The sequence below is a fragment of the Paraburkholderia sp. RL17-347-BIC-D genome (genome assembly GCF_046027915.1).
GTDB lineage: Bacteria > Pseudomonadota > Gammaproteobacteria > Burkholderiales > Burkholderiaceae > Paraburkholderia.
The window spans coordinates 1-113,574 of the sequence record NZ_JARESS010000008.1 but is presented as its reverse complement, the minus strand read 5'-3'; the positions used below and the strand labels follow the sequence as shown (position 1 = coordinate 113,574).

At 61.5% G+C, this 113,574-nt stretch carries 106 protein-coding genes and 2 pseudogenes (1 of these 108 only partly in view); 56 read left to right on the top strand and 52 right to left on the bottom strand.

The window, feature by feature from the left end:
• From P0D96_RS13530 to P0D96_RS13515, 4 genes are all read right to left on the bottom strand, one after another.
• Positions 1-1,470, bottom strand: partial view of an FdhF/YdeP family oxidoreductase gene (locus tag P0D96_RS13530; RefSeq protein WP_408313806.1) — the 5' portion only. 810 nt of this gene lie to the left of the window's left edge; the window shows 1,470 of its 2,280 coding nt (coding positions 1-1,470); its start codon is at positions 1,468-1,470; the stop codon falls past the left edge of the window.
• A 157-nt stretch (positions 1,471-1,627) separates the two neighbouring features.
• The gene (locus tag P0D96_RS13525; protein WP_408313804.1) at positions 1,628-4,402 is read right to left on the bottom strand and encodes an ATP-dependent Clp protease ATP-binding subunit; all 2,775 of its coding nucleotides are present in this window, start codon (positions 4,400-4,402) and stop codon (positions 1,628-1,630) included.
• Positions 4,403-4,794: 392 nt separating this feature from the next.
• A complete protein-coding gene (locus tag P0D96_RS13520; protein WP_408290068.1) occupies positions 4,795-5,175 on the bottom strand; it encodes a TraR/DksA family transcriptional regulator in 381 nt (126 codons plus the stop codon).
• 48 nt (positions 5,176-5,223) lie between these two features.
• Positions 5,224-5,421: a hypothetical protein gene (locus P0D96_RS13515; RefSeq protein WP_106313048.1), complete on the bottom strand. Its 198-nt coding sequence runs from the start codon at positions 5,419-5,421 to the stop codon at positions 5,224-5,226.
• Between the two features lie 77 nt (positions 5,422-5,498).
• Here P0D96_RS13515 and P0D96_RS13510 point away from each other — a divergent pair, with 77 nt between their 5' ends.
• Entirely contained in the window at positions 5,499-6,155 is a 657-nt protein-coding gene (locus P0D96_RS13510) for a DUF1345 domain-containing protein (RefSeq protein ID WP_132381665.1), read from the top strand.
• Positions 6,156-6,203: 48 nt separating this feature from the next.
• Here P0D96_RS13510 and P0D96_RS13505 read toward each other — a convergent pair whose 3' ends face one another.
• Positions 6,204-6,452, bottom strand: coding sequence for a hypothetical protein (locus tag P0D96_RS13505; RefSeq protein WP_132381663.1), 249 nt, complete (start codon positions 6,450-6,452; stop codon positions 6,204-6,206).
• A 247-nt stretch (positions 6,453-6,699) separates the two neighbouring features.
• On the opposite strand from P0D96_RS13505, the gene P0D96_RS13500 reads away from it, so the two are divergent.
• Positions 6,700-7,017: a DUF6566 family protein gene (locus P0D96_RS13500; RefSeq protein WP_132381662.1), complete on the top strand. Its 318-nt coding sequence runs from the start codon at positions 6,700-6,702 to the stop codon at positions 7,015-7,017.
• A gap of 60 nt (positions 7,018-7,077) precedes the next feature.
• Here P0D96_RS13500 and P0D96_RS13495 read toward each other — a convergent pair whose 3' ends face one another.
• Both P0D96_RS13495 and P0D96_RS13490 read right to left on the bottom strand, forming a co-directional pair.
• Positions 7,078-7,437: a host attachment protein gene (locus tag P0D96_RS13495; protein ID WP_408313802.1), complete on the bottom strand. Its 360-nt coding sequence runs from the start codon at positions 7,435-7,437 to the stop codon at positions 7,078-7,080.
• A gap of 174 nt (positions 7,438-7,611) precedes the next feature.
• Positions 7,612-8,568, bottom strand: a complete 957-nt coding sequence (locus tag P0D96_RS13490; RefSeq protein WP_408177738.1) for a LysR family transcriptional regulator — start codon at positions 8,566-8,568, stop codon at positions 7,612-7,614.
• A gap of 94 nt (positions 8,569-8,662) precedes the next feature.
• Between P0D96_RS13490 and P0D96_RS13485 the strand changes: the two genes are divergently transcribed.
• The gene (locus P0D96_RS13485; protein WP_408313799.1) at positions 8,663-9,889 is read left to right on the top strand and encodes an MFS transporter; all 1,227 of its coding nucleotides are present in this window, start codon (positions 8,663-8,665) and stop codon (positions 9,887-9,889) included.
• Positions 9,890-9,911: 22 nt separating this feature from the next.
• Here the strand turns inward: P0D96_RS13485 and P0D96_RS13480 are convergent, their stop codons facing one another.
• Positions 9,912-10,430: a cupin domain-containing protein gene (locus P0D96_RS13480; protein WP_408313798.1), complete on the bottom strand. Its 519-nt coding sequence runs from the start codon at positions 10,428-10,430 to the stop codon at positions 9,912-9,914.
• Positions 10,431-10,531: 101 nt separating this feature from the next.
• Between P0D96_RS13480 and P0D96_RS13475 the strand changes: the two genes are divergently transcribed.
• Complete coding sequence (locus P0D96_RS13475; RefSeq protein WP_408313796.1) at positions 10,532-11,401, top strand: LysR family transcriptional regulator; 870 nt, start codon at positions 10,532-10,534, stop codon at positions 11,399-11,401.
• 54 nt (positions 11,402-11,455) lie between these two features.
• Here P0D96_RS13475 and P0D96_RS13470 read toward each other — a convergent pair whose 3' ends face one another.
• Positions 11,456-12,442, bottom strand: coding sequence for a zinc-dependent alcohol dehydrogenase family protein (locus tag P0D96_RS13470; protein ID WP_408313794.1), 987 nt, complete (start codon positions 12,440-12,442; stop codon positions 11,456-11,458).
• 211 nt (positions 12,443-12,653) lie between these two features.
• Positions 12,654-13,553 carry a LysR family transcriptional regulator gene (locus tag P0D96_RS13465; protein ID WP_408313792.1) on the bottom strand — a complete coding sequence of 300 codons (900 nt, stop codon included), beginning with the start codon at positions 13,551-13,553 and terminating at the stop codon, positions 12,654-12,656.
• A 167-nt stretch (positions 13,554-13,720) separates the two neighbouring features.
• Here P0D96_RS13465 and P0D96_RS13460 point away from each other — a divergent pair, with 167 nt between their 5' ends.
• Positions 13,721-15,271 carry an acetolactate synthase large subunit gene (locus P0D96_RS13460; protein WP_408313790.1) on the top strand — a complete coding sequence of 517 codons (1,551 nt, stop codon included), beginning with the start codon at positions 13,721-13,723 and terminating at the stop codon, positions 15,269-15,271.
• Between the two features lie 204 nt (positions 15,272-15,475).
• On the top strand, positions 15,476-15,823 hold the full coding sequence (locus tag P0D96_RS13455; RefSeq protein ID WP_408290087.1) for a DUF4148 domain-containing protein: 348 nt from the start codon (positions 15,476-15,478) through the stop codon (positions 15,821-15,823).
• A gap of 153 nt (positions 15,824-15,976) precedes the next feature.
• Here P0D96_RS13455 and P0D96_RS13450 read toward each other — a convergent pair whose 3' ends face one another.
• The gene (locus tag P0D96_RS13450) at positions 15,977-16,669 is read right to left on the bottom strand and encodes a GntR family transcriptional regulator (protein WP_408290089.1); all 693 of its coding nucleotides are present in this window, start codon (positions 16,667-16,669) and stop codon (positions 15,977-15,979) included.
• 218 nt (positions 16,670-16,887) lie between these two features.
• On the opposite strand from P0D96_RS13450, the gene P0D96_RS13445 reads away from it, so the two are divergent.
• From P0D96_RS13445 to P0D96_RS13415, 7 genes are all read left to right on the top strand, one after another.
• Entirely contained in the window at positions 16,888-18,303 is a 1,416-nt protein-coding gene (locus P0D96_RS13445; RefSeq protein WP_408313788.1) for an MFS transporter, read from the top strand.
• Entirely contained in the window at positions 18,300-19,655 is a 1,356-nt protein-coding gene (locus P0D96_RS13440; protein ID WP_408313787.1) for an MmgE/PrpD family protein, read from the top strand. Before P0D96_RS13445 ends, P0D96_RS13440 begins: the two co-directional genes overlap by 4 nt.
• Positions 19,648-20,385, top strand: a complete 738-nt coding sequence (locus P0D96_RS13435; protein ID WP_408290095.1) for an MmgE/PrpD family protein — start codon at positions 19,648-19,650, stop codon at positions 20,383-20,385. The genes P0D96_RS13440 and P0D96_RS13435 overlap by 8 nt, the downstream gene beginning before the upstream one ends.
• 98 nt (positions 20,386-20,483) lie before the next feature.
• Complete coding sequence (locus tag P0D96_RS13430; protein ID WP_408313785.1) at positions 20,484-21,029, top strand: GlcG/HbpS family heme-binding protein; 546 nt, start codon at positions 20,484-20,486, stop codon at positions 21,027-21,029.
• Between the two features lie 99 nt (positions 21,030-21,128).
• On the top strand, positions 21,129-21,899 hold the full coding sequence (locus P0D96_RS13425) for a gluconate 2-dehydrogenase subunit 3 family protein (protein WP_132381640.1): 771 nt from the start codon (positions 21,129-21,131) through the stop codon (positions 21,897-21,899).
• Between the two features lie 64 nt (positions 21,900-21,963).
• On the top strand, positions 21,964-23,748 hold the full coding sequence (locus P0D96_RS13420; protein WP_408177725.1) for a GMC family oxidoreductase: 1,785 nt from the start codon (positions 21,964-21,966) through the stop codon (positions 23,746-23,748).
• 9 nt (positions 23,749-23,757) lie between these two features.
• Positions 23,758-25,104 (top strand): c-type cytochrome, encoded by a 1,347-nt coding sequence (locus tag P0D96_RS13415; RefSeq protein WP_408313783.1) that lies wholly within the window; start codon positions 23,758-23,760, stop codon positions 25,102-25,104.
• A gap of 105 nt (positions 25,105-25,209) precedes the next feature.
• Here P0D96_RS13415 and P0D96_RS13410 read toward each other — a convergent pair whose 3' ends face one another.
• The 5 genes from P0D96_RS13410 to P0D96_RS13390 form a co-directional block, all read right to left on the bottom strand.
• Positions 25,210-26,379 (bottom strand): porin, encoded by a 1,170-nt coding sequence (locus tag P0D96_RS13410; RefSeq protein WP_408313782.1) that lies wholly within the window; start codon positions 26,377-26,379, stop codon positions 25,210-25,212.
• Between the two features lie 181 nt (positions 26,380-26,560).
• The gene (locus P0D96_RS13405; protein WP_132381632.1) at positions 26,561-27,313 is read right to left on the bottom strand and encodes an SDR family NAD(P)-dependent oxidoreductase; all 753 of its coding nucleotides are present in this window, start codon (positions 27,311-27,313) and stop codon (positions 26,561-26,563) included.
• Entirely contained in the window at positions 27,310-28,611 is a 1,302-nt protein-coding gene (locus P0D96_RS13400) for an MFS transporter (RefSeq protein ID WP_132381630.1), read from the bottom strand. Before P0D96_RS13400 ends, P0D96_RS13405 begins: the two co-directional genes overlap by 4 nt.
• A 117-nt stretch (positions 28,612-28,728) precedes the next feature.
• A complete protein-coding gene (locus P0D96_RS13395; RefSeq protein ID WP_408313779.1) occupies positions 28,729-30,012 on the bottom strand; it encodes an MFS transporter in 1,284 nt (427 codons plus the stop codon).
• A 131-nt stretch (positions 30,013-30,143) separates the two neighbouring features.
• A complete protein-coding gene (locus tag P0D96_RS13390; protein WP_408313777.1) occupies positions 30,144-31,505 on the bottom strand; it encodes an MmgE/PrpD family protein in 1,362 nt (453 codons plus the stop codon).
• 194 nt (positions 31,506-31,699) lie between these two features.
• Here P0D96_RS13390 and P0D96_RS13385 point away from each other — a divergent pair, with 194 nt between their 5' ends.
• Both P0D96_RS13385 and P0D96_RS13380 read left to right on the top strand, forming a co-directional pair.
• Complete coding sequence (locus P0D96_RS13385) at positions 31,700-32,449, top strand: FCD domain-containing protein (RefSeq protein ID WP_408177719.1); 750 nt, start codon at positions 31,700-31,702, stop codon at positions 32,447-32,449.
• 84 nt (positions 32,450-32,533) lie between these two features.
• Positions 32,534-33,919 carry an MmgE/PrpD family protein gene (locus P0D96_RS13380; protein ID WP_408177718.1) on the top strand — a complete coding sequence of 462 codons (1,386 nt, stop codon included), beginning with the start codon at positions 32,534-32,536 and terminating at the stop codon, positions 33,917-33,919.
• A gap of 146 nt (positions 33,920-34,065) precedes the next feature.
• Here P0D96_RS13380 and P0D96_RS13375 read toward each other — a convergent pair whose 3' ends face one another.
• Entirely contained in the window at positions 34,066-34,806 is a 741-nt protein-coding gene (locus P0D96_RS13375) for a GntR family transcriptional regulator (protein ID WP_408177717.1), read from the bottom strand.
• Positions 34,807-35,139: 333 nt separating this feature from the next.
• Between P0D96_RS13375 and P0D96_RS13370 the strand changes: the two genes are divergently transcribed.
• Positions 35,140-35,571: a VOC family protein gene (locus tag P0D96_RS13370; RefSeq protein WP_132381618.1), complete on the top strand. Its 432-nt coding sequence runs from the start codon at positions 35,140-35,142 to the stop codon at positions 35,569-35,571.
• A 144-nt stretch (positions 35,572-35,715) separates the two neighbouring features.
• Positions 35,716-37,029: an MFS transporter gene (locus tag P0D96_RS13365; RefSeq protein ID WP_132381616.1), complete on the top strand. Its 1,314-nt coding sequence runs from the start codon at positions 35,716-35,718 to the stop codon at positions 37,027-37,029.
• An 82-nt stretch (positions 37,030-37,111) separates the two neighbouring features.
• Here the strand turns inward: P0D96_RS13365 and P0D96_RS13360 are convergent, their stop codons facing one another.
• The gene (locus P0D96_RS13360) at positions 37,112-37,450 is read right to left on the bottom strand and encodes a DUF190 domain-containing protein (protein ID WP_132381614.1); all 339 of its coding nucleotides are present in this window, start codon (positions 37,448-37,450) and stop codon (positions 37,112-37,114) included.
• Here P0D96_RS13360 and P0D96_RS13355 point away from each other — a divergent pair.
• Positions 37,449-37,571 (top strand): hypothetical protein, encoded by a 123-nt coding sequence (locus P0D96_RS13355; RefSeq protein WP_408313774.1) that lies wholly within the window; start codon positions 37,449-37,451, stop codon positions 37,569-37,571. The two genes, P0D96_RS13360 and P0D96_RS13355, sit on opposite strands and share 2 nt — an antisense overlap.
• A 118-nt stretch (positions 37,572-37,689) precedes the next feature.
• Here P0D96_RS13355 and P0D96_RS13350 read toward each other — a convergent pair whose 3' ends face one another.
• Together P0D96_RS13350 and P0D96_RS13345 are read right to left on the bottom strand one after the other, a co-directional pair.
• The gene (locus tag P0D96_RS13350) at positions 37,690-38,901 is read right to left on the bottom strand and encodes a mechanosensitive ion channel family protein (protein ID WP_408313772.1); all 1,212 of its coding nucleotides are present in this window, start codon (positions 38,899-38,901) and stop codon (positions 37,690-37,692) included.
• A 167-nt stretch (positions 38,902-39,068) separates the two neighbouring features.
• Entirely contained in the window at positions 39,069-40,028 is a 960-nt protein-coding gene (locus P0D96_RS13345; RefSeq protein ID WP_132381610.1) for a GlxA family transcriptional regulator, read from the bottom strand.
• Between the two features lie 110 nt (positions 40,029-40,138).
• Between P0D96_RS13345 and P0D96_RS13340 the strand changes: the two genes are divergently transcribed.
• From P0D96_RS13340 to P0D96_RS13320, 5 genes are all read left to right on the top strand, one after another.
• Positions 40,139-40,444: a putative quinol monooxygenase gene (locus P0D96_RS13340; protein ID WP_408177714.1), complete on the top strand. Its 306-nt coding sequence runs from the start codon at positions 40,139-40,141 to the stop codon at positions 40,442-40,444.
• Positions 40,445-40,625: 181 nt separating this feature from the next.
• Positions 40,626-41,240: a hypothetical protein gene (locus P0D96_RS13335; protein WP_408177713.1), complete on the top strand. Its 615-nt coding sequence runs from the start codon at positions 40,626-40,628 to the stop codon at positions 41,238-41,240.
• Between the two features lie 219 nt (positions 41,241-41,459).
• Entirely contained in the window at positions 41,460-42,218 is a 759-nt protein-coding gene (locus P0D96_RS13330; protein WP_408177712.1) for an alpha/beta fold hydrolase, read from the top strand.
• 43 nt (positions 42,219-42,261) lie between these two features.
• Complete coding sequence (locus tag P0D96_RS13325; protein ID WP_408290122.1) at positions 42,262-42,885, top strand: cytochrome b/b6 domain-containing protein; 624 nt, start codon at positions 42,262-42,264, stop codon at positions 42,883-42,885.
• A gap of 2 nt (positions 42,886-42,887) precedes the next feature.
• Positions 42,888-43,664: a molybdopterin-dependent oxidoreductase gene (locus P0D96_RS13320; RefSeq protein ID WP_408290124.1), complete on the top strand. Its 777-nt coding sequence runs from the start codon at positions 42,888-42,890 to the stop codon at positions 43,662-43,664.
• 76 nt (positions 43,665-43,740) lie between these two features.
• On the opposite strand, the gene P0D96_RS13315 is transcribed toward P0D96_RS13320, so the two are convergent.
• Positions 43,741-44,229, bottom strand: coding sequence for an SRPBCC family protein (locus P0D96_RS13315; protein WP_408290126.1), 489 nt, complete (start codon positions 44,227-44,229; stop codon positions 43,741-43,743).
• A gap of 202 nt (positions 44,230-44,431) precedes the next feature.
• Complete coding sequence (locus tag P0D96_RS13310) at positions 44,432-44,905, bottom strand: VOC family protein (RefSeq protein WP_408313770.1); 474 nt, start codon at positions 44,903-44,905, stop codon at positions 44,432-44,434.
• Between the two features lie 297 nt (positions 44,906-45,202).
• Here P0D96_RS13310 and P0D96_RS13305 point away from each other — a divergent pair, with 297 nt between their 5' ends.
• Positions 45,203-45,637, top strand: coding sequence for a MarR family winged helix-turn-helix transcriptional regulator (locus P0D96_RS13305; RefSeq protein ID WP_132381596.1), 435 nt, complete (start codon positions 45,203-45,205; stop codon positions 45,635-45,637).
• A 64-nt stretch (positions 45,638-45,701) separates the two neighbouring features.
• Here P0D96_RS13305 and P0D96_RS13300 read toward each other — a convergent pair whose 3' ends face one another.
• The gene (locus P0D96_RS13300) at positions 45,702-46,475 is read right to left on the bottom strand and encodes an enoyl-CoA hydratase (protein WP_408313768.1); all 774 of its coding nucleotides are present in this window, start codon (positions 46,473-46,475) and stop codon (positions 45,702-45,704) included.
• Positions 46,476-46,682: 207 nt separating this feature from the next.
• Positions 46,683-48,425, bottom strand: coding sequence for an IlvD/Edd family dehydratase (locus tag P0D96_RS13295; RefSeq protein WP_408313767.1), 1,743 nt, complete (start codon positions 48,423-48,425; stop codon positions 46,683-46,685).
• A 362-nt stretch (positions 48,426-48,787) separates the two neighbouring features.
• Between P0D96_RS13295 and P0D96_RS13290 the strand changes: the two genes are divergently transcribed.
• From P0D96_RS13290 to P0D96_RS13280, 3 genes are read left to right on the top strand one after another with little or no spacing between them, the layout of a single operon-like run.
• Entirely contained in the window at positions 48,788-49,876 is a 1,089-nt protein-coding gene (locus tag P0D96_RS13290; RefSeq protein WP_132381590.1) for a sugar ABC transporter substrate-binding protein, read from the top strand.
• Positions 49,873-50,874 (top strand): ABC transporter permease, encoded by a 1,002-nt coding sequence (locus P0D96_RS13285; RefSeq protein WP_408177704.1) that lies wholly within the window; start codon positions 49,873-49,875, stop codon positions 50,872-50,874. Before P0D96_RS13290 ends, P0D96_RS13285 begins: the two co-directional genes overlap by 4 nt.
• Positions 50,874-51,644, top strand: a complete 771-nt coding sequence (locus tag P0D96_RS13280; RefSeq protein WP_408177703.1) for an ATP-binding cassette domain-containing protein — start codon at positions 50,874-50,876, stop codon at positions 51,642-51,644. Before P0D96_RS13285 ends, P0D96_RS13280 begins: the two co-directional genes overlap by 1 nt.
• A 60-nt stretch (positions 51,645-51,704) precedes the next feature.
• Here P0D96_RS13280 and P0D96_RS13275 read toward each other — a convergent pair whose 3' ends face one another.
• From P0D96_RS13275 to P0D96_RS13260, 4 genes are read right to left on the bottom strand one after another with little or no spacing between them, the layout of a single operon-like run.
• Positions 51,705-52,535, bottom strand: a complete 831-nt coding sequence (locus tag P0D96_RS13275; RefSeq protein WP_408313764.1) for an amidohydrolase family protein — start codon at positions 52,533-52,535, stop codon at positions 51,705-51,707.
• On the bottom strand, positions 52,532-53,380 hold the full coding sequence (locus tag P0D96_RS13270; protein WP_408313762.1) for a sugar phosphate isomerase/epimerase family protein: 849 nt from the start codon (positions 53,378-53,380) through the stop codon (positions 52,532-52,534). Before P0D96_RS13270 ends, P0D96_RS13275 begins: the two co-directional genes overlap by 4 nt.
• Entirely contained in the window at positions 53,377-54,117 is a 741-nt protein-coding gene (locus P0D96_RS13265) for an SDR family NAD(P)-dependent oxidoreductase (protein WP_408313760.1), read from the bottom strand. The genes P0D96_RS13270 and P0D96_RS13265 overlap by 4 nt, the downstream gene beginning before the upstream one ends.
• A 7-nt stretch (positions 54,118-54,124) precedes the next feature.
• Complete coding sequence (locus P0D96_RS13260) at positions 54,125-55,468, bottom strand: MFS transporter (protein ID WP_408290140.1); 1,344 nt, start codon at positions 55,466-55,468, stop codon at positions 54,125-54,127.
• A gap of 166 nt (positions 55,469-55,634) precedes the next feature.
• Here P0D96_RS13260 and P0D96_RS13255 point away from each other — a divergent pair, with 166 nt between their 5' ends.
• Complete coding sequence (locus P0D96_RS13255; protein WP_132381576.1) at positions 55,635-56,549, top strand: LysR family transcriptional regulator; 915 nt, start codon at positions 55,635-55,637, stop codon at positions 56,547-56,549.
• Here P0D96_RS13255 and P0D96_RS13250 read toward each other — a convergent pair.
• Both P0D96_RS13250 and P0D96_RS13245 read right to left on the bottom strand, forming a co-directional pair.
• The gene (locus tag P0D96_RS13250; RefSeq protein ID WP_132381574.1) at positions 56,546-57,082 is read right to left on the bottom strand and encodes a chromate transporter; all 537 of its coding nucleotides are present in this window, start codon (positions 57,080-57,082) and stop codon (positions 56,546-56,548) included. The two genes, P0D96_RS13255 and P0D96_RS13250, sit on opposite strands and share 4 nt — an antisense overlap.
• A 34-nt stretch (positions 57,083-57,116) precedes the next feature.
• Complete coding sequence (locus tag P0D96_RS13245; protein ID WP_408290143.1) at positions 57,117-57,743, bottom strand: chromate transporter; 627 nt, start codon at positions 57,741-57,743, stop codon at positions 57,117-57,119.
• A 428-nt stretch (positions 57,744-58,171) separates the two neighbouring features.
• Between P0D96_RS13245 and P0D96_RS13240 the strand changes: the two genes are divergently transcribed.
• On the top strand, positions 58,172-59,806 hold the full coding sequence (locus P0D96_RS13240) for a D-alanyl-D-alanine carboxypeptidase/D-alanyl-D-alanine-endopeptidase (protein ID WP_408313758.1): 1,635 nt from the start codon (positions 58,172-58,174) through the stop codon (positions 59,804-59,806).
• Between the two features lie 28 nt (positions 59,807-59,834).
• Here P0D96_RS13240 and P0D96_RS13235 read toward each other — a convergent pair whose 3' ends face one another.
• Positions 59,835-61,460 carry a D-alanyl-D-alanine carboxypeptidase/D-alanyl-D-alanine-endopeptidase gene (locus tag P0D96_RS13235; protein WP_408290145.1) on the bottom strand — a complete coding sequence of 542 codons (1,626 nt, stop codon included), beginning with the start codon at positions 61,458-61,460 and terminating at the stop codon, positions 59,835-59,837.
• 117 nt (positions 61,461-61,577) lie between these two features.
• Positions 61,578-62,480: a LysR family transcriptional regulator gene (locus tag P0D96_RS13230; RefSeq protein ID WP_408313757.1), complete on the bottom strand. Its 903-nt coding sequence runs from the start codon at positions 62,478-62,480 to the stop codon at positions 61,578-61,580.
• A 303-nt stretch (positions 62,481-62,783) separates the two neighbouring features.
• On the opposite strand from P0D96_RS13230, the gene P0D96_RS13225 reads away from it, so the two are divergent.
• The 3 genes from P0D96_RS13225 to P0D96_RS13215 all read left to right on the top strand — a co-directional run bounded on the left by P0D96_RS13225 (position 62,784) and on the right by P0D96_RS13215 (position 65,158).
• The gene (locus tag P0D96_RS13225; RefSeq protein ID WP_408313755.1) at positions 62,784-63,788 is read left to right on the top strand and encodes an aldo/keto reductase; all 1,005 of its coding nucleotides are present in this window, start codon (positions 62,784-62,786) and stop codon (positions 63,786-63,788) included.
• A gap of 187 nt (positions 63,789-63,975) precedes the next feature.
• Positions 63,976-64,284 carry a hypothetical protein gene (locus P0D96_RS13220; RefSeq protein ID WP_408313753.1) on the top strand — a complete coding sequence of 103 codons (309 nt, stop codon included), beginning with the start codon at positions 63,976-63,978 and terminating at the stop codon, positions 64,282-64,284.
• Between the two features lie 25 nt (positions 64,285-64,309).
• Positions 64,310-65,158: a DUF6566 family protein gene (locus P0D96_RS13215; RefSeq protein ID WP_408313751.1), complete on the top strand. Its 849-nt coding sequence runs from the start codon at positions 64,310-64,312 to the stop codon at positions 65,156-65,158.
• Between the two features lie 42 nt (positions 65,159-65,200).
• Here P0D96_RS13215 and P0D96_RS13210 read toward each other — a convergent pair whose 3' ends face one another.
• From P0D96_RS13210 to P0D96_RS13185, 6 genes are all read right to left on the bottom strand, one after another.
• Positions 65,201-65,410: a hypothetical protein gene (locus P0D96_RS13210; RefSeq protein ID WP_408292191.1), complete on the bottom strand. Its 210-nt coding sequence runs from the start codon at positions 65,408-65,410 to the stop codon at positions 65,201-65,203.
• Positions 65,411-65,441: 31 nt separating this feature from the next.
• Entirely contained in the window at positions 65,442-65,690 is a 249-nt protein-coding gene (locus tag P0D96_RS13205) for a hypothetical protein (RefSeq protein WP_132381559.1), read from the bottom strand.
• Between the two features lie 129 nt (positions 65,691-65,819).
• Positions 65,820-66,452: a response regulator gene (locus P0D96_RS13200; protein WP_408313749.1), complete on the bottom strand. Its 633-nt coding sequence runs from the start codon at positions 66,450-66,452 to the stop codon at positions 65,820-65,822.
• Entirely contained in the window at positions 66,430-68,079 is a 1,650-nt protein-coding gene (locus P0D96_RS13195) for a response regulator (RefSeq protein WP_408292194.1), read from the bottom strand. Before P0D96_RS13195 ends, P0D96_RS13200 begins: the two co-directional genes overlap by 23 nt.
• The gene (locus P0D96_RS13190; protein WP_408313747.1) at positions 68,076-70,241 is read right to left on the bottom strand and encodes an ATP-binding protein; all 2,166 of its coding nucleotides are present in this window, start codon (positions 70,239-70,241) and stop codon (positions 68,076-68,078) included. Before P0D96_RS13190 ends, P0D96_RS13195 begins: the two co-directional genes overlap by 4 nt.
• A gap of 198 nt (positions 70,242-70,439) precedes the next feature.
• Positions 70,440-70,592: a hypothetical protein gene (locus tag P0D96_RS13185; protein WP_408313745.1), complete on the bottom strand. Its 153-nt coding sequence runs from the start codon at positions 70,590-70,592 to the stop codon at positions 70,440-70,442.
• Positions 70,593-71,140: 548 nt separating this feature from the next.
• Here P0D96_RS13185 and P0D96_RS13180 point away from each other — a divergent pair.
• The 5 genes from P0D96_RS13180 to P0D96_RS13160 all read left to right on the top strand — a co-directional run bounded on the left by P0D96_RS13180 (position 71,141) and on the right by P0D96_RS13160 (position 76,592).
• Entirely contained in the window at positions 71,141-71,854 is a 714-nt protein-coding gene (locus tag P0D96_RS13180; protein ID WP_408182053.1) for a transporter substrate-binding domain-containing protein, read from the top strand.
• 239 nt (positions 71,855-72,093) lie between these two features.
• Positions 72,094-72,585 (top strand): hypothetical protein, encoded by a 492-nt coding sequence (locus tag P0D96_RS13175; RefSeq protein WP_408313743.1) that lies wholly within the window; start codon positions 72,094-72,096, stop codon positions 72,583-72,585.
• A gap of 462 nt (positions 72,586-73,047) precedes the next feature.
• Entirely contained in the window at positions 73,048-74,367 is a 1,320-nt protein-coding gene (locus tag P0D96_RS13170) for an MFS transporter (protein ID WP_132381549.1), read from the top strand.
• A 49-nt stretch (positions 74,368-74,416) separates the two neighbouring features.
• On the top strand, positions 74,417-75,385 hold the full coding sequence (locus P0D96_RS13165) for a dihydrodipicolinate synthase family protein (RefSeq protein WP_408313741.1): 969 nt from the start codon (positions 74,417-74,419) through the stop codon (positions 75,383-75,385).
• A gap of 130 nt (positions 75,386-75,515) precedes the next feature.
• On the top strand, positions 75,516-76,592 hold the full coding sequence (locus P0D96_RS13160; protein ID WP_408182045.1) for a LacI family DNA-binding transcriptional regulator: 1,077 nt from the start codon (positions 75,516-75,518) through the stop codon (positions 76,590-76,592).
• A 26-nt stretch (positions 76,593-76,618) separates the two neighbouring features.
• On the opposite strand, the gene P0D96_RS13155 is transcribed toward P0D96_RS13160, so the two are convergent.
• From P0D96_RS13155 to P0D96_RS13140, 4 genes are all read right to left on the bottom strand, one after another.
• On the bottom strand, positions 76,619-77,116 hold the full coding sequence (locus tag P0D96_RS13155) for an SDR family oxidoreductase (protein WP_408313740.1): 498 nt from the start codon (positions 77,114-77,116) through the stop codon (positions 76,619-76,621).
• A gap of 89 nt (positions 77,117-77,205) precedes the next feature.
• A complete protein-coding gene (locus tag P0D96_RS13150; protein ID WP_408313739.1) occupies positions 77,206-79,779 on the bottom strand; it encodes an ATP-binding response regulator in 2,574 nt (857 codons plus the stop codon).
• Between the two features lie 28 nt (positions 79,780-79,807).
• Complete coding sequence (locus P0D96_RS13145; RefSeq protein WP_243658503.1) at positions 79,808-80,950, bottom strand: 3-oxoacyl-[acyl-carrier-protein] synthase III C-terminal domain-containing protein; 1,143 nt, start codon at positions 80,948-80,950, stop codon at positions 79,808-79,810.
• Between the two features lie 220 nt (positions 80,951-81,170).
• Positions 81,171-83,270 carry a putative bifunctional diguanylate cyclase/phosphodiesterase gene (locus P0D96_RS13140; RefSeq protein ID WP_408313738.1) on the bottom strand — a complete coding sequence of 700 codons (2,100 nt, stop codon included), beginning with the start codon at positions 83,268-83,270 and terminating at the stop codon, positions 81,171-81,173.
• Between the two features lie 840 nt (positions 83,271-84,110).
• On the opposite strand from P0D96_RS13140, the gene P0D96_RS13135 reads away from it, so the two are divergent.
• The 3 genes from P0D96_RS13135 to P0D96_RS13125 all read left to right on the top strand — a co-directional run bounded on the left by P0D96_RS13135 (position 84,111) and on the right by P0D96_RS13125 (position 85,071).
• Complete coding sequence (locus tag P0D96_RS13135) at positions 84,111-84,338, top strand: hypothetical protein (protein WP_408182040.1); 228 nt, start codon at positions 84,111-84,113, stop codon at positions 84,336-84,338.
• A 170-nt stretch (positions 84,339-84,508) separates the two neighbouring features.
• Positions 84,509-84,763 (top strand): hypothetical protein, encoded by a 255-nt coding sequence (locus tag P0D96_RS13130; RefSeq protein WP_132381546.1) that lies wholly within the window; start codon positions 84,509-84,511, stop codon positions 84,761-84,763.
• Positions 84,764-84,825: 62 nt separating this feature from the next.
• Positions 84,826-85,071: a hypothetical protein gene (locus tag P0D96_RS13125; RefSeq protein WP_243658501.1), complete on the top strand. Its 246-nt coding sequence runs from the start codon at positions 84,826-84,828 to the stop codon at positions 85,069-85,071.
• 231 nt (positions 85,072-85,302) lie between these two features.
• On the opposite strand, the gene P0D96_RS13120 is transcribed toward P0D96_RS13125, so the two are convergent.
• On the bottom strand, positions 85,303-85,488 hold the full coding sequence (locus tag P0D96_RS13120) for a hypothetical protein (RefSeq protein ID WP_132381545.1): 186 nt from the start codon (positions 85,486-85,488) through the stop codon (positions 85,303-85,305).
• Between the two features lie 928 nt (positions 85,489-86,416).
• Between P0D96_RS13120 and P0D96_RS13115 the strand changes: the two genes are divergently transcribed.
• From P0D96_RS13115 to P0D96_RS13065, 11 genes are all read left to right on the top strand, one after another.
• The gene (locus P0D96_RS13115) at positions 86,417-87,412 is read left to right on the top strand and encodes a GlxA family transcriptional regulator (protein WP_132381543.1); all 996 of its coding nucleotides are present in this window, start codon (positions 86,417-86,419) and stop codon (positions 87,410-87,412) included.
• 883 nt (positions 87,413-88,295) lie between these two features.
• Entirely contained in the window at positions 88,296-89,270 is a 975-nt protein-coding gene (locus P0D96_RS13110) for a GlxA family transcriptional regulator (protein ID WP_408313735.1), read from the top strand.
• 49 nt (positions 89,271-89,319) lie between these two features.
• Positions 89,320-90,702 carry an undecaprenyl-phosphate glucose phosphotransferase gene (locus P0D96_RS13105; RefSeq protein ID WP_408313733.1) on the top strand — a complete coding sequence of 461 codons (1,383 nt, stop codon included), beginning with the start codon at positions 89,320-89,322 and terminating at the stop codon, positions 90,700-90,702.
• A 113-nt stretch (positions 90,703-90,815) separates the two neighbouring features.
• Positions 90,816-91,940: a polysaccharide biosynthesis/export family protein gene (locus P0D96_RS13100; RefSeq protein WP_408313731.1), complete on the top strand. Its 1,125-nt coding sequence runs from the start codon at positions 90,816-90,818 to the stop codon at positions 91,938-91,940.
• 46 nt (positions 91,941-91,986) lie between these two features.
• Entirely contained in the window at positions 91,987-93,645 is a 1,659-nt protein-coding gene (locus P0D96_RS13095) for a glycoside hydrolase family protein (RefSeq protein WP_408292217.1), read from the top strand.
• Entirely contained in the window at positions 93,630-94,202 is a 573-nt protein-coding gene (locus P0D96_RS13090) for an arsenate reductase/protein-tyrosine-phosphatase family protein (protein ID WP_121311450.1), read from the top strand. Before P0D96_RS13095 ends, P0D96_RS13090 begins: the two co-directional genes overlap by 16 nt.
• Before the next feature lie 59 nt (positions 94,203-94,261).
• Positions 94,262-96,463 carry a polysaccharide biosynthesis tyrosine autokinase gene (locus P0D96_RS13085; protein WP_408313956.1) on the top strand — a complete coding sequence of 734 codons (2,202 nt, stop codon included), beginning with the start codon at positions 94,262-94,264 and terminating at the stop codon, positions 96,461-96,463.
• The gene (locus P0D96_RS13080) at positions 96,460-98,613 is read left to right on the top strand and encodes a glycosyltransferase (protein WP_408313729.1); all 2,154 of its coding nucleotides are present in this window, start codon (positions 96,460-96,462) and stop codon (positions 98,611-98,613) included. The genes P0D96_RS13085 and P0D96_RS13080 overlap by 4 nt, the downstream gene beginning before the upstream one ends.
• Before the next feature lie 49 nt (positions 98,614-98,662).
• Complete coding sequence (locus tag P0D96_RS13075; RefSeq protein WP_132381533.1) at positions 98,663-99,703, top strand: EpsG family protein; 1,041 nt, start codon at positions 98,663-98,665, stop codon at positions 99,701-99,703.
• Between the two features lie 6 nt (positions 99,704-99,709).
• Entirely contained in the window at positions 99,710-100,873 is a 1,164-nt protein-coding gene (locus P0D96_RS13070; protein WP_408313727.1) for a glycosyltransferase, read from the top strand.
• Positions 100,870-102,057 carry a polysaccharide pyruvyl transferase family protein gene (locus tag P0D96_RS13065; protein ID WP_408313725.1) on the top strand — a complete coding sequence of 396 codons (1,188 nt, stop codon included), beginning with the start codon at positions 100,870-100,872 and terminating at the stop codon, positions 102,055-102,057. The genes P0D96_RS13070 and P0D96_RS13065 overlap by 4 nt, the downstream gene beginning before the upstream one ends.
• A gap of 88 nt (positions 102,058-102,145) precedes the next feature.
• Here P0D96_RS13065 and galU read toward each other — a convergent pair whose 3' ends face one another.
• Positions 102,146-103,027: a UTP--glucose-1-phosphate uridylyltransferase GalU gene (galU, locus tag P0D96_RS13060; protein WP_408182026.1), complete on the bottom strand. Its 882-nt coding sequence runs from the start codon at positions 103,025-103,027 to the stop codon at positions 102,146-102,148.
• Between the two features lie 433 nt (positions 103,028-103,460).
• On the opposite strand from galU, the gene P0D96_RS13055 reads away from it, so the two are divergent.
• Both P0D96_RS13055 and P0D96_RS13050 read left to right on the top strand, forming a co-directional pair.
• On the top strand, positions 103,461-103,694 hold the full coding sequence (locus P0D96_RS13055; RefSeq protein WP_408313723.1) for a flagellar transcriptional regulator FlhD: 234 nt from the start codon (positions 103,461-103,463) through the stop codon (positions 103,692-103,694).
• A 676-nt stretch (positions 103,695-104,370) separates the two neighbouring features.
• A complete protein-coding gene (locus tag P0D96_RS13050; protein WP_408182025.1) occupies positions 104,371-104,664 on the top strand; it encodes a hypothetical protein in 294 nt (97 codons plus the stop codon).
• A gap of 125 nt (positions 104,665-104,789) precedes the next feature.
• Here P0D96_RS13050 and P0D96_RS13045 read toward each other — a convergent pair.
• The 7 genes and pseudogenes from P0D96_RS13045 to P0D96_RS13015 all read right to left on the bottom strand — a co-directional run.
• Positions 104,790-104,995, bottom strand: a pseudogene (locus P0D96_RS13045) (alpha/beta fold hydrolase); the annotation flags it as partial.
• 92 nt (positions 104,996-105,087) lie between these two features.
• A complete protein-coding gene (locus P0D96_RS13040) occupies positions 105,088-105,483 on the bottom strand; it encodes a DUF3331 domain-containing protein (RefSeq protein ID WP_408182024.1) in 396 nt (131 codons plus the stop codon).
• A 51-nt stretch (positions 105,484-105,534) separates the two neighbouring features.
• Positions 105,535-105,702: a hypothetical protein gene (locus P0D96_RS13035; RefSeq protein ID WP_408182023.1), complete on the bottom strand. Its 168-nt coding sequence runs from the start codon at positions 105,700-105,702 to the stop codon at positions 105,535-105,537.
• Positions 105,689-106,648, bottom strand: coding sequence for a helix-turn-helix domain-containing protein (locus P0D96_RS13030; protein WP_408182021.1), 960 nt, complete (start codon positions 106,646-106,648; stop codon positions 105,689-105,691). The genes P0D96_RS13035 and P0D96_RS13030 overlap by 14 nt, the downstream gene beginning before the upstream one ends.
• 289 nt (positions 106,649-106,937) lie before the next feature.
• The gene (locus P0D96_RS13025; RefSeq protein ID WP_408292237.1) at positions 106,938-107,612 is read right to left on the bottom strand and encodes a response regulator transcription factor; all 675 of its coding nucleotides are present in this window, start codon (positions 107,610-107,612) and stop codon (positions 106,938-106,940) included.
• On the bottom strand, positions 107,602-109,803 hold the full coding sequence (locus tag P0D96_RS13020; protein ID WP_132381516.1) for a PAS domain-containing sensor histidine kinase: 2,202 nt from the start codon (positions 109,801-109,803) through the stop codon (positions 107,602-107,604). The genes P0D96_RS13025 and P0D96_RS13020 overlap by 11 nt, the downstream gene beginning before the upstream one ends.
• Before the next feature lie 221 nt (positions 109,804-110,024).
• On the bottom strand, positions 110,025-110,408 hold the full coding sequence (locus P0D96_RS13015) for a response regulator transcription factor (RefSeq protein ID WP_408313719.1): 384 nt from the start codon (positions 110,406-110,408) through the stop codon (positions 110,025-110,027).
• A gap of 328 nt (positions 110,409-110,736) precedes the next feature.
• Between P0D96_RS13015 and P0D96_RS13010 the strand changes: the two genes are divergently transcribed.
• Positions 110,737-110,991 (top strand): H-NS family nucleoid-associated regulatory protein, encoded by a 255-nt coding sequence (locus P0D96_RS13010; RefSeq protein WP_408182014.1) that lies wholly within the window; start codon positions 110,737-110,739, stop codon positions 110,989-110,991.
• Here P0D96_RS13010 and P0D96_RS13005 read toward each other — a convergent pair.
• Positions 110,973-111,161 (bottom strand): hypothetical protein, encoded by a 189-nt coding sequence (locus P0D96_RS13005; RefSeq protein WP_132381510.1) that lies wholly within the window; start codon positions 111,159-111,161, stop codon positions 110,973-110,975. The two genes, P0D96_RS13010 and P0D96_RS13005, sit on opposite strands and share 19 nt — an antisense overlap.
• A gap of 519 nt (positions 111,162-111,680) precedes the next feature.
• On the opposite strand from P0D96_RS13005, the gene P0D96_RS13000 reads away from it, so the two are divergent.
• Positions 111,681-112,943, top strand: a complete 1,263-nt coding sequence (locus P0D96_RS13000; RefSeq protein WP_408313717.1) for a threonine/serine exporter family protein — start codon at positions 111,681-111,683, stop codon at positions 112,941-112,943.
• Between the two features lie 430 nt (positions 112,944-113,373).
• Positions 113,374-113,574, top strand: a pseudogene (locus P0D96_RS12995) (gluconate 2-dehydrogenase subunit 3 family protein); the annotation flags it as partial.

Here is a 113,574-nt window from a genome sequence, read left to right as displayed (position 1 = left end):
CCCGAGGTGAACGCTCAGATCGAGTTTAGCCATGGCGGCAAAAGACTGCTCCGAATCGGGCAGCGCGACCGCGAAGTTTCCGCCCAGGCAAAGCAGCGCCTTGGCTGAGCCGTCGATCATCGCCTGCATCGCCTGAACGGCATCGTGTCCGTGTGCCTCGGGCGGTTTGAAACCGAGCACATCCTCGATCTGTTTCAGGAAGGTGCTGGAGGGCTTTTCGGTTATGCCTACGGTCCGGTTTCCTTGCACGTTCGAATGTCCGCGCAAAGGACAGATGCCCGCACCGGGTTTGCCAAAGTTGCCGCGCAATAGCAACAGATCGGCGATCAGGCGGACGTTGGCCGTGCCTTTATTGTGCTGGGTCACGCCCATTCCGTAAGTGACGATGGTCGCATTCGATTTGGCGTAGGCAATCGCAACCTGTTCGAGATCGGACCGGCTCAGTCCGCTTGCCGTTTCAATATCGTCCCACGCCGTAACTTCCAGATCAGCGGCGAACGCGTCGAAATTTTCCGTGTGCGCGGCGATGAATTCATGGTCCAGAACGTTGCCTTCCTCAGCCTCCATCGCCAGCAGCGCCTTCATGATGCCCTTGAGCGCGGCGGCGTCACCGCCGGCGTCGACCTGAAAATACGTCGAGGCGATTCGGGTCGAACCGTACGTGGCCATTTCAAGCAAGTTCTGTGGGTCCGCAAATCGTTCGAGTGCGCGCTCCCGCAGCGGATTGAAGACGATGATGGGCACATCGCGCCGCGAGGCTTCATGCAGCGTACCCATCATCCGTGGATGATTGGTGCCGGGATTGTGGCCGATCGAGATGATGAGTTCGGTCTCGTCGAAGTCTTCCAGCGACACCGTGCCTTTGCCGATCCCGATCGACTGCGGCAATCCCACGCTGGTGGGTTCGTGGCACATGTTGGAGCAATCCGGGAAATTGTTGGTCCCGTACTCTCGTGCGAACAACTGGAAAAGGTAGGCGGCCTCGTTCGACGCCCTGCCCGACGTGTAGAACTCGGCCTGATCGGGAGAGGACAGCCCTTGAAGCACTTGCCCGATACGAGCGAAGGCGTCACCCCATTCGACGGCGCGAAACTTGTCCGTGTCGCGATCGTAGACAAGCGGATGCGTGAGCCGGCCAAGATCTTCGAGTTCGAAATCGGATCGTTGCAGCAGCGACGACACCGTGTTGTTCTGGAAAAACTCCGGCCCCACGCGCTTGGTCGTAGCTTCCCATGTGACCGCTTTGGCGCCGTTCTCACAGAACTGGAAGGTGGACTTATGCTCCTTGTCCGGCCAGGCGCAGCCCGGACAATCGAAACCGTCGGGCTGATTGGTCCGCATCAGCGTAATCGGCGCTTCGATGCTCTCCATCTGTTGCCTGATGGCTTGAGCTGTCGCCCGCAGCGCGCCCCAACCTCCAGCGGGTCCGTCATACGGCCGGATTCCCGGCACTTCGCGTCGCGTGGTCATATGAGACTCCGTGAACCGCCCCGGCAGTCCGGGAACGGTCCTGTCGAGGGTTACGCCATCGTGTTGCGCTCAACCGTTCATATCCGCCAGGCCGAGCGCCGCCGCACTGCCGCCAGGAGCGCAGTGATCTTGCCTGCTCGCTATTCACGCCATGCCGTCAGGAGCGGGCTCCTTCCGTGGACTCGGTGCTGCTGACTTCGTCGGACGATTTTTTCTTTCCGCGGCTATTGGCGCGTTTCGCCTTGGGCTGCGGCGCCTCGCTGCGAGTGAACTTCACTTCGCCGCTGTCCTTGTCGTAGCTGACCTCCACACTGTCGCCCGACTTCAGGTCGCTGTTGAGAATCTCCTTGGCAAGTCGCGTTTCCAGTTCCTGACGGATCTGGCGTTTCAACTCGCGGGCGCCGAATTCCGGCCGATAGCCGGCGTCGGCCAGGTGATCGACAATCGACTCGTCCATCTTGAGCGTGATGTCTTGCGCCGCCGCGGTGCGCGTCACCCGTTCGAGCTGGATCTGCACGATCGAGCGGATATTCTCGCGAGAGAGTCCGTCGAAAATGATCACTTCGTCGATCCGGTTGAGGAATTCCGGACGGAAGTGACCCTTCAGCACGCCCATCAATTCTTCGCGCATCGCCTTGTCGGCGAGACGCTCTCCCTCGGGTTTCTCGAGGTTGTCCATGATGATGTGCGCACCGAGATTGCTCGTCGCGATGATGATCGTGTTGCTGAAGTCCACGACGCGGCCCTTCCCGTCGGTCAGGCGGCCATCGTCGAACACCTGGAGCAGCACGTTGCTCACGTCCGCGTGCGCCTTCTCGATCTCGTCGAGCAGAATCACGCTATACGGCCGGCGCCGGACACGCTCGGTCAACTGGCCGCCCTCGTCATAACCGACATAGCCCGGCGGCGCGCCGATCAAGCGCGCCACCGCGTGACGTTCCATATACTCGGACATGTCGATACGGATGACGGCCTGTTCATCGCCGAACACCGTTTCCGCCAGCGCTTTCGCGAGTTCGGTCTTGCCGACGCCGGTCGGTCCAAGGAACAGGAAGGTCGCGATCGGCCGGTTCGCCTGCCCGAGTCCCGCACGCGAAAGGCGCACCGCGTCGCTCACGGCAACCACCGCGTCGTCCTGGCCGACCACGCGTTCGCGCAGCTTGTTCTCCATGTCCAGCAGTTTCTGGCGTTCTTCCTGTGTCAGCTCCGTGACCGGAATGCCTGTCAGACGCGACACCACTTCGGCGATCGCCGCCACCGTCACTTCGAGCGTTTCCGAACCGGTCTTGCGCTGCCATGCCTCCATCTGCTCGTCGAGTTTCGTCTGCTTTTCGCCGATACGTTCCTCGAACTTCTTCGCCTCGTCATAGCGCTTGCGCGAGGACGCATAATCCTGCTCGCGCTTGAGCTGGGCGATTTCGGCTTCCAGTTCCTGGATGTCCGCCGGACGCGAGGTCGCGCCGATGCGCACGCGCGCGGCGGCCTGGTCGATCAGGTCGATGGCCTTGTCGGGCAAAAAGCGCGACGTGATGTAACGGTCCGACATTTCGGCGGCGGCGACGAATGCATCGTCCGCGAAGGTCACCTGATGATGCGCTTCGAGCTTGTCGCGCAGACCGCGCAGAATGACGATGGTCTGCTCGACGGTCGGCTCGGGCACCAGCACTGGCTGAAAGCGCCGCTCGAGCGCGGCATCCTTTTCAATGTACTTCTGGTATTCGTTGAGCGTCGTCGCGCCGATCAGACTGAGTTCGCCACGGGCCAGCGCCGGCTTGAGCACGTTCGCGATGTCGAGGCCGCCTTCTCCGCCGCCCTGGCCGGCGCCGACAATCATATGCAATTCGTCGATGAACAGAACCAGTTCGTCCTTCTTCGCTGTCACTTCGTCGATCAGCGTTTTTGCGCGTTCTTCGAACTCGCCGCGATACTTCGCGCCCGCCACCATCGAATTGATGTTGACCTCGACGAGCCGCTTGCCGCGCAGATTTTCGGGGACGTCGTCGTTGACGATACGCTGCGCCAGGCCTTCGACGATCGCGGTCTTGCCGACCCCGGGCTCGCCGATCAACACCGGATTGTTCTTCCTGCGCCGCGCCAGCACCTCGATCGTACTTTCGATTTCCTGCGCGCGACCCAGCACGGGGTCGAGCTTGCCCTGCCGCGCGAGGGCCGTGAGGTCGCGGCCGAACTTGTCGAGCGTGGGCGTGCCGGTCGGCGCGTCGACGCGGCCGTCCTCGGCGCCTTTGCCGACCACTTTCACCACCTTCTGCCGCAGCGCTTCCGGCGTCACGCCGTACTTCTTCAGCAAGGTGCCCGCGATACTGTCCGGCACCGCCGCAAGCCCGATGAGCAAGTGCTCCGGGCCGACATACGAATGCCCCAGATCCCGCGATGCCTGGAACGCGTTCTGGAACACTTTCTTCATGCGAGGCGAGATGGTCATCTTCTCGATCGGCGCATCGGGGTTCGCGGTGCCCTTCTGGGCATGCTGATCGATATAGCCTTTGATGTCCTGCGGCGACAACTTGAGCTCCTTGAGCAGCGCCGCACACACGTCCGTGTCCGCCAGCACGTAAAGCAGGTGCTCGGTGTCGAGTTCGGTGCGTTGAAGCTCATGGGCTTTTTCCGCCGCACGCTGCAACAATTCGAGTGTCTGTTCGCTGAAGGCGTCGGTTGCGTCGACCGATTCGCGCGGCAGCTCCGCGGCGAACTCCTCGTCATCTTCCTCGCCCGCGCCGCCAAGACCCCCGAAGAAGCGGGACAGACCGCCTCCTCCGAGCAGCGAGTCGAACGGGTTCGCCATGCTCTGATGCCGCATTAATTGCCGGTAATCGTAGTCGCAGATCGATAAAGTTTTCCGCTCGCCGTTCTGCACAACGGTCACACGGGCAACAGCGGGACGGGCGTTACAGATTTCGCAAAGGGCGGGCATCGTAAATTCACCTTTATCAGTTAAGGCATCCGATGTTGTTAGAGGTTATGGGACGCGTTCATGTGAGGGGCGAATGCTCGAAACCTGTCGCCAGCCTTTCGATTTGTTGTGCGCCAGGGACCGATGCTTCGCGGGTCGATGTTCAAAATGCCGGCGTCTCTTTCGGACAGAAAGAGACGCACGAGCGGCTTCCGGCAACCGGCATGCGCTCGCGTGTTCTCGCTGCGCGCCTGATCACCACATGATTGGCATAACGAACCTAAAAACCGCCTTTGAATTCTATGAGTGGATCGTTAGTAAGGGAACATTGGTTTTTCCGATGATAGGCATCGGCCGACATGCCCGACGCTATCAGGCTGCGAGACGACGCGCTTGAACGTGCGTGAATGTCTCTACCTGCCGGTCTCTCGTCGGCTCTGCTCCGCAACGGTAAGGATAGCCTCAGGCATGACTTCGAGCCGCTCTTTGGGAATCGGCTGGCCGCTTTCATCGGAGAGACCGTAGGTGCCTTCGTCGATCTTGCGCAGCGCGCGCTGGATATCCGCAACGCGCTGGTCGTTCACGTCATGCAGCGACTGGTTGATCTCATTCTGTGCCATTCCCTGCGCTTCGTCCTCATACTCCTCGGCCTCGTCGCCATGCTCCTCCTGAGCCGTTCTCTCGTCCGCGATCGTATCTTCCTCTCCGCCCAGCAGCTCCCGACGCAGCGCCTCCAGGCGCTTCTTCTGCTGCGCGATGAACTCGTCACTCAGGTCACCCTGTTGCTCCGGCATGGTCTTCTCCCTCAGCTTGATTCGCTCTACTCGCCGTAGAGCCGGGCGTCACGCACCCAGTTCCTGAAACACGTGGCCGTTGGCCTCGAGTCCTTTCAGGAGTTCGGGTGTCAGTTCGCTTTGCCAGACATGCCCTTCGAATTGCCAGTCGCTCTTGTCGGCGAGATCGGGCAGGCCCGCGCCATTGCGCACATAGAGCCCGAGTGTCGGCTTCTTCAGGTTAATGTAGAAATCGAATTCCTGCATTTTCGCCCCCTCATGCAAGTTAAGGTCTCAATGACTAGAATCACCAGAACAGATATCCGCGGCACTCCTTTCATACAATGAGTCTATATCCCCAGGTGCTTCGCAACCGGCCGCATATGATGATCGGTCTGCTCGCCGGTTTGAGCGCCTGTGTGCTCGCGCCAGCCTCGCTACGGATCACGGCGCGGCTGCTGCTCGGCTGGGACATCGCGATCTGGGCATACCTCGTCATGATCTGGTTCCACATGGCCTTCGCCAGCGAGAGCGACGTGCGAACCCACGCCCGGCGCGAGGACCAGAATGCGGTCACCGTGCTGACGGTGATATGCGCGGCGACCGTTGCCAGCATTCTCGCGATCGTGCTGGAACTCGGCACCACCAAAGATCTGACCTTCGAATCGAAGGTGCTGCATTCGCTGCTGACAGGACTGACCTTGTTCGGCGCCTGGTTTCTGATCCCTACCATCTTCACGATGCACTACGCGCGGCTCTACTATGGCTCCGATCCGAATGCGCCCGCGCTCGCCTTTCCAGACAGCACGCTCGAACCGGACTACTGGGATTTTCTGTACTTCTCGTTCACGATCGCGGTTGCGTCGCAGACCGCGGACATCAGCCTGCGTGGGCGCAGCGCGCGGCGCGGCGTGCTTGCGCAATCGATCCTGTCTTTCTATTTCAACGTTGCCGTGTTGGGTTTGTGCGTGAATATCGCCGCGAGCATGCTGGGCAACTGACCCGGATCGGATCGGGCCCTCATGCGTCGCCGGTGTTCCGGAAAGGCGTCAACTATCGTCGACGTTGTCCGCGTAATGGTCGACTGCCACCTTACATTCGTCGACCACGACCTGAAGGAAAGCGGGATCGTTTCTCTCCACCCATCGCTCCACGTGAAGGAAACGCTGCGTGCCGAGATCGGCGACGCGCTCAGCGTCCGAGGTCGTGACATCGACAGTGACGATCCCGCGGCTCCCTTGCAGTGGAGAGATCGTTGCCGAAAACAGGAATCGTCGATACGAGAATTCTTGTGCCATAACGCCTCCTTACGAAAGATGAGTTGAGCCCACGATTTCTTCATACGAGTACGCGTCTTCGCGCGCGGCACGCCACACGGAATTCTATGAGCAAGTCACGACCGGGTGCACGCGGGTTTCTCCAATGCCAACTATCGGCGAAATACGATGGGCTTGCGCCATTCAGGCGTAATTTTCTTTGTGTCGGAATGCTGAGATTACGGCATGATGACGCTGAGCAGAGGCCCGCTCGCTAAAGGAGAGAACGATGCCAGCATCCACTGTTTTTTACGGCGAGTTTGAGATGGTCGTGCGCCCCGAGACGAACAAGTTCGGCGCATGGATTGCGAGCGTGAGCCTGAAGAATAACGCGGGAAAAGTCGTCGATATTCGCCCGATGACCGTTCAACCCGAATGGCTGACCGAAGAAGAAGCGATTAGAGACGCGGTCGAATGGGGCCGCCGGTTCATCGATCGTGAGTTCGAAACGCCGCAACCGCACTCCTGGGTGAGCGCCCGGTCTCGCGCAGAGGTCTGGTTCCGTGATGCGGAAGAAAAATCGCACGGGCCGGAAATCAGCTCCTAAACGTTGCAAGGCCGAGCCTGCAAAATCCTTGCGGGCTCGATGCAATTCTCCCTCAGCCGATCACTGCTTGCGCAGACGCGCCTCGATTTCCTGGGTACTGAGCGCCAGCAGATCCTCGCTGATCTGCTCGAATATCAGTCGACGCGTGACCTCGCTCAGATTCGAACGCACCATGCCGAGGAATTTCGCCTCGATGGCGAGGCGCAGCCGATTGTAGAGTTGATGGAGCCGTCCCTCCTCCAGATAGTCGGACACGCGCTTTGCAAACTTCTCCCGATCCTTTTCGGTCAAGACCGTACCGGTGTATTCATCGTTGACGAGAACTTCGACCTCCTGCAAGTCGAGCGTGAGCCCAGGCATCTTGAAGACACGCGCGCGACCTCCGTCAGCCACGACAAGCCAGGTAACTTCGACCATCATGCACCTCTAGGCAGGTATTTTTCAGCACCTATGCGGCGCTCGGTCGCCGACTGTGCCGACGACACTCACTCAAGATAGCAGTTCGGACCGGATACGCCCAAGGTCAATTCACCGATTCATCGTATCGGTCTGAAGTTCACCACTCGCCCGGCTTCTGTACAACAGCTTCGAGCGCTACGAGCGCTTGCCTTTTGCCGGAGTCCTGAGCCGTTTCGCATCGGCAGCTGGCAGCAGATTCGCCGCGAGGAAATCGACAAAGACTCTCAGCTTGGGCGACACGTACGGACTCGACGGCCACACCGCGCGGAACACGCCGCTGTGTTCGACGTACTCATCCAGTACCGTCACGAGGCTGCCGTCGGCAAGTTGTCGGCGGATCGCAAAGTTCGGCACGCAGGTCACGCCGAGCCCTTCTTCGGCGAGCGCGATCAGCGGCTCGACCGTGCTCGCCGAAGCCGTCACGGGCAACGCCACGTCATTGCCGGAGGCGGGCGTCACCAAAGGCCAGCGCTGCAACTTGCCGCTGGTCGGATAGCGGTGATGCAGGCAGGCATGGTTCAACAGATCCTCGGGCTTCGCAGGCGTGCCAGCGCGAGCGAAGTAAGACGGCGCGCCGACAAGTTGTAGCCGGTAAGCGCCGAGCGTACGCGCGATCAGCCGCGAGTCGCTCGCGTCGCCGGTGCGCACGACGACATCGAACCCATCGTTGACGACATCGACCAGGTGATCGCTGAAGTCCAGATCCAGTTCGATCTCGGGATAGGCGCGCATGAAACCGCTCAGGGTAGGCATCATCAGCATGCCGACCATCGGCAAGCTCACGCGAAGCCGGCCCTTGGGCGCGCCTTTGGATTGCGCGAAGCCGGATTCGATCGCGTCGATTTCGGAAAAGATGCGGCGACAGCTCTCGAGGAATTGCTGGCCTTCCTGCGTCAGCGTGATGCTGCGCGTGCTGCGGTGGAAAAGGCGCACGCCGAGCCGCTTCTCGAGCCGGGCCACCGCTTTGCCGACCGCGGACGAGGACAGGCCGAGCTGCTGGCCGGCATCCGTGAAACTGCGGAGCTCAGCCGCGCGGGAAAAGACTTTCAGTGCGTTGAGACTGTCCACGCGCGTCCCCACGATTGCGGACATTGGTGTCCGATAAGTCGGGAACTCTAGCATATTGATGGCCGCGAACGCCGCCTCCAGAATCATGCAACGCATCACTTTCGCCTCGAGGCATTGCATGAAATCCGCACACGTTACTTCCGCTCTCCCCGCTCCGGTCTATTGGCTCGCGCTCGGCGCTTTCGCGATCGGCACCGAAGGCTTCATGATTTCGCCTCTCTTGCCCGGACTCGCCGCCGACCTCTCGGTGAAGATCGAAACCGCGGGCCAGCTGGTGACCGTTTTCGCTCTGGCCTACGGCCTCAGTTCGCCGGTATTGACGGCGCTAAGCGGCAGCCTGAATCGCCGCACCTTGTTGCTCGCCAGCATGATCGCCTTCGCGCTCTCCAACGTGCTCGCCATGGTCGCGCCGAACTTCTGGGCGCTGATGGGCGCGCGCGTGCTGTTGGCGCTGTCCGCCGGTCTGTATGTGCCGGGCGCGAATGCGCTGGCGAGCGTGATCGTGCCGCCCGAACGCCGTGGCCGAGCAATCGCGGTGGTGAACGGCGGCATCACGATCGCCATCGCGCTGGGCGTGCCCCTCGGCGCGGTCGTCGGCCATGCGCTCGGCTGGCGCATGACGTTTGCCGGCGTCGCCGGCCTGGCGACGCTCGCCGCGGCCGGGCTGGTCATCGGCCTGCCGCGCGACATTGGAGCGGGCATCCCGATCGCGACGCTGCGCGAGCGCATCGCGGTGGCGCGCAATCCGCTCGTGCTGGCAACGCTGCTGACCACCACGCTCTGGGCCACCGGCGCCTACACGGTCTACACGTATCTCTCGCCGTTTCTCGCCAGCGTCACCGGTTTGGCGGGTGCGCAGATCGGCATGGTGATGTTCATGTGGGGTCTCGCGGCCGCGGCCGGCGTCGTGACCGGCGGCAACGCCAGCGACCGGTTCGGGCCATTGGCCGTGATCGCGCCGACAATCGCGTTGTCGGGCCTCGCCTTCGCCACGCTGTCGATCAGCGCACGCTTGCTGCCGCCCACCGCTGCACTCATACCCGTGCTCGTGGCCATCGCGTTGTGGGGCGTCGCGCACTGGGCGTTCTATCCGGCGCAGCAGGCGCGGCTCATCGACATCGCCGGCCTGAAGGTCGCGTCGATCGTGCTGTCGCTCAATGCTTCCTTCATGTACATCGGCTTTTCGATGGGCGCCGCGCTCGGCGCGCTGACCCTGGCTCACGGCGGCGTGGCCGGCCTCGGATGGGTCGCGGCGGCTTGCGAACTGGCTGCTGTGCTGCTGACGCTGGCGATCGTCGGACGGCCCGCCGTGCTGAACGCGCCTTGCCAGGCGGAGCGCGGATAGGCGCCGATCATCGCCCGTGCCATCAGTCAGCACGCGCTCTCCGATGCGGCGGCGCATCGCACTGGACCGTAGTCGCATCCTTCTTTTCAACGGTGAGATTGACGGAGCGCGCGCCGACCGGCCGCGTTCGATGGCGCGTGCCCGCAGGCACGGTCAGCAATTGGCCGGCTTGCAGGTCAATCGACCCGTCTTTGAAGTCGATGGTAAGAACGCCTTCGACGACGAAAAATGTTTCGTCCGAATCCGGATGAAAGTGCCAGAAAAATGGCGCGTCCATCACGCTCAAATGGACGTCGTGGTCATTCACGCTCGTCAGTACCTTGTTTGAATATCCTTCAGGCGTGTCGCCGGCGACCACGCCAATATCGATCATCTGGATCATGTCGTGTCCGTTTAACGTTGCAGGCAGGATTGAGCTGTTAGTACGCTGAGCACGTCCAGCGTAGCCCGGTATCACGTGGTCGCTAAGGTAGAAATTTTCGTCAGTATGTGAGCGAGATTCGCCGGTGGCCGCACGCTTGCCGATGTACTTGCCCGTCAAGCAAAGACCATTCCGAAGATGACACGGTCGTCGGCATCGTCCACCGCCAAAGCTCGAAGTTCGGTACGATAAGCCCGCCTGTCGCACGAGCACATCCTGCTATGAACGAAATGACCATGGACTGGGGCGATGTCCGCGTGTTTCTCGCGATTGCCCGTTGCGGCACACTCGGCGCAGCCGCGCGCCAACTGGGACAGACCCAGCCCACTATGGGCCGCCGGTTGCGTGCGCTCGAAAACGCGGTCGGCCAGGCGCTGTTCCAGCGCACCGCCGAAGGCTTCGTACTGACCGATGAAGGCAACGCGGTGCTGAGTTTCGCGGAGCGAATGGAGGAAGAAGCGCTCGCGTTCACACGTTCGCTCGCAGGGACCACGCAGCAGTTGACGGGGTTGCTGCGCGTGTCGTCATCCGACTGGTTCGGCATTCATGTGCTGACGCCGGTGTTCGCCGGGTTTCTCTCGCGGCATCCGCAACTGTCGATCGAACTGATCACCGATTCGCGACGCTACAGCCTCTCGCGCCGTGAAGCAGACCTCGTGTTTCGCATCACGCCGTTCGACGAACCCGACGTGATCCAGCGAAAGATCATGGATTTGAACTACGCGCTGTACGGACACGTCGATCTGGTTGCGCCGCAGGCCGGCGATGGCGCGGGGCAAGCGCTCATCACAATGGACAGCGCCTTCGAGGCCTTGCCCGATGTGACGTGGATCCGCCGCATGCTGCCGAATGCGCGGGTCGCTTACGCCAGCAACAATCGTGGCGTCCAGGCGCGCATGTGCGCCGAGGGCGGCGGCTTCGCGGTCCTGCCGTGCGCGCTCGGCGACAACACGCCGGGCCTGCGGCGCATCGACCTCGGTGAAACACCGCCGGGGCGCGAGGTTTGGCTCGGCTACCATCGCGACCTTCGGCGGCTTGGGCGGTTGCGGGCGCTGATCGACGTTGTCGTTGACAGACTCGCCAGCGCTTGACAGGCATCAGGTCACCGCTGAATCGTTCGCGGTCGCCGACCGGCGCGGCCAGCGTCATACGATATCGACGACGATCTTGCCGCGCGCGCTGCGATCGGTGATTGCGTCGTACCCTTGCTCAGCCGAGCGCAGATCGAAGCGGCGCGGATCGAGCCGTGGCGTCAAATGACCCGCTTCTGCGAAACGGGTCGCCTCGCCAAGCATCTCACCGTGGTGCGCCCGATTCTCGCCGGTCAGCAACGCATGCAGGGTGAAAACGCCGGAGTAAGTCGCCTCGCGAAACGACAGCGGCGCCAGTGCATGTGTACCCCAGCCGAGCGCGCTGACGACATGGCCGAAATGCTTGACCGCCGCGAACGAGGCATCGAGCGTCGCGCCGCCCACCGTGTCGGCGACCAGATCGAAACCCGCTCCGCCCGTATGCTGCGCGACGTATTGCTCGACGTTCTGCGCGACGTAATCGATCGGCGTGGCGCCGAGGCGCATGAGCTCGTCGTGATCGCGCGAACTCGCCGTGGCGAACACGTGCGCTCCGAGCGCTCGCGCGAGTTGCACCGACACATGACCCACGCCACCCGCACCGCCCTGCACGAGCACGGTCTGCCCGGCCTGAAGCTTCGCGCGATCCACGATCCCCATGTAGGCGGTGATGAACACCAGCGGCAGCGCGGCGGCTTCGCGCATCGACAGATTCGAGGGCTTCAGTGCGAGCAGATTCGCGTCGACGGCGGCGTATCGCGCGAGCGAACCCTGGATGCCACCCACGCCGCCCGTCATGCCGTAGACCTCGTCGCCTGCTTTGAAGCGGGTCACGCCCGCGCCCACCGCCTCGACCACGCCGGCCATGTCGATGCCGAGCACCAGCGGCAGCGGATGTTTTGCATGGGCCGCGCCGCCTGCCCGGATTTTCGTGTCGAGCGGATTCAGACCGGCCGCCGCGATGCGCACCAGCACCTGGCCGGGCAACGGCTCGGGGCGTGCCAAGGTGGTGAGTTCGAGCGGTCCGTTGTACTGGGAGAGAACGAGGGCTTGCATAGTCATGATGAACGCTCCTTGCAAATACCGGTAAGGGGAAAAAGCAGATGAAGCGAATGATGGTCCATGCAAATCAGTCTGAAAACTTACAAATATGCACGCCTGTCATGCATTAACGCATGACATGATTTTTCCAGGCGCGCGACCGGCCGGGCCGCGGTTGAATGGGTCACACGGCATGGCGGGCCATGCTGGTGGCGGCCGGCAACCTTCCGCGTCACTGAAACATTGAGGCATCGTCGATCAGCGCGGGCGTCACTCGGGCCTTGAGCAGATCGAGCCACGCCTTGGTTTTGGCATCGAGAAAGTGTCTGGAGGGATACAACGCGGAGACCGTGACATCAGGCGACCGCCACGACGGAAGAACGCGAACCAGGCGCCCTTCGCAAATCGAATCCTTGGCGGTGAACCACGGCAACAATGCTATGCCGCTAGCTTGCTCCGCGGTCTTCAGAAGAACGTCGGGGTTGTCCGCGATGATGGGGCCGACGGCTTGCGCCTGATAGGACCGCTTGCCCGAGATCAGTTCCCACTCCGAGGCGACGGAAGGATTGATCAGCCGAATGCAGGCATGGTTGGCCAGGTCGCGCGGATGCCGGGGCGCACCGTGCTGTTCCATGTAGGCAGGCGCCGCGCACATCACACCGAACACCGTACCCAGCGACAGCGCCACCAATCCCGAATCGGACAGCTGCCGCGACAGGTAGATGCCCACGTCGATTCCCTCCGCAAGCAGCGCCGGCGCGTACTGCGAAGTCGCGTACTCGATGCTCACTTTGGGAAACGCTGCGCAAAATTCGGCGATCAGCGGGACCACATAGTAATTCCCGAAGCTACCCATGCATTGAACCCTGAGCCGCCCCGCCGGCTCGATCGTCGCCCCTGATGCGTATGCCTCCGCCACATTCACGCGCTCGAGGATATCCCGGCACTGGACCACATACGTCTCGCCGGCGCTGGTGAGCGCAATCCGGCGGGTCGTTCTCTGCAGCAGCTTGGTGCGCAGGCGCTCCTCCAGTCCGGATACGAGCCGCGAGATTTGCGCGGTCGTGAGGTCCATCTGCTCGGCGGCGGATGTGAAGGTTCCGGCATCCACCACCCTCACAAACGCCGTCATCGCGTGAAGCAGTCCGTAATCCAGATTCTTACGCATGATGTAACTAAGTTTCCAATTGGACTCGATTGTTACTCACAGTAGGACTGTCGAGAATGATCGTCAAGCCGGCACTGCGTCCGAATCCATCAGACAGCGGCGCCCCTTTTCGACATCTTTGGAGCAACACCATGAACGGTGCAGAAAGTCTGCTGAAGTCGCTGGTTGCCAGCGACGTGGAAGTCTGTTTTGGAAACCCGGGCACATCGGAAATGCATTTCGTCGCAGCGCTCGATGCGGTGAAAGAAATGCGACCCGTGTTGGGGCTTCAGGAAAACGTCGTCACGGGCGCCGCCGACGGCTACGCACGCATGGCCGGCAAGCCGGCCGCCACGCTCCTGCATCTGGGACCGGGTCTGGCAAACGGTCTGAGCAATCTCCACAACGCGCGCCGCGCCTCCAGTCCGATCGTGAATATCGTCGGCGACCACGCGTCGTCGCACGCAAGGTACGACGCGCCGCTCGCGTCGGACATCGCCGGCTTTGCACGCCCGGTGTCGGACTGGGTGCATTCGTCCACGAGCGCCCGTTCCGTCGGCGCGGATGCGGCACGCGCCGTCCGTGCCGCGCGGGAGGCTCCGGGGAAGATCGCAACGCTGATTCTCCCGGCCGACACCGCCTGGGATCCCGCCGTTGAAGTTGCAGCTCCGCTGCCGCTTCAGCCGCGCACACACGCAGCCGGTTCGACTATCGATCGCGTAGCCAGCAAACTGCAGGCAGGGTCAAAAGCAGTGCTCCTGGTTAGAGGCGACGCGCTTCTCGGCGAAGGTCTGGTCGCAGCGGGCAAAATCGCGGCGAAGACCGGCGCGCGGCTGGTGTCCGATACGTTTGCACCTCGTTTGGAACGCGGCGCGGGTCGCGTGCAGGTCGAGCGGCTTCCCTACTTCGGCGAGCACGCCGCCGAATTCCTGGCCGGGACAGAGCTGCTGATTCTGGTCGGCGCACGTCCTCCGGTCAGTTTCTTCGCTTATCCCGACAAACCCAGCTGGCTGACGCCCGACGGCTGCGAGATCGCCGTGCTAAGTCATCCGCACGAAGACGGCGCAGCGGCACTCGCCGCGCTCATGGATGCCGTGGATGCACGAGGCGCCGAGGGCCGCGTCGCCACGCGGCAAGCGATCCCGTTGTCGCTCGACGGCGCACTCGACGCGAAAAGCATTGCGCAGATCGTGGCCATGCACCTGCCCGCGAACGCGATCGTGGCCGATGAGGGCGTTTCGTCGACCCTGCCTTACTACGACCTCCTGAACAACGCAGCAGCGCATGATTTTCTGAACCTGACCGGCGGTGCGATCGGCAGCATGATGCCAGTGTCGACCGGCGCGGCTATTGCGCGTCCGGACCGCAAGGTTGTGGCGCTGGTCGGCGACGGCAGCGCGATGTACACCGTCCAGTCGCTCTGGACTCAGGCGCGCGAGAACCTCGACATCGTGACCGTCGTGTTCGCCAATCGCGGTTACAAGGTGCTGAACAACGAACTAGTCCGCGTGGGCGCGTCTTCGAATGGACCGAACTCGGGCGCCATGCTCGATCTGGGCACACCGACGCTGGACTGGGTTTCGATTGGGCAAGGCCTGGGTGTCGACGCCGTGCGCGCGAATTCCCGTCGGGCGTTCGAGCAGGCGTTCGTCTCGGCGATAGCGCAGCGTGGCCCACGCCTGATCGAGGCGGTGCTCGAGTAAGCGCCCGCAACCCGGACCAGGGGCAGGCTCTACATGTCAATTTCGTAATGAACCGGTGGGGATCGCGTCATTTGCAGAAGCGCAATATGGCTTCCAGACGCTCAGGGAAGAAAGACCCGCGCAATACCAGTAGCGTCGAAGTAGCTGCTGCTATTCAGCGAATTTCCATCAGTCACCCATTGTATTTATTTCGGAGTCTAGATCATGAAGAAAGCTCTTGCTTGCCTCGCCCTCGCTGCCGCCGCCTTGTCCGCTCCGGTGCTCAGCTTCGCGCAATCCAACGGTCCGGTGACACGTGCCGAGGTCCGCAACGATCTCGTGCAGGTGGAACGGGCCGGCTATAACCCGGCGCGATCCGACGACGCGAACTATCCGGCCGACATCCAGGCCGCCGAAGCGAAGGTCGCAGCGCAATCCGGTGAGCAGCAGGCGACCCAGGGCTACGGCGGTGTGCCGGCGAACAGCACGTCGTCAGGTGGTCCGGCGCACACGGCGATGCAATCGACCTGTGTCGGTCCGGCCAGCTTCTGCACGCCGTACTTCGGCAAATGAATGACATGCTGTGCAGGTCCCGTGCTTGTCGCTAAACGCACGGGACCGAACTTCATCCTGAAGGTCCCCCCAGGCAGCAGAACCAGTCTTCACCGTCGACAACGTCTGGCTGAATGAACCCCGGCTTGCCTTGAGACGCACAGAAGACGCGCGTCAACCCTTACCGAAATCCGTGTCCCACACCTGCTCGATTGCCTGTAGCGCGGTCAACACGATCGACCGGTTGAGCGCCGCCGCGAGCGTGCCGTCGCGCTCGGCATACGCCTCGCACAGCCGTTGGTGGTCGGCGCACGAGCGCTGCATCCGTCCGGGCAACGACGTGCTGAGATGCCGCAGCCGGTTGGTGCGCATCCGCATCGAATCGAGCACTTCCTTGAAGATGCCGTTGCGGCTCACCCGCAGTTCCTCATCGCGAAACGCCACATTGGCCCAGAAATAACCGTCGACGTCGGCGCGCGCGGCCGCGTCGGCGAGGCGCGCGTGTGCGCGCCACAACGACTCGATGTCCTCGGCCGTGGCGTGCTCGACGATCGCGAGCGACACCTGCCCATATAGCAACACGCGCAGTTGATAGATCTCGCGCACTTCCGTGAGGCTCATCGACGACACGCGCGGGCGCCGCCGCGGCGACCAGTCGACCAGCCGTTCGCGGTTCAGCACGAACAGCGCTTCGCGCACCGGCGTGCGGCTGACGTTGAAGCGCTTCGCGAGATCGACGGAGTTCAGGTCGTCGCCCGGTTGCAGCCGGCCTTCGATGATGCCGCGCGCCACCCAGTCGACGATCTCCCCGACCGGCGATGCGTCGCCCTGCTCCTCTTCGTCGCGTGTGTCGACAGTTTCGTCCATCCCTTTATTCCTCGATATCTCTTGGCGTGCCGCCCGGCTGCGTGGACGGATTCTAGCAAACCGACGCCCGGCCAGCCCGGTACGACACCCTGCCCGATTTCCACAAGTGTGCACAGTTTATCGAATATCTCTTGAAATTCACCCGAGATTCACCATACACTTGGCGAAAGTGTCGACACTACCAATATAGGACATCAGTCCATCAGGAGACAGACGCGATGTACATGGAAAAGGAAATCGCCGGAACGACCGGCGTCGAAGCCAGCGTTTCCGCGCGGCTCGACCGCCTGCCGCCGACGCGTTATTTCAGCGGCCTCGTCGCGCGCATCGCGATCGGCGGCTGGTTCGAGTTTTATGAAATGTTCATGGCGGCCTATATCTCACTGGGACTCATCGGCAGTGGTCTGTACCGCGCCACCACGGCGGGCCTGTTCGATGTCAACGGCTTCGCCAGCTTTCTCGGCTCGTTTTTCGCCGGGATGTTCGTCGGCACGGTGGCGCTCGGCGGCTTCACCGACCGCTTCGGACGACGCGCCGTGTTCACCTGCGCGATGCTGATCTATTCGGTCGCGACCTTCGCCGCCGCGTTCCAGCATTCGCCGGAATCCATGGATCTCTGGCGCTTCGTCGCGGGTCTCGGAATCGGCGTGCAGCTTATTACTGTCGACACTTATATTTCCGAGCTGACGCCGCATCACACGCGCGGCCGCTACAGTGCGTTCAGCATCCTCGTGATCCTGACGTCCGTGCCGACAGTCGCGGTGCTGTCGTTTCTGCTCGTGCCGCACACCATCCTCGGTCTCGAAGGCTGGCGCTGGGTGATGATCATCGGCTCAGCGGGCGCCGTGCTGATCTGGTTCATGCGGCGCGGGCTGCCCGAATCGCCCCGCTGGCTTGAAAGCAAAGGCCGTGTCGACGAGGCGCGCGCCATCGTCGATGCGATCGAGGCCCGCGTGGTCGCCGAAACCGGCCGCGCGTTGCAGGCACCCGCGCAACACACGCCGGAACCGCCGGCCGGCGAGCACAGCGGTTCATGGTCGGAGATGTGGAAGGGCCGCTACTTCAGCCGCACGGTGATGCTGTCGTTCTTCAACTTCTTCCAAACCTTCGGCGTGTACGGATTCGGTGCGTGGGTGCCGGTGCTGCTCTACACGAAGGGCATCACGATCACGCATTCGCTGCTCTACACGATGGTAATCGCGTTCGCGACGCCGCTTGGCGCACTCGGCGCGATGGCGTGCGCCGAGCGCGTCCAGCGCAAGTGGCAACTGGTCGGCTGCGCGATCGTCGTCGCGGTGGCCGGCGTGCTGTTCGGCATGGTGCGCGAACCGGTGCTGATCCTGCTGTTCGGCAGCGCCGTGACGATCGCGAACAACTGGCTGATCGGCATCTTTCACACCTATCAGGCCGAGCTGTATCCGACCCGGATTCGCGCCCGCGCCGTGGGTTTCGTTTTTAGCTGGAGCCGTCTGAGTTCGATCTTCGTCGGTTTCTGGGTGGCGGCATTGCTGAAGCATTCGGGCGTGCCCGCCGTGTTCGTGCTGATTTCGTCAGCCATGTTTGTGATCGTCGTGATGGTCGGGCTGCTAGGGCCGAAGACCAACGGCATTCGTCTGGAGGAGTTGTCTCAATGAGTTCCATCGCCGCCGCATTCGCGCACGGCCTTTTCGCACTGGCGCAGCGTCCGCTGCCGGTCCCGGTCGCAGAGGAAGCCAGGCGTTCTTTGATCAATGTGATCGGCACTTCGATCGGCGCATCGCGGCATCCTGGTGTCGACGCGATCCTCGCCGCCGCCCATGAGTTAGGCGTGGCGCAAATCGCGCCGGTGCCGGGCCGCAGCGAAAAAGTCGATCTGCATTTTTCCGCGCTCGCGACCGGCTTTGCCGGCCATCTCGACGATTTCGACGACACCCATCTCGCGACCGTCATTCACCCGGCCGCTTCGGTGCTCGCCGTGCTGACGGCGCTTGCGCCCGACACGCGGCCCACCGGCGCCGCCGCGCTGACGGCCTTCACGCTCGGCTGCGAAGCGCAGTTGCGGGTCGGCGTCTCGATCTCGCCGGAACACTACGACCGCGGTTGGCACATCACCGGCACGTGCGGCGTGATCGGCTGCGCGGTGACGGCCGCGCTGCTGCTCGGTCTCGACGAAGCGGGGTTGACGCAAGCGGTGTCGATCGCCGCCTCGATGTTCGTCGGCCAGCGCGAAGCGTTCGGCACGATGACCAAGCCTTATCACCCCGGCAAGGCGGCTGCGAACGGCATTGCGGCCGCGCGTCTCGCGCAGCACGGCCAGCACGCCGCCGCCGATATTTTCGAAGCCGCCGGCGGCTACTCGCATTCGATGTCGACCAAGGTTGATTTCGAGCTGATGAACGGCGCGTTCGGCGAGCGCTGGGAACTGCTTTTCAACACGTACAAGCCGTACCCGTGCGGCATCGTCGCGCATCCGGCGATCGACGCGGGACTCGCGCTCGCGCCGCAAATCGACGACGTGCAGTCGATCGAATCGATCACGCTGCGCTGCCATCCGCTCGTGCCCGAACTGATGGGCAACCCGCAGCCGAAGGACGGCCTGCAGGCGCGCTTCAGCGCGATTCACGGCGTGGCCGCCGCACTGTGCGACGGCCAGGTCGGCCTCGCGCAATACGAAGACGCGCGCGTGGTGCAGGACGACGTTACAGCCGTGCGCGCGCTCACCAAGCTCGCGCCCGACGCCTCGGTCAATCGCGATGAAGTCTTTATCGCGGCGACGCTGAGGGACGGCACGGTCGTCGAACATCACGTCGAACATGCGCGCGGCAGCCTCGCGCGTCCGCTGACCGACGACGAGCTGATGAACAAGGTCCGTCTGCTGGTGGACCCGCTGCTTGGCGACGGCACCGCCGCGCAACTCGCATCCGCCGTGGCGACACTCGACAGCGCCGCCAACCTCGACGCGCTCTTCGCACTGTGCGCTCCCGCCGGAGAATTGAATCATGCATAACGCCGCACAACATTCCGTCGTGTCCGACGCGCTCGTCGGCTTCGCCATCGCCGCGCTGCCCGCTTCGGCCGACGCCGCACTCGACGCCGCGCGCGACGCTCTCACCCACGCGCGCCTGATCACCGATCCGGCGACGCGTTCCACCGAGCAGATCAGCGCCCTGCTGCAATCGCAAGGCAGCGCGGCGACCGACTCGCGCACCCGCGCATGGATTCTCGGCACGTCGCTGGCGACGCAAGCCGCCGCGTCGCCGGCGATGCCGGTGCTCGCCGCCGTGATCGTAGCCGGGGACACGCTCGGCTCATCAGAGAGCGACGCCATCGCCGCCGCCGCGATCGGTATCGAAGCCGCCGCGCGCATTCTCAGCGCGGTCGATAGCGCTGAATTCCGTGTGCGCTGGAACGTGGCGTCTTCGGTGGGCTTGCTGGGCGCGGTGCTGGCGGTCTCGCGCCTGCTGCGTCTCGACGAAGTGCATACACGTCATGCGCTCGGCGTCGCCGCAACCCAGGCCGCGGGACTCGCGCACAACGCGGACCACGCGATGGAAGCGATCGAGATCGGCAAGGCCGCAGCGGACGCGCTCGAAGCCGCGATGATCGCGAAGCATGGCTTCACGAGTGCGGCTGCGTCGATCGACGGACGGCGCGGCTTCGCTGCGCTGATGGCGTATCGCTTCGACACCGCCGCCATCACGGAAGCGCTGGGTACGCGCTGGACTTCGGTCGACTGACGTGACGCGCTTCGCCCGATGTGTTTGACGCATCGGGCGAAGCTGTCACCGACCGCCAATGCTCGACGCCTTTTATCGGCCACACAGGGGAATCCAATATGACCAGCAAGCGAATCATCCACGCCTCGTTGCCCGCGCTGTTCTCGCTGTGCGCGGCACTGAGCGGCACGAATGCCATCGCGCAGACGCCCGCGTCGCAACCGTCGGCCGGTGGCCTGCCGGCGCACTCGCCGTTCGATATTCCATACGGCATGCCGATCAGCCTGCAAAACGCCAACCAGGCGCTCGAAGCCGCCGAAGCTGAAGCCGCGCGGCACGGCTGGCCCGAAGCCATTGCCGTGACCGATCCGAGCGGAGAACTCGTCGCGTTCGCCAAGATGGACAACACGCAGAACGCGTCGCCGAAAATCGCGCTGCGCAAAGCCGCGACCGCCGCGCGCTTTCGTCGCGATACACGCACGTTCTATAACGCCTTCGAAACCGGCCACACCTATTCCGCGACGCTCGATCCTTCGTTGGCCGCTTCTCCCGGCGGCTATCCGCTCGTGATGGGCGGCAAGATCGTCGGCGCGATCGGATGCAGCGGCGGCAGCGGCGACCAGGATGCGGATATCTGCAAGGCGGGCGCGGACGCGTTGAAGTAAAGACGGGGGGCGCCGTTTCGCGGCGCTTACGCTGGTCGACCATCTTGCTCTCAAGCCCGATCGATCAGGATGCCTTTTTAATGCACGGAGAAGTTCATCATGGACGATAAACCCGCCGCCGCGTCAGCAGTGCCTCCCAAAGCATCATCGCGGCGCCGGTTCCTGATCAAAAGCGTCGCGGTGTTGCCGGTGGCGGGCGGCCTTGCTGCGTGTGATCGGCCCGGCGGCGTGACGGCATCGGCATCGGCGTCAACGTCAGCCACCGCTGGAACCGACGGTTCTAGCGCGAAACCGTACCAGCCGAAGTTCTTCAAGCCCGACGAGTGGAGCGTGCTGCAAGCCGCGATCGACCGCCTGATTCCCGCCGATGCCGAAGGTCCGGGCGCGCTCGAACTCGACGTCGCGGCGTTCATCGACCGGCAGATGGAAGGCGCGTTCGGTCATGCGGCAGCGTGGTATATGCATGGCCCGTTTCATCCCGATGCCACGCCGCTCGCCGGCTATCAAAGTCCAATGACCCCTCGCGACCTGTACCGCACCGGCATCGCGGCGCTCGACGCCTATTGCAAGGCGCACTTCGGCGGCAAGCCGTTTGTGCAATTGACGACCGCGCAACAGGACACGTTGCTGCATGGCATGGATAGCCGCAAGGTCAAATTCGAGCAAACCTCGGCCGGTCATTTCATCGCGTTGCTGTGGCAGAACACCAAAGAAGGCTATTTCTCCGATCCGATTCATGGCGGCAACAAGCACGCCGCGAGCTGGACCATGATCGGTTTTCCCGGCGCGCGCGCCGACTATCTCGACTGGGTCGCGCAACCCGGCAAAGTGTATCCGCTCGGAACCGTAACGATCGAAGGCAAGGCATAGCCACCGCCTTCATCCAGCAACGCGCACAGCAGCATCAGATAAAACACACGCCAGGAGGAGACACATGGCGAACATCAGTAAACCCAAAGTGGACGCGGTGGTCGTCGGCATGGGCTGGTCGGGTTCGATCATGGCGATCGAACTGGCGGACGCCGGCCTCACCGTGGTCGGCCTGGAACGCGGCGAAAACCGCGATACCTATCCCGACTTCGCGTATCCGAAGGTCGCCGACGAACTGACCTACGTGCAGCGCTTCAAGCTGATGCAAAGCCTCGCGCACGAGACCGTCACGATCCGCCGCCAGGCGCAGGAAGTCGCGTTGCCGCTGCGCCAGTACGGCGCCTTTCTGTTCGGCGACGGCGTCGGCGGCTCGGGCGTGCACTGGAACGGCTTCACCTATCGTGCAACCGATGCCGAACTGAAACTGCGCAGCCACTACGAACAGCGCTACGGCAAGAGCTTCATACCCAACGACATGACGATTCAGGACTGGCCTGTCAGCGCCGCCGAGCTCGAGCCGTTCTACGACCGCTTCGAATATGTCGCCGGCACTTCGGGCAGGGCGGGTAACGTCAACGGTCAGCCGATCAGTGGTGGCAATCCATTCGAAGCTTCGCGTTCACGCGATTACGCATTGCCGCCCTTGCCCACTGCGTATCCGTCGATGCTGTTCGAGCAGGCCGCGCGCGAAGTGGGCTTCCACCCGTATCCGACGCCTGCGTCGATTGCTTCCAAGGCGTACACGAACCCGTATGGCATGCAGCTAGGCCCGTGCAACTTCTGCGGCTATTGCGAACTGTTCGGCTGCTACATGTTTTCCAAAGCATCGCCGCAGACCTGCATTCTCCCGGCGCTTGCGAGAAAGCCGAACTTCGAATTGCGCGACCGCTCGGCGGTCGTCAAGGTCAATCTCGATGCGACCGGCAAGCGCGCGACGGGCGTCACCTATATCGACGCTCAAGGCCGTACCGTCGAGCAGCCCGCGGATATCGTCGCGCTGTGCGCGTACCAGATGCACAACGTGCGTCTGCTGTTGCTGTCGGGGATCGGCAAGCCATACGATCCCGCCACCGGCGAAGGCACTGTCGGCAAGAACTACGCGTACCAGAAGAACAGCAAGATTCAGGTCTTCTTCGACAAGGACGTGGCGATCAATCCGTTCATCGGTTCGGGAGCGGGCGGCGTCGTCTACGACGATTTCAATGCCGACAACTTCGATCACGGTCCGCTGAACTTCGTCGGTGGCGCGATTACCTTTGCGACCGTGACGGGCGGCCGCCCGATCGCGCAGGCACTAGTGCCGCCCGGCACGCCGAAGTGGGGCTCGGGGTGGAAGAAGGCCGTGAAAGACCACTATCTGCATTCGTTCGCCATCTCCACGCAAGGCTCGGTGATGTCGTACCGCGACAACTATCTCGACCTCGATCCGACTTACAAGGATGCATACGGCCTGCCGCTATTGCGCATGACGTTCGACTGGAAAGACAACGAAGGCCGCATGACCCAGTTCGTCAGCCACAAAGCCGCCGATGTCGCGCGCGCGATGAATCCGAAACCGCAATCGGTTGCGATCAACGCGGGCAAGCCGGGCGATCACTTCGACGTCGGGCCGTATCAGAGCACGCATACGACCGGTGGGGCGATCGCGGGCGACCGGCCGGACAACAGCGTGGTGAATAAATACCTTCAGTCGTGGGACGTTCCGAATGTGTTCGTGACCGGCGCCTGTTCGTTCCCGCAAAATCTCGGCATCAATCCAACCGGCACCATCGGCGCCATGACGTACTACGCGGCGAAGGCAATACGCGAGACGTATCTGAAGAATCCCGGCCCTCTGGTTCAGGCGTGAGCGACCGTCATGAAAATCACTTTCGATCGCTTGAGGCAGTATCTGATCCCCGTGTTTGCGCTGATGTGCAGTGGCGCGCCCGGCAGCGGTGCGAACGCGCAAACTTTGAATGCCACGCCCACGCCAGTAACCGTCGACGCGCAGCTAGCCAAAGGCGCTTATCTCGCGAAAGTCGGAGATTGTGCGGCCTGCCACACGGCGAACAAGGCGCAACCGTTCGCAGGCGGTCTGCCGCTCGCGACGCCCTTCGGCACGCTCTATTCGACCAACATCACACCGGACGCATCGACTGGCATCGGCGGCTATAGCTATGACGACTTCGCCAAGGCGTTGCGCCAAGGCATAGCCAAAGACGGTCATCGTCTGTATCCGGCAATGCCGTATCCGTCGTACGCGAAGATCGACGACAGCGATATGCATGCGCTCTATCGCTACTTCACGCAAGGCGTCAAACCCGTCGGGCAGCCGAATCGCGCATCCGAACTGCGCTTTCCATTCAACGTTCGCACGCTGATGACAGTGTGGGATCGTTTGTATGCGCATGACCCACTGCCTTATCAAACCGATCCGCACCAGAGCGTCGAATGGAATCGTGGCGCGTATCTGGTGCAAGGGCTCGCGCACTGCGGCGCATGTCACACGCCGCACGGCATGCTCGGGCAGGAGAGCGTACTCGACGACAAGGACAATACCGCGTTCCTGTCCGGCAATACGCTGGCTGGCTGGTATGCGCCGAACCTGCGTGGCCATATGGCGCAAACATCGACCAGCGATAAGGTATGGAGCAAGGCCGATCTTGTCGCCTATCTACGCAGTGGGCGTATGCACGACGGCGCGGCATTCGGCCCGATGACGGAGGTCATCAACGACAGCACGCAATATCTGCACGACGAAGATTTGAACGCGATTGCAACTTATCTGACGTCGCCGTCATTGCAAACGGGCGCGACGCCGCCGGCCGCGCAGCAAAGCGGTCGCGCGGATCAGACGGCTGTCGCGCTCAGAGCCGGTCACATCGATTCGACCGGCGCGCATCTCTATCTGGACAATTGCGCAGCCTGTCACCGCACGGATGGCACCGGCGCGATGCCGGCCTTCCCCAGCCTCAGGGGCAATGCATCGGTGCTGAGCGGCGATCCGGCGTCGCTGATTCATATCGTATTAAGCGGCTCGCATATGCCGTCCACCGCAGCCGCGCCGACGCCGCTTGCCATGCCCGACTTCGGCTGGCGTTTGACCGATCAGCAGATCGCGGATCTGTTGAGCTTTGTGCGAAGCAGTTGGGGAAATCGCGCAGCCGCTGTCACTGCTGGTGAAGTTGCCAAGGTTCGCGGGGTCGCGATCAGCGCGAAATAACCTGGCAGCGTTGACGTGAAGTGTTAGCGCGCGAGGCTTGAATGCATGAATGAAGCCCAGGGCATCGCTCGATGCCTTGGGCTTTGCGCATGTAAAACAGAGCTCTTAGAACTTGTGATGAATCGCGACGCGCGCCACGGCCTGATGATTATTCGACGAATCGCCGAGACTGCCGATATCCGCAACCGCCGCAGCGCCAGTGGAGCTCGTGCCGCTCGCGGTCTGGAAGGTGCCGAGGAGATAGACATCGGTACGCTTGGAGAGCACGTAGTCGAGCAGCAACGAGAACTGGTTGTACTTCTGGTCGCCGATGTCGCCCTTCACCGCGTTGCCCTTCGTATAGTTGTACTCGCCCGACAAGAACAGCGCCGGCGTGACGCGATAGAGCGCGTTCAACTCGTAGCTGTTGAACGTCGCGGTCGCGCCACCGAATGCGCCAATATTCATGTACTTGGTATTCGAATACACCGCGCCGATTTTGGCCGGGCCGAAATCATACGAGCCGCCCGTGGTGATGATTTGCAGCGAGTTGGCGGGCTTCGTGCCGAGATACCCCGAATTCAGCGAGTTGAACGTCGTGGGGCTAGCGTTGCTGTTCAGAATCGAGCCCAGCGCGGATGGATTCTTGAACAGTTCATAGGCGACCGCAATCCCGAACGGGCCGTGTCCATAATTCGCACCGAGGCTGTACCCGCTCGACTGCGAAATCTCGCCCGCTACGCCGCCCAGACTCACCGTGCCGCCGAACGTCAGGCCATTGAAATTGGGGCTCGCGTATTTGATCGTGTTGTTCGCGCGGAACGTGTGGTTGACGTTGTCGAGGTCGCCCGGATGTTCCGTCGTCGATCCGCCATACGCCGCGGCAAAGCCGTAGTTGCCGACATAGTCGTTGATGCTGTCGTACTGACGGCCCAACGTCACGGAGCCAAACGAACTGCTGGCGAGGCCCACGTAGGCTTGCCGGCCGAATGCGGTGCCGCCTTGTCCGAACGCGCCCGTGCTGACGTTGATGCCCGACTCCAGCACGAAGATCGCCCTCAGGCCGCCGCCCAGATCTTCGGCGCCGCGGATGCCCCAGCGGCTGCCCTGCGTGCCCGCGTTGGAATCGACCGAAAATTGCCGGCCGCCCACGTTCTTGCCGTTCACCACGTTCTTCGCGTTGGTGTTGATCAACACGCCTTCGTCGACAATGCCGTACAGCGTGACCGAGCTCTGCGCGTGAACGGTTCCAGCAAAGGTCCCCAATATCGATAATGCAAAAAGCGACTTTCTCATTCTGTCATCTCCGCCAAGTCATAATTTATTTGTGCCTTAAACATTTCACTCTGTAATACTAACTAATTTGATGTCTTCACCGCATAAGCAATCCTCCTGCGAAACCCGCAATAGCGAGTCCGACTTGAAACTGATCGGCAGCGGCGCGCAGATGTTGTCTGCCGCGCCGCCGCGGCTACGATCAGCCTAGAAAAGCGCCGCCGTTCGCATGAATCGCCTGGCCCGTGAGATAGCGTGCTGTCGGGCCGCACAGAAACTGCACGAGGCTTGCGACCTCGTCGGGCTGGCCGCGCCGGCCAAGCAAGGTAGTGCGCTCAGCGTGATGCGCGGGTTCGGTATTGCCCGCCGCGCCGCCGCGCACGGTCGCGATCAAGCCGGGCACCACGCAATTGACGGTGATGCCGTCCGGACCCAGATCGTGCGCCAGCGCGCGCGTCAAACCGACGAGGCCCGCTTTCGCGGCGATCACGTGCGCGCGCCCCGCCGAGCCCCCATGCGCGGACATGCCGCCGATATTGACGATCGCGCCGGCCTTCGATTGCCGCAAATAGGGCAACGCCGCGTGCGCGCACAGATACGCGCCGTCGAGAATCACCGACATCACCTCGCGCCAACGTGCGTAATCCAGCTCCGCGAACGGCACTTCGCGACGCACCGCGGCGTTGTTGACGAGAATGTCGATCTGCCCGAAATGGTGAATCGCCGCTTCCATCAGACTTTGCGCACCCGCCGGTTCGCTGACGTCGGCCAGATGCGCGGCCGCGCGGCCGCCCGCGGCCTCGATCGCGCGCACGACTTCGGCGGCCTCGGCGGCGGAACTGCGCGCGTTGACGAGCACCGCATTGCCCGCTGCCGCGAGTTGCAGTGCGATCTCGCGGCCGATATTGCGCGCCGCCCCGGTGACGACCGCGACGCCGTTGACTTCTCCTTTCATGAATGCACTCCCAGTGATTTCGTTGATAGCGTGGGTTGCGCGCTGGCTTGCAGCGGCCGGTCGGGACGAATCCAGAACGACAACGCAATGCCGACCAGCAACAGCGCAATGGACATCACGAACGGCAGTCGATAGCTGCCCGTCATGTCGGTAATGAGGCCGAACGCGACCGGCGACACCACCGCCGCAAGACCGGCCGCCGTGCTGATGAAGCCGCTGGCGACGCCCGCAAAGGCCGGCGCGACATCCATCGGCACGGCCCAGATCGGGCCTTCGGTCGATTCAAGGCAGAACAGTGCCGCGGCCAGACACAGCGCGATCAAGGTCCGGTCCCGCACGAACAGCACGCACGAGAGAAACAGCAGCGAGCCCGCGAAACCGATGATGATCACGTTGCGCCGCGCCGTATTCAGATTGCCGGTGCGTCGATAAATCGCGTCGGTCAGCAGGCCGCCCGCCGTATCGCCGACCACGCCGGCGAGAAACACGCCCGACGTAAACAGCGCCGTGCTCTTCAAGTCGATGCCGTACACGCCGACGAAGAAACTCGGCAGCCAGCTCAGATACAGCCACAGCGTCCATGCGTGGCAGAAGAACACCAGCGTGACCGGCATGATGCGCCGGATCAGCGGCCACCACGGCACCGCCGTGCGATGGCGCGGGCCGGCATACGGCGGCAGCGTATCGACTTCGGCGGCGGTGATCGACGGATGCGTGCGCGGATCGTCGCGGAAATACAGCGCCCATACGACCACCCAGATCGCGCTGACGCAGCCCAGCGCGACAAACGCGCCTCGCCAGCCGAGCAGCGGAATCATCAGCACGAGCAACGGCGGCGTGACGGTGGCCGCGAGGCGCGCGGCCGAGTGCGTGAAGCCCTGTGCGAAGCCACGTTTGACCAGCGGAACCCAGTTGGCCATCGCGCGCGTGGCGTTCGGAATCGTGCCGGCTTCGCCGAGACCGACCAGTGCGCGCGAGAGCACCAGCGTCGCGAGGCCGCCGGTCACACCGGTCGCGAGCGTGCCGAGGGTCCATAGGATGCCCGAGAACGCCAGCATCCGGCGAGGTCCGATCTTGTCGCCCAGATAACCGTTGATGACCTGGAAGATCGCATAGCAATAGCCGAACGCCGAGAGTGCAATGCCGAGCTGCGTGTTCGACAGATGCATCTCCGACTTCAGCAGCGGCGCCGCGATGGAAAGATTGACCCGGTCGACGTATTCGATGAAATACATCGCGCAGATGAGCATGAACACTCTGCCTGTGGTGCCGGTAAACATGCCTGCTTTCGCTTTCATCTTGAACCGCCCTGCCCGTGACCGCGACTGTGACCGTGATGCATGGTTTGCTCCTTCAGTTTCGATTGCCGCCGACGCCCTGCGGCGCGCGACGCACATCATTCGGAATACGTTTGATCATCTCTGCAGTGCCCGATGCGCGGTTTCCGGCGCCCACTTCACGCAGAACAGACCGACTAGATAGATCAGCGAGACTGCCGTGATCGCGAGCGGATAGGAACCGAACATCGCCGCGAGCGCGCCGACAATCGACGGCCCCGCCGCCCCGAGCACGCGGCCGAAGCTGAAGGCGAATCCGGAACCGAGCGCGCGCTGCATCGTCGGAAACATTTCGGGCAGCCAGATCGTGAACAGCGAAAACACGCCGCTCGTGAAGAAGCCGAGCAGCGGCAGCGTGATCAGGAAAAGCGGCAGACTTTTCAGCAACACCACAATGCCGAAGTACGACGTGACATTGCAGATCAGCGCACCGGAGAAGAACACGCTGGCGACCGATTTGCGGCGCGGAATCCAGCGCACGATCCACGGCATCGCGACGCATCCCGCGAGCGTGCCGACGCTCAGGATCAGGCCGCTCAGCGAGCCGAGATACTGCGCATCGGCAACGGATGCGCCGCCCGCGCGCTGCCAGGTAATCACGAGCGTCGGAATCCAGAACGTGGACGACCACAGCCCGAAGATCAGGCACGTCATCATCAATGCTGCGGACCAGGTGGTGCGCGCCATGCCGGGAGCGAACAGATCACGCACGCGTGCACGCGGACCCTGTGCGCGTCGCTGCTCTTGCCAGCGGCGCGACTCCGGCACGCCGAGGCGCAGCCAGATCGTCAGCAACGCGGGTGCGCTGCCGATCAGAAACAGAACGCGCCAGCCGCCCAGCGGCAGAATCACCAGCGCGGCGGCGGACGCCAGCAGAAAGCCGATCGGCGTGCCGGTATGCAGCCATCCAGACAGACGCTCGCGCAAATGCTCCGGCACCGACTCCTGCAACAACGGCGCTCCCGCGGCCCACTCGCCGCCGATGCCGAAGCCCGTCAGAAAACGGAAGATCGCAAACGACACGATGCCCGGCGCGAGCCCGCAGGCGCCGGTAAAGATCGAATAGATGAGAATGGTCGCGCACATGGTCGGCACGCGGCCGAAGCGATCCGCGCACCAGCCCCAGAACATCGAGCAGGCCCAGCCGAGCATGAAGAGGCTGAACATCAACCCGCCGAGCCGCGCGATATGCGCGTGATCGGCCACGAAGCCGCTTTTCGGCAGCAACTCGGTTAAGGCGGGCACGATCACGTAGATGTAGATGGCGTTGTCGAAGCCGTCCAGCATCCAGCCCGCCCATGTGGCGATAAAGACGCGATACGGACGCGCTACTGCGACTGCCACACCGACGGAACTCGACATCTCGTCTCCTGAATCCACGGTCCGCCGCGTTCTTGGGTATCGCGGCTTGTGTTATGTCGACAATGTTATCGATGACGCGCGCCCCTGCTTGCACGAGGCGCACCTCATCGGTACTGCATGTGAGCGCCGTTTTACGACGTCTTCTCGACCGGACGCGCCAGCTCCGCCAGCGTCGCGATGTTGTCCAGCGATTCCATCTGCCATCCCGCTTCCAGCAGCTTCGCGGCGTGCGCGCCGCCCAGAATCGGTTCGACCAGATCGGTGAACTTGGCGGCCAGCTCGGCATTGCTCATCGGCCGATCGATGCTGCCGATTGCGTGCTCCACATGTTTCTCGAGCCGCTCGCCATTGCTTAGCGTGACCGTGATGTGAACGGCGTCGGCCGGCATCGCGGGATCGATCTCGGCGGTGACCTTGTCGCGCAGCCGCACCGTCGCGGCGTCATGAACGGCCGCGTCGCTGTACTGATGCTCGCCGGCGCGACCGTCGATGATCGCCACCGCCGCGGAGTGATAGACGCTGAACTTGCCGTCGAGCCCGGTCTGCGGCGTGCGTTTGCCGGTCAGTTCGAGCACCAGCGGATGCACCTTCAACTGCACCGACGCAATCGCGTCTGCCTTCAGCCCATGTTCGTTGCGCAACTGGATACAGCCGTCGATCGCCGGATGGATCACGATGCCGCACGCAAACGGCTTATACGAGTTCAGCAGACTTTCATGACGTTCGCCCAGCCCGTCCGTGATTTCCGCGTAGTTGCGATGCGTGCTCGTCACGTTCGCCCAGCCGCGTTTCGCTTCGATGCCCTGCTGCGAACTCGTGTAGCCGCGCGCCGCCAGCAACGCCGACACGAGGCCGTTCTGCGCCGCGCGTCCCGGATGGAAGCTCTTGGTCATCGTGCCGAACATCTCGCGCAGGCCGACCGGCTGCGTCGCCGCGAGACCGAGCGCCCAGATCATCTGCTGTTCGTCGAGCCCGAGCAGCTTGCCCGCCGCGGCGGCCGCGCCGAACACACCCGCCGTGCCGGTGATGTGCCAGCCGATGTCATAGTGGTTCGGGTAGACCGCATTGCCGATCCGGCATTCGGTTTCGATGCCGAGCGTCAGCGCGAGAATGAACTCCTTGCCGCTGACCGGCCGATACTCGGCCAGCGCAAGAATTGCAGACGCCACCGGGCCCGCCGGATGGATCACGGTCTTCAGATGCGTGTCGTCGAAGTCGAACACGTGCGAGCTGATGCCGTTGAAGAGCGCTGCGCTCAGCACGTCGACCTTCTCCGTGCGGCCGAGCACTGTCGCCTGCGCCGGGCCGCCGAACGGCGCGAGCGCCGCCATCGCGATCTCGACCGCTTCATGCCGCGACGCGCCGACCGCACAGCCCATCCAGTTGACGAAAGTACGCACCGCATGGTCGCGCACGGCTTGCGGCAGGCTGTCGGCACGCGCGTTGACGAGGTAGCGCGCGAGAGTTTGGGTGACGCGATCGGCTTGGGTCATCGGATCGTAAAGGGTAGTCAGGCCATGAAAAGGGAATCGCCAGGGTACGAGATCGCATTGTACATATTGTCGACAATACGCAAATCATGGCAAATTCTAGTTGCGCGCCTGCGTTGTGGATAGTATGTTGTCGACAATCTTCAAGACGCAATGTGCGTTGTACACTGCCAGCTTTTCCCAACACAGGTCTGTCTATGCCCCGCCCCACCACTTCGCTCGAGTTGCTTCGCTCCGTCACGCTGTCCGGTCTCGTGCAAGAGGAAATTCTCCGTCGCATCAAGACAGGCGAACTCGAGGCCGGCATGAAACTCAATGAGATGGATCTCGCCGACCATCTAAAGATCAGCCGCAGTCCGGTGCGCGAAGCGTTTCGCGCTCTCGAGGAAGCGGGTCTCGTGTGGCTCGAAAAGAATCGCGGCGTCTACATCCGCGAGATTTCCGACGACGAAGCCGCCGAACTCTATGAAGTGCGCGCCGGCCTCGACGAGATGGCCGGTCGCCGGCTCGCATCGAAGATCACCGATACGCAGTTGCAGGAACTGCACGCAATGCTCGATCAGCTCGAAGCCAGTTCGATCCACGGCGAGCTGAACAATTACTTCACGCTGAATATCGCCTTTCACGACCGGCTGGTCGAACTGTCGGGCAACGCGACGATGCTCGGTCTGTACCGGCAAACGATCAACCGTATGCACCTGCTGCGCCGGCGCGGTTTTTCGATTGCGGGCAGCTCGCAGGCGTCGCACACCGAACATCGCCTGATTCTCGACGCGCTCGCGAGCCGCGATCCCGAAGCCGTCGCGACGGCGATGCGCCAGCACGTGCAGGCGGGATTCCAGCGCGCGATCGCCGCGCATAGCGCGGAAGACGCAGCGCCCGCAGCCGCGGCAGGTGACGCCGCCGGCAAGACGGCGCGAGCCACCGTCGCCGAAGGTCCGCACTAAGCCTCAGCGCGCGCCCGAAACGCCCGGCACGCGTGCGACACGGCGGCGCACGCATTTCATTACCGACTTGGAGTGGTCACCCGTATGAGCGTTGAAAAACCAGAAGGACACGGAATCGTTGGCGAAAAACTCGGCGCCTGGATTGCGGACGTGCACGCGTCGGCACTGCCTGCACAGACTGTCGAAATCGCCCGTCTGTTGCTGCTCGATGTGACGGGTCTGTGCATCGCCGGGCGCGACGAATCGTATATCCGCGCGACGCTGCAAGCCACCGATGCAGGCGGCGCCTGCACAGCGCTCGGCCACGCAGGCAGCTTCAGTGCATTCGACGCGGCGCTGATCAACGGCACCGCCGCGCACGGCGAAGATTACGACGATACCTTCGAGGGCGGTCCGGTGCACTCGGGCGCGGTGGTCGTGCCCGCGGTGCTGGCAGCGTGCGAACGTGAAGGTCTTGGTGGCGAAGCGTTGCTGCGTGGCATCGCGGTCGGCACGGAATTGATGTGCCGGTTGAGTCTCGTCGCGCCGCGCGCTATTCATACGGCAGGCTTTCATCCGACAGCCGTGATCGGTGCACTCGCGGCAGCGGGCGGCGTCGCAAGTGCGTTACGCCTGAATCCGCAGCAGGCCACCTCGGCGCTCGGTATCGCGGGCAGCATGGCGGCGGGGATCATCGAGTATCTGGCCGAAGGCACCTCGACCAAGCGGATGCACGCCGGATGGGCCGCGCAGTCGGGCATTCGCGCGGCGCTGATGGCGCGCGGCGGCTTCGACGGCCCGCGTACGGTACTCGAAGGCAAGCACGGTTTCTTCAAGGCGTTCGCGCCGTCTCGCGCGCCGGATTTCTCGCCGGTGCTCGATACGCTCGGCAAGTCGTGGATCATGGAGACGATAGCCTTCAAGCCCTATGCGTGCGGCACGATGACCCAGCCGTATATCGATTGTGCGATCGCCCTCGCGGAGCGCGGCGTGCAGGCGGATCAGATTCGCGACATCGTGTGTGAAGTGGGCGAAGGCACGGTGCATCGGCTGTGGGAAGACCTCGCGGTCAAGCATCGGCCGCCGACTGCTTACGCCGCCAAGTTCAGCACACCGTTCTGCATGGCCGTGGGTTTCTTCGATCGCAAGGCGGGCTTCAGCCAGTTCACCGAAGCGCGCATTCACGATCCGGCGGTGCTCGCGCTGGCCGGCAAGATCCGCTATGTGATCGATCCGGACAACGAGTACCCGAGCAATTTCACCGGCCATCTGCGCGCGACGCTCAACGACGGCACCTTTCAGGAAGTGCGCCAGCCGCATATGCGCGGCGGCGCGCGTGAACCGCTGTCGCGCGCCGAACTCGCGGCCAAATTCACCGACAACGCGCAGCACGGCGGCTGGAGCATCGCACTCGCCGACGAGGCGCGCGTGTGGTGCGAGACGGTATTCAATGAGCCGGCGCTCGGCGCGATCGCGCAGTTCCGGCAATAGACTGGTCAATGCGAACGACGTCCTGATTTATGGGCGTCGTTCGTTGATGACGTGCAGTGCCTTTTTGGCGCAAAGCGGACACCAGTGCCCCTTACGCACGGATACCCGTGGCGCACGGCGCTGCCTATGCGCGCGATGCACACCGCTCAATCCTGCAAGCCGCGCACGTTCCGATACGAACAACGGCTCGAATCGACATAGCGCACGCGAAATTCGACCGGCTGGTCCTTGAACGTGTAAGCCGTGCGCTCGATACGCAACACCGGCGCACCGACTTCGATATTCAGCGCGCGCGCCACCTCTTCGTCGGCAATTGCGCCGCCCAGATCTTCCACCACGCGCACCACCGAAATCCCGAAGTGCTCCTGGTAAAAGCCATAGATGGAACCGCGCCGTGCTTCGAAAATGCCGGGTTCGAGATCCGGGAACACGGCGAGCGGAAACCACAAACGATCCAGCATGACAGGCACGTCGTCATGCAACCGAAGATTGTCGGCGGTGGCCAGCCGTGCGCCGCGCGCGAGCTTGAGCGTCGCCGCAAGCGCCGGGCTCGCGCGCTCCTTGCCGAAGCGCAGCAGGCGCGCGGTGACCTTCATTAATTCGCCGTCTGTATCGACGAAGCTGAAGTAGTGGTCGAACGCATGTTCGTCGGCGAACTTCGCGACGATCGTGCCACGCCCTGCCCGGCGAATCAGCAGACGCTCGGCCACCAGTTCTTCGACCGCGCGGCGGATCGTGCCGATGCCGACGCCGAATTCCTCGGCCAGTTGCGGCTCCGTCGGGATCTTGTCGCCGGCCGTCCATTGGCCGGTACGAAGGCGCTCGAGAATACGGGCGCGGACGATTTCATAGAGCGGTTGCTCTCCCGGAGTACGAAGTCCTGGCATTCAGGTCAGTGTCAGAGTGAAGAAAAGGAATCGGAAAAAGCCGCTCGATGCGCGATGAGATGGCCGCGAGACGCACACATTTCATGCGCTGCCTCCGGTCCGATTCGCGGCCTGCACGGCGAATTCCGGAAGGATACAGGATCGACACCCGCGTGCGTGACTGTGATCGGGGCCATGCCGCTATCGAGCGCGATAACCGGAGACAATCGGCATCGACCCGAACCTATCCATTAATTCGAATCATTCGAATGATTCGATTGACTGCGCCGGCATGTCGTCTTAGACTGATCTTCATCGCGCAACCACGCGCGCTTACATCAGAGGAGATGACCCATGCCGAATTTCATCAAGCACATTGCATTCAAGGTTGAAGACGTCGAGAAGGAACGCGCGTTCTATGAGAACGTGTTCGGCTACAAGCACGTGAACACGGTGCGTCGCAAGGGCAAGAACGGCGATCACATTTCGCATCACCTGACCGACGGTTACATGGACCTGACGCTGATTCACTATGAGAAGTCGGACTCCGATGAAGCAGATTTCGCCGGCCCGGCGCCGTGCATTCACCACATCGGCATGGAAGTGGAAGACCTCGACGCATTCATCGCGCAGATCAAGGAAAACGGCGGCGAAATCCTGACGGCGCCGGGTCATCTGCCGGTCAAGTTCCGTTCGCCGAACGGTCCGGTCGCCGAAGTCGTGCCGATGCAACGCTGGGAAAAGCAGACGCTCGCCGCCGGCGTACACGGCGAAGTACTCGAATAAGTAGGTTCAAGTTCGCGTTTCAGTTCGCATCACACCAATTCATAGCGAACTGTTCGACGTACGGCGACGTGGGGCGATGCCCGCGGCGCCGCGACACGCGACGCAACGGCACGTGCCGTTGCGTGGTCGCAAGGAGGAGACACGATGGAATCGATCCGCCGCCGCAACCGCTTTTCCGCGACGACAGGCGTACTGATTGTCCTGTGCATCATGTCGTTCCTGATGTATGTGGACCGCACCAATATTTCGACTGCGGCTCTCGCGATCCGTCGCGATCTGCATCTGAGCAACTCGCAGCTTGGCATCGTGTTCTCCGCCTTTGCGCTGACCTACGCGCTCGCGATGATTCCAGGCGGCTTTATCGGCGACCGTCTCGGCGCCCGCAAGATGCTCGCCGTATGCGGCGTGCTGTGGGGGCTCGGCACACTCCTCACCGGCTTTGCCGGCGGGCTGGGGACGTTGCTGCTCGCGCGCTTCGTCGTCGGGTTGGGTGAAAGCCCGATCGTGCCGGCATCGGCGCGAGCGCTGACTGCATGGATGGAACCCGAGCGGCGCGGCTTTTCACAAGGCATCACGCATGCCTGTGCCCGGCTGGGCAACGCCTCGACGCCGATTCTCGTCGCCGGCCTGATCACCGCGTTTTCGTGGCACATCGCGTTTATCGTGCTCGGTGCGGCGAGTCTGGCGTGGGTCGTACTGTGGGTCTGGTATTACCGCGACAATCCCGCCGATCATCCGGGTATCACGCCCCAGGACATCGCGCGACTCCCCGCGAAACTCGGCAAGACACGGGTGCCGATGCGCTGGCCGCCGCTGCTGCGCGCGCTGTGGCCGGCTACCGTCGTGAGCTTCTGTCACGGCTGGATTCTGTGGTTCTTTCTGAACTGGATGCCGTCGTTTTTTGCGCAGGCGTATCACCTGAATATCCGGCATTCGGCCATCTTCAGCTCGGGGATTTTCTTGAGCGGTGTGGTCGGCACCACGCTCGGCGGTTCGCTCAGCGATCTGATGCTCAAGAAGACCGGCAACATTCGCCGCTCACGTCAAACGCTGATTACTATTGGTTTTCTCGCGCCGATCGTGTTCTTCGTGCCGATGTTCCTGCACACGTCGTCGACGCTCGCCGCCCTCTCGCTGGCTGCCGCGCTGTTTCTATCCGAACTGGTGACCGCGCCGCTGTGGGCCGTCGCAATGGATCTCGCGCCCAATCACGCGGCGACTTCGAGCAGCATCATGAACACGGGGCTCGGCATTGCGGCATCAGTATCGCCACCGCTCGTCGGCTGGCTGGTCGATACGATGCATTCATGGCAGCCGGTGTTTGCACTGTCGATGTTCTTTCTCGTGCTCGGACCGATTGCCGCGCACTGGATTCGCCCCGACCGCCCGTATCTCGGCGAGCCGGAAGCAAAGACGAACGAAGCCGGCGGCTTTGCGGCGCCGATGGACGCTTATTGAACGCGCCGCCCGGCGATGCACGTCGGGTCGGCAACGAGTTGGGCGCGTCGAACCTCGCGGAGTTCGCGCACGCAATCGCGTGCTAAGACTTCGCAGTGTTCCCGTTGTCGTTCCCGATGACCCCGAACTCGACAGGCGTCTTGACGTAGAACAGATGCACACCATCGGCGCGCAGCCGGTCGAATAATCGATCGGCTTCGTCGCTCGTCATCGCCATCACGACGGACAAAGGCTGGTCCGCCAACTCGAAGAAGTGCGCCGAGTGAATGCGGTGATGCTGGCCGACGCCTTCGCAGCCCGGTATCACGGTCGCACCGCGCAGGCCGAGTTCCCCCGCAAGATGGACGAGCCAATCGGCCAGCGGCTTGCCGTGATGGCGGCGATCCTGTTGGGTGAAGAAGGTGACCTGATAGCCGTTCATGTCGGTGTCTCCTGTCCGCGCCGGATCGCTGTTGATTATTCTTGTCAGTGGAGAAGCGCGGCAATACCTGCGTCGCCTGTTCGGCGCAGTCGTTGGCATCATCAGCCAAGGTATGGAATAAGTGTAGATGCCGGGCTGAACTAGTGCCAGCCCGAGGCGGCTTTCCTCAAGCCGACATTCCCGTGGTCCAGCCGCGGGTTGGAACGCCCCGAGACGCTATGCCCGCGATGCACCCGCCGCTAAGGTTGCCGCGCTGACTGGCACTGCTGCTGCCAGCAGCGCAAGCCGAACAGCGGCACGAGCCCATAAGCATGGTCCAGCATGTCCGACTGCAGGTTTTCGTACGGCTCCCAGTTGGTCTCGTCGAGGTAGAGAAAGATCTCTAGCGCGACGACGGGCTGACTCGATTGCACCTGGCGAATCACGACAGGCATGTCGCGGCGGACGGCCGGATGGTCGCGAAAATGCGCGGTCAGATAGAGACGGTACAGGCCGAGGTTCGTGCGCCGTGCGTCGTCGGGCGCAAATGCCGCGAGCGGCGGGTCGATATTGCTGTGCAGCCGGGCGAGCAGCGCTTCGTCGGGAAAGCGGACCGTGTCGGCGTCGAAATGAATCGAATGCTTGACGCGCCTGCCGCCCGACTCCGTCATGCCACGCCAGTTCTTCACGCCGTTTGTCAGGAGGACGTAGCTCGGCAGCATGACGATCGAGTTGTCGAAGTTCTGCACCTTGATCGTGTTCAGCGCGATGTCGATCACCGTGCCGTCGGCGACGTAGCCGGGCACCTCGATCCAGTCGCCCACTCGCAGCATGTCGTAGGCGGCGAGCTGGATGCTCGCCACGAAGCCGAGCAGCGAATCGCGGAAGATGATGATGAGCAGCGCCGTCATCGCGCTGAGGCCAGTGAGGAAGTAGGCGGGCGAACGCTCCAGCAACACGGAAATCACAGCGATCAGCGCGATCACGTAGAGCACGATGGTGGCGATCTGCAGGAAACTTTTGATCGGCCGCTCGCTCGAGGATGGGAAGTGACTGTAGCGCTCGCTGACACTGTCGAGGAACGCGAGCGCGGCGCGCAGCAACGTGTACACCATGTAGCAGGCCGCCAGCACCGACAGCGGATGCCCGAGCGCCGCGATCATCGGGAACGTGATGCCGGAAAGCAGCGGGCCGGCCGCGTAGACGATCGCGGCGGGCACGAGCGGCGCGAGCCGGTGGAAGACCTTGTGACGCTCGGCGGCTCGCAGCCACTTGTGCCGCTCCTGGCGCGCGAGGCGGCCGACAATCATCAGCATGATCGAGCGCGTCAGGTAGTAGCAGAGCGCGCTCGCCAGCAGAATCGCGAGCAGCAGCGCTATGACGAGCAGTACTGCGACGAATTCGCTGTCGGTATAGACGTGGAAGTGGTGCCAGTCCGGTCCGCCTTCGATACGCAGCATCTTGTCGAACATAGACTCTCCCATTGCCGGCGAACCTGTTTCGCCGGGCAGATCTGGTCTGGCTGTTTGATCGGCGCGCTGTGACGGCGAGCGTGGCGCACGATGCTGCCGGCGTCGCTACTGTGCGAACTCGGCCGGACCGGACGGCGGGCGCATCGCACGACGGCTATTGTGACTCATCAAGATCCCCGCAACTCACGCACTCCCTTACCCAACCGCCGCCGCAGCAACGTTCGCAAAGTGTGACCGTCCGCATACCCGACTTGTTCAGCAATGCGATCGACCGTGAGCTTGGTCGTCTTGAGCAATTGAACGGCACGCTCGATCCGCAGATCCTGTATGTACTCGACGGGCGTTTTACCGAGCACCGCATTCAGACGTCGCGTCAACGTCCGCGTGCTGGTCGCCAATGCATCGGCGACGGCGTCGAGCGAGATTGCCGTGTCGAGACGCTCACGCACCCAACGGTCGAAACGCTCGACGAGCGGGTCCGAATGGGAAAGGTGATCGGAGATCGCATACGCCGACTGCGACAGCCGCGAATCGAAGACGAGGTAACGGGCTACGAGCGCCGCAAGCTCAGGACTGTTGTTGCGGATCAACCAGAGCGCAAGGTCGACGTGGCTCAGGGCCGCCCCTGCCGTCAGCGCGCCGCCGCTGGAAACGACGATCCGATGTGCATCCAGATGCACGTGCGGATAACGCTGCCGGAATAATGGTGAGAGCCACCAGGTGGTCGTGGCTTCGCCACCGTCGAGCAAGCCGCTTTCAGCCAGCACGAACGTGCCCGTACAGGCGGCTGCAACGCGGGCGCCGCCGCTGCGCCACGCACGCAAGGCACTCGACGCATCGATCACATCATCGCGGCCGAGCAAAGGCACAAGCGCATCGGCCGTTATGCGGTTGAGCGCCGGCAAGACGACCCAATCCGGCGCAGGAGCGTCGGACATATCGCAAACGGGTACCTGCATCCCGAGCGCGGTACGCACCTCGGGCCGCAGCCCCACCACGGTAATGTCGAAGCCCGGCGTGGTCATCCCTGTCGCTTGCGCAAGGCCGTTGGCCATCGTCAGGCTATCGAGCACAGTGGTGAGACCTGTGTCGAACACGCCCTCGAGCGCGAGGACAAAAATTCGCATGGCAGAATTGGTACCAAAATTGTCGATTGAGACAGTATTCCCCTGCGCACTCTGTTTGTACAGTGTCACTCACCGCATGAACCCATCACGCGGACACTGGAGAAACGAAGATGATCAAGCACGCTTTTTTTGTCCGACTTGAAGCCAAACCGGGAAAGGAGCAGGCGGTCGCAGACTTCCTTACCAGTGGCCTTGAAATGACCAATCGCGAGGCGACCACGCCGATCTGGTTCGCCCTCAAGTTCTCGCCGACGACGTTCGGCGTCTTCGACGCCTTTGCGAGTGAAGAGGATCGTCAGGCACACCTGCTCGGTAGCATGGCCAACGCCCTGATGGCGCGCGCCGACGAGATGCTGGCAAGCCCCCCTTCCATCGAACCGATCGACGTTCTGGCCATGAAAAATCAACTGCCCTGACCCGTTCGCGCCTCGGCAGCGCACAAACCCGCGCGGGCGGTCTGTCTCCTGTCGATCGGCGTTAGCGCTTTAGTTGTCGACCAGACTTCGCGCTTGGGCGCCCTGCTCTGGTCCCATGCAACATGGGTTGCTGCAACCGCGGCGCCCCGATTCAATCGCATTCATGTAGATGGAGTAACTCGTGTCGATTCATTACAAACTAGGCGTTGTATTCGCTGCCATTGCGTTTTCCAGCGTGTCTTTCGCGCAAACGCCTGACGTCAAACCGGAACGGATTCGTGGCGATATCGTGTCGTTCAAAGGCGAAATGCTGACCGTACACCGGAACAGCGGCGATACGGTGTCAATCGATGTCAAGCCGGACGTCGGCGTGTCGGCTTTCAAGGCCGCCAAACTTGCCGACGCCAAAGTCGGTTCGTACGTCGGGACGCCGGCGCTCACGGGCAGCGATGGAAAATTGACGGCCACTTCGATGATCGTTTTTCCTGAGGCGGCACGCGGTACGGCCGAAGGACATTTCGCCTATGACTTCGGTCCTAACAGCACAATGACGAATGCAAACGTAGTATCGGTTGTCACCGCCACCAGCGGCCGTGAACTGAATCTGTCGTACAAGGGCGGCTCCAGCACGGTGACCGTGCCGACAAACGTGCCCGTCGTGACGCCGGTTCCGGTCAGCAAAGCCGATCTAATCGCGGGAAAGAAAGTTTTCGCCGTGGTGACCCCAGGCGCGAACGGGGTTTATGACGCGCACGTGCTGTTCGTCGAAAAGGACGGCGTGGTGCCGCAGTTCTAACGCATGATGCCGGTCTCCGCTGTGGCCGCTAGTGGCGATGATCTTCCCTGATGGCAGCAAGCGCGGCCGGCCACGGTAGCGGCCTGAATCGTGTTGGAAATCATAGATGACCACGACAGCGGCTACGCGTCACCTCATGCCGTCGACATTCCGATTTTCTTTTCCATTCATTCAACAATCCTAATCCATTGTTGCGCTTCTAATATTCAAGGATTCACCATGCGTTTTCCCGCGTTACGAGCCGCCGCCGTACTCTGCCTGCTCACCACTGCCGTCGCGCCGGCTTTTGCCGCACCCGTTAAGAATATCGTGGTGGTCCACGGCGCCTTCGCCGATGCCGCGGGTTGGCGCCCCGTCTACAACATTCTGACGAAGGATGGCTACCACGTGACACTGGTGCAACAACCGCTGACATCGTTTAACGACGACGTGACTGCCACGAAACGCGTGCTCAGCAGCCTCGACGGTCCGTGTGTACTCGTCGGTCACAGCTATGCCGGCGCGATTATCAGTGAAGCCGGGAACGACGATCACGTGAGCTCGCTGGTCTACATCGCCGCGCATGCGCTCGACGCCGGCGAAACCATGGCGGCCAACGGCAAGAAGTACCCGGGTTCACCCATCTCCATCGTCGGCACGCCGGATAATTTTGTCTACCTGAAACCCGCCGACTATCCGTTGCAGTTCGCACCCGACCTGCCTCGTGCGCAGGCCGAGTTCGAAGCGCATGCGCAGATACCGCTTGCGGCGTCCGAGTTCTCCGCGCAAATTTCCGATCCGGCATGGAAGACAAAGCCGAGCTGGTACATGGTCGCGAAGGCCGACAAGATCATCAATCCGGACCTCGAGCGCATGTACGCGGCGCGCGCTCACGCCAATACGGTCGAGATCAACGGTGCGAGCCATGCGGTGTTCGAATCTCATCCGCGGGAAGTCGCTGCGCTGATCGAACAGGCAGCGCAGCATTCCGGCCAGTAGCGATTGATATTCCGAGCAAGCCGGTGGCTTGACGTTTCCGACGATGCGCAACCTCATCAATCACGAGATCGCTTTGAGCCACGCAACGATTCAACCCGCCTGGGTCCGCATCACCCACTGGATCAATGCACTCGCTGTCGTCCTGATGGTGATGAGCGGCTGGCAAGTCTATGACGCCTCGCCGATCTTTCCGGTCTTGCGATTTCCTTCTGCCATCACATTGGGCAACTGGCTCGGCGGGGCCTTGCTATGGCATTTCGCGGTGATGTGGCTGCTGGTGGCGAATTTCCTCGTCTATATCGGGCTGAATTTCGCCACTGGTCGCCTGCGCCGAAAACTGCTGCCGATCAGCTTTAGATCACTTGCAACCGATCTCGTCGCCGCGCTGCGCGGCACGCTCGGGCATGAGGACCTCACCTGCTATAACGCGGTACAGAAATTCGCCTATCTGGTAGTCATCGCCGATATCGCGGTCGTGGTTCTGTCGGGACTGGCGATATGGAAGTCCGTACAGTTCCCGCTGCTGCGCACGCTGATGGGCGGATACGACAACGCCCGCGTCGTGCATTTTGTTGCCATGAGCGTGCTGGTTGCGTTCTTCGTCGTGCACGTCGTCATGGTGGCGCTGGTGCCGCGCTCCCTGCTCTTGATGATTCGTGGACGCTAGCCATGCCCAGGAAGCCCGATACGTTTCTCTTCTCTCACGCTGAATCCATAATCAAGGACGCGCGCAACGAACTGAAAAATCCGGCCCGCCGGCTGCTTGGCAGGCGAGTTCTCACGCTCGGCGGGTTAGCTTTGCTGTCGGGCTGCGATCTGACCAATGACAAGTCGGTGAACACCATGCTGCGCAGAATGTCGTTCTTCAACGACGAGGTGCAAGCCCTGTTGTTCGATCCGAACGAGATGGCCCCGACCTATCCTGAGTCGATGATCACGCGACCGTTTCCGTTCAACGCGTTCTACGAGGTCGACGATGTGCCCGAAGTCGACGCCGCTACCTACCGGCTCCAGGTGGGTGGTCTTGCGACTGGCAAACGCGTCTGGACGCTCGATGAACTGCGCGCAATGCCACAGGAAAGCCAGATTACGCGTCATATCTGCATTGAAGGATGGAGTGCGATCGGCCGATGGGGCGGCGTGCGCTTCTCCAGTCTCCTGAAGCATTCGGGCGCGGACACCACAGCGAAGTACGTGTCGTTGCACTGCGCGGACAACTACTGGACCAGTATCGACATGCCCACTGCACTGCATGCACAGACGCTGCTTACGCTGACCTACGACGGTCAGGTGCTGCCACCGAAATACGGCTTCCCGATGAAACTACGCATGCCGACCAAGCTCGGTTACAAGAATCCAAAGCATATCGTGGCGATCACTGTGACGAACGAATACCCCGGTGGTTACTGGGAAAACCAGGGCTACAACTGGTTCGGCGGCTCCTGAACGGCACACTTCATCGAACGGCTGGGGCGAATTCGTGCTTGCGCTGATTGAACCGTGCTCCAGCCAGGATGGAGCTTCATTCCTGCTCGATGCCGAGCAGCCGCGCGTCCAGCCGCCGCGCCAGCGCCGCGCCGCCTTCGCGCATCACCGCATCGTGGTTCCATTGGAAAACCGGTCGCAACAACGGCGCCAAGGCATTCATCCATGGGCGCTTCGTATGCACGCACCAGTCATAGCGGACTACAGTCAGAGCGCGTCCATCGGTCGAAAAGCTCCACCGGCCGGCGCCTTCGACATCGCCACTGGCCTCCCCCTCCAGCGCGACCAACGGGTCGACGCGCGTCACCCGCATATCGAACACGAGGCGATAGGGCAACCAGCCTTTCCACGTATAGCGTTGAACGACGCCCACGCCCTGATCGGAACCTGCCTGCAACTGGTCCACGCGCTCGACGTTATGCCACCACTCGGGCCAGCGCGCCGAATCCTGGATTGCCGCCCACACGTCCTGCACTGGCGCATCGATGCGCCAGATGGTGGAAAAGCGGTATTCGACCGTCCGCAAGCTGCCTCCGTTCTTAGTATTCTTCTAGAGATTTTGTCAGATGCTCACTGCACTTGCCATTACCGACGAAACAGCGCCGCGTTTCCCGCTCTCGGGATCTCGCCTGGCGTTAGGGTTCCAGAAACGTATGAGATGAGCGTCGGCCGGAAGCGGACAAACCCGACCGACGCTCTATGGCACACATGATATACGGGGCCTTTTGTCAATCCGTCGTCCCCGCATAGGCGGCTTTCAGCGTGGCGATGTCGAACTTCACCATTTTTAACATGGCGTCGGCAGCACGCGTGGCCTTGGCGGGATCGGGGTCAGCCATCATGTCGAGGATATCGGTCGGAACGATCTGCCACGAGACGCCGAAGCGGTCTTTCAGCCAGCCGCACTCCTCGGGTGCGCCGCCGCCCTCGAGAAGAGCGTTCCAATAGCGGTCAAGTTCTGCCTGGTCGGCACAGTTGACCATCAAGGATATCGAGTGGTTGAACGCGTCGAGTCGCCCCGCGCTCATGGCGATGAAAGGCTGCCCAAAGAGAACAAACTCGACAACCTTCGTGGAACCGGCGCTCGGCACCGCGGTGACCCGAGTGACGCGCGAGTCTGGAAAAATACTCGCATAGAAAGCAGCGGCCTCCTCAGCTTCCGCGGAATACCAAAGAAAAGGCGTGATCTTTTGAATCGTCATGGCAAATCTCCTGTCAGTGGTGGCTGAATGCGGAGGCAAGCCGCATGCTGCCATTGAGACGACGAAGGAAGACCATCAAAATTGACACGGCGGGAAGAAAAAGTTCACTTTTTTATTAGCTTCAGCCATGCGGGTATGACCCCGGTTGAGCAGTTGTTCGTGGCCGCACTCGGCCTCATATGCCGACTCCCGCCGTCTGTCGTCCGATATGACTTATGCTAAGATAAAAGTTCGTACACGAACTAACTTCCAACAAAAAAGCGCCGAACTCTGGAGCGCAACAGGCGAGGTTGAAACATGGATCATCGGCTCGTATATCTGCTCAATGTGGGCCAAAAGCGCCTGAATCGATGGTCGCAGACTCGCACAGCCGCAGGTGGCGTCACCGCAGCGCAGGCGGGACTGCTTTTCTTTCTCGGGAAAAACGACGGCGCCCTCACAAGCGAGGCGGCCGCGGCACTCGATCTCAAGGCGCCGGGAATGAGCGGGTTGGTCGATAGAGTTGAGCGGGCCGGTCTTGTGGAACGCCATTCGGACGAACTCGATCGACGCGCGTCGCGGCTTTGGCTGACCGCCGCAGGACGCGCCGCACTCAAGCGGTCGAAGTCGGGTCTTGCTGAGTTGAATGCACGATTGACGGAGGGATTTACGTCGTCAGAGATCGACGTGGTTGCGCGCTGGCTGACGAGTTTGCAGGACAAGTTTCCCGACGTCGACGAGGAAGCGGCATAGGGTGACACTGAACGCGGCGGCACAGCCGTGCCGCCGTCTTGCTCGGCGGTGTACGCCACTCACTTCATCGCGGAATCTTCGTGAAGTCTGGCCGGCGCTTTTCGGCAAACGCCAGGAATGCTTCTTTCGCCTCAGCACTTGCGAGCCGCTCCACGAATATCGTGGTTTCCCGATCCATCTGGGCCGTCAGTCGCTCTGCGTCCCGCATGAGCCGTTTCGTTGCCGTCAGAGATCCGTAGGGCCTGGTGGCAATTTTCTCGGCAATCCGGCGTGCTTCTGTACGCAGTTTCGCAATGGGGACGAGCCGATTTGCAATACCCCAGGCAACGGCGGAATCAGCCGAAACCGGGTCGCCGAGCGCGAACATTTCGAATGCCCTGACGTGCCCAATCTGTAGCGGCATAAGGTAGCTCGAGGCGGCCTCGGGAACCAAGGCCAGATTCACGAAGGGGGTCATCAATTGCGCCTCTTCGGACAAAAGCACGTAGTCGCAATGGAGCAACATCGTCGTACCGATTCCGACCGCCTTGCCCTGAACAGCGGCCACGATAGGCACTGTCGCGTTAGCCAGGTCGCGAAGAAAGCGGACCACCTGACGTTCCTGTGGACCGTTGCCCGCAGCCTGCATGGCGAATTCCGAGAGATCGTTACCGGCTGTGAACATGTCCCCATCTGACTGAATCAATAATGCGCGAACGTCCTCATCGACATTGGCCCGCTCGACTGCATCCGCAAGCGCGCCATACATCACGTTTGTAATGGCGTTCATTTTTCCTGGTCGCGAGATCGTTACGACCAGCACGCCATTTGCAAGTTCTACATTCACTTCCGCATTCATTGCTTCGTCTCCAAAGATTTGCTCCGGCTATCTACGGGTATGCACGCCTGGGCACATTGGAACGTGTCTAAACGTTCGCATGCGAAGTATATAACATTCGCATGCGAAGTAAACGTCTTTGTCATCGACTGGACATGCGTACAGGAAGCCTCAGCGACGCGCAGGTTGCGCCGAATGCTGCGCTGTTGGTCGCCCGCTCTCCGCCGCTCAATGCGAATGGCGCGGCACTTCCGCGCCCCGGCAGCCCACCAGAAAGTCGAAGTCACATCCCTGATCGGCCTGCAACACGTGCTGAACGTACAGATGCCGGTAGCCGCTCGCGTCGGCGGGATCGTCCTGGCGTGCTTGAGTCCATGCGGCGAGACGCGTGACGAGTTCGGCATCGCTGACGTCGAGATGCAGGCGTCCGGCATCGCAGTCCACTTCGATCCAGTCGCCGTCCTGGACCACCGCAAGCGGGCCGCCCGCGCGAGCCTCGGGCGCTACGTGCAGCACCACCGTTCCGTACGCGGTGCCGCTCATCCGCGCATCGGATATCCGCACCATGTCCGTCACGCCTTGAGCCAGCAGTTTTGGGGGCAGGCCCATGTTGCCGACTTCGGCCATGCCCGGATAGCCCTTGGGTCCACAATTCTTCAAGACCAGCACCGAATCCGCGGTCACGTCCAGGTCGGGTGCACCGATGCGTGCCTTGTAGTCTTCGAAGCTTTCAAAAACCACCGCCCGTCCACGATGTCTGAGGAGCGCGGGTGTGGACGCGGAAGGTTTGAGCACCGCCCCGTTGGGCGCAAGGTTGCCGCGCAGTACGTATAAGCCGCCGTCCGGAAAAATCGGCTTATCGAGCGTGCGGATGACTTCCTCGTTGTAAAGCGGGGCATCCTTGCAGTTGTCCCACAGCGACTGACCATTCGCAGTCAACGCACCCGGATGCAGCAGCAGGCCGCCTTCGCCGAGCCGGCGCAAGACCGCAGGCAGGCCACCTGCGTAATAAAACTCTTCCATCAGGTAGCGGCCCGACGGCTGCAGGTCGACTACCGTCGGGGTACCGCGTCCAATCCGCGTCCAGTCGTCGAGTTCAAGGCTCACGCCGATACGTCCGGCAATAGCCTTCAGATGAATCGCCGCATTCGTCGAGCCGCCGATCGCTGCATTGACGCGAATCGCATTTTCGAATGCTTCACGCGTGAGCAGTGCCGACAGACGTAGATCCTCCAGCGCCATCTGCACGATGCGCATGCCCGACATATGGGCCAGCACATAGCGGCGCGCGTCCACCGCGGGAATCGCCGCATTGTGAGGCAGCGTGACGCCGAGCGCTTCCGCCATGCAGGCCATCGTCGATGCGGTGCCCATCGTATTGCAGGTACCCGCCGAGCGTGACATCCCGGCTTCGGCGGACATGAAGTCGTGCAGCGAGATTTTGCCCGCCTTCACCTGCTCGCTCAGTTGCCAGACGATCGTGCCCGAACCGATATCGCGGCCTTGATGCTTGCCGTTGAGCATCGGACCACCGGTGACGAGGATCGCCGGCACGTCGCAGCTTGCCGCGCCCATCAGAAGCGCGGGGGTCGTCTTGTCGCAACCGGCCAGCAGCACGACGGCGTCGATCGGATTGCCGCGAATCGACTCCTCGACATCCATGCTCGCAAGATTGCGTGTGAGCATCGCCGTGGGTCGCAAGTTCGACTCGCCGTTGGAAAACACCGGGAATTCCACCGGGAAACCGCCCGCTTCCAGCACGCCGCGTTTCACGTGTTCAGCAAGCTTTCGAAAATGGGCATTGCACGGGGTCAACTCGGACCACGTGTTGCAGATCCCAATAATTGGTTTACCGTGAAATTCGTGATCGGGAATGCCCTGGTTTTTCATCCAGCTTCGATACATGAAACCGTTCTTGTCGGCCGACCCGAACCATTGGGCAGAGCGTAGCGGGCGCTTTCCGTTCTTCATGTCCCTCTCCTTCCAGGTGCCAACTCGATAGTAATACTATTAAATCGGTGTATCGTGCACATCATTCCGGCGACACCAGACCAGGTCCGTCATCGTGTTGCGCCGCACCCCGAGCTGCAAATGAAAAAGGCAAAAGCTGCGCGACAGTAATTAATTAGTCAGACTAGTTAAGGGTATACATCGATTAGTGGGCAAAAGTGCGTGATATAGCATTTTCTGAGGGGTAGTCATGCGTACGCGCGTGCACGTGGGCGTTCCGAAAGGAGTGGTGCCCGGCTCCGGTGCCTGTCTTGCCGGAGCTTTTCCTGCTTGCGCCGTTATAAACAGTGAAGTGTTCAACAACTGAGAGACGGGAGACTGAGATGGCGCAAGAAAAGGAAGACAAGGACGAAGTGCAAGGCATGCGTCGGGGATTGCTGCAGGGCGCAGGCCTGTCCGCAGCACTGGCGCTAATGGGTGGAATGGGTGGAATGATCTCGCAGGCCCAGGCGGCGGAAGCAGGTTCGTTCCCGGCGCACAAACGGTGGAGAATCGTATTCGTCAACCATGTCACGACGAATCCGTTCTTCGTGCCGACGCAATACGGCATTCAGGACGCGACCGCTTTGCTGGGCATGGACTATCAATGGACCGGCTCGGCCAATGCCGACATCGCCGAAATGGTGAATGCGGTCAACGCGGCGATCGCCTCGAAAGCCGACGCGATCGCAGTACCGATCGTCGACCCCAAGGCGTTCGACAAACCCATCCAGGCCGCGCTCGACGCCGGCATTCCCGTGTTCGCCTATAACGCCGACGCGCCTTCGGATTCCACGAATCCGCGCCTTGCGTATATCGGCCAGGATCTTTATCTGTCCGGTTATCAGATGGGCGAGCGGATTGTGAGCCTAATCGATAGCGGCCTCGTCGCGCTCTTTATTGCCACGCCCGGCCAGCTCAACATTCAGCCCCGCCTCGATGGCGCGGTGGCTGCAATCAAGAAATCGGGCAAGAAGATCGACGTGCAGACCATCGCAACCGGCGCGACCGTCAACGAAGAACTCTCGAAGATCAAATCGTTCTATCTCGGCCACCAGGATCTCAAAGGCATGTTCGCGGTCGACGCGGGCAGCACCCAGGGCGTCGCCGTGGTCATGAAGGAATCCAACCTGCCGTCCAAAGGCGTTCACGGCGGCGGCTTTGATCTCTTGCCGCGCACGGTCGATCTGATTCACGAAGGCTTCCTCGACTTCACGATCGACCAGCAGCCGTACGTGCAGGGTTTCTATACCGTGGTCGAGGCGTTCACCTTCCTCGCCTCCGGCGGGCTCGTCGGACCGGCCAATGTCAACACGGGTCTGAAGTTCGTCACCAAGGGTACGGTGGATCCGTACCTGAACACATCGACGCGCTATGAAGGCAAGAGCACGAAAGCCCAGATCGTGCCACGCACCGGTGCGATCAAAGGGTGACGTCTTCTGTGACGGACGCCCAGAAAGCCGCCCAACGTCCGAGGCGCCGGTCAGGCGCGCTCGGGCGTTCCAGCGAGATCCGCATCTTTGCGGTGGCGCTCATCCTCTGCATCTACTTCGAGACGGTCAACCATGACTTTCTGCTGACCAGCGCGAGTCTGCAGAATCTCTCGCAGTTCATCGCGCCAGTCGCGATCATTGCCTTTGGCGAAATCATGCTGATGATCGGCGGGGAGATCGATCTCTCCGCCGGGATGGTCTTTGCGTTTGCGCCTTTCATCATGCACTTCGCCATCGAGGCGGGCTTGCCGCCGTGGCTCGGAATGCTCACCGGCGTGGTTGCCGCGGGCCTCGTCGGTCTGATCAACGGCGCCGTGACGGTGTACCTGCGCATCCCCTCGTTCGTGACGACGCTCGGCACGTTGTTCTTCGTGAACGGCCTCACGTTGACGATTTCACGAGGCACGCCGGTTTCGCCGCCGGAAAACTCAGCGTTTGCGGCATTCATGGGCGGATGGGGGTACAGCGAAATCATCTGGACGCTTGTCATTGCCGCCATCATGCATGTACTGCTACGTCACACACGTTGGGGTTTGCATACGATCGCCTCGGGCGCGAATCCATTGGGTGCGAGCGAGGCGGGGATACAGGTCAGACGGCTGAAGCTCGGCAACTTCATTCTTGCCGCGTTCCTCGCCGGCCTGACCGGGATCCTCGAGGGTTTCCGCATCACGTCGATCGATCCGCAAGCGGGCGGCAACCAGATCATGTTTCTTGCCGTCGCCGCAGCGGTGATTGGCGGCACGCCGCTCGCCGGCGGATCGGGCACGATCATCGGCGGGCTGATCGGCGCGGCGGTGCTTGGCATTCTCAACGACGGCTTCACGCTGATCGGCATCAACGCCTTCACCTTCAACATGATTCTCGGCGCGGCGATTCTCGGGGCCATGATCTTCAACATTCACGTGGTTCGTCTCGCACGCAAAGGGGAGCTGTAATGTCCGAAGTGCTGGAGGCGCTGCGCGGTGAAGACATTGTCAAGCGCTTCGGCGCGGTCACCGCACTCGATGGCGTGACGCTCACGCTAAGACAGGGCGAGATTCTCGGCGTACTCGGCGACAACGGCGCAGGCAAATCGACGCTGATCAAGATTCTGACCGGCTTTCATCAGCAGACAAGCGGCAAGCTTTTTGTCGGCGGCGAGGAAACCATGCTTCGGTCGGTCGATCACGCCCGTTCGCTCGGCATTGAATGTGTCTATCAGGATCTGGCGCTCGCCAATTCCCTGAGCATCTATCACAACATGTTCCTGAATCGGGAGATCATCCGTCGAGGGCCGTTTCGCCTGCTGAACAATCGCGCAATGCGTGAGCGCGCGGCGGAGTGTCTCGAAGAAATCGGCGTGCACGTGCCCTCGGTCGACCTGCCGGTCGAGCAGCTTTCGGGCGGGCAGCGACAGGCTATCGCGGTCGCTCGCGCGGTCAATTCGAATGCAAAGATACTGCTGCTCGACGAACCGCTGGCCGCGATGGGCGCCCGCGAGGCTGGACTGATCATCGACCTGATCCTTCGGCTGAAGGCGAAAGGGGGCCTGTCTATCGTCATGATCATGCACAACTATGCGCAGACGCTCGACATCGCGGATCGCGTGATGCTCATGCAACGCGGACGGGTGACCTACCAGCGGGAGGCAGCCAGCACGTCGGTCGAGGAGCTCATGGAGATCGTGCGACGCGAATATCGGGCAATGCGGACAACGACGCATTGATACGCAGCGGCAAGTCTTGCCTCTCGGGTCACTCGCAGTGGCAGCACAGCGACTGCACCTTCAAGCGTCGAAGCCAAACAAGTTGCGAGGCGTAGCCCACAAGACACGCCGGCGTGCGTCCGGATCGGGAATCAGACGCTGGACCAACGTCAGCAAGGGCGCATAGTCCATTCGCACCGGCGAGCGCAGGAACGGCCAATCCGAACCCCACACACAGCGATCCGGCCCGAACGTGCGAAGAATCTGCCGGGCGAAAATCTGCGCGTCTTCGTACGGATATTCGAGCTGCGAAAACTTTTGCAAGCCGGAAAGCTTGACGACCGTGCGCGCGGTGTCGGCAAGACGCAGGAGCGCCTGGAAGCCGGGCTGATTCAAGCCGGCCGCGACATCGGGTCGACCGCAGTGGTCGATCAGCACCCGCGTCGCAGTCCGCCCGATCAGCGGCTCAAGCGCAACCAACTGATCGCCCGTAACCTGTATCTGCGCGAACATATCGAGGTCGGCCAGCGTATTGAAAAGCGCGTCGGCGTCGCTGAGCGCTTCGACACCCTCCATCGCCGGATTGAAGGCGACGCCGACCACGCCCGCGCGCTTCATCTCCAGCAACGCTTCCGGGCTCACCCCGTTGTCCACCACGGCGATGCCTTTGAAGCGATCGCCATAGCATGCAATGGCATCGAGCATGCAGCGATTGTCGGTGCGATAGCCGCTCGTCGGCCCGACCAGCAACGCATGTCGCACGCCACATGCGTCCATGACGTGGACAAACTGCGCAGCGGTGCCGATCTCCTGCATCGATGGCCGGTACGCGGTGTCCGCGCGATAAGGAAAGCGTGCGGGATCGAAAATATGGTTGTGACAGTCGATCTTCTCTTCATCGAAGATATTCATTGCGGCGACTCTCCGAGAGATTCGTGTCGGCGGCGTGCCACTTCAAGCATAGCGCGCGTGCTTCGGTACGCAAGTTCGAGCCGGTCCTTCGCAGGCAGCGACGGCACCGGCATCTCCACGCCCAAGGCCGTGCCGGCAGGCAGCGCGTCCAGCAAGTCGATGAGCGGCAACACCCCTTCGCCCGGCGGCAAACGGCCAGTGCGCGCTTCGAGGATCGTCGCATCGTCACCGACCGGCGCGTGCTGCGACGCGTCGCAAAGCTGCACGGTGCGCACCATCCCCACCGGTAACGCCCGAACGTCGGCCGGACTACCGCCCGAGCGCGCGAGATGCAACGCGTCGACGAGAATCGCGAGGTTGGCGCTGTCCACGCGCTCGACCATCGACCGGGCCTGCTTCAGCGTGCCGACATGGCGCCAGCGCATGAACTCCAGATCGACACGTAAGCCATATTGCGCGGCCAGTTCGCACACGGCCGCGAGGTTGGCGGCAAGCCGCCCGGCGTCGGGATCGTCGCCCGAGACTGTCACGCAACGGGCGCCCAGATCGGCCGCCGCGTCGAACATCGGCGCATAGGACGCGACGTCGATATCGGGCAGCATCGGAATGAACTCGACGTCGTGCACCGTCATGCCCTCGTCGGCAAGCACGCGCCGCAGTACGCGATGCGCTTCGCTGCCCACGATGGACGGGTACGCGATCGCATCCGCGGAGGTCGGGTTCAGCCTCAGCCCCACCGCATCGAACCCCGCGCGCGCCGCTTGCGTGACCCATTCCAGCGGTGTCAGCTCCAGCGCGGTGAGATGCGCGACCGCAAGCTTCGGCGCTTCTGTAAGCGCGCTCAATATGTGGCCCTCCCGCCGGTCAGATCGAACGTGAAGCCGCTCGTAAAGCTGCATTCGGGACTCGCGATCCAGCTAACCATCGCACCGACTTCCTCGATCTGCAGAAAGCGGCCCATCGGAATCTTGGCCTTGCTCGCCTCGATATGCGCGTCGGACATCTCGCTGAACAGTTCGGTTTCGACCATTGCCGGCGCGACGCAGTTGATGAGCACGTTGTCCTTCGCCAGTTCCTTCGCTGCGGCCTTGGTGAACGCGATGACACCCGCCTTCGCCGCCGAGTACCCCGAGATGAACTGAACGCCTTCCTTGCCCGCAATCGACGCCACGTTGACGATGCGGCCGCCGCCGCGCGCGCGCATATGCGGAATGGCGACGCGGCAGCAGTAAAACACGCTGTTCAGATCCACGGCGATCACACGTTGCCATGCGTCCACCGGATATTCCCAGCACGGCGCCACCGGTCCATTGATCCCCGCGTTGTTCACGAGAATATCCACTTGTCCGAGATTTTCGAGCGTGGCCGCGAAGGCCTGTTCGACCGAGTTCATGGAAGCGACGTCCACCTGCTGAACGTGGTCGGGCGCGAAGCCCAGACGTTGCGCGCCGCAGTCGTCCACGTTCAGGTCCCACACCGCCACGCGTGCGCCGTCCGCTTTCAGCTTTTGCGCGATGCCCAGGCCGATGCCACGCGCGGCGCCCGTGACGATGGCCACTTTCCCGTCGAGAGAGCGAGTCATATTCAATTTATTCCTTTGCTTGAAGAATGTCGTTTTGCAGTTCGATGCGCCTGATATCGCCAACGACGAAGATGTATGAAAGCGCGCCGACCAGCGTGACCGCCGAGATGAAGGCCAACGCATAGACGAACGAGCCCGTCGCGTTGACGATCAGGCCGATCACCAGCGGCGTGACGATCCCCGCTGCATTGGCGAACAGATTGAAGATGCCGCCGCTCAAACCGAGCAGACCCTTTGGTGCGATGTCCGAGACGATCATCCATGCAAGCGCCGACATCCCTTGAGCAAAGTACGCAATGCAAAGAATCGCGATGACGGTTGCAGTGGACTCGACATAGTTCGCAAGGACAATGCTCGACGCAGCGAGCAGGCCCACGATCACCGGCAGCTTGCGCGACCAGTTCAGGGAGATGCCCCGGCGCAGCATGGCGTCGGAGATCCAGCCTCCCGCGAGCGTACCCACGGACGCGGCGATGAACGGCAGCACCGCGATCAGCCCGACCTTCAGCCACGGCATGTGACGCTCGGTGACGAGGTAAGTCGGGAACCACGTCAGAAAGAACACGTTGGTCGAATTGCAGGCGAACTGGCCGAGACAGATGCCGAGCATGCTGCGCCGCTTGAGAAGCGCGCCGATGTCGGACCAGCGAAAGTGCGTGGCCTGCTGGCTTCCGTCGACCACGCCGCCGCCATCCGCGATGTAATCGAGTTCGGCGCGATTCGCGCGCTTCGACTGATGCGGCTCGTGAAAGCGCATGAGCCAGATGCCGCCGAACACGACCCCGACCGTGCCGACGATGCCGAACAACGCACGCCATCCATAGCGTTGTTCCAGCCAGAACAGGAACGGGCTCAGGAAAGCGAGGCCGACGTATTCCGCGAACGTGTAGATGCCGGTTGCGCGGGCGCGCTCGCTCTGTGGAAACCAGATCGCGACCACGCGGCTGTTAGTCGGAAAACAGGGTGCCTCGGCAATGCCGATCAGCAAACGCATGATCAGCAGCGAGACGAAACCTGTCGCCAGCCCCTGCAATCCCGTGAAAAGAGACCACAGCGTGAGTGCGAAGAAATACGTCCAGCGGGTTCCGACGCGGTCCAGCATCACGCCGCCGGGAATCTGCGAAGCCGTGTACGTCCACGAAAACGCTGAGAAGATCACGCCCATCAGCGCGGGATTCAAGCCGAGTTCGTGACTCATGCTCGGTGCGGCAATGCCGGCGACGCTGCGATCCAGATAGTTGATCATCGTGCCGACCGCCAGCAGCGCGAGTATGCCGAAGCGGGCGCGGGTCCGCCGCGCGGTCGTGGCAACGTCGATTGCCGCGACTCCAGACTGAGTTGCCTGATTCATCTTGTCTCCATCCTGTCTGCTCTTTGTCTCGAGTGCACTATGCAACGCGGGAGACGGGCTCCCGTTGAGCAGATACTAGATAGTTGCCGCAAGCTTGTCGTATGCCGAGTTTCAGCTACCCTATAACTTTTGGTTAATATCCCCGGATACGCGTTCTGGAGGATGCATGCGGTTCAAGCTCAGGCAGATGGAAGTGTTTCGTGCGGTCATGCTGACCGGCTCGATCAACGCAGCGGCGAAGATGCTCTACGTGTCCCAACCGGCTGTCAGCAAGCTCATCTCCCACACTGAGACCACCTTGGGGCTGCGCCTCTTTGAACGCACGAAAGGCCGGCTGATACCGACAGCGGAAGCGCAGGCGCTATTCAGGGAGGTGGAGCAGGTCTATCAGGCGGCGCTGAGCGTCGATGAATTCGCGCGGGCGCTGGCGCTTGGGCCGGCGAGCCTGTTGCGGGTGTCGTGCAGTCCGTCGTTGGCGACGTCGATCGTCGCGCCTGCCATCGTCGAGTTGAAACGGCAGTTGCCGGCGCTCAGCGTGGATTGGCACACCACGCTGATGGCCGACATGCCGCTCGAAGTCTTGAGCAAGGCCGTCGACGTGGCGGTCACATCGATGCCGATCGAACACGAACACCTCGACGTGGTGCCGTTCATGCGCGGCAGGATGGTCTGCGTCGTGCCGCCGCTTCATCGTCTGGCCGCGCCCGAGCCGATTGCGCTGGCCGAGCTGATTGGCGAACCCATGATTCTCTTCAGGCGCGACATTCCGTTCGGCACGATGATCGCGCGCGCATGCCAGCAAGCCAATGTCGAACTGCAATCCGTGGTGGACGTCACGCGCGCGGACCAGGCGCTGGCACTGGTGAAAGGCGGACTCGGGCTCGCTATCGTCGACGAGTTCGCCGCCGAAGGTCAGGGCTTTATCGTCCGTCCGCTGATCGAGGAACTCGAACTCGTCTCCACCTTTGTCTATTCGAAGTTCTCTCCGCCTTCCCGCAACACGGCGTTGCTGATGCATGCGGTCTACAAGCAGGCGCAACGCATCGACCGGCAGATTGCGGGTGCGTCGCTGCCGGACTAGAGCAAACCCGCGAGATGCAGCACGACGAACGACCCGGCGCCGCCCGCTATCAACACCAACGCGTTGATTCGGGTCGTCATCACCAGCACGGTCGCGATTGCCGCGGTAAGCCACGCTATCCAGCCGCCATCGAGTTGTTTCATCAACACGTAGACGGCGGCCAGAATAAGACCGGCGGCGACGGGCCGCAGACCTGCCTGCAACGCGTTCAGCCAGCGGGCGCCTTCATGTCTGTTCCACACGTGCACGACACCGCACATCAGGAACGCCGTTGGCCCGAACAAAGCCAGCGTCGCCACGAGCGCTCCGCCAAAGCCGCCCACCTGCCAGCCGATCAATGTCGCCAGCAGCGACCCCGGACCCGGCGCGAGCCGCGCAATCGCGAAGTCGCTCAGGAATTGGGCGTGCGTCATCCAATGATGCACGTCGACGACTTGCCGTTGGACCTCGGCAATGATCCCTTGCCCGCCGCCGACCGTCACGATCGAAAGCGGTGCAAAAACCGAAAACAGTGCGATGAGATTTCTGGACACGTGAGGTAGCTTTCTGAAAGTTGCCCGACTGTCGTTATTGCTGCCGCGGCGAACGGACGTATTCGTAGCCGACGCTCAGGACGCCGGCTATCAACACTGTCCACACGAGCGACGCCCTGAATAACGCCACCGCCACGAAGGTCGCGATCAGCATGAGGTACGAAAAAAGCCGCCGCGGCAGCCTGCGCGCGGCGGTGATCGCCATCGCCGCGGATAGGCCGATTGCACCTGCCGCCGCACCCGCCAGCGCGGTATGCGTGAGTGGCAGATAGGCGATGGCCGAAAAGAATGCGCCGAGCAGCACGATCAGGACGGCAGGCGGGAAGATGATTCCGCAAAATCCGGCCAGCGCGCCGCGCCAGCCAAGCAAACGATAACCGATCCAGATGGCCAGATTCTTGATGTTGACGCCCGGCAGCGCCTGCGACAACGCCAGTCCGTTGAGGAACTCGTCCTCGCTCAGCCAGCGCCGGTCGTGCACGAACTCGCGCAGAAACCAGCCACTCAATCCCCCGCCAAAACTCGTGAGACCGATGCGGGAAAAAATAAGGAACAGCCCTAGCGCGGTCACCTCGCCCGGCGCACGTCCGCCGCCTTGCCCGATGGCTTCGCGCGTCGATGCCGGGTCGAAAACTTCTTGCCCGTTGGTGCCTTTGACCAATGCTCCCTCCTTACGAACTGTGTGGCAAAGCCGATGAATCCCGGCGCTTCGTTGGCGTCGTTGCGGCCACAACGACGCTGTTACCCCGGTTTGCCCCGAGTGCTAAATGATAGCTGCAATAAGCCGGCCTATTTCACTCATCATGCAACAACGCCAAAGCTTCGCCGCCTGCGCGTCAATGCATACAGTCTCCTTGACACCCGTTCAGGACGGTATTTAATTCCACTATCTGCCGGCCGGGTCACAAAGTAGAAGTACATTACCTGCTGTTGCCGGAGATCCAATTTCGCACCGTGCGTGATTTTCACTTCATGCGGCGCTGTCGTTCGCCTGAGCGCCGGACCTTCTGATGCTGCAATCTCGCCGTGACGGGATGCATCCGCTGCGAATCGAGCCGCTTACCGTGCAGTCAACGCTGGAGACATGCCATGAGCCCGACCATCGATCGACAGTGGAAACGTTGGGCCGCAATCGCGAGTGCCATTCTGCTGGTGTCGTGCGGCGATTCGATCAATTCGAATCCGACCGTCCCCGATTCGATCATGCAGGTGATGCAAAAGCCGATCTACAAGAGCGCGACCTGGTCGATGCGAGTGGTCGACCTCGACTCGGGCGATGTGATCTACGACGTGAACTCGAGCGCACAAATGCTGATCGGTTCGGTGCGCAAGCTCTTTTCGGTCGGCTCCGCGTTGAATCAACTGGGTGCGCAGCATCAATTCGTCACGCCGGTCTACCGGCAGGGTACGGTCAATGCTAGCGGCACCCTCACCGGCAATCTGATTCTGCTGGCAAGCGGCGATCTGACAATGGGCGGCCGAGCCAACCCGGACGGCACGATCGCCATCACGAACTTCGATCACAACGAGGCCGACTCGTTGGGCAACGCGATACTCGCCACGCCCGATCCGCTCGCCGGCTTCAATTCCCTCGCGGCGCAGGTCGCGGCTGCGGGCATCAAAACGATCAACGGCGATGTCGTGATCGACGACCGGCTTTTCGAGCCTTTCAACTTCCGCGGTGAGTTCAATGTGCGGCCGATCTTCGTCAACGACGACGTCGTCGACGTCACCCTGAACCAGAGCGCCGAAGGCTCGGCCGTTCCATTCGACTGGCGGCCCAAAACGGCCGCGTTTAGCGTGCAATCCACGCTCGCGACGGGCAGCGCGACCTCGGGTCTGGATATCAAACTCGCACCGGAACCGCCGTTGTGCATCGGCTCATCGGGTTGTGTCGGCAACGTAACCGGGAACGTGCCGGCCGGGTTCGTGCCGCCACTGACGAACGCCTACCCGCTGATTCGCACGTTTCGCGTGACCGAGCCATCCAATTACGCCCGCACGGTCTTTATCGAAGCCCTGGCCCGCGCGGGTGTCACGGTCACGGCGACGCCCGTCGCCGCCAATCCGGTTCAGTTACTGCCCGCGCAAGGCTCGTATTCGAGCGCGACGCAGGTTGCGCAACTCACTTCGCAACCGTATGAGCAATACGTTAGATACGTCATGAAGGTCAGCTATAACATCGGCGCTGATACGAGCCTCATGCTGTTCGGTCTTGCGAACAACAACGCCAAGACGCTGACCGACGCGTTGGCGGCGGAACAGAGCGTGCTGACCACCACGTTCAAGATCCCGTCGAGCCAGTATCACTTCATCGACGGCAGCGGCGGCGGCGACTCGACTGCGAGCGGCACTGCCGTCATTGCCATGCTGAGAGGCATGAGCACGACGCCGGTTTTTTCGCCCTACTTCGACGCGTTGCCGGTGCTGGGCGTAGACGGATCGCTGGCCACCATCACCGCCTTCGAATCCGATGCGACGCTTGCAGGGGCGAAAGGCCAGGTGCACGCGAAGACCGGCACTTACGTCACGGAGAACCCAAACGCGCCGACGTCACCGTTCCTGAGAGGACAATCCCTCGCCGGCTATATCGATGCGAAAAGCGGCCACCGGATCGCCTTCGTGCTGACGGTGAACAACGTTCCTATTTCGGGCATCATCGACGTGCTATCGGTCTTCCAGGACGAAGGCACGATTTCGGCGATGCTCTGGAAACTGCAGTAACGCGGCGGCGCAGCCTGCCTGCGTTTCGTCAATACCGTGCGTAGACGATGCCGAGTATTTCTGCCTCGTCGTCGAATACATCGAGCGTATCGGTGAGCGCGGCCACCGGACCGGCGTTGTTGACGAACAGCGCGTAGGCGAGCCGCCGTCCGCTCTTTGCGTCGATATAGCCGGCCATGTTCATGGCGATCATCTGGCCGCCCGTGACGGTCGCGCCACTCTTCACGGCGATATGCTCCTTGCCCGGCACGTTTTTACCGATTGCGGCAAGCGAGCCATCGACACCGAGAATCGAGAGTGCGTTCCGATACACCGTGTAGTTCGGCCGGCGGCTCATTACGCTGAGCAGCGTCGCGGTGGTGCGTGCCGTCGCGCGGCTGTCGGGCGTGCCGCTGCCATTGGTCGGAAAATTGAAGCCCGCTCCATCGAGGCCCAGATCGCCGGTCAAGGATTGACGCTCGGTGGCCAGCGCGTCGCCGACGGTCCGCGCGCCTTTCGTCAAACCCTGGTACATCAGGCTCAGATTAGCGCCCGTATTCAGGCTGACCTTGAGGATCAGCTTCGCGAACTCCGAATACGGCAACGACGTAAAACTCGCGACCTGCGTCGCGCTCGTATACGTTTGCGGCGCGGGCAATTTGTCTGAAGCATTTGGCTGGACAGCGGGCGCCGACACCGTCACGCCGGCGCGTGCCAATGCGTCGATGAAGGCGGTCCGCGCAAAGGACGGCGGATCCTCGACACGCAGGTTGCTGACGTACAGGTCGTTGCCGATCAACGCTGCCTGATAGCCGGCAGGGATCGACGCCGGCGTGTTGAGGCTGGCTTCGCCGGAGATGGTTCCTTTGCAGCCGGGCGTGGCGAGACAACTGAGCGGCCCTTCGTCGAGCGCGTCGCCGGATGTCACGATGTCCGGTGCGCTGTTGGCCGCAGTCGTAATCGACGTTCCCTGCATGGTCATCGCGCTCGTGCGCGGCCGCCAGTCGAGCTGGCCAGGTTGCCCCGCGTTCGCACCCGGTGCGAGCGTCACATCGATCACGTTCTCGTTGATGAGAATCGGCGAAATGAGCACGTTGCCATTCGGCACGCGGAACGCGTCAAAGAGCCTGTCGTCGATGATCACGTCGCCGCTGATCGACGTGATGCCCGCCGCCCTGACCTGCGCGGCCAACTGGTTCACGGCCGTCAATGGATCTTCGGGTGTCAGGATCGCACCATTGAAGGCACGCGCCTCGTTATGATCGAAGTCGGTGAAATCGATCGTGCCGTCGGCCTTCATCCGGCCGCCGAAAGTCAGATCGCCGGATGCCTTGACGATGAGATCACCAGTCAGTTTGCCGGATGCGTCGATGGTGCCATTACGATAGACCGGCGTTTCAAAACGATAATCCGGACCGATGGCGTTGAGTGCCGTCCCCACCGAGAAGAGCTTGCGCACCGAGCCGGTCAATGACAACACGTCAGGCTGCAGCGAGTACAGCACTTCGCCGGTGCCCGCGTCCATGACGATCATCGACCATTGCGACTTCGCACTCGTATAGCGCGGCTTGTCCATGATCTGCGCAATAGGATCTTGCGAGAGTTCACTGCCGCAACCGGCGACGAACGAACTTGAGGCGATCAACGCCAGAACAGCCAGGAATTGCATGCGCATGGGAATTCCCGCCGATCGCCATGGGAGAGTTTCAGCATAGTATGCCGGCGGCAGGAATACAAAATGCTCTGCTGCAACGCGCGGATTTGTCTCGTACGAGAGGGTGATTGGCTGACGCTAGTTCGTCTTCGGACGATAACGCAGCGAATCGATAATCAGCGCCATCGCTCGCGAAGACTCGGATCGGCTGGCGTAATACGCGTGCAGGCCCGGAAATGTCGGACACCAGTCGTCGAGCACGCGAATGAGACGCCCCGCCGTAACGTGAGGTTGCGCCAGGTCGGACGGTATGTACGCAAGGCCGTAACCGGCCAATGCGGCATCGAGCATGTGATAGGTACCGTTGAACGAGAACTGGCCCTCCACACGAACCTGGATTTCTCGACTGCCCTTTTTCAGCTCCCACGCGTAAAACACTCCGAGTGTCGGCAAGCGCAGGTTGATGCAGTTGTGCGCCATCAGATCCTGTGGGTTCTTCGGCAACGGCTGCTTTTCCAGGTAGGCCGGCGTGCCGACGATCGACATCTTCATATCCGCGGCAACGCGCACCGCAATCATGTCCTTCGCGACCTGATCTCCGTTGCGAATGCCGATGTCGTAGCGGTCCGCCACGATGTCAGTTAAGCCGTAGTCCGTGATGATCTCGACCTTGATCTCCGGATATTTACGGAGCACCTTCGACAACCTGGGCCAGAGCACCGTGTTGGTCGCGTAATCGGTCGCGGTGATGCGAATCGTGCCGGCGGGTTTGTCGCGAAGCTCAGTGACGGCCGTCAGTTCGGTTTCGATCTCCTCGAAGCGCGGCGCTACCGTCCGCAGGATGCGCTCACCTGCCTCGGTCGGCGATACGCTGCGCGTGGTTCGCGTCAACAGCCGCAGGCCGAGCCTGGTTTCGAGCGCGCGGATCGTGTGGCTCAAAGCCGATTGCGATACACCGAGTTGGGCGGCCGCGCGAGTAAAGCTGCGTTCGCGCGCGACGGCGATGAAAGCGAGCAGATCGTTGAAATTTTCGCGTGGCATTGATGAACCGGCCTCATGGGTGATTGCGGAATTTAACCACTAGTTACACAGGTGTGCACTGGTTAAATTCGTCGGGTCAATGCCAGCTTTTATTTCACGTCGGTTGCGACGCGCCACCTGAACTAAAACTAGCCGCGTTTGCACAGGCATATAGGAATATTCATGAATGCATTTCATAACCTCTTGCGGTTTCATGGACTTAATCTCTAGACGGCGAATGCCTATCATCTGAACCTAGCCGCTGTTTATAGCGTGGTCCGGAAGAGTCGCAGACCGCAGGCGTAGCCTGCATGGAGAAAGCTAATGGATTATCGGTATTTGGGCCGTAGCGCTCTCAAGGTTTCACCCTTGTGTCTGGGCGCGATGATGTTCGGTGGTGAAACGGATGAAGCCACGTCGAAGCGCATCATCGATAAAGCGTTCGATCAGGGCGTCAACTTCATTGACACAGCGGATGTCTACCACGCTGGCCGTTCCGAGGAAATCGTCGGCCGTGCGATTGCCGAGCGCCGCGACAGCTGGGTGATCGCCACGAAGTTCGGCTACCCGACGACGCAGGGTCCGAACGAACAGGGCCAGTCGCGCAAGTGGATCATTCAGTCGGTGGAAGCCAGTCTCAAGCGCCTCGGCACGGACTATATCGACATCCTCTACTTTCACCGCGCACTGCTCGATGCACCGCTCGAAGAAGGTGTCCGTGCGATTGGCGACCTGATTCGCCAAGGAAAGGTTCGCTACTTCGGCTTGTCCAACTTCCGCGGCTGGCGCATTGCCGAGATTGTGCGTCTTGCCGACCAGCTCGGCATCGAGCGCCCAGTCGCCAGCGAGCCGCTCTACAACATGGTGGACCGCACTGCCGAAGTCGAGCAGTTGCCCGCAGCGGCGCACTATGGCATCGGCGTCGTGCCTTATAGCCCACTCGCCCGCGGCGTGCTGACCGGCAAATACACGTTGGATGGCGCGCCGCCGGCTGATTCGCGTGCAGGGCGCGGTGACAAGCGCATCCAGCAGACCGAATGGCGGCCTGAGTCGCTGGCGATCGCGCAGAAGGTTGCGGCGCACGCCGCGGCACGCGGTACCAATTCGATCGCCTTCGCATTGGCCTGGGTGCTTAAGAACAGAATCGTCAGCTCGACTATCGCCGGTCCTCGCACCGAGGCTCATTGGGACAGCTACGTTCAGGCGCTGAATGTGCAACTGGGAGCCGACGACGAAAAGTTTGTGGACAGCTTGGTGCCTCCCGGTCACGCATCGACGCCGGGCTATACGGATCCCGGATATCCGATTGAAGGTCGGCGAGCCTTCTGACGCATCAAGACGCAAGCTCTTCCATATGGCGAATGCCGTCGTTGACATCAAAAAACGAGCCTCCTAAGGATTCCCTGACCCAAAGTTCAGCATCGGCCACTCTTATTTTCTTGATCTCCTGACAGCACCGCGAAAACTGGCCGCATACGATGAACGCACGCCGATCGTCCTTCATCCGAGTGCTGCCATGGTTCCCTATCTGTCCGAAAGAGAAAACTCGATCGAGCACGTCAACGCAATGTGCTTGCATCTCTTCGACCGGTGGTGCGATACCAGAAGCGTCGTGCCGCTGACGTATCTGTTAAGAGGCTGGCCGATGATGAACAGCGACCCCGAGACCCTTCGTCGTCTCGGAACTGCGTTACGGGAGCTCAGACGGCAACATCTGCACGACTCCAACGATGCCGCCTTTCAGGAAGTCTGCGAGCTATCGGATTGTGTCGAGGATCTGCTGATCCTGTCGTCCCTGCCAACGTGGCTGACGAGCGGCTGGTAGCGCGAACGGCGACGTGGAGGACAGCGTGCATTTCAACGAGATCAGTGACGAAGAGTGGCTGCTGCTTGCGCCCATCCTGGCGGATCCCCCGATTGTTCACCGGCAGCGCGGCCGGCCGCGCGCGGCGGTTCGTGTCGTGGCGAATGCCGTGCTGTGGGTACTGACAACCGGCGATTCCTGGTCAATGTTGCCGAGCCACTATCCTTCGGCGCCGACGTGCCGGCACCGCTTCGAGGCGTGGCGTTCGAGCGGCGCTCTCGCGGAGATGTACCAGATTCTTTCAAGCACCGGACGCAAGTTTCGGTGCGGTCCGCAACTGACACTGGAACGCCGCGACGCCCTGACGCGCGGCATCGACCGCCAGACTCGGGACGCAGGTTTTCGCCGGGTGTTCTGGCGAGATCAGGCGTCGTGGCAAACATCGCGCGAGACATGGCAGTCAGGCGAAACGGCGGACACATTCAGGGATATCGCGCGGCAACTCCCCAATCCCGACAATTCCGCGCATGCCGTACCCGAGCGCGTCGAATCCCGCGCGCCGGTGACACCCTTACATTCGATTCATCGAACTGCCTCACCGTGGATGGGCCTCGCGTCGAAAGGCCAAACCGAATCCGACCCGCGCGGCCACGTCATCTACATTGCCGCCGACCGGCTGGCAAACACCCGCTTCCGAGGATGGGCCGAGATCGTGCGTGACGAAAGGCGAATCGCGCGTTCCGGGCTGATCGGTCCGAGCTTCAAGAACTGCGAGACGGCACAGCAATACGCGCTCGAATGGGCGCGGCGCTGGATCGACGAGGAAAGCAGTGAGGACAGCGACGCCGCCGAACTGGACTGCGGCGTCCCGCAACAAAAAGCCCGCTCCCGGTGAGCAACGCGTCGACGCGGCGGATGCCCCGGCGCGTCTGACGAGTCAATGCACCACGCCGAAGATCGCTTTGACGCCCTCTGCCGGCGTCAGACCCACATCGAAATAACCTTCCAGCCTCAAAGCGGTCGCGTCGTCGAGTATGAAAGGCGGCCTGATGAAGCCAGTCGCAAACGCATGGTCGTACCATTCGCTCAACCACGCGCGCAATTTCGTTTCGTGCCCCGACAGTGTCCTCAGGTTGTCTGCATTCATCGATGATCTCCTTTGTCCGGCCTCGTTCAGGTCACCCGACGAGCGGCTCGAAGCTCATTCTGCACAGGTTCTTTGCCGGCGGGAAGACGTGCCAGGTACCGTCGTCGTGCCGGAAGAAGAACAGCAGGATCGGACCATCGGGACGCCTGATTTCGACGCAAACCCGGCAAGTCAGACCGTCCTGCGAACCATGCAGCGTGAGCACACGGACCGGCAGCGTGCCTGCCGTTGCCAATAATTTCTCGCGCAGTCCGCGTAGTGAGCCTTTCGTCGCATCCACATCTGCCCCCGCACCTCAGGTTCCCATTTGACAATCGTGGGACAACGGCGGGGATTCTTCAGTCAGCAGCGCCGGATTGTTGATTCGGGAAACGCTGCTTCGAGCCTCAGGATTTCCCTAACGGCTCCGTCACTCGGTTACCAGACCGTGTCTGATCGCATATCGGATCAACTCGGCGTTGTTGTTCAGGCCGAGTTTTTGCATGAGACGCATCTTATGGGTGCTGATGGTCTTGGCGCTGAGCGAACACGTCTCGGCAATCTCGTTGATGCTTTGACCGGCGGCCAGCATCCGCAATACCTGAAATTCGCGGTCGGACAACACCTCGTGCGGTGGCGCGTCGCCGGAATGCGTTTCGAAGACCATCGCGTCGACCAGTTTCGGGTCGATGAACCGCCCGCCTCCCGCCAGTTTACGGATCGCCGCGAGCAGCACGTCGGGATCGCTGTCTTTCGTCACATAACCCGTCGCGCCGGCGCGCAACGCGCGCGACACGACCTGCGCCTCGTTGTGGATGCTGAGCACGAGAATCGGCAAAGGCGGCTGCTCGGCACGTACGCGCCGGATCAGATCGACTCCGCTGATGCCGGGCATCGTCATGTCCAGCAGCACGAGATCGAACCGCCTCGCGCGCAGCCGATCGAGCACTTCCGAACCCTGCGCGGCCTCGGCGGCGACGACGATATCCGTGGTCGTCGCGATAATCTGTTTCAGACCGCCACGCACCACGGCGTGGTCATCAGCAATCAGGACGTCGATCATTTTCTGCCCCGCCTGTAAGCGGAATGTGAATGGAGATGGCGGTGCCCATGCTCTGCGCACTGTCGATAGTCATCGCGCCGCCGATCAGGCGGGCGCGCTCCTGCATGCCGAGCAGTCCGTACGAATAACCCGTGCGCGCCATGTTGGGATCAAAACCGCAGCCGTCGTCACTCACGTGGAGTTCGAGCGCCGCCGCCGTGCTGGTCAGCGTCACGTCGGCCCGCGTCGCGTGCGCGTGGCGCCCGACATTGGTCAGCGAAGCCTGAACGATACGAAATACGGCTGTGGCACAAGCCTCCGGCAGCACCGGTTCGCCGCCGTTGATATGCAATTGGCAAGGAATGCCGTGGCGTCGCATGAAGTCCTCCACGAGCCACTCCAGCGCCGACACGACCCCGAAGTTCAGCGCCACCGGCCGCAAATGGTTCGCCACATTGCGGACCATCCAGATCGTCTTTTCGACGAGTTCCCGCATGTCCTCGGCTTTGCGCATGGCGTCCGGATCCTTGCCGAGGCGCATTTTCAGCAGCGAAACGTCCATCTTCAGGGCGGTCAGCAATTGGCCGAGTTCATCGTGAATCTCCATGGCGATACGCTTGCGCTCTTCCTCGCGAATCGCTTCCATATAGGCGGACAACTCGCGCAATTGATTGCGCGATTCGAACAACTCCTGCTCGATACGCTTGCGCGACGTAATATCGCTCAGACCCACGTAGATCGCCGGCGCGTCGCCGAACGTCGCCACGCGCGCGGTCGCCATGGCCCAGAACGCCGAGCCGTTCATGCGCCGCATCTGGACTTCGCTATTGTTGAAACTGCCCTCCGTGCGCAGATGCGACACGAGCCGGTCACGGTCGCCGGGATCCACATAGAAATCGACGATGTTGGTCAGCGTGCCGATGCCCGTATCGATACCGAACAGTTCTCGCAGCGGTTCATTCGCGTACAGGATCACGCCTTCGGGCATCGACGTGATGCACAGCGGAATCGGGCTGGTTTCGACAATCGTGCGAAAACGCGCTTCGCTCGCCTGCAATTTCGCCTCCGCCCGGCGGCGCTCGTCGACCTGAGCGGAAAGCCTCGCATTCGACTCCGCGAGTTGCCGCGTGCGCTGCTCGACCTGCTGCTCCAGTGCATCGCGTGCGCGCGACAATTCGGCCTCGGCCTGGTGGCGCACCGCCACCTCGTTCAGGAGTTGGCGGTTCTGCACGACAAGCTGCCGGTGCATCACGCGCAAGGCGAGATGGGTCTCGATGCGCGCCATCATTTCATTGACGCGGACGGGCTTCGCCACGTAGTCGACGCCGCCAGCCGAGAAACCCTCGACCATGTCTTCCGCGCCCGTCAACGACGTCATGAAAATCACCGCGATGTCGCGCGTGCGCGCGTCCGCCTTGAGTCGCCGGCAGGTCTCGAAGCCGTCGATGCCTGGCATCTTCACATCGAGCAGGATCAGGTCGGGCTGGGAAAACAGCGCACGTTCGAGCGCCTCTTCGCCGTCGAGCGCAACGAGTACCCGAAAGCCGCGGTCCGTCAAACTCTCCACGACCACGCCGAAATTCGCCGGCGTGTCGTCCGCAATGAGGATCGTCGGCCGTTCGCCAGCCTCCACGTTGGGCTCGTTCATGACTTGGGCTCGACATTCAGATGCCGCTCGACGAGATGGAGTATGGCTTTCGACTGATAGTCGCGAGCAAGCGCGCAGAGTTGCGCCGTGAACGAGCGATAACGCGAATCGCGGGCCGCCACGTTCTCGGCCCACGCGATGATTTCATGCATATCGCCGAGGCGGGCAAGATGATGCAGTTCTTCCATCTGTTGCCGAGGCACGGCCGCAAGACTGACTTCGGGTGTAGCGGTGCGAACCGACGGCGCCGGCGATGCATGGGTCCATTTCAGCCCGAGCAGCGTAGCGATCTGGGCCAGCAGCGCTTCGAGGTCGACCGGTTTGGACAGGAATGCGTTCACCCCCGCTTCAATGCTCATCGCCTTGTTGACTCCGGATGGGCTGGCGGACATGGCAACGATCGGAACATCGGCGAACGCCTGCAATTGGCGCAGGTTGCGTGTCATTTCGAAGCCGTCCATTTCGGGCATCACGATGTCCGTGAGAATCAGCGCCGGTCGCTCGCGCTGCGCCTTCTCGAGCCCGTCGCGACCGTTTTCCGCCTCGACGGTATCGAAGCCGAGACGGCCTAGCAGATCCACAACGATCGCGCGATTGACCTCGACGTCATCGACGACCAACACATTCCTGCGCGGCCCCTCATAACCCGTCACCGTGAACGGGAGCAGCGCAGGTCCCGTCGCCTTGCGCAACACCGGCGTCACGCTCGCCGCCGGCAGTTCAAACCGGAAAGTACTCCCTCGTCCGATTTCGCTTTCCACCTCGATCTCGCCACCCATCGCGCGCACGAACTCGCGGCTGATGGCCAGACCAAGGCCGGCGCCGCCTGCTCGCCGCTCGGCCGCGCCCAGTTGCTCGAACGGCTCGAAGATCGTATTCAACTGATCGTGACCAATGCCGATGCCCGTGTCGCGCACTTCGAAACGGACGCGGTTCGACTCGGACCTCGAGATATGCAAGCTGACGCAACCCGAATCGGTAAACTTCACGGCGTTGGCAAGCAGGTTGAGCATGACCTGCCGTAACCGTCGCTCATCGGCACGCACGCCGACGGGCGCATCCCCCGCGATTTCGCAGATGAAGTCGAGGCGCTTCTGCTCCGCTTTCACATCGATGATGTCGCGAATGACATCGACAAACCCTGCCAGCGGCACGTCACCGATTTCGACGCGCAGCTTGCCCGCTTCGATCCTCGCGAAATCGAGCGTGTCTTCGATCAACGTCAGCAGATGTTCGCCACTGTTGCGCATGGCCGCCACGCGTTCGCGCTGCCGCTCACTCAGCGTGGCATCGCGTTCGAGGATCTGGGCGTAGCCGAGAATGCCGTTCAGCGGCGTCCGCAGTTCATGACTCATATTCGCCAGGAATTCGCCTTTGGCCCGGTTAGCCGCTTCCGCCAGATTGCGTGCTTCGCGTTCAGCCGCCGTGTCCTGCTCGTCGCGATACGCGCAGTACAGCCGCGCGCCCATTGCATTGAATGCGGCCGCCACGCGGTCCAGTTCATCCGGATCGCGCCGTTTGCGTCGCTGAAGACTGAACGGCTGGGGCGGTTCACGAAAATCGTAATCCTCCACCGTGCGCGCGATGGCCGCGACGTGCCGCATCACAAGACGGGACAAGATGTAGACGATGAACAGCGAAACGAGAAAAGTGTTGGCGGCCTGAGTGACGAGAATCATCGCAGCGGTTCGCATCAGCTCATGGTAAAGGTCGAGCAGCGTCGCCTCGACGTACAGCTTGCCGATCTCGCGGTCCTTGCCCTGCACGTTATAGAGGAGCGGAAACTCGCGGGCAATCACGGGACCGGCTGAGCGCTGACCCGCGCTCAGGTAGGCCGATTGACCGTCTTTCCCCGCCTCGCGGATTTCCACGGCGCGAATGTCCGCGAGACGCAGAATGCCGTTCAACTCCAGTTGCAGTTGGGCGCCGTCGAGGCGCCAGAGCGCTTCCGCGAGACTGTCGCGACTGCTGCGATCAATGTCCACAAGGCGATTTTCAATCTGCTCTACGCCGCGGTAGTAGTCGCGGTAAAGCTGTAACCCGGTCAACAACACAGTGACTACGCAGCTGACGAGCAGCACCGTCACGAGAAGCCGCGACACAAGGCTACTCTTGAAGCCGCCGATCAAACTCCACCATGCATCGAACAGGTTGTGCTTCATACATCCCCGCGAGTGCTACGGTTCTTGTTTCGTCTATTCTGCACTCGTTGCCGCTGCGCGGCCCAGACCAATCGGCCGCCGCGTCGGCAGGGTGGCGATTTAATGTTTGCCTGCACCGGCCAGCCAGTCACTCTCATTTCCTGGTCTGCGCCGGCGCTCATTCCGGGTGAAACGCGCCCTGATTAATCTGACGAGAATCTACATGACGTACATGATCGGTTCGACGGACGGCGAATCGGTGATCGCCCGCGGCAGGCAGATCCGCGGATACAACAGAATCTCATCGATGCATGACGTCAGCTCGCCGAGGATCGGCCGGACGCGGCCGCCGAGGGCGTCGGGGTTCGACATCCGCAGTTCGCGCATTCCGTCCGATAGTCGCTTCACGGACGCGTATCCCCAATCCGGTAACGGCCAGCAGTGCAACAGATAGCTGAGCGGTATGACGCTTCTGCTTTCACACCAGATGTCGGCCTACGGAGTCACACAGTCAGGAAGCCCGGAAAAATGCACTTCCGATTTGCTGAATATGCCGTCAGGAAATCCTTAACGCCTGCGCATCGCGCATTTCAGCCGGTGTGAACACAGCATGGCTGACTTCCTGACAAAGGGATTACACGATTTGTCAGCACGGTCCGGACGTGGCACGATGAAAAACCGATCAGGCGACAATCTGCGCGGACAAGCGCCCGGTCGAGCGCGCCACTCCTGTTTCGAGAAAATATCCATTCATGCATCGCAGGCGCTTTGTACTGGCAGCGCTGAGCGCGGCGAGCGTCACGCTTCGCGCGCGTGCCGCACCTGCCGACCCTCCCGTTCACTTCGACATCGTCTATCCCCGCATTCGGCCTGCCCGCGACGTGCACGCCGCGTTTGCACTCGCGGTTCTCGATCTGGCCATGAAAACGGCCAACGCATCGTATACATTGCGCTCAGCCGACATCGAAATGGAGCGGGGTCGCGCGCTGGCGGAACTGGCCGGCACCAACAATATGATCAATCTGCACTGGACGAGCATGGAGGCGCGAGCGGAACGCGGCAGGAATGTAGTGCGGATTCCGATACATCGTGGACTGATCGGGCACCGGGTGTTCGTCATCCGAAAGGATCGCCAAGCCGATTTCGACAAGGTCGAACGCTTCTCCGATCTGAAGGCATTCATTGGTGGGCAAGGAATTGGGTGGATCGACACGGAGGTCCTGAGAGCAGCCGGCCTGAACATCCAGACCTCGACCTATGACACGCTGTTCGAGATGACCCAAGGCGGCCGGATCGACTATTTTCCACGCGGCTTAGTTGAAGCATTTACTGAGATCGATGGACGCCAGCATCAGGAGCCGGATCTCGTAGTCGAGAACAGGCTCCTGCTGAAGTATCGATCGGATTTCATTTTCTATGTCGCCTCGGGCCACGAAGCACTGGCGGAGACGATCGAAGACGGGTTCATCACTGCGTATCGCAATGGCAGCTACATGAGATTGTTCAACTCCCATCACTACGTTCAGGACGCGCTGTCGCGCGCCAAGATCGCGTCGCGGCTGACCTTCACGCTCGACAATCCCTTCCTCTCCGAACCGGACCGCAGGATTCCAGACGAGTACTGGATAAGCTGACGCAGTCCTCGGCGCGCCACGCGGTTGAAAGGGAAATGCCTGGGCCAAAATCAGGAAATCCTGACATCAAGCCGTCTGCGGCGTCGCCGTATACATGGAAAGGCGGCGCCAGTCCCGCGACGCAACTCCATTTCAAACGCAAGCGGCCCTAAGGAAAAGAAGTGAGCAAATTCGTCCACATCGTCAGGCTCGAGATCATTCATCGCGACCCACGAACGCCTGCACATGGACACTAACCGATGAAGCCGCAAACGTTCGTCCTACAGGCGCGGCTTTGCGATCGCGCCACGGCGCTCACGACGCGCATGGCCGAAGCGCATGACAAAGCGAAGGAATTGGCCCGCCGCGCGGAGGGTTGTCTCGCGGTGCTGGGTCACCTGCGGCAGGGCACGTCCGCCGCGGCAAACGTCTCTTTGGCGGATGATGCCGGACCTCTGATCGAGGCGCTATATCGGGCGGAGAGTGACTGGCAGAGTCAATTGCAGATGTTGCAGGCGCTGCTCACTGAACTCATGGATCAGAGTAACCGTGGCGAGATCGAGTCGCTTGCGGCGCACGCGTTTCGCTCGCAGACCACTCCTGAGGCGATTGCCGCTGCCGGGCGCGCTGTCGAAGTGCACGAGGCCCACTTTCAGGAAGTCGACGCGCAGTTGGAAGTGGCGCGGTCATGGTTCGAACACTTCGACATGCAGATCAACGCGATTGTCGCCCGCTTGCGAAAATCGTCTTGACGATTCGATCGGGTTCTCGCCTGCTACGAAGCGTCGTCGACCGGTATGCGTACGGCGATCGACGTGCCGCTGCCCGTCGCGCTGACCACCGAGATCTCGCCGCCCAGCTTCAGCGACATATTCGGCCTGGCTCCAGGCGAAGCGGCGTTAGGCCTCTGTTTGCGCCTTCGACAACATGGCATTAGTCCGCAAGTGGCTGGGGGTTTACCCTCCAAAACAGCGTTAGCGCTTGCAATCTCCTCGAAGTGAAGCTCAAAATGTAAGCGCTATCATCGAGATTCATGAGGCGAAATTGCCAAGAAAATCCGATTAACAGCTCAAATGCATCTCAAAATGTAAGCGCTAACATTTACCACTGAACGACGCCTTCGCCGACGGTGGATGCGCAGTTTCCAGCCGTCCGGCATCGCATCGGCGCGGCTTGCTCACAGCAACCGAAGACATGAAACGGAGACAACGATCATGAGTGCAACACCGGGCCTCGAGCAGGCGCCACCGAGAATCCGCCGCGCCCAGATCGTGGCGCTCACGCTGCTGATGGTGAGCGGCATCGTCAACTATCTGGACCGCGGCACGCTCGCGGTCGCCAATCCGCTGATCCGTCATGATCTCGGGCTGTCGCTCGGACAGATGGGGCTGCTGCTCTCGGCGTTCTCGTGGAGCTACGCGCTCTTCCAGTTGCCGGTAGGCGGCCTCGTCGACCGGATCGGACCGCGCAAGTTGCTGGGCATCGGCCTGATCGTCTGGTCGCTCGCGCAGGCGGCGGGCGGATTCGTCTCGACCTTCGGCTGGTTCATCCTCGCGCGGATCGTGCTGGGCATCGGCGAGGCGCCGCAGTTTCCGTCGGCGGCCCGTGTGGTCAGCAACTGGTTTCCGCTGCGCGCGCGCGGCAAGCCGACCGGCATTTTCAACTCGGCGTCGCCGCTCGGCACGGCGCTCGCGCCACTTTGCCTGTCGGTTCTCGTCGTGCAGTTTCACTGGCGCTGGGCGTTCATCGTGACGGGCGTGGTCGGCCTCGTCGTGGCGCTGGTGTGGCTCGCGGTGTACCGCGACCCCGTCAAGGCCACCATGACCGAAGCCGAGCGGCACTATCTCGAAGGCGACGAAGCCGACCGCAAGCCGGCACCCACGGTCACCTTCGCCGAATGGCGCTCGCTGTTTTCGCACGGCACGACGTGGGGCATGCTGATCGGCTTCTTCGGCTCGGTTTATCTGAACTGGGTGTACCTCACGTGGCTGCCCGGCTATCTGACGATGGAACGTCACATGAGCCTGATGCATACGGGCGTCGCGGCATCGATTCCGTTCTTCTGCGGCTTCCTGGGCTCGCTGACGGCCGGCTGGTTTTCCGATCTCATCACGAGCCGCAGCACGAGCCCGGTCGCGAGCCGCCGCAATGCGGTGGTGATCGCGATGCTCGGTATGGTCGCCTTCACGATTCCGGCGGCGCTCGTCGAGAGCAACACGATCGCGATCGTGTGCATCTCGGTGGTGATCTTTCTGGCGAATGCCGCGTCCGCCAGTTCATGGGCGCTCGCTACCGCGGCCGCGCCGCCGAACCGCGTCGGCTCGCTCGGCGCCATCCAGAACTTCGGCGGTTTTCTGGGCGGTGCCCTCGCCCCGATCCTGACGGGCTACATCGCGCAGAGCTGGTCGTTCGTCCCGGCGCTGCTGACGGCCGCCGGCATCGCGTTCATTGGCGCGATGAGCTACCTCCTGCTGGTGCGCAAGCCGATCGAAGACCCGTCCGCCCCAACCGAACCCGTGCGAGCGCCCGCGTGAACGCGCGCGCCGCTCCGACTCAACGAACCCTCTCCGGGAGATCACGAGCATGACCACTTCCAAACAAACCACCACGTCGATCGAAGGCATCGTCCCCGTAATGCTGACGCCGTTCGACGAGGCCGGCGCAATCGACTACGCCGGACTCGAACGCCTGATCGAGTGGTATATCGCGCATGGATCGGACGCGCTCTTTGCCGTCGCGCAGTCGAGTGAAATGCAGTTCCTGACGCTCGCCGAGCGTGGCGCGCTGGGACGCTTCGTCGTCGACAAGGTGGCGGGCCGCATTCCGGTCGTCGTCTCCGGCCATATCAGCGACGACCCCGAGGCGCAGGCCGAAGAACTCAACGTGGCCGCGGCCACGGGCGCGCAAGGCATCGTGCTGGTGACGAACCGGCTCGACCCGAAGCAGCAGGGCACGGAGACGTTCGCGGCGAATCTCAAACGACTCCTCGCGCGCCTGCCGTCCGACATTCCGCTCGGTTTGTACGAATGCCCCGCGCCCTACCGCCGCCTTCTCTCCGACGACGAATTGAAGCTGTGTATCGACACCGGCCGCTTCATCATGCTGAAGGACGTAAGCTGCGATCTCGCCACGGTCAAACGGCGCGTCGCGCTCGCCGACGGTTCGCCGCTGAAAATCCTCAACGCCAACGCGGCCATTGCGTGGGACGCGATGAAGGCGGGTTCCGCAGGCTTCAACGGCGTGTTCACGAACTTCCACCCGGATCTGTACAACTGGCTGCGCAACGATGCGGCGCAAGACCCGGCTCTCGCAGAGGAACTCGCCACGTTCCTCGTGCTCGCCGCCGTCTCCGAATCGCTCGGCTATCCGGCGCTCGCGAAGATTTACCATCAACGGATCGGCACATTCAGTTCGATTCGCTGCCGCGTGATCGACTACGACGTGCGTGAACGCTTCTGGGCGCTCGACGCGGTGCTCGACAAGATCGTCGCCGGCACTGAGCATTTTCGTGGCCGTATCGCGGCACTCGACGCAAGCCGCTCCGTTCGCTAGCGTTTGCTGGGAGGATTTCCGGATCACAGGAACGTCCGCTGAAACTGTCACGCGCGCTCACGCTTCCCGCGCGCGCAGGCGGCGGTAAGATGGCGGGCGTTCCCCGATTCATTCTGCGCTTTCCAACCTGATGCCTGACTCCCTCGACCCGCCGGCCGCCGCCCGCACCCAGACGAACCGCGCTCGCCGCAGCACGGGCCGCAGCGTGCTTTCCGATGTCGCCAAGCTCGCGGGTGTGTCCACGGCGACCGTATCACGGGTCTACAACGAGCCGGACAAGGTCTCCGCGAACGTGCGTGAGCGAGTCGAGCATGCCGCGCTCACACTCAACTGGTTTCCGAATGCGGCGGGCCGCGCCCTCGCCTCCACGCGCAGCCACATTGCCGGCATCATCATTCCGACGCTGGATGATCGCGTGTTCGCTTCGCAGGTGAGCGGGATGCAGGCGGCGTTCGCGGCACGCGGCATCACACTGGTGCTCGGCTGTTCGAACTACGATCCCGCGCAGGCGCTCACGCAGGTGCGCGCGATGCTGGCGCGCGGCGTGGAAGCGATGGCAGTGGTGGGCGAAGCTCATCCGCCCGAACTGTTCGATGCGTTGCGGCTCTACCGCGTACCGTATGCCGTCACGTATGCGTATCGCAAGGACAGTCCGCACACCTGCATCGGCTTCGACAATCACGCGGCCTATGCGGAGATCACCGAACATCTGATCGGCCTCGGGCATCGCTCGTTCGCGGTCTGCATCCAGCCGACGCGCGATAACGACCGCGTGCAGGCACGCGTCGCGGGCATCCGCGCGACGCTCGAACGGCACGGCCTCGCCGTGCGGCCGGAACATATGTTCGAAGGCGAATCGACCATGGGATTCGGGCGGCGCAGCCTGCGCACGATCTGGCAGGCGCCGGGCGAGCGTCCCACAGCGATCATCTGCGGCAACGACCATATCGCGCTGGGCGTGCTGCGCGAGGCGGAAGAACTGGGCATCGCGATTCCCGGCGAATTGTCCGTCACCGGCTTCGACGATCTGGAGATGGCGCAGGAGATTCGCCCCGCGCTGACCACGATGCGCGTCGACACCTACGAAATCGGGCGGCTCGCCGCGCAATATCTGCTCGACACACTCGACGGCAAGCGTCCGCAGCACGGACACGAGGTGCATGCCCTCTTCCAACTCAGGCACTCGACGGGACCGGCTGCGAGATAGTTCCGCGGCGGCGCTTTATCGACGGATTACAGCGTGGCTGTCACACCGCCATCCACGTAGAGAATGTTGCCATTGACGAAGTTCGAAGCGTTGCTCGCCAGGAAGACCGCGGCACCGACGAGATCTTCGACATCGCCCCAACGCCGCGACGGCGTGCGTCCGATCAGCCACTTGCTGAAGGTCTCGTCCTTGACGAGCGCCTCGGTCGATTCGGTCTTGAAGTAGCCCGGCCCGAGACCATTGACCTGGATGCCGTGCTGGCCCCAGTCGATCGCCATGCCGTTCGTCAGCATCTTCACGGCGCCCTTGCTCGCGGTGTAGGCGGCAATGTTGGGACGGCCCAACTCGCTTTGCACCGAACAGATGTTGATGATCTTGCCGCGTTGCCGCTCGATCATATGCCGCGCCACCGCTTGTCCGACGAGGAACACGCTGTCGACGTCGGTCTTCATCAGATCCTGCCATTGTTCACGGGAGAACTGTTCGAACGGCGCCGGCGGCCGTGCTCGACCATTGCATGACATCTTGCAGGTTGCAAGCGCTGTCTTGCGACGCGGAAAGTGTTCGCGGTAATGCCGCTTCAATGCGCAACACGAGGGCACTCCGACGCCCATCAATCGCTCAGCGCGTCCCCATGATCGCCACGCGCTTTGGCCAAAGCGAAATAGGTCTGTAAGGCAGGCGCCGAGTCGTCGCTCAACGAGCAGATTCGCGCCAGCCAGTCGGCCTCGGCGGGCCATTCGCCTTCGACCACGCGCGGATAGATCTGCCGCACGAACTGATGCAGCGCCTTCGCGCCGATATTGCCGCTGATGCCAAGAAGGACGTGTAAGGCTCCGTGCGTCGATTCGAGGTCGCGGGCCGCCACGCTGGCGGCGAGTTGCGCCACGGTCGAGCGAATCTGCTCGATGCCGTTGAGGAACGTCTGGTCCAGCAAATCGAGCGCCACCAGTTCTTCGAGGTGTTTCTCGTCGAGCAGGGGGCCTTCCTTGATCGGCGCAGGTCTGCCCGCTTGCACGGCGGGCCTTTGTACCGGCTCGGCTTTGATCGGCGCATGCGACGCACGTTGCTGGGCAAACTGTCTTGCAAGGGAAGCATAGAGAGCGCCGATCTGCACGGGCTTGATCATGACCTCGTTCATGCCCGCGGCAAGACAGGCCTGCACGGCTTTCATATCGGATTGCCCGGTCAATGCAATGATGGGGACCTGAGCATATGAATCAGCACGGACGCGAATCGACGCAGTCGTTTCCACGCCGCCCATTCCTGGCATGTTCATGTCCATCACGATGGCATCGATGGGGCCCTTCTCCGCCAACCTCGCCAGCACGTCCGGCCCATGCTCGGCCTCGACGACGCGTGCGCCGCATCGCTCCAGATAACCCTTGGCAATCCGCCTGCTGTAGGTGTCGTCGTCCGCCACCAGAATCGTTTTGCCGGCAAACCCGTCGAATGGATGGCTGTGAACATGCCGATTACCGCTTTCGAAGAGCGTCTGAAGCGCGGTGATCAGTTCCACCGCGCTGGCGGATTTGCTGATCATGTCGTCCATACCGGCGCGGCGGGCAAGCACACGCGTCACATTGGCCGGCTCCGCCGTATAGGCGGCGATCAGCACGTTCCAGTTCGGGTCTTGATGGTCGGCGCGGATCTTCTCGGTGGTGGTGTAGCCGTCCATGACCGGCATATTGATGTCCATCAGCACGAGGTCGTACGGCGCTGACAGCCGAAGCGCGCTCAACGCCACCTCGCCGTTTTCCGCTTCGCTCACGTCCGCACCCACCTTCGACAACGCACGGCGGCTTCGCGCCCGCTGAGTGGCATCGTCGTCCACGACGAGAATGCGTTTGCCGGTGAAAAACGGCGTGGCGCGCTCGAAGATCTTCTGCTCATGCTCTCCAACTTCTCTGCTGGAGACGACGGGGAATTGCAGCGTGAACTGAGTAAATTTGCCGACTTCCGAGCGGCAGGCAATCGTGCCGCCGAAGGCGCGCATCGCGCGCTGGCAATAGGCAAGGCCGAGCCCCGTACCCGCCGAATTGCCCGCGGTACGGAAAGGCTCGAACAGATGCGGCAGCAGGTCGGGCGCAATGCCGGGGCCGGTGTCATGAACCAGCACCGTTTGGCGGTCGACTGTAAGCGTAAGCGTCGCCAAAGGATGCGTGGCAATGTGATGGAGTGCGTTCTTGATCAGATTGAATAGCGTGAACAGATAGACGGTTTCGTCGACCTTGAAGATGAAATCTTCCAGCACCGCGAGTCGGACTTTGGCGCGCTCCTTCTGATCGCCGAAGCCGTATTCGTCCAGCGCTTTACGCGTGGTGGCCGCCGCGCTCAGATAGGTGAAGTGATCCGAGCGGATGGGTTTCGCACTGACTTCGTCCAGCGTCATGGCAATAATGCGCAGGCCCCGATCAATCGACAATTGGCCGTGGGCGAGATGTCGATAGAGCAACGCCGCCCTGTCATGCGACAAAGCCGGCGACGGGTTGGCCTCCGTCACCGCGGGCAGCGCCTCTTCCATGCGATCCAGTACGTGCCTCAGTTGGCTGAGAGGATTGCGCATTTCATGAGCGATCGAGCCGGCGAGCGCGCGAAACGCGACATTTTTTGCCTGCGCAACGATGCCCTTCAGGTTGCTGTAACTGAACGTAAGGCCGGCGAAAATGCCGAATGTAAAAACTGGCAGATACGTGTAGAGAAATAGCTGCCCATCCACGTGGAGGGATTGCGGAATCACGATCCTGGCACACAGGACGGCAAGGCCAATACCCAGAATCAGATTGAGTGCTAATGCAACGAAAGACGGAAATATGGCGATCAGGAAAAACACCATGCCCAGCTCGGCCATTGACCAGAGCATCGAATAGTGACCGGCAATCAGGTAATAAGTGAAAAAGAACGGTAGCGTATAGGCTACCGTTACGAAGTAATACCACGGCAGGAAGCGCACGGCCGAAGCGGGCCAGAAACGGCGCAAAAGCAGCAGCGCACAGGCGGCTGTGCCGAAAGCACGCATTTGCAGGCTTTCGTTGGGTTGAGGATCGATGTACGTCCACCACAGCCAGTACAGCGGATGTCCGATCGTACCGATTACGCCAACAGCCAACACGCTATAGTCCGACACCTTGGCCGAGTCGTAAACCACTCGGTTGAGGTAACGGATGCTCCCTGAAATGGCTCTCATGTCGTGCTTTATGTTTATCTATCCAGCCTCAGAATTTGAAGCTGCTGACGTTGAATGACATGCCGGCACTGCCGACCCAGCACAGCACCCGGTCGCCTCTCTTCAACTGCCCGTCGTCCTTTGCCAGTGAAATCGCAGCCGGGATCGAAGCCGACACGAGGTTTCCGGTTTCCGGATAGATGTGATACATCTTGTCGTCGATTCCGACCTTTGCGCCATAACCCTGCCACGCCGCCTTGGAGGATGCGTGGGTGAAGACGATGTCGATGTCTTTCTTCGGAACAGGCAGTTTAGTCAATACCGCGGACAGTTCGTCCGAATTCTTGTGAAGCTCATGGCCGAATGATGTGAAACGCATGTCGCCGTTTTTCCCGATCCGCTCGGTTGGGTGGCAATACCCTTCGTAGCCGGGGATCGGGATGGTGCACAGGTCCGACACTTCCGGCTTCGCGCGGAAAGCGAAGCTGAAGTTATCCGGCTCTTTTGCGACGAGCAAGGTAGCGGTCGCCGCCTCGCCTATCGTGAACGACGGCAAGGTGTATTCAATCTGAGCCTGGTTCTTCAACGCAAAATTCCCCGGATAGAGTGGACCGCCTGCAAGCATATTGAACTCGGCATTCACAATCATAGCGTTTCTGTACTGGCCCGACTTGAAAAGGCTGTCGATAATCGCCATGGCTCGGGTCCAGCTCATGCAGGCGTCGACCACATCGAAACATTCCGCATTGACGAAGCCAAGCGTGCTCGCCATCATGTGGCTGTTGCCGGGTTCGAGGAACCCTCTTCCAATGCCGACATAAATAAACAGCTCGATATGCTCCGGCTTCAGATACGTTTCCGATAGCGCCTTGCGCGTCGCCATCGCGACATGATCGATAGGCGACTCATGGCTTTCACACCAGCGCCGGTTGACCAGTCCGCTTCTGTCGAGCAACGTCTTGATGGTGCGCATCCCCCTGTCAATGTCGCCCTCGTACTCTTTGGAATGGAATCGAATCATATCGATCACTTCCTCGTTCGTAACGATCCTGGAGGGCAAGCTGACTGCTACGTTTTTAATAAGCATAAAGAATCCATGAAAAAAATTAACGCGGTGGGTAGAAGTACGTTTTGCGCCTATGGCGGCGAGTATCTGGGACGCCAGATACCCGGCCTCGCGGCGCTGGTACATTAACGCGTCCACCGCAATTCATGAAAAAAGTCCCGCTTTGGCATGTTGCCAATGGGGTTGGGGATGTTGGGGTGGCGGGAAGGGCCGGCGCGCCGGTGGTGGCGTTGGAGGGTAGTTCCGGCGGGAATCAGGGTGTACCGGTATTCGCGGAACGCAGCGATTGGCGGCCCCGCGAATCGGTCGTCCGGCCCGGTCTCCGACAATGGACCGGCATCCGCCTTCATCCCGCGGACGCGGCGCAGGCGCTTCCGGGGGCGACAACCCGGTCTGCGGCGCCGCGCAGGAACGCGAGAAACTCAGCGGCGGGCAACGGCCGGCTCAACAGGAAACCCTGCATCTGATCGCAGGCAAGTTCGCTGAGCGTGCGGAACTGCGACTCCGTCTCGACGCCTTCCGCCACGACCTCGATCTGCAACGCGCGCGCGAGCGTCACGACGGCGGACAGCAAAGCGCTGCCGCGTTGACCGGCGGAGTCGAGGTCGCGCATGAACGAGCCGTCGATCTTGATCTGGTCGAACCTGAACCGCTGTAGGTAGCCGAGGCTCGAGTATCCCGTGCCGAAGTCGTCGATGGCCACGGTATAGCCGCGCGCTTGCAGCGCTTCGATCGTCCGGCTCGTTTTCTCGATGCTCTGCATCGCCGTGGTTTCCGTGATCTCGAACATCACACGACACGGATCGACGCCGGCAACGTCGAGTAGCGCGTCGATACGCGCCACCAGGTCCGGCACGTTGAACTGGATCGGCGAAAGATTTACCGCCACGGCAATCGCAGGCAGCCCTTGCGCATCCCACAGCGCGATGTTGCGGCAGACCTCACGCAACACCCAGTCGCCGATCTCGACGATGAGACCCGAGCGTTCCGCGAGCGGGATGAATTCGAGCGGAGCAATTTCGCCGAGTTCCGGATGACGCCAGCGGATCAGCGCCTCGACGCCCGTCACCGATTGGGAGGCAACGCTGAACTTCGGCTGGAACGACACGCTGAGTTCGCCGTCGCTCAACGCGCGATTCAGATCGCGTTGCAGGATCAGCGACTTGAGCGCGATGTGGTTCATCTGCGGCTCGAACACGCGGAACGTGTTGCGTCCGCTTTGCTTGGCAGCGTACATCGCGGCGTCCGCGCTATGGAGCAGCTCGTCGGCATTGCCGCCGTCGCAAGGATAGAACGCGATACCGATGCTCGCGCTCACGCGCAGCGGCAGTCCGTCGACGACGATCTCCTGGGCGAGCCGCCGCAGCACGCCATTGGCGACTGCCGCCGCTGACGACGCATCGGCCACGTTCTCCACCACGATCACGAATTCATCTCCGCCGAGCCGCGCGACCATGTCGGTATGGCGCAAGTCCTGACGCAGACGCTTGGCGCACACCTGGAGCAAGTCGTCGCCGACGCCGTGGCCGAGTGAATCGTTGATCGACTTGAAGCCGTCGAGGTCGATGAAGAGCACGGCGAACATAGATTCTCTGCGCGCGCATTCGGCGACCGCCTGCGCAATGCGCAAGGCGAGTTGCTGACGGTTGGGGAGGTTCGTCAGCGCATCGTGCGTGCCGAGATAATGCAGTTGTCGGTTCGCGCGCTTCAGAGAAAGAGAGAGGCTGCTCGTATGGAAACCGAACAATGCGAGCGTGCCGACCAGCACGGTGAACGACGTCGCCGTGACGACGAGCGCCAGCCAGTTCGCGTCGAACTTCTCGCCGGAGAGACACAGGCTGCCGGCGGCGAAATTGGCCGCGCTCATGCCGAAATAGTGCATGCCGGTAATCGCGATCGCCATGATGAAGGCCGCGCCCAGCCGCTTGACGACGAGGTTCCCGGCGTCCGATGCACGCAGCGTGAAGGCGAGCCAGAGCGCCGCTATCGATGCGGCGATCGCCACGCCCACGGAAAGCGCGACTTTCCAGATCGTGTATTCGATTCCCGGCGACATCTGCATTGCGTGCATGCCGGTAAAGTGCATCCCCGCCACGCCGAAGCCCATGATCGTCCCCGCGATGCAAAGGCGCCTGTGCGACAGCGCGCCACGGCTCGCGGTGGCGAGCGCGATCAACGACACGCTGATCGCGAGGAACAGCGACGCCGCGGTAATGAAAAAATCGTAGCCAATCGGAATCGGCAGCGAAAACGCGAGCATGCCGATGAAATGCATCGACCAGATGCCGACGCCCATCGACACCGCGCCGCCGACGAGCCATAGCGGCCGCCGTTTCGCGCTCGCGAGCGCGTTCAGGCCACCGGACAGCTCCACCGCCGTGTAGGACGCGAGGAATGCGACCACCAGCGACAGGCAGACCAGTAAGGGATTGTAGACACCAGTCATCGGCCCTCTCTCTTTTTCGTATCAGTCTTATGCGACTGTTTTTTTGCATCTGGGGCTTGGCTTCCGCGAGCCGCGCCGCGTTAGTTCGGCGGCGCGTAGTCCCCTCTGCTCTAACGGCAGAGTGGGGGATAACTTTATGCTTTTGTGGGGGGATGTTGCGTCGGGCGGGCTCCGTCTACGTCAACTGCGACTGGACCACGGGTTTGAACGGCCGGTCATATTCTCCCTCGTGCCCGTAATTTGCACCGGCCCGCTTTTTCACGTCCTGTTCAGTCAACAACTTGATCCAATCCGCCGCCTGAGTCCGCTGCCGCCCTCGGGCGATTAAACTCAAAGCCGGTCTTTCGAGGGGGCTTCTCTCAAGCAAACCCCACCCCTCGATCTTACAACCTGCCGCTCCCTCGGGCGGCAGGTTCTTTTTCGTCGATACTCCCATTCTCTCGCCAGTTGCAGGGCAACCGCACGTCGGCCCGTATGTATCAGAGTCTTTGATTGCCACTTTCGATACCAATATTCCCTCGTCGTGGCTAACCGGCAATTGACCACACCGCGGTATTTGTTGGGAAGAACTGCCAAAAGCATGGCCGCATCCGCCACGTCATGAGGTGTTTTGGACCTGAGCCAATTACCCATCAAGTCAAATGACCATGCCATATGAAACGGTCATTCCCGCCTTCGTCTTTATAGACAAGGCTTCCCATCTTTTCGCAGCGCCCCTCGAATCGCATCGATGTGATCGCAACCCCCTTCGAAGCTACCCGATGGCATCAAGCGAAATCGCCCGCAGTTGTGCGAGACTTCTAGCGAATAGAACTGCTGATCCACACGAGCGGGGCGCACATGGATGAGAAAGTAACTTACGTGTATGAGTACACCGGTGGCTTTGGTACATACCGTACTACCGGTACACGGGCAGCACACCAACTTCCCCTTGTCGGCGACAACGTAACAATGAAGGTCGACGAACTGGGATTCGATGGCGTTCTGCGAGTGAAGTCACGGCTCTTCGATTACGATAAAACAGGCTCACTAACCGTCATTCTGGGTCTGTCTCACACGGTTGCTTAGGATCGCTCGTGAGTTCGCAGCGGGAAGAGTCAACTTATTGATGCACGCAGCCTGAATCCAATACATGTGTACCGGCTCACCACACAGCAGGCACTAAAAGAGGAGTGTCCGCAATCCCGGGACATGACCGCCTTGTTCCAGAACGCTTCACTTTTATGAAAGAGTCACTGATGGAAGACATTCAACAGCTGCGGATGCAACTTCTCGCGTACCAGACGCTAATCGCAGCGCTGCTCGCCAAGACATCTCCCACAATCAACGAACTGGAGCGTATGCGACGTGCAATCCGACGCAGCGCCACGTTCCATCCGATGGACGAACAGAGTCGCGATTCGGCGGGCGAGTACGCTGCAGCGATTGAAGACGTATTTCTGTCTGCGTCGCTGGTCATTCAGGACCTTAGAGAACCACCGGCTGTGTCTTAGTGAGCGGCGTCTGCGGGTCGAGGTCTTGCAGAGAGTCTGCTGACCACCGCCGTGGTTGAGAGATGTCCGCTCCGGCGGACAAAAAATCGCGCGCCGCATTCGAGGAAACCATGCAGCTACCGAGCGTTGATAATTTTGTCAAAGACCAGCAACACGGCATCACGTACAACATTTGCGCTTATCGAAAACTTTCCTGGGACGAGATGATGCGCGCCGTGCAAGTCTTCAATCAACAACAAGGAGGACGCCCACCCAGGCAAGGAGCGGTCGTCAAAATTTTTTCAGTGATGGGACTCAACGATGGGTAGTCGCGCGATTTCGCCGCCCCGCTATGGGGCCAACCGCGTGTCCGAATGGCAAAACGTCCTTCGGTATCTTGTGCGTTCTAATTTGAAGCGAAAATAGCGGCTCACTGTGCAAGTGATCCGCCAATCGGAAAACAGTGAACCGGAACGAACATTTTCGTCTCCTTTATCGAGCCGTCTTATGTCACTGCTCAGTCCACCGCGGAATGTATAGCCACAACCCGCGCTTTGCGTCTAATTCAGGATTGAAAGCAGATCGGCAATGCTCACATTGGGTAATTGCTTGGCGATCATGTCCCAGAAGATCACATCGTGCATCGCGCTCGCATCTTCGGCCGTTCTCCACTGCCGCGCGCCGACGATGCTATCGGCGGTTTCGCTGGCGGCATCAACGATTGTCTTAATGTGTTGTTTGTGCATGAACGGGTTATCGGCTGCGCGGCCGACTTATTTAGGCCCTCGCGCAATCGTTTGCTTAATGTATGACTGAGCTTGACACAATCCCGCTTGAATCTGACGGCCGCAACCAGCCCCGTGCGGCGAACGCACCGCGTGGCGCGTCTACATGATACGGGTGTCATCCTTCAAAAATGACTCTGGAAAGCCCTACCCCGAATATTTCCGGATCAATTGGAGTCAGACAATCGCTGCGCAACAGCAAATCGAAATCAGGATGAGGCCGTGTGCCGACGGCCGGTGCGATTCTATCAATCCCGGCTCGACCTTCCTCCGAGCGGCCGCTATCGGAAACATTCTGTCCGAAGAGACACCACCGTTTCGACCGCGCTTGACGAATTGCTACCCGCCATAGGTTTCCTCGCGTCAATGGCGTTCTGAGCACCGGTCTCAAACGAGGATGAAGAATGCAAACCTCGTCCAATTCAGAATCGTTACGCCATGACAACGCTTTTTCCGCAGGCCTGGTGACGCGCGTCGAAGCCGCAGACAAAGACAGATTCCTCATTCTGTTATTGCGTGAGGCGGGATTCGGAATTACAGCGAGATAGAATACTTACCGGGCATTACCCAAGCGCGCACGCTGCACGGGTACCAACATCTCGAATAGGGCTTTGTCTCGTGTCTGGTATAAATCATTTTTGAAGATTCCCTATACATTCCGTCTCAGTCTATCCAGGATATCGTCTCGACGTATTCGAATTTTTTTCCGTTTAAACGCGTGCCCCAACTCGGTGCTCCCATACCCACTCAATGTCTCCACTGCCAATGTCTTGACTAATTCAGCCTATAATAATGGCGCCTGTATCATTTGCATAACAGGCCTCGACAAAAGAATTACAGGGTCTTGAGAGAGGCTTTACAGGCCACAACATTCCGGGGTAAAGAACCAATGGGGCTGGTACATATTCCGCCGCTCAGCTCGCGGCAAAGTGCGGTGCCGGCGCAAGTGAACGCGACGACTCACGTCGACATAGTGCTGTTCAATGGCTTTGCGCTGCCTAAGGTCGCAGCGCTCATCGAAATATTCCATAAGGCGAACGCGCTCGCCGCGTCGCAACGATCGGGCCGCGCGCGCTACGACGTCTCGCTGCTTTCGGCTGCGGGTGGCCGCATTGCGAGCTCGTCGTCGGTGTTCGTCTGGACAGACAGCGTCGATTCACACAAAGGCACGAGCGACACGCATCTGATGTTCATCGCAGGCGGCGCGGGCGCGCAAGAGGCACGCTGCGATGAGCGCCTGCGCAATTGGCTACGCCACAGGCATCCGTTCAGCGAAATCGTTCACCCAATCGCTGAGGGCCGGCTGCTTCTGGAAGCGGCTGGGCTTCCAAGCCGCTATTGCCCGCTGCTGCGCAGCGGCTCCGAAGCGTGCGACCGAGGTCCGGCACGGTCGCAAGGCGACACGCCCGCGGCCGTGCGCACGGCACTGCACATCGTTGAAGAAGACCTCGGGCCTGAACTGGCGCGTCAGGTTGCCGAGTCCGTCGCGCCGCCGCATAAGACTCCTTTCAGCTCTTCCGTCGCCCGCAGCGGGGCGCCGCAGGTTAGCGAGAAGATCATGGCATCGGCCCGGTGGCTGGAGGCAAACGTCGATCGTCCCATCTCAATCGACGACGCGGCGCGTCTCGCAGCCATGAGCGAGCGCAACTTCTTGCGGCGCTTCAAGAACGAGATCGGTATGACGCCCTCCGACTATCTGCTTCGCGCGCGTCTGAACCTGAGTTGTCAGATGCTCATTGAATCGCGTTTGCCCATCGACAAAATCGCACGGCGCTGCGGAATTGGCAGCGGCGGTCAGTTGGCTAAGCTTTTCAGAAAGTATCTGGCGACCACACCCACCGATTACCGGCTGAGCAAAGAAGCCTCTCCGAGTAGCCTGAGCTGAGCCCGCAGCGTGGCGCTCCCCTGAAAGCGAATACCTGCGCACGGTGATCCGCCTTGCGGAGAAGCGGCCGAGCTCATTCCGGGCTGCTTCCACCGACGCCCGCCGCTTCTGTTTCGATTGCCGATAGCCCTGCGACGGTGCAGTGCCCTTAGCCAGCCACCGGGCAATCCGATGCATTGATACGGCCGGCACAAGCGATACGGATCGACACCCGTCATGGGAGCGCACCCGACAAATTACACCGAAAGTAGTCAGTAACTGATGCCAATGTTTCCGGGTCTATTTTTTCCTTTCGGGTCTCAGTGGCGAACTGCAATTAGCGCAATAGCGAGCATTAATTCACCACTGCTTTTTCACATCGCGAACTTTTCACATAGAAAAAAGAGCTGGCTGAACCTGCTATAGCGACCGAAATGATGCAATGTGTATAACTCGGTTAACCACCCACACTCGCGACACCACCCTGATATATCGTCATTTCGCCATGATTTGACCGTATTTGAGTCAGCTGGCAATGAGGCTCCAGACGCGGACTATCGCGACACGGCGCCCTCTTTCGCGCCGATACCGCGCGCCAAATATTCAATTGCCGGATATGAAGCCAATATGAATTTCTTGGCGTTCGTCAGCGGCAAATCGATGCATTTCGTGTCAAAAAATTACCAGCCTGGATGTTCTTGATCAAATCCGCCAAGAGCATGGTTGAATCGGACGCCCCTGTCTGATCAGAGCACCCCCGCGAATATGATGCGCTGCAGAAAACTCATTTTCGCTAATAGTGCCGGGGGCCAGCGGTATGGAATGTGCGACTGATATAACGAGGAAAACAATTCATCTCATGATGGGCGGGAGCGTGGGGTTGGCGCGCCGCCGCAGACAGGTTGTGATTCTCCTGTTCGAAGGTTTTTCGCTCATTCATATGGGGCGCCTGGCGGAGACATTCAGTCTCGCCAACCGTTTGCGTCATCCGGACAACGCGCTACACAACTACTACGACCTGCGTCTCGTGTCCGCCAGCGGCGGAGCCATACGCTCGTCCTCGGGCGTGCTGATCTGGACCGACGCGGTCGACTCCCACTACGCGAAAGATGTTCATGCGCTGTTTGCGCTCGGAGCCGTGAGCGCACCCGTCGAAAGCGACGAACGGCTGATCTCGTGGTTACGTCACGCCTATCCGCATGCGGAGGTGGTGCAGGGGATCGGCGGAGGTAATGGCGTTCTCGAAATGGCTCGACTCGAACCCAAGGATGTTGCAGTGACTGAGGTGGCAGGTGGTGCGATGACCGCAAGCGCGCTGTCCGCAACCAGAACCGCCGGCATCGACGCCGACGCTAGTGTCGCGCTAACCAGCGCGTTGTCCGTCGTCAAACGTGATTGTGGCTACGAGACGGCCAGCCAGGTCGCGCACGACCTGCTGCCCGTCACGCCGAAACAGTTCACCCACTCGGTATTCAATTCCCGCGAGGCGCGCGCCAGTGACCTGATTCGCACGTCAGCGTATCAGTTGCGGGTCAGCAGCGAGAGCCGTATATCGATTGCGGATGCCGCTCAGGCTGTGGCAATGAGCGAACGCAATTTCCTCCGCCGCTTCAAACAGGAGATCGGCGTGACGCCGACGGAGTTCGTCCTGCGGGTCCGCCTCGAAAAAGCCTGCCACATGCTGGTCGATACCGACCTGCCCGCCGACAAGATCGCCCGTCGTACGGGTCTGGGTAGTGGCGACCGACTGGCCAAGCTGTTCCGCCAGCACCTGCAAATGTCACCGACAGAGTATCGGACCAATGAGCGCAACCGGTTGGCTGATAACGGGTCGTCCGAACCGCCCACCGTCAAGCGGGTACGCCGCCCCGTTTCGTAGAAGCGAGCGATAGCTGGCTGCTTCCTCAACCGGCTCCACGGAGATTCTCATGAAACAAGCTGTCGCACGCCTGATCGATAGCGGGTGCATTGCGCTCGCGGCTGTCATCGCAGCCCATATCGCTCCTGCGCAGGGCCACGAAAGCGGCCCACTTCAGTTGCTGTTCGCAATCGTTATCCTGATGTCGTCAGCGGCTCTTTTGCCGATTGTTCGCGTTTACGCCGTATCGCCCATGCGCTCGTTGTATCGCCTCGGGACCCGAGTTCTGCCGGCATGGCTGGCCCTGCAGTTCGCCGGCTTGCTGCTCCTGCTGTCCATTCAGCACCAGGATGAGACGCTGGTGTCCTGGATCGCATGGTGGACCTGCATAGGCGTCGTACTGCTCGCGGCATGGCGAGTGATCGCCTCCACGATGCGTTCCTCCCCGCGTGTTGTCGGGTTGCGCGCCCGTAACATTGTCGTCGTGGGCAACGGCGAATACCTCAAGCTGATCGTTGCGAAGGTCGACTCCAGCAATCACCCGGATTTTCGTGTCGCGGAAGTTGTCGAGTTGCACGACGCCGGCGACCGCCCCGGCTCCGCCATGGGCGAGCATGGCCAGACCAAACTGGCCCGTCTCGCAGGGCTAGCGGAGTCCGGCGGCATTCACGAGGTATGGCTCGCGTTACCGCTGTCGGCCCACGCCGCGGCGGCCCATTGCATCGAAGCGCTCAAGAACACGCTGGTGGAAATTCGGCTGATGCCGGACTTCATGCCGCTCGGACTGTACGCCGGCGTCGCGTCGCTCGGCACACTCGACATCCCCTCGCTCAGTCTTTCTCCGTCGGCCATTTCTGATGAGGCGATGACCGGCAAGGAGATCTTCGACAGGGCCTTTGCACTGGTTGCGCTGATCGGGCTTGCACCGCTATTCGTGGTGATCGCGATCGCCATCAAGCTCTCGTCGCCGGGTCCGGTTTTCTTCCGGCAACGCCGCAAGGGCCTGAAGGGACGGCCGTTTTCAATCTACAAGTTTCGTTCGATGCGAGTTCATGCGCAAGAGCGTGGCGTAGTGCGTCAGGCGACACGCAACGATAACCGTATCACGCCCGTAGGGCGCTTCCTGCGCCGCACGAGTCTCGACGAGATTCCGCAGTTCATCAATGTCCTGCGCGGCGAAATGTCGATCGTCGGTCCTCGTCCCCATGCGCTTGAACACGACGACCTGTACGGACCGCTGATCTCGGGCTATCTCGACCGCTATCGCATCAAGCCGGGCATTACCGGCTGGGCGCAGATCAACGGCTATCGAGGCGAAACGGACGCGCTGGAGAAGATGGCAGGCCGCGTTGAGTACGACCTGTATTACCTGCGTCATCGATCGTTCTGGATGGATATCAAGATCGTGCTATGCACGGTGGTCCGTGGGTTCTTAAGCAAGCAGGCGTACTAGTCATCGTGCGGAGCCGCGGACCGCGAGAAGGAGGTCGGCGAGCCCAATAAAAAGGAATCGGAGTGAAGCAATTGAAAGTCAGGTCCAACGCGCTGCGTCGCGGCGGTGTCAACATGTTTTCGATAAATCGGGTTGCATGGATTGCGGCGCTCCAGTTCGCCTTGTCCGCCTGTTCGGTTGCGCCCGGCATGAAAATGCAAAAAGCGTCTACGTTGCCGATAACCAGTGCGAGTGTGCAAGCGCCGGCCGAGCAGTTGCCCGTACCGATGACCGAAGTGACCCTGTCGTCAATCGACGAGATCCGCAGTGAAGCTGAACGCCGTAACGATGCCAGCGCCAGCGCCCTGCTCGGCCGCGGCCAGGCTTATACGATCGGTGCTGGCGATGTGCTCCAGATCACAGTCTGGGACCACCCGGAACTGGCCGCGGCTTTGGGCGCGCAGCCACCTGCGAACGCGCGCACCTACGACCCGCCGCCGGGATTCGTCGTCGACGACACAGGCTATCTGCGGTTTCCCTTCGTCGGAAATATTCACGTCGAGGGCATGAAAGTCGACGAAGTCCAACGCAAGCTTGCGGCGGAACTGAGCAAGTCGTTCCACGATCCTCAGGTGACGGTGCGTATTGCGTCGTTTCGCGCGAAGCAGGTGTACGTCGACGGCGAAGTACGTACGCCGGGAGCGCAATCCATCAACGATATTCCGACGACGCTGTACGACGCCATCAGTCATGCCGGCGGGTTCAGCGCGGCTGCGGATCAGAGCCGCATTACGTTGACTCGCAACGGTCAGTCGTACGACATCAATTTCACGGGGATGCTGCAGCGCGGTTTGAACCCTTCGAAGATCATGCTGCGTCCCGGCGATCTGATTCGCGTCTCCGCCAGAGAAGAAAACGGCGTGTTCGTGCTGGGTGAAGTGACAAAACCCATTACCGCGCTGCCGCTACGCAGCGGTCAGTTGACGCTGAGCGACGCGCTTTCACAGGCGGGCAGCATCAGTTCGACGACCGCGGACGCCACGCAACTGTATGTGATCCGCGGGCTCGGCAAGGACGCACGTGTCTTCCACCTCGACGCCGCGTCGCCCGTCTCGATGATTCTCGCCAATCGGTTCGAACTACAACCGAAGGACATCGTCTACGTCGACGGAAACGGGCTGGTTCGCTTCAGCCGTGTGTTGAGCCTTCTGCTTCCTGGTATCAACGCCGGACTTACGGCGGGGTTGGTGACGAAATGACCATGACATTGCGATTTCTCCGAAGCCAGCGCATGACGGTGCGGTCATGGTGAATCGCCGTTCCGCAATGGGTCTCTCAGCCGGCGCCGCAATACTGGGCGCCACGGCTGTCTCGCGTGGGTGGGGCGAATCCATTGAGAATCGATCACCGAGCGGATTTCGCTGGATCAGTGACTTCGCCGCCAAGGGCAAGGGTGCGACGGACGACACCGGCACGTTCCAGCGCGCGATCGACTACGTGCGCAATATCGCACTGCGCACGCGCGACACGTCGTGCTTACCGGCCTTGATGATTCCGGCCGGTCGATACGTACTCACGGAGACGATCGACACCGCGCCCTGGATCAAGCTGTGCTCGGTGGGCGGCGTCCTGCTCGACTTCTCCCAGTTGCCTGTGGGTTGGGACGGCTTGACCTGCAGAAACGAAACCACGCTTCCCGCGACAGAGTTGCGTTTTCCGGGTGACCGCTCGCCGTTCCTCGACGGCACAGGCGGCACGATCTCGATACTTGGCCCCGGGAAGGCGCGGGCCGAAGGATGGGGCATCGTGATGGGCAACCGGCAAGCCGGATTTTCGGGCGCCGTGAGAGACGCGGGTGGCCGCAATGTCGTGGTCACGGGCTGGCGTGGCGCGCTCCGGATCGATCCGCTCAATACGTACCTCACCGCGTGGTTCTCGTCGCGGTTCGAACAGAACCGCGAGAACGGCATTTACGTGGCTGCGGGGGTGGGCAGAAGCGTGAATAGCGGCGAACGGATGACCTTCGTCGATTGCACGTTTGCCGGGTCCGCGCGTGCCGTCGACATCAACTCGGACAGCATGGATTTTGTCTTCGATGCCTGCTCGTTCGATTTCAACGGCGACGTGGTGTATTTCGGCCGTCAGGCTCGTTTCGGCACGGTGGCGCTCAACCACTGTCACATCGAGGGTATCGACGGACTGCTGGTCAACGCCACGGCTTCGGGTAAGCATCTTCGCGCCGTGTTCCGCGACTCGATCGTGCTGCCGAGACGCTGGAAGCGCAAGGACCTGAACAATGCGCCTCGTCAATTGGTCGCGGGCACTGCGAAGTTCTCCGCCTCCGGCGTCGAGTGGCGTTTCGAGTCTCCACCGCAGGGGGCGTTGACGGCGTTGATCGGTGACGAGGTGCCGGTCGAGTCGGTGACCGCGATGAGCTTCCAGAAGGTTCAGGCGCTGCCGTGGCGGGGAGGCGTGATCAACGCCGACAGTCTCTTCACGGTGGATCGCCCGGGCACGCGCGTGGACGCGCTCACGCACTGGAACATGTCAGTCGCCACGCCCGGTCAGACTGCAGGCCAAATCGTCGCTTCGGACCCGGTTGCCGGAAACAGCGCAGTGGCCAGCTCGAGGCAGGCCTTGCGGCTGGCGTCGAACGACCAGGATAACGCGCCATTCTCGGTGATCACACGTACACCTTTCCCGGTCAGTCCCGGCGAAACCGTTCTGGCCGCGTGTACTGCCACAGCGACGGGCATAACGGGCCGCACGGCATTCGCGTTCCAGTTTTTTGCCGCAGGGGGCGTTCCGCTGAGCGTGAGTGAATCGCAAAGCGCGGCGAATGAACTTCCGTCTGCACAAGCAGCCGTTCCAGCCGGCGCCGTTCAGGCTGTCCTCAAGACGACCTTCACCGGCTGGACGGGAAAGCTCGAGATCAACGAACTCGCGGTATGGCGCTCGTCATGACGTTGGATGCGCGAACGCCCATTCGAGTCAGCAACGTCTCAACACAAAGAAAGAACAACCAGATGATTTCCAACGTTCTAATGGTTTGCCACGGAAACCTTTGCCGCAGCCCGATGGCTGCTGCCCTTCTTCAGCAACGCGTCGAAGGTCTGCGCGTCGGTTCCGCCGGTCTGGCAGCCGAGGTGGGACAACCGGCGGCGACCGAGGCCGTCGCGGTACTTTCCGAAATGGGCATCGACATCCAAGCGCACCGCGCCACGCAGTTGACCCGACAGATCGCGAACGACGCGGAGCTGATACTGACGATGACCGCAGCACAGACGCGAAGTCTGCAGTCGCTTTATCCGCTGATGCGCGGCCGCATCTTCTCGATACGCGGCTTCGACGATGCTGATATCGATGATCCGATGGGCATGCCCATCTCCGCATTCCGCGCGTGTCGCGAGGCATTGACAGACGGTATCGACTACTGGGTACGGCGACTGAAAAGCCTGAATGAACCAACGGGCGACCGCGTCTATCCGGAAGCCGTCTGCGTTGGCGGAGGTGCACAGTGAACCCGCCGTATGCTCCGCACGAAGCAGCCGCCACTGAGAAAGAGTTCAACCTGGCGGCGATGCTCGATGTCTTCATGCTCTATCGCCGCATGATGCTGTGGATTTTCGGAACCGTCTCGATTCTCGGCATCGCGGCGGTACTGCTATCGGATCCGCAATATCAGGTCAACATCATCACTCAGGTCGACGAGGGCTCTGCCGCAACCACCGCGTCGTCGCTGCTGGGCCAGGATCTTTCGTCGATGCTCGACGTCAAGTCGTCCGCCGACACGGAAATGCAGGTGCTCCAGTCGCGGCTTGTCGTGGCTTCGGCCGTCGATAACCTGCGTCTGGATATCGAGGCGGAGCCCGCGCGTTTTCCGTTCATCGGTCGCGCCATCGCGCGATCCAGCAAGGGGCTGTCCCACCCTGGCTTCCTCGGCATGGGCGGATACACGTGGGGTGACGAGAGCGCAAGCGTCCAGCGCTTCGACGTTCCCACCGGATTCGAGGGAGAACAGTACCGCTTGACGGTTCTGGGCGCCGGGAGCTACCGGCTTTCGGGCGCCGGCCTCGAACAGGACGTTGTCGGCCGGATCGGCAAGACCGAGACTTTTGTCAGCGACGACGGTCCGATCACCTTGCACGTGAGCGCGATCCGCGCGGCACCTGGCGCGCGCTTCAAGCTCACGCGGCAATCGCGTCTGGAGACGATCGACAAGCTTCAACGCAGTCTTTCCATCAGTGAGCTGGGCAAGGATTCCAATGTTCTTCAGGTCAAGCTGCGCGGCAGCGACCCGGTGCTGATCACGGCAATCCTGAACGATATCGCCCGCCACTATGTCGGCCAGAACGAGGACCGCAAAGCGGAGCAGGCCGCGCGATCGCTGACCTTCCTGCGCGGCCAGGTACCCGACTTGCGTGCGAAACTCGATGCCGCCGAAAGTGCCTATGCCGCGGTTCGAAGCAAGCTGGGATCGGTGGATCTCGACGGTGAGGCGCGCGCCATCCTGCAGCAATCCGCCGACAATGAGACCCAGGTCAGCACGCTCCTGCAAAAGCGCGCGGAGGCGCTGACCCGCTTTGAACCGACGAATCCAACGGTGGTCGCGCTCGATCGCCAGATCAAGGTGCTGCAGGCGCAATCGGCCGGGTTCAGTCAACGCATCGATCGTCTGCCGGAGACCCAACGTCGGGTGGTGACGGCACAACGTGACGTCAAGATCAGCAATGACCTCTACGTCGGCTTGCTGAACAACATCGAACAGTTGCAGATTCTGGAGGTGGGACGGATCGGGAACGTCCGCGTTCTCGATAACGCGTTGTTGCCCGACCAGCCGATCCGGTTGTGGCGCCCCGTGTTGTGTCTCGTCGTGGTCGTGCTCGCCGTGTTTGCAGCGGCCGCTACCGCGTTCATCCGCGATCTGCTGTTCCGTGGGATTTCCGATTCACACGAGATCGAAGAACAGACCGATCTCAGCGTGTTCTCCGTGGTGCCGATGGCGAACCGCAGTGGCTTCCGGTTGTCCGGGTACTTGCGTCGAAAAACACCCCCGCGGCGACCGCTGGCATTCGTCGATCCGGCCGACCCCGCGATCGAGAGTTTGCGCAGTCTTCGTACGGCATTGCAGTTTTCGCTGTCCGACTCGGGCAACAAAGTCGTGATGTTCACCGGGCCGTCACCCAACATCGGTAAATCGTTTATCGCGTCGAACGTGGCCGCGGTTCTCGCACGGACCGGCAAACGTGTCCTGTTGATCGACGGTGACCTTAGACGCAGCGGACTGAGCCGTGCCTATGGCTGCCACTCGGCCGTTGGGCTATCTGACGTGATCGCCGGTGCCAGTGGGCTCGACGCGTCGATCCGCAACGTCGAGCGCTCGACGCTCGACTTTCTCCCAAGCGGGTCGATGCCGCCCAATGCTGCCGACCATCTGAGCAGCCCGAGCGTGTCCGATCTTTTCCAGACCCTCTCCGCGTGGTACGACGTGGTGATCGTCGACACCGCACCGCTCCTCCCTGTACCCGACGCCGCCATTCTTGCGCCCTATTCCAATGGCAATGTGTTCCTGGTGGCGCGCGCCTCCATCACGAAGCCGGCGGAACTCGAAGAATGTGCGCGCCGCCTGCGGCAGGTCGGCGTCGACGTGAAAGGCGTGGTACTCAACGGGATCGATCGGCACGCAGGACGATTCCGGTATGGCACGACCTACGGAAGCTATCGCTACGCGAGCTCGCGAAGCAAAGATCCTCGCCCCGTGCTGGACGAGGTCGCGCAATGACGCAGCGAGGCCGCGATGCCTGGGCGGCATCTTTGCTCTCCGTCAGCGCGCTGGGATCGGCCGGGCTGGCGTTCGCCGTACAGGCGATGCTGGCGCGGTCGCTGTCACCTTCGGAGTACGGACAGTTCGCCGCCGCGCTCGCCGTCGTGACCATCATTGCCCCGGCGGTCGGCTTCGGCGTGCCGTCCTTCTGGCTAAAGGCCTACGGCACCGAAGGCTGGGCGGCAAAGCGCTGGATGGAGGCATCGGTTCGTTTCATCACTCGCAGCGCGCTCGTGTGCCTCGTCGCCGCCGCGCTCTGGGCATGGGTCGGCACGGCCGACGCGCGCACCAGCCAACTGCTGCTGTCGATGCTCCCCGTGGTATTGACGCAGGGCGTAATCGAAATGGCCTCGGCGAAACTGCTGCTCGAAGAGAAGTTCGGGCGGGTTGCGATGTGGCAGGCATTGCAGCATGCCGGACGTCTCGGACTGGTGCTGGCTTGCTGGCAGCTGGGGGCAAGCAGCGAGGCGATTGCGCTCGGCTTTGGCTGCATGGGCGCAATCGTAACGCTGTGCGCCTGGCGGTCGGTCTCCGCGCTGCGGCGTGGTGCTGTGGAACTGATTGGACATGGGGCGAAATCCGCAGCGCGACGGATGAGCGGGAGTTTGACAACGCCGTCGATCTATGAACTCTGGCTCAACGCCATGCCCTTCGGCGTCTCCAGTCTCCTTTTCTATGCGTACGGACAAAGCGGGCTGGTGATCGTCTCGCACCTCGGCACGTCGCAGGACGTCGGCGTCTATAGCGTCGCCGTGACGATCCTGACCGCGCTCTATCTATTGCCAACCGTTTTGTTCCAGAAGCTCCTGATGCCGCGCCTTCATCGTTGGGCTGCGTCGGGCGACGAGCGTCTCGAACGAGTGTACCGGGACGGCAACAAATGGATGTTCGCCTCCGGTGTCGCACTGGCCGGCATCGCAGCATTGCTCGCGCCGTTCGCAATCCCACTGGTATTTGGCAGGCAATACGAGCAATCAGTGAATGTGGTGATGCTCATGACGCTGAGCACGCCATTCAGATTCCTGACCGTCAGCGCCTCTTCCGTGATGACGACCCGCAATCTGATTCATGTGCGTAACCGCTGCGCCTTCGCTGCGTTGTTATTCAGCGTCATTGCTGGAATGATCGGCGTGTTGCTCGCAGGCATCGTCGGCGCCGCGGTTGCGTCGGTCGCAGGCGAGGTCGTCTGGGCTGCGCTGTCCGTGCTGTGCGCCCGTCGTTTCCTGGCCGGTGCACGGCGCAAGCCGGCACCTGTCGCCGACGTTCAGCAGGATGCCCAGATTGCGCCCTCCTTGCTATCCGAACAGATTCCCGTAAGCGTGATCATTCCATGTTTCAACTGCCGCGCTACGATCGGGCGAGCCGTCCAGTCGGTATTTCTGCAGACGTGCCGCCCACGAGAGTTGATCCTCGTCGACGATTGCAGCACCGACGGCACACTCGACCTTCTCGGCCAACTGGCGCTGAGGTATCCAGCCAACTGGATCCGCGTACTGCCGCAGCCTCGCAACGCCGGACCGGGTGCAGCGCGTAATGCCGCATGGGCGGTTGCAACACAGCCCTACATCGCGTTTCTCGACTCGGATGACAGTTGGCATGCCGCCAAGATGGAGATCCAGTACGGATGGATGCGTGCTCGTCCGGAGGCGGCGATCACTGGCCATCCTGTGGCGCAACTCGAGCCCGGCGAGCATCCCGAATCGCAACCATGGCCTTCTGCCATCGCGCCGCGCCGCATGTCGCGACAGCGCATCCTGTTCTCGAACCGCTTCACGCCGTCCAGCATTCTGATGCGCGCAGATGTCGGCGCCCGGTTCGACGAGAAGAAGCGGCACGCTGAAGACTATTTCATGCTGCTTGAAGCTGTTCTGGTGGAGCAAGGCGAGGCCTACCTGTTTCCGATTGCCCTTTCATACGTCTACAAGGCGCAGTTCGGTGCGCAAACCGGCCTGAGCGCTCAACTCTGGAAAATCCAGAAAGGTGAACAGGATAACTACCTCCACTTCCGCAGACGCAGAGTCATCAGCAACGTCGAATGGCTATGTTTTTCCCTGTTGAGCGCAGCCAAGTATTTTCGGCGCTGCGTGCTGTCGCGGAGATTTACGTGAGAAAAGTACCCGCATCCAGCGCACAGCACCAACCGGCGAGGCGTTCAGAATGACTTACTACCTCGTTCCCCTACTAATCTTTTACTTCGGCGTGGCGCTGTGCATTGCCTATGGCGGCACCAATCCTGCCGTCGTTCTCACGTGTGCGTTGCCGATGGTCGCTCTAGCCGTTTTGCGTGGCCATAGCGGTACTGACACGGCTGCGTATTACCAGGCGTTCACGGACCTCGGCCAAGGCAACGGCTATGGCGCCGAGCCGCTATTCAACGCGTATGCGCAGTTTCTCTGGGCCATTGATCCCGACCCGCGGTTCGTCGTCAACAGCATTTCGATGACAACTGCGCTGCTGTTGCTGTGGTCCATTTCCCGTAGCCGCTTCGGCATCTGGTTCGGTGGACTGGTGCTCGTGCCCGGCATGTTCTACGAGCTGACCATGAATGTGATGCGATTCGGTCTCGCATCGGCGATTTTCCTGCTCGCGACCCGCGTTTCGCCACACCAGAAGCCGCTTCGATACTTCATTTACGCTTTGATCGGCACCTGCGTGCATTTCTCTTCAGCGCTCCTGTTCCTGCTTTTCATTGCGACGACCCGGCGCGGACACACGCTGATGTTTGTCGGCGTTGCGGTTGCCGTCATCGGCGGTTCACTTTTGATGCCGGACTACTTCGCCGACAAGACCAGTCTCTACACCGGCATAGCGGCCCCGAATGCGTCGTCCGGACTGCTCTTTCTGATGATCCAGATGCTGATGCTGGGCGTGATGATCGTGTACCGGCGGCAGTTCGCCATTCCACCTATCGGCTGGCTGATCTGCGCGTTGCTGGCGGCAGTGCTTTACGGCATGACTCAGGTGACTTATGCGGGCATCCGCTTTCAGTTGATCCTCGTGAACCTGATGTTGGTCGTCCTCTGGCGTCAGTTCGCTCCGCCGACTGGACGCATGCAGACAAATCTGGCGACGTGGCTATTCCTCATTGGACTGATCGCGCTCGCGGGACGCATCCACAACATGACTGATGAAGAAGGACACGGGGAATCTCCGTTCTTGCCTTATCAGATGGCTCCAGCAATCCAGGAACTAGGGTAAGCGATCATGCGACAAAAAATCGTACACGTAACGGAAGCTCTGGGCGGCGGCGTGCTGCATTGCGTTGCCCTACTGGCCAATCGTCAGGCAGCCGCAGGTGACCAGGTCGTCGTGCTGCATTCCATGCGGCAAGACACGCCGCCGACTGCGAAGCTGGATCAGTTGTTCGATCCGAGGGTGCATCGTCAGGTCGTCGACATGCACACCAGCATCGGAGCCCACGATATCGTCAGCGTGTTCCGGCTCCTCATCGCTCTGTTTCGGGAGCGGCCGGACATCGTTCATCTTCATTCGTCGAAAGCCGCGGCGTTGGGGCGGATCGCGGCACGCTTCCTCGGCATCACGGCGCATACCATTTATTCACCGCACGGGTTCGCCTTTCTCAAGGAGGACATTTCGCCGCTCAAGGCAAAGCTGTTTTTGCTGATCGAGCGGATGCTGCATGCAACGGGTGGACACATCGTTGCCTGTTCGAAGAGCGAATTGCGTTATGCACGAATGCTGCTTTTGGGTGCGGAGCGCACAAGTCTGGTCGAGAATGCGGTGAAACTCGATGGGTTCGATCCGGGCGGTCACAGACAGGCAGGCGAAGCCGTGGTCGTATGCACGTCGGCGCGGGTCACCTATCAAAAGGCTCCATGGCGATTCACGCGTCTTGCGCAAAACATTGCGGGAACCTCGAACGCGCACTTCGTGTGGATCGGTGATGGCGAAGCCGACGCAATCGACCGTTGGATCGATCGCGACGTGATTCAGTTGACTGGCTGGATTCCCGCGGGGGACCTTCGGCGACGACTTCTGCAATCCGACATCTTCGTTCTGCCTTCGCTATGGGAAGGCATGCCGATCGCACTAATCGAAGCACAAGCCGCCGGGCTTCCGGCGGTAGCCAGCCGCATTGTCGGCAACCGCGATGTCATCGTCCACGGCGTCACGGGCTTCCTCGCGAATGACGATGAACAGCTGGAACATTACACCCGCCAGTTGATCGACGGCGCTGAACTCCGTCAGCGGATGGGTGCCGCTGCGACTGCGCACGCGCGCGCCCGCTTCGGCGACACGCAGTTTTTCCGTTCTTACGTGGGAGCCTACCGGCGATTGCTGACGCCGGTACAAGGCCGCCGCTTGCCGGCCGTGACGCACACACTTTCACATGAGGTCCTGAAATGAGCGCGCCCGAAACCGAAGCGCCGTCCGCAGTCGCATCAAGCCCTCGCTCCGCTCGCGAGTCGCAACATGGCGACGTCCATCCAGCGTCTATCCGCCGCGAGACACGCATCGCTTTCTTTGGATTCTATGGGCGACACAACTTCGGCGACGATTTGTTCGGATACTTGCTGCAGTCGATATCGGTCAGAACACCGGGGATTCGTCCGCTGATAGTAGGTGCGTCGCCCGCGCAAGAATTGACGCATCGGTTCCACTTGCCGCTTGCCCGTGCATTGTGGGGGCGTCCTGGCGCAATGGGCGCGGCGGCGCGGTCAGTGACCTATGTGGCTGCCGTCATGCGTGCGCGGGCAGCGATCTTCGGCGGAGGCTCGCTATTCGGCGCCCACGCATCACTGCCCTTTGCAAAGCTGATCGTCAACGTGGGGCGACGGTTCAACAGGCCCGTCGCCGCGCTTGGCGTGTCAGTCGGGCCATTCGCAACGGCGGAGCGGCGCCACGCGTTTGCGAGCGTTCTTAGAGCGATCCCGTGCATCGCGGTCCGCGACGAAGCGTCGGTCCGCGCGGTCGCAGACGCAACAGGATTGGCACCTGTCAACCTCAAGGACCTCGCTTTCGCGTTGCCTGCTCTCTATACGCCAAAGCGCAGGAGCGGTGATCGACGTACTCTGGTCGTGTCCATTCATCTGCGGCAATACATGGATGCCGTGCTCGCCATACTCACCAAAGTCGACAGCCAACGCCTCGTCGACGAGGTGCTGTTCGTCTCGCTCGACGACGAAAGCGTCGCGGTAACAGGAGACATTGCTCGCCTGTTCTCGCCATCGAACGTTTCCGTGGGGCGCTTTCAATACGGCGATTCGATTACCGAGGTGGTTGATCTGCTTACTTCGGCAACGTGTGTCGTCACCTCGAAACTGCACGGCGCGATCGTGAGTTTTGTGTATGACGTCCCTATCATGCTGTTCTGCTATCAGCGCAAGTGTGCGGAATTTCTGCTGGACAACGCATTGCCGGGACCACAAGAACCACAGCCGCCGGACGACGTGTGCGTTAGACATGTCGCTGAGCTTCTTTCACGCGGCAGCCGTGAGCAGCGGTATTCGCGCGCCGGGTGGCATCTCGACCAGTTCACGCAGTTCATCACCGCTATCGGCAACGTCCAGACACGCGCCGGCGCTGTTTGAGGCCTTGTGGGACGGTGCGACGACACTATCTGACGCCGCACCGGTTTTGTTCCTTGCGGCGAGGCACAGCCCCGCCGCTCGGTATCGTTTATGTTTGCAGCTCCGTCATGCGGGCGGCGAGATAGTCGCTGAAGTCAGCCGACACCTCGGGATGGCGCAACGCGAACTCCACCGTCGCCTTCAGGTAGCCAAGCTTGCTGCCGCAATCGAAACGCGCGCCGTCATACCGATAGGCTAAAACCTGCTCATCGTTTAGCAACGACTGGATTGCATCCGTCAGTTGCAACTCGCCTCCGCTGCCCGGCCGCAATGCGCGCAGATGCTCAAAAATCCGTGGCTTGAGCACATAGCGGCCGACCACGCCGTAGCGCGAGGGCGCGTCCGCGGGTGCCGGCTTCTCGACGATACCCGACAGCTTGAAAATATTCTCTTCCCATTGCTTACCGTCGATGACGCCATAAGACTTCGACTCGTCCTGCGCAATCTCTTCGACACCTAATACCGACGTATGGTAATGGTCGAACACATCGATCATCTGCCGCAACACAGGTGGCCTGCCGTCCAGCAGATCGTCGGCCAGCACCACGGCAAACGGGCTGTCGCCAACGAGCTTTTCCGCGCATAGCACGGCATGCCCCAAACCCAGCGCTTCGGCCTGGCGAACATAGAAGCAATCGACATGACTCGGCTTGATACTGCGTACGAGCGAAAGCAACTTCTCCTTTCCACGCGCCTCGAGTTCCGCCTCGATCTCGTACGACTTGTCGAAATGGTCCTCGATAGCGCGCTTGCTGCGGCCCGTCACGAAGATCATTTCGGTGATACCTGCTGCGATGGCTTCTTCGACGGCGTATTGAATCAGCGGTTTATCGACAATGGGCAACATCTCTTTCGGGCTGGCTTTAGTTGCCGGAAGAAAGCGGGTACCTAGCCCCGCCACGGGAAAAACGGCTTTCGTTACTTTAAGCATGGGACTTGAATCTCGCGTGTGGAATGATCAGGCTTTAATCCGGAAATGTCGGTGCTCGGTCCGTAAAAAAGAACCTGCCCGCAAGAATCCAGAAGCCGGGCAGGTTTAACCGAGGCCTTTCGGGTTTGCCGAGAATGGCAACCCCGACAAGTATCGTCTTCCATTAGTCGAGTCGGGTGTGGTCTTGTCGGATCACGCTGATCAATTGACCGAACGCTACAGTAATGTCATTTACCAGCGGCGGCATTTACAGCCAAAAACGTTTTGGCTGTAAATGGACCGGTGAAACAGTCACTGTTGATATGGCGTATTGGCGGAATGAATCAAGGTTTTGTCACAAACGGGAATATCCGCGCGAGTAAGCTTTAGAAAAAGCATATCACCGGGAAACGATCGGTGATGAAACGTCAACCTTCGCATGCAAGATAGACCATTGACCAAGAAATCAGATAGCCTGCAGGCGATCGCCGCATTTAACCAATCGTACCTCCTGCTCGCGCAGCGAATGCTCAAGGAAGACCGGGCGCAGGCAAAGCGCGCACTCGGTCTGTCCGATTCTATGGCTACACGGATCTGCTCATTGACGCATGCCGAGATCGAAATACTCGCCGATAGCTCGGACCTGATCTGCCAATTCCGAGCGGACGCGGCGCCGGGCCGGGCGTGACACCTGCCGGCTATCCAAACGCCAATGCAACACGACACAGCCGCAGGACGCGTGCCGACGAAATCACTACCGCAACAGATTGACCTTCGCGCGGTTGGCAATCCGCTGGCCTCGCCCGCCGATTACTGCGCGCAACATGAATAGCCCGAAGCGGCAGGCCTCGTCGATAGTCGTCACAGGCGGCATCACGAGTTCTTGACATGCGCTCACGACATTGGCGAGCGCCGGCTCGGGATGCGTGAATGCGTCGAGCAGCGACTTTCAGTTCCACCCGATGCTCCACGAGCACGCCTTTGATACCCATCACATTCCCCATCGCGGCGAAGTTCGGATCCGTCAGGTCAGAGGCCGTATCGACGACCCCGCCCATCATCATCTTGAAGCCGTCGTCGCCGGATATCGAAACACATGCCGGTCTCCTGAAGGCGGCTCGCCGAGCGTGCCTTTAACCGTGGCCCTATCGTAATCACACGGTCTCTATCCGCACACACGAGTGCGAACATCCCTACCAAAAGAGGTGCGCGGCTGACCGGTCGGCGCCTGCGGATGCGATTAGACAAAGCAGCGTGCAAGCGCGAAAGAAACTACCGGTCCACACGACGATACTCGATCGCATGTCCAATCCCATCCTTGCGCGCCCTGCATGTACTCCAGAGCGCACCGCGGAGAACACACGATGAACGCGATCAGATTTCGGTGGTTCCGAACCGGCTACCTCACCGCAGCCGCTTGCCTGACGATCGGCGCATCGTGCGCGCTGCAAGGACCCGGCCTGATGCGCGCGGTCATGACTGTCGGGACGGACGTGCAATTGCCGCTCGAGCGCATCGCCACCGATAACCGGGCGCACACGCAATCGCCGGTTCATTCGTGGAAGCAGAGCAGCCACCGCACGGACGCCAATACGCGCGCGCCCCGTCCTACGCCCGGCTATCTGCGGACGATCACGGATTTCAAGTACTGGACGTAATGGTGCCGCGAGTGGGCGTCGATGGGCGGATTGAGGCCCATCATCCGCCACACGGTAAGAACACAATCGCTCGATATTAAAGCTGGCGATACTCGCGCAGAGAATCGCCAGCCTTCATCTGTGCTTTACGACTGCAGGAATTCCAGCGAGTCCGCATTCACCCGATCCGCATGCGTCGTGCACATGCCGTGCGGCGCGCCAGCATAGGTTATCGGATGCAATCGTAAGCGCGCTTGATCGACACTTGCATACCGGCCAACCAGAACCAGTCGATCGTGCCTTGCGACACCTTCGCATCCGGCCGGTTGAAGCCGAAGAATGGCAGCGCCAGAGATATCGCACGCACGCGAGGTGAGCCCGGTGGCAACGCCAGCGAGCACGACGACGTCCAACCAGCGCAAGCCGCGCGAAAAAGAAGGGAGGTCAGGTTTGCGTTGCGTCGTCGAGAGCGGACGTCAGGATCATTGCGTCGGCATTGCGCGGCGCAGCCCGGCAGGGACGCGGCTTGTACACGGCGTCGCCGCGACGAATCGGGCGCCCGCTCATCGCGCAGACGCCCTCGGTGCGAGCCCGCGACGCGCACCAGACCTGGTCGCCATAGCAGCAGCACGTCGAGTCGCGCCAGGAGATCGTCGCGGTCGAAGACGTCGGCCGGTCCAGCAAGCTCACCGTGACGCAGTGAAGCGCCGTGTCGTCCACGTGACGCGCCGGGGTGCCTTCATTCAACCCACTGCCGCGGTCTTTCGACCCGCCCGCAGGCACGGACAACAGGCCAATGGTTTGCATCCACGGATCAATCAAATTTGCGTTTGCCAGCATGTCGCGACTCCGGTTGAAGAGTTAACTGGTTGAATGGCTTTGTATGGGGATCTATCGCAGCGCGTCGACGCATTCACAAAGCGCTTCACCGTGCGCGTAGACCGTCACAGGGGTGTCGTCGGCTTTAGGGCCGTCGTTGACGGACAATGAATCGCCGGTGTGCTTTAGAAACGCCTCGCTGATCCTGAGAAATGACTGAACCTGCTTATCGAGCACCATTCGCTTTCGTCCTCCAACAGCAAGGCGTCTCACCGACAAAGCGTTTGAACACAGTGGTGAAATGCGCTTGCGAGCGAAAGCCGCAGCTCAGCGCGACATCGAAGACGTTGTGCTTCGAGCTCAGCAACAGTTGTTGTGCGTGTTCGATCCGGCGACGCAGCAGGTATTCATGCGGACGCAGGCCCGTCGCGCGCCGGAATTGCGCGGCGAAATGCATGCGGGTGAGGCCGGCGCTCGCGGCGATGTCGGCGAGACCAATCGACTCGGCCAGATGCGCGTCGATGTACTCGATCACGCGGTTCATGCGCCACTGCGGCAGCGCGGCCGCCTCACGGTTCTGCGCGTTCGATGCAGTGAATTGACGCGCGACAATGCGCGACACGATGGCGAGGCTGACACTCTCCGTAAAGACCTTGCCCAACGCGGCGTCGCTGGTCTGTGAAACGACCAGCGCCTGACCAAGCCGATCGAGTGCGGCATCGCGGACCAGCTTCGGGTCGCCAAGCACGATGTCGCCCGCATGCGGCTGCTGGAACAGATCTTCGTAGCACTCGGCGAGAACTTGTTGCGACGCGAACAGATGCAGCACGTCGACGGACGACTCGAACACAGCGCTGACGGACACCGCGGGCGCCGTCACCTGAACCACACCCGCCGTCACCCGCCCTTGCATGAGCCTGCGGCCCGCGTGATTGAAGGTCAGCGACACGCATTTCAGCGCCAGGCCTATGCAGTGATCAGACCCGTTGCCGTGACTGACGACTTCGAGCGGCGTGGTGATATTGCGCGTCCAGCGCGACACCTGCACATCGCCGCGCTGCCGGTGTGGTTGCGCTTGATGCGCGCGCGGGCTGCGCCATTGATGCTCGGCGTCGATCGAGCTGGCGATGCGTTGCGGCGCAATGTCGGCACCGGGTTCAGGATACGAGAGCAGCGAGCTGGTCATGATATGTCCGTCCGATAGAGTGATCTGCCTGCGGTCGAAACACTTGCACCGCGATGACTCAAAGTTAATCAAACGGAGCTCGCGCGCCTAGCCGTACATACGGTTGCCTACGACGCCAAATGGTTGGGTCAACCTATATGAAGGTTTAATGCGGGCGGGACATGCGCAGATGAAATAGCCGCGCGACGCGTCCGTCCGCGCGCGGAGGCGTCGCATTGCAAGGGATTCGAGCGAGAAACGAACGACGATGCGATTTTCGCCGTTCAGGAGACAAAGATGCCCGCGCGGTTCAGCCGCGCTGAACACGCGGCGGCGTGGTGGTGCCTTGGGGCGATTTGACGCCGAGAGCTTCCGCCTTCAGCACGAAATCGGCAAGCGAGCGAGACTCCATCTTCTTCATGGCCTGACCGCGGTGAATCTTCACCGTGATTTCACTCAGCTTCATTTCAGCGGCAATCTGCTTGTTCATCAGGCCGCTCGCGACAAAAGCCATCACTTCGCGCTCGCGCGGCGTGAGCGACGCGTAGCGGCGGCGCAGATCCGCGACCGAGCGGTCCGCTTCGCGCCGTTCCTCGTCCTTGCCGAGCGCGGTCGCCACGGCGTCCAGCATGTCCTGGTCGCGAAACGGCTTCGCGAGAAAGTCCATCGCGCCGGCCTTCATCGCCTTGACCGACATGGCAATATCGCCATGCGCGGTCATGAAGATAATCGGCACACGCACTGCGCCCGCCGCAATCTGTTCCTGCACGGCAAGGCCACTCTGCCCTTTGAGCCGCACATCCAGAATCAGACAGCTCGGTACATCCGGCATCTGGAACGCAAGAAATTCATCTGCGGACGCGAACAGTTCAACCTGCAAACCCACTGAGCGCAGCAACATACCGACCGCTTCACGCATCGAGTTATCGTCGTCGACGACATAGACAATCGAGTGAGTCGCGGTGTTGCCCGTTTCACTGCTCATGACAGGTTCCCTCATCGAGCGGCAGAATGAACTGCAGCACTGCACCCTTTCCCTCTTGCGACTCCGCCCAGATCCGGCCACCGTGCGCCTCGACAATCGAACGGCAGATCGACAATCCCATTCCCATGCCTTCCGCCTTCGTTGTAAAGAATGCGTTGAAAAGCCGCCCGGCGTTCTCTTCGCTGATGCCCGTGCCGGAATCTTCTATGACCACCTGCGCGTGCCGCGCATCGAAGCGGCGCGTGCGGATGCGCAATTCCCGCGGCCGTCCCGTGATGCCCGACATTGCCTGCACACCGTTCATCACGAGGTTGATGATGACCTGCTGCAATTGCACACGGTCGGCGCACACCTGCGGCGGCGGACACGCGTAATCGGCATCCACTTCGACACGGTGCCCATCCAGTTCGCGTCGCACCAGTTCGATGGATTCTCTCACTATAGCGTTCAGATCGAGTATCGCCTGACTCGGGTCGCGCTTTTGCGCCATCGCCCGGATCTGGCGGATCACGTCGCTCGCGCGCCTGGCGTCGCGAATCATCTGGTTAATGGACTGTCCGACTTCCTTCAGATCGATCTGCGGACGATTCATCCAGCGCAGAGCGGCGTCGCCGCACGTGACGATCGCCGCGAGCGGCTGCGTGACTTCGTGCGCGATCGACGCGGCCAGTTCGCCGAGCATCGTCACGCGCGTCACGTGCGCGAGTTCGGCCGTCGAACGGTCGAGCGCTTCCTGCGCCACCCGCCCTTCCGTCACGTCCATCAGTGCGCCGACGTACTCGGGATGCGCCGACTGCGATGCTGCGAGATGCGCGACGTAGTGGACATACTTGACGCTTCCATCGGGCATCGCGAGGCGATGTTCGATGTCGACGAACTGCGCGCCCGCGAGGCTCTGCTGATAAGCTTGCCTGACGAGCGCGATGTCTTCGGGATGCGAGCGCTCGAGGATCAGCCGGAAAGTGGGCGTGACGTGCTTCGCATAGTCGAAGATCTGATACGTTTCGTCGGACCACCACATTTCGCCGTCGGGCAGTTTCGTCGCAATACTGCCGGTGCGGCTCAGGCGCTGGGCGTCGGAGAGGAACGCTTCGCTGCGCTCGAGCGCCTGCTCTGCCTGCTTGCGTTCTTCGATATCGGTGTTCACGCCGTACCAGCGCAAGATGTTGCCGGCGTGATCGCGCAGCGGTTCCGCGCCGATATGCATCCATCGGTACACTCCATCGCTGCGCCTGATGCGCGAGACGTTTTCGAACGGCATACCCGTGGCAATAGCCTGGTTCCAGGCGTGCTGCGCCGCGGGGTAGTCGTCGGGATGAACGATCGAGCGCCAGATATCGCCATCATTGTCGGCAAGCGTCACGCCCAGTTCGTTCCAGCGCCGGTTGATGAAACTTAGCCGCCCGTCGCTCGACGAACTCCAGACCATGCCAGGAATCGCATCGATCGTCGCGCGCAATTCGTCCTTCTGGCGCTGCAACTCGCCTTCCATCTGCTTGCGGACTGTGATGTCGTTGTTGGTGGCGAGCACGGCGCGCGGCTTACCCTTCGCATCGCGCCACAGGGCCCAACGGCTGGAAATGATGACGGTGGTGCCGTCATTGCGCACGCGCTGCAATTCACCTTGCCAGCGGCCCGAACGCAACATCTCACTGCGAATCTCGTCGAGTGAAACCGAGGAATGGGTCTGCGTCAATTCATGAATCGGCTGGCCGATTGCCTGTTGCGCGGTCCATCCGTAGAGCGCTTCCGCGCCGTGATTCCAGAACGTGATCAAATCGTTCATGTCGTACACGACGATTGCGTCATGCGTCAGATCGAGCAACTGCAGTTGCTCTTGCAGCGTTGCGGTGTTCTTCTGATTGCGCAACGCCAGCACCGACGTCGTGGCGATGGCGAGCAGGCTGACGGCACAGCGCGCCAGCGCGCCGCCCGAGTAGTGCTCGTCATGCGACATCGCAAACGCAATCACCGTGAGCGCCGCGCAGCTCCACGCGGTGAGGATCGCCGCAGGCCGCGACCCTGTCGATGCGACGAGCAGCACCACGACCACATACAGCACGGCAATCGCGATATCGAGTGGCGTGAACGCGTCGATCAGGAAGACGACCAGCGCGATGACGGCCGCGAGAACGGACAGCACGCGCGCGTCATGCCGCAGCGGTTCGCCGGCACGCGAGCGGAATATCATGATGACGATTGAACGCGCCGCGCGGGAAGGCGGGGAACGAAACGGCGCGATGTTGGCATAGGCATTCCAGGCAAACGTTCGTTGACGAGCACCGGAACCCTGTCTTGTGCCGCAAGCACGGCACATCAAAGTCAGACATGCAGGACGCCGACTCATAATCCGATACTTATTTTATCCGAATTTTTTAAAATTCAACTATTGAGGTCCGCTGCGAGCGGGCTTCAATGAAGCTCGCCGCCTTCGGCCTGGAGCGTTTCGAGGCAACGCGACACGGCAGCGCCATCGACAGGCTTGCTCAGCACGCACATCGCTCCGTCTTCCAGGGCCTGGCGGCGCACCGTTTCCGATGCGAAGGCTGAGATAAAGATAATCGGCAGCGCAATCCCACCGTCGAGCAGACGCCGCTGCATCTCGAGCCCGGTCATGCCCGGCATCTGCACGTCGGAGATGACGCAGGCGACATCTCCGATCTGGCCGGCGGCGAGGAAATCTTCGGCCGACGCATAGAGCCGGACGTCCCAACCCAGTGAACGAACCAGGCTCGATGTGGCGATGCGGACGGATTCGTCGTCGTCGATGATGGAAACAATCCGATGGGTATGCAAGCGACTATCCTCTGCCATACATGCGGTTACGACGGCACGTTGTTGTCTTGTCCGCCGTTCAGGTGTTTCTATCTTATGGACAAAACCCCGCCGCGAAAATCATATGTGTGTATAGGGAAGGCCGGGAAAGTCGGCATCAAGGCCGCATGTCGGCGTCGCGCGGCGCATGCGTTTAATGCCGGCCGTTACCCGTCGTGCGTATTCGAAGTCGGGCGTGCCTTCACTAAACGATGCTTGGGGCAAAGCCGCTACATTGGCGAAATCGATAATGCATTCGCGGCCCACTCTTCTCGATCCGCACAATAGAATTCACGCCCAGGAGCGACCTATGTCGACACTCATTGAACGTCTTGAAGGAGAAGCGCGCGAGCGGCTGATCTGTTGGCTCAGGCGTCGCATGATGGAAAGCGAGATCACGATCGAAGCGCTGGAACACGCGCTCAATCGCGATGTCGAGGACGAGCGGATGATTCGCTATCGCGATGCGTACGGCAACGTGTGGACGGGTCTCGGCGAGATGCCCGAGTGGCTGCGCCGCGCAGTGGCGGCGGGCCAGAGCATCGATCACTTCCGCTGCGGCTGAGCGTCTCGCTTTGCGCAATGCGTGTGTGTCGCCATCTGCTTGCCGACTGCATCGGCGAAGCGCTCGAGCGCAGCGAGAGAGCCTTGCACGCTGCGGTATTCCGTTTTGCCGATCATGCCGTCCAGTACGACCAGCAGGCCTGAGTCTGTTGCGAGCTTGACGATGTCCATTGCAGTCTCCCGATCTTCGCTGTCCTGTTCATGACGATATCCTCGCGCCGCGGATGAATCGTTTGTCACGATTTAAAGGTACGCGCGACGCGCGTCCAAAACCATTCTACGAACGGCCATCTGGATGGTGCATTCGCATGGGTCACTCATCCATCTGTATAGGTCGATCGAAGACATGCGATGCGCAGCGCCGTCGCCCCAAGGTTCCAGCTTTATGTAATAGCCACCCCGTGTCGCGCTCACTACCATGAGTAACGCTGGTGGCGACGCCACGGTCAGAGGAGAGCGGGATGGGTTCCGGCGAGAAGTGCTTGCGAACGCCGGTCGGCAAGTGGTTCGGACCGGGCGTCGCGCCGAGGTCGAGTTGGCCGACCGAAGAGCCGCCGGAGATGAACAAGGGCTCTGCCCGGCCTCTTCCAGAGACCAAACATGCAATACATCGTTGATCCAGGCGGCTGCACGCGCACATCCAGCGCCGTAATCCTGGGTATCCGGACCGACATCATCCTTTGAGGCAGCATGAACAAAGACGCCATCGCTCGCCGCGACCACATCGACGAAGTGGACACCGTCGCCTTGGCAGCCTCGCTCCTGTACACGCACGGACAGACCACGGAAAAGACTGTGGTCGCGGCGCAGCAACTAGGACGCACTCTCGGCGTACCGGTCAGGGTGTTGCCGCACTGGGGCGAACTCGTGGTCGAGCTTGACCACACCTCCTTCTCGGAGATTGTCCCGGCCGCGCCGCTAGGCGTAGACATGGGCAAGGTCCTGGCCGTCGAGACCATCATGCATCAAGTGTGCGACGGCGCCATGTCGACCGCAGCCGCGCGCCCGGCGCTCATAGCGGCAGAGCGCATGCCACCCATTGCGATACTTCGCCTCGCTGCCTTCGCGGCCATCGGTGCGGCGTCTCTCGGCGTGATCTACGGCGTGTACGATGTGGCGAGCCTCGCGCTGATCGCCATAAGCGCCGCCGCCGGGGCCTTTGTCCGCCGCTGGCAGGTGAAGCTCGGCGGCAATCCTTTCCTCGAACCGCTGTCCGCGGCCACGCTCGCCGGCGTGATCGGCGCCATCGCAAGTCGCCTCCACCTTTCAGACGCGCCATCGCTCGTCGCGTTCTGCCCCTGCATGGTGCTGGTTCCCGGCCCGCATATCCTCAACGGTGCGGGCGACCTTGCGCGCACACGGATCACGCTGGGCGTCGCACGCCTGACCTATGCCGCTCTGATCGTGCTGATGATCTGCACGGGCCTGCTGATCGGGACGGCCGCTGCCGGCGGCGCGCTTCAGGCCGCACCGTCCGCGGCCGCGCCCTTCGCCGCCGATGTCATCGCCGCAGGATGCGCTGTCGCGAGCTTCGGGACTTTCTTTTCGATGCCGTGGCGCCTGCTGCCGCTGCCAATCGCCGTCGGCATGCTGGCGCACGCGGCGCGCTGGGCGCTCGTCTCGATCTTGAGCGCCAACGTCGCGACAGCGGCGTTCTTCGCCTGTCTTCTGGCCGGCCTGATCGTCGCGCCGATCGTCGATCGCCTACGCCTCCCCTTCGCAGCCGTCGGCTTCTCCGCAGTCGTCTCGATGATGCCGGGCTTCTTCCTCTTCCGTGCCGCAAGCACGCTGGTCGAATTGGTCGCCATCGGACCGCGCGCGTCGGCCGACCTTGTCTCGGCCTTCGTTGCGAACGGCGCCACGGCGTTCCTGATCATCCTGGCCATGACCGTTGGACTGGTCCTGCCCCGTATGCTGTTTGAGCGGTTCGCGACAGCACGCCCGGCCTCTTGACTGATCTTCAGAAAGGGGCCGCCGTTCGCCTGCCACAACGCTGAGCAACCGCCGCACCCCAATCCCCGAGCCGCCCTCCGGGGCTTCGACGTCATCCACGTCTTCCCGCTCGCGCGAGACGCGCGGGCCACCCGCCTGCCCCACCGGCGAACGGCGCGAACTCCAGCTTTATGTAATAGCGGTTCTTCATCCTGCTCACTATCATGAAGACAAAGTAGGGTCCCGAAGTGAACCCCAGCTCGGTGAGCGTTCAATGCTCCAGCCGGTGATATGTCATTGCCCGGGCATTGCGTGCCTCCCCACACGGCGGGACTGATTCGTACCGCGCGCGATAGTAGGTACTTCTGGAGCCGGTGCCAACATCATTGCTAACGCAATCCAATGACTGTCCGGGAGCGCATTTGCGGCCCGACCTGCGGACTCGAACAACATGCCTCCATTTCCCCTTACGTCGCGCCGAGGCTTCTTTCGCTCGGCCGTCGCGCTGGTTCCGGCAGGAACGCTCGCCGCGTGCGATCTGAAGTCGTCCGGCACGTCCGCGCCAGATTCGAACGCGGCAGCATCCGGACCGCAAGCGTCCGGCGCGGACTACAAGTCGCATTTCTTCGACGCGAAGGAATGGGCATTCATC

What these genes read in the sequence shown, in the direction of transcription:
- P0D96_RS13365 (WP_132381616.1), top strand. Translation starts at nt 35,716, where the DNA reads ATGGAATCGATCCGCCGCCGCAACCGCTTTTCCGCGACGACAGGCGTA.
- P0D96_RS13490 (WP_408177738.1), bottom strand. Translation starts at nt 8,568, where the DNA reads ATGTCCGCAATCGTGGGGACGCGCGTGGACAGTCTCAACGCACTGAAA.
- P0D96_RS13260 (WP_408290140.1), bottom strand. Translation starts at nt 55,468, where the DNA reads ATGAATCAGGCAACTCAGTCTGGAGTCGCGGCAATCGACGTTGCCACG.
- P0D96_RS13505 (WP_132381663.1), bottom strand. Translation starts at nt 6,452, where the DNA reads ATGGCACAAGAATTCTCGTATCGACGATTCCTGTTTTCGGCAACGATC.
- P0D96_RS13395 (WP_408313779.1), bottom strand. Translation starts at nt 30,012, where the DNA reads ATGTCGAGTTCCGTCGGTGTGGCAGTCGCAGTAGCGCGTCCGTATCGC.
- P0D96_RS13175 (WP_408313743.1), top strand. Translation starts at nt 72,094, where the DNA reads ATGAAGCCGCAAACGTTCGTCCTACAGGCGCGGCTTTGCGATCGCGCC.
- P0D96_RS13380 (WP_408177718.1), top strand. Translation starts at nt 32,534, where the DNA reads ATGAGCGTTGAAAAACCAGAAGGACACGGAATCGTTGGCGAAAAACTC.
- P0D96_RS13180 (WP_408182053.1), top strand. Translation starts at nt 71,141, where the DNA reads ATGAAAACGGCCAACGCATCGTATACATTGCGCTCAGCCGACATCGAA.
- P0D96_RS13185 (WP_408313745.1), bottom strand. Translation starts at nt 70,592, where the DNA reads ATGTCGAACCCCGACGCCCTCGGCGGCCGCGTCCGGCCGATCCTCGGC.
- P0D96_RS13150 (WP_408313739.1), bottom strand. Translation starts at nt 79,779, where the DNA reads ATGAGAGCCATTTCAGGGAGCATCCGTTACCTCAACCGAGTGGTTTAC.
- P0D96_RS13385 (WP_408177719.1), top strand. Translation starts at nt 31,700, where the DNA reads ATGCCCCGCCCCACCACTTCGCTCGAGTTGCTTCGCTCCGTCACGCTG.
- P0D96_RS13115 (WP_132381543.1), top strand. Translation starts at nt 86,417, where the DNA reads ATGGGGCTGGTACATATTCCGCCGCTCAGCTCGCGGCAAAGTGCGGTG.
- P0D96_RS13130 (WP_132381546.1), top strand. Translation starts at nt 84,509, where the DNA reads ATGGAAGACATTCAACAGCTGCGGATGCAACTTCTCGCGTACCAGACG.
- P0D96_RS13220 (WP_408313753.1), top strand. Translation starts at nt 63,976, where the DNA reads ATGGTTCCCTATCTGTCCGAAAGAGAAAACTCGATCGAGCACGTCAAC.
- P0D96_RS13485 (WP_408313799.1), top strand. Translation starts at nt 8,663, where the DNA reads ATGAAATCCGCACACGTTACTTCCGCTCTCCCCGCTCCGGTCTATTGG.
- P0D96_RS13040 (WP_408182024.1), bottom strand. Translation starts at nt 105,483, where the DNA reads ATGCTGGCAAACGCAAATTTGATTGATCCGTGGATGCAAACCATTGGC.
- P0D96_RS13325 (WP_408290122.1), top strand. Translation starts at nt 42,262, where the DNA reads ATGCGCAACCTCATCAATCACGAGATCGCTTTGAGCCACGCAACGATT.
- P0D96_RS13415 (WP_408313783.1), top strand. Translation starts at nt 23,758, where the DNA reads ATGAAAATCACTTTCGATCGCTTGAGGCAGTATCTGATCCCCGTGTTT.
- P0D96_RS13425 (WP_132381640.1), top strand. Translation starts at nt 21,129, where the DNA reads ATGGACGATAAACCCGCCGCCGCGTCAGCAGTGCCTCCCAAAGCATCA.
- P0D96_RS13170 (WP_132381549.1), top strand. Translation starts at nt 73,048, where the DNA reads ATGAGTGCAACACCGGGCCTCGAGCAGGCGCCACCGAGAATCCGCCGC.
- P0D96_RS13165 (WP_408313741.1), top strand. Translation starts at nt 74,417, where the DNA reads ATGACCACTTCCAAACAAACCACCACGTCGATCGAAGGCATCGTCCCC.
- P0D96_RS13360 (WP_132381614.1), bottom strand. Translation starts at nt 37,450, where the DNA reads ATGAACGGCTATCAGGTCACCTTCTTCACCCAACAGGATCGCCGCCAT.
- P0D96_RS13235 (WP_408290145.1), bottom strand. Translation starts at nt 61,460, where the DNA reads ATGCGCATGCAATTCCTGGCTGTTCTGGCGTTGATCGCCTCAAGTTCG.
- P0D96_RS13035 (WP_408182023.1), bottom strand. Translation starts at nt 105,702, where the DNA reads ATGGTGCTCGATAAGCAGGTTCAGTCATTTCTCAGGATCAGCGAGGCG.
- P0D96_RS13160 (WP_408182045.1), top strand. Translation starts at nt 75,516, where the DNA reads ATGCCTGACTCCCTCGACCCGCCGGCCGCCGCCCGCACCCAGACGAAC.
- P0D96_RS13525 (WP_408313804.1), bottom strand. Translation starts at nt 4,402, where the DNA reads ATGCCCGCCCTTTGCGAAATCTGTAACGCCCGTCCCGCTGTTGCCCGT.
- P0D96_RS13390 (WP_408313777.1), bottom strand. Translation starts at nt 31,505, where the DNA reads ATGACCCAAGCCGATCGCGTCACCCAAACTCTCGCGCGCTACCTCGTC.
- P0D96_RS13010 (WP_408182014.1), top strand. Translation starts at nt 110,737, where the DNA reads ATGTCGACACTCATTGAACGTCTTGAAGGAGAAGCGCGCGAGCGGCTG.
- P0D96_RS13460 (WP_408313790.1), top strand. Translation starts at nt 13,721, where the DNA reads ATGAACGGTGCAGAAAGTCTGCTGAAGTCGCTGGTTGCCAGCGACGTG.
- P0D96_RS13075 (WP_132381533.1), top strand. Translation starts at nt 98,663, where the DNA reads ATGACTTACTACCTCGTTCCCCTACTAATCTTTTACTTCGGCGTGGCG.
- P0D96_RS13065 (WP_408313725.1), top strand. Translation starts at nt 100,870, where the DNA reads ATGAGCGCGCCCGAAACCGAAGCGCCGTCCGCAGTCGCATCAAGCCCT.
- P0D96_RS13515 (WP_106313048.1), bottom strand. Translation starts at nt 5,421, where the DNA reads ATGCAGGAATTCGATTTCTACATTAACCTGAAGAAGCCGACACTCGGG.
- P0D96_RS13145 (WP_243658503.1), bottom strand. Translation starts at nt 80,950, where the DNA reads ATGTACCAGCGCCGCGAGGCCGGGTATCTGGCGTCCCAGATACTCGCC.
- P0D96_RS13200 (WP_408313749.1), bottom strand. Translation starts at nt 66,452, where the DNA reads ATGATCGACGTCCTGATTGCTGATGACCACGCCGTGGTGCGTGGCGGT.
- P0D96_RS13230 (WP_408313757.1), bottom strand. Translation starts at nt 62,480, where the DNA reads ATGCCACGCGAAAATTTCAACGATCTGCTCGCTTTCATCGCCGTCGCG.
- P0D96_RS13465 (WP_408313792.1), bottom strand. Translation starts at nt 13,553, where the DNA reads ATGACGGCGTTTGTGAGGGTGGTGGATGCCGGAACCTTCACATCCGCC.
- P0D96_RS13475 (WP_408313796.1), top strand. Translation starts at nt 10,532, where the DNA reads ATGAACGAAATGACCATGGACTGGGGCGATGTCCGCGTGTTTCTCGCG.
- P0D96_RS13135 (WP_408182040.1), top strand. Translation starts at nt 84,111, where the DNA reads ATGGATGAGAAAGTAACTTACGTGTATGAGTACACCGGTGGCTTTGGT.
- P0D96_RS13025 (WP_408292237.1), bottom strand. Translation starts at nt 107,612, where the DNA reads ATGAGCAGTGAAACGGGCAACACCGCGACTCACTCGATTGTCTATGTC.
- P0D96_RS13280 (WP_408177703.1), top strand. Translation starts at nt 50,874, where the DNA reads ATGTCCGAAGTGCTGGAGGCGCTGCGCGGTGAAGACATTGTCAAGCGC.
- P0D96_RS13005 (WP_132381510.1), bottom strand. Translation starts at nt 111,161, where the DNA reads ATGGACATCGTCAAGCTCGCAACAGACTCAGGCCTGCTGGTCGTACTG.
- P0D96_RS13305 (WP_132381596.1), top strand. Translation starts at nt 45,203, where the DNA reads ATGGATCATCGGCTCGTATATCTGCTCAATGTGGGCCAAAAGCGCCTG.
- P0D96_RS13100 (WP_408313731.1), top strand. Translation starts at nt 90,816, where the DNA reads ATGTTTTCGATAAATCGGGTTGCATGGATTGCGGCGCTCCAGTTCGCC.
- P0D96_RS13240 (WP_408313758.1), top strand. Translation starts at nt 58,172, where the DNA reads ATGAGCCCGACCATCGATCGACAGTGGAAACGTTGGGCCGCAATCGCG.
- P0D96_RS13450 (WP_408290089.1), bottom strand. Translation starts at nt 16,669, where the DNA reads ATGGACGAAACTGTCGACACACGCGACGAAGAGGAGCAGGGCGACGCA.
- P0D96_RS13370 (WP_132381618.1), top strand. Translation starts at nt 35,140, where the DNA reads ATGCCGAATTTCATCAAGCACATTGCATTCAAGGTTGAAGACGTCGAG.
- P0D96_RS13300 (WP_408313768.1), bottom strand. Translation starts at nt 46,475, where the DNA reads ATGAATGCGGAAGTGAATGTAGAACTTGCAAATGGCGTGCTGGTCGTA.
- P0D96_RS13085 (WP_408313956.1), top strand. Translation starts at nt 94,262, where the DNA reads ATGCTCGATGTCTTCATGCTCTATCGCCGCATGATGCTGTGGATTTTC.
- P0D96_RS13155 (WP_408313740.1), bottom strand. Translation starts at nt 77,116, where the DNA reads ATGTCATGCAATGGTCGAGCACGGCCGCCGGCGCCGTTCGAACAGTTC.
- P0D96_RS13275 (WP_408313764.1), bottom strand. Translation starts at nt 52,535, where the DNA reads ATGAATATCTTCGATGAAGAGAAGATCGACTGTCACAACCATATTTTC.
- P0D96_RS13120 (WP_132381545.1), bottom strand. Translation starts at nt 85,488, where the DNA reads ATGCACAAACAACACATTAAGACAATCGTTGATGCCGCCAGCGAAACC.
- galU (WP_408182026.1), bottom strand. Translation starts at nt 103,027, where the DNA reads ATGCTTAAAGTAACGAAAGCCGTTTTTCCCGTGGCGGGGCTAGGTACC.
- P0D96_RS13310 (WP_408313770.1), bottom strand. Translation starts at nt 44,905, where the DNA reads ATGACGATTCAAAAGATCACGCCTTTTCTTTGGTATTCCGCGGAAGCT.
- P0D96_RS13000 (WP_408313717.1), top strand. Translation starts at nt 111,681, where the DNA reads ATGAACAAAGACGCCATCGCTCGCCGCGACCACATCGACGAAGTGGAC.
- P0D96_RS13105 (WP_408313733.1), top strand. Translation starts at nt 89,320, where the DNA reads ATGAAACAAGCTGTCGCACGCCTGATCGATAGCGGGTGCATTGCGCTC.
- P0D96_RS13255 (WP_132381576.1), top strand. Translation starts at nt 55,635, where the DNA reads ATGCGGTTCAAGCTCAGGCAGATGGAAGTGTTTCGTGCGGTCATGCTG.
- P0D96_RS13495 (WP_408313802.1), bottom strand. Translation starts at nt 7,437, where the DNA reads ATGATGGTCGAAGTTACCTGGCTTGTCGTGGCTGACGGAGGTCGCGCG.
- P0D96_RS13340 (WP_408177714.1), top strand. Translation starts at nt 40,139, where the DNA reads ATGATCAAGCACGCTTTTTTTGTCCGACTTGAAGCCAAACCGGGAAAG.
- P0D96_RS13295 (WP_408313767.1), bottom strand. Translation starts at nt 48,425, where the DNA reads ATGAAGAACGGAAAGCGCCCGCTACGCTCTGCCCAATGGTTCGGGTCG.
- P0D96_RS13520 (WP_408290068.1), bottom strand. Translation starts at nt 5,175, where the DNA reads ATGCCGGAGCAACAGGGTGACCTGAGTGACGAGTTCATCGCGCAGCAG.
- P0D96_RS13265 (WP_408313760.1), bottom strand. Translation starts at nt 54,117, where the DNA reads ATGACTCGCTCTCTCGACGGGAAAGTGGCCATCGTCACGGGCGCCGCG.
- P0D96_RS13350 (WP_408313772.1), bottom strand. Translation starts at nt 38,901, where the DNA reads ATGTTCGACAAGATGCTGCGTATCGAAGGCGGACCGGACTGGCACCAC.
- P0D96_RS13400 (WP_132381630.1), bottom strand. Translation starts at nt 28,611, where the DNA reads ATGAAAGCGAAAGCAGGCATGTTTACCGGCACCACAGGCAGAGTGTTC.
- P0D96_RS13345 (WP_132381610.1), bottom strand. Translation starts at nt 40,028, where the DNA reads ATGCGAATTTTTGTCCTCGCGCTCGAGGGCGTGTTCGACACAGGTCTC.
- P0D96_RS13435 (WP_408290095.1), top strand. Translation starts at nt 19,648, where the DNA reads ATGCATAACGCCGCACAACATTCCGTCGTGTCCGACGCGCTCGTCGGC.
- P0D96_RS13410 (WP_408313782.1), bottom strand. Translation starts at nt 26,379, where the DNA reads ATGAGAAAGTCGCTTTTTGCATTATCGATATTGGGGACCTTTGCTGGA.
- P0D96_RS13470 (WP_408313794.1), bottom strand. Translation starts at nt 12,442, where the DNA reads ATGACTATGCAAGCCCTCGTTCTCTCCCAGTACAACGGACCGCTCGAA.
- P0D96_RS13030 (WP_408182021.1), bottom strand. Translation starts at nt 106,648, where the DNA reads ATGACCAGCTCGCTGCTCTCGTATCCTGAACCCGGTGCCGACATTGCG.
- P0D96_RS13080 (WP_408313729.1), top strand. Translation starts at nt 96,460, where the DNA reads ATGACGCAGCGAGGCCGCGATGCCTGGGCGGCATCTTTGCTCTCCGTC.
- P0D96_RS13125 (WP_243658501.1), top strand. Translation starts at nt 84,826, where the DNA reads ATGTCCGCTCCGGCGGACAAAAAATCGCGCGCCGCATTCGAGGAAACC.
- P0D96_RS13020 (WP_132381516.1), bottom strand. Translation starts at nt 109,803, where the DNA reads ATGATATTCCGCTCGCGTGCCGGCGAACCGCTGCGGCATGACGCGCGC.
- P0D96_RS13290 (WP_132381590.1), top strand. Translation starts at nt 48,788, where the DNA reads ATGGCGCAAGAAAAGGAAGACAAGGACGAAGTGCAAGGCATGCGTCGG.
- P0D96_RS13050 (WP_408182025.1), top strand. Translation starts at nt 104,371, where the DNA reads ATGAACGCGATCAGATTTCGGTGGTTCCGAACCGGCTACCTCACCGCA.
- P0D96_RS13330 (WP_408177712.1), top strand. Translation starts at nt 41,460, where the DNA reads ATGCGTTTTCCCGCGTTACGAGCCGCCGCCGTACTCTGCCTGCTCACC.
- P0D96_RS13355 (WP_408313774.1), top strand. Translation starts at nt 37,449, where the DNA reads ATGTCGGTGTCTCCTGTCCGCGCCGGATCGCTGTTGATTATTCTTGTC.
- P0D96_RS13140 (WP_408313738.1), bottom strand. Translation starts at nt 83,270, where the DNA reads ATGACTGGTGTCTACAATCCCTTACTGGTCTGCCTGTCGCTGGTGGTC.
- P0D96_RS13090 (WP_121311450.1), top strand. Translation starts at nt 93,630, where the DNA reads ATGGCGCTCGTCATGACGTTGGATGCGCGAACGCCCATTCGAGTCAGC.
- P0D96_RS13195 (WP_408292194.1), bottom strand. Translation starts at nt 68,079, where the DNA reads ATGAACGAGCCCAACGTGGAGGCTGGCGAACGGCCGACGATCCTCATT.
- P0D96_RS13320 (WP_408290124.1), top strand. Translation starts at nt 42,888, where the DNA reads ATGCCCAGGAAGCCCGATACGTTTCTCTTCTCTCACGCTGAATCCATA.
- P0D96_RS13405 (WP_132381632.1), bottom strand. Translation starts at nt 27,313, where the DNA reads ATGAAAGGAGAAGTCAACGGCGTCGCGGTCGTCACCGGGGCGGCGCGC.
- P0D96_RS13445 (WP_408313788.1), top strand. Translation starts at nt 16,888, where the DNA reads ATGTACATGGAAAAGGAAATCGCCGGAACGACCGGCGTCGAAGCCAGC.
- P0D96_RS13070 (WP_408313727.1), top strand. Translation starts at nt 99,710, where the DNA reads ATGCGACAAAAAATCGTACACGTAACGGAAGCTCTGGGCGGCGGCGTG.
- P0D96_RS13440 (WP_408313787.1), top strand. Translation starts at nt 18,300, where the DNA reads ATGAGTTCCATCGCCGCCGCATTCGCGCACGGCCTTTTCGCACTGGCG.
- P0D96_RS13500 (WP_132381662.1), top strand. Translation starts at nt 6,700, where the DNA reads ATGCCAGCATCCACTGTTTTTTACGGCGAGTTTGAGATGGTCGTGCGC.
- P0D96_RS13095 (WP_408292217.1), top strand. Translation starts at nt 91,987, where the DNA reads ATGGTGAATCGCCGTTCCGCAATGGGTCTCTCAGCCGGCGCCGCAATA.
- P0D96_RS13510 (WP_132381665.1), top strand. Translation starts at nt 5,499, where the DNA reads ATGAGTCTATATCCCCAGGTGCTTCGCAACCGGCCGCATATGATGATC.
- P0D96_RS13455 (WP_408290087.1), top strand. Translation starts at nt 15,476, where the DNA reads ATGAAGAAAGCTCTTGCTTGCCTCGCCCTCGCTGCCGCCGCCTTGTCC.
- P0D96_RS13190 (WP_408313747.1), bottom strand. Translation starts at nt 70,241, where the DNA reads ATGAAGCACAACCTGTTCGATGCATGGTGGAGTTTGATCGGCGGCTTC.
- P0D96_RS13430 (WP_408313785.1), top strand. Translation starts at nt 20,484, where the DNA reads ATGACCAGCAAGCGAATCATCCACGCCTCGTTGCCCGCGCTGTTCTCG.
- P0D96_RS13210 (WP_408292191.1), bottom strand. Translation starts at nt 65,410, where the DNA reads ATGAATGCAGACAACCTGAGGACACTGTCGGGGCACGAAACGAAATTG.
- P0D96_RS13225 (WP_408313755.1), top strand. Translation starts at nt 62,784, where the DNA reads ATGGATTATCGGTATTTGGGCCGTAGCGCTCTCAAGGTTTCACCCTTG.
- P0D96_RS13375 (WP_408177717.1), bottom strand. Translation starts at nt 34,806, where the DNA reads ATGCCAGGACTTCGTACTCCGGGAGAGCAACCGCTCTATGAAATCGTC.
- P0D96_RS13420 (WP_408177725.1), top strand. Translation starts at nt 21,964, where the DNA reads ATGGCGAACATCAGTAAACCCAAAGTGGACGCGGTGGTCGTCGGCATG.